86 protein-coding genes, 3 pseudogenes and 1 riboswitch are annotated in these 83,851 nt (G+C 38.7%); of the genes and pseudogenes, 61 read left to right on the forward strand and 28 right to left on the reverse strand.

Annotation, left to right across the window (positions count from 1 at the left end; all coding sequences use genetic code 11):
• Positions 1 to 174: 174 nt before the first annotated feature.
• Positions 175 to 318 carry a hypothetical protein gene (locus tag Q8G36_RS20320; protein ID WP_305161713.1) on the reverse strand — a complete coding sequence of 48 codons (144 nt, stop codon included), beginning with the start codon at positions 316 to 318 and terminating at the stop codon, positions 175 to 177.
• Positions 319 to 351: 33 nt separating this feature from the next.
• Positions 352 to 1,317, reverse strand: a complete 966-nt coding sequence (locus tag Q8G36_RS20325; RefSeq protein WP_305161712.1) for a DMT family transporter — start codon at positions 1,315 to 1,317, stop codon at positions 352 to 354.
• Positions 1,318 to 1,451: 134 nt separating this feature from the next.
• Here Q8G36_RS20325 and Q8G36_RS20330 point away from each other — a divergent pair, with 134 nt between their 5' ends.
• The 9 genes from Q8G36_RS20330 to Q8G36_RS20370 all read left to right on the forward strand — a co-directional run bounded on the left by Q8G36_RS20330 (position 1,452) and on the right by Q8G36_RS20370 (position 11,337).
• A complete protein-coding gene (locus tag Q8G36_RS20330) occupies positions 1,452 to 2,342 on the forward strand; it encodes a LysR family transcriptional regulator (RefSeq protein WP_305161711.1) in 891 nt (296 codons plus the stop codon).
• A 183-nt stretch (positions 2,343 to 2,525) separates the two neighbouring features.
• Positions 2,526 to 3,392 (forward strand): RNA polymerase sigma-70 factor, encoded by an 867-nt coding sequence (locus Q8G36_RS20335; protein ID WP_305161710.1) that lies wholly within the window; start codon positions 2,526 to 2,528, stop codon positions 3,390 to 3,392.
• A 110-nt stretch (positions 3,393 to 3,502) separates the two neighbouring features.
• On the forward strand, positions 3,503 to 3,964 hold the full coding sequence (locus tag Q8G36_RS20340; RefSeq protein WP_305161709.1) for a carboxymuconolactone decarboxylase family protein: 462 nt from the start codon (positions 3,503 to 3,505) through the stop codon (positions 3,962 to 3,964).
• Between the two features lie 532 nt (positions 3,965 to 4,496).
• Entirely contained in the window at positions 4,497 to 4,832 is a 336-nt protein-coding gene (locus tag Q8G36_RS20345) for a hypothetical protein (protein WP_305161708.1), read from the forward strand.
• A 196-nt stretch (positions 4,833 to 5,028) separates the two neighbouring features.
• The gene (locus Q8G36_RS20350) at positions 5,029 to 6,138 is read left to right on the forward strand and encodes a GerAB/ArcD/ProY family transporter (protein ID WP_305161707.1); all 1,110 of its coding nucleotides are present in this window, start codon (positions 5,029 to 5,031) and stop codon (positions 6,136 to 6,138) included.
• Between the two features lie 439 nt (positions 6,139 to 6,577).
• The gene (locus Q8G36_RS20355; RefSeq protein WP_305161706.1) at positions 6,578 to 8,362 is read left to right on the forward strand and encodes a sensor histidine kinase; all 1,785 of its coding nucleotides are present in this window, start codon (positions 6,578 to 6,580) and stop codon (positions 8,360 to 8,362) included.
• The gene (locus Q8G36_RS20360; RefSeq protein ID WP_305161705.1) at positions 8,334 to 9,083 is read left to right on the forward strand and encodes a LytR/AlgR family response regulator transcription factor; all 750 of its coding nucleotides are present in this window, start codon (positions 8,334 to 8,336) and stop codon (positions 9,081 to 9,083) included. The genes Q8G36_RS20355 and Q8G36_RS20360 overlap by 29 nt, the downstream gene beginning before the upstream one ends.
• Before the next feature lie 141 nt (positions 9,084 to 9,224).
• On the forward strand, positions 9,225 to 11,018 hold the full coding sequence (gene cstA / locus Q8G36_RS20365) for a carbon starvation protein CstA (RefSeq protein ID WP_305161704.1): 1,794 nt from the start codon (positions 9,225 to 9,227) through the stop codon (positions 11,016 to 11,018).
• 163 nt (positions 11,019 to 11,181) lie between these two features.
• Positions 11,182 to 11,337, forward strand: coding sequence for a DUF1540 domain-containing protein (locus tag Q8G36_RS20370; RefSeq protein WP_065310844.1), 156 nt, complete (start codon positions 11,182 to 11,184; stop codon positions 11,335 to 11,337).
• A gap of 636 nt (positions 11,338 to 11,973) precedes the next feature.
• Here Q8G36_RS20370 and Q8G36_RS20375 read toward each other — a convergent pair.
• Both Q8G36_RS20375 and Q8G36_RS20380 read right to left on the reverse strand, forming a co-directional pair.
• Positions 11,974 to 12,624: an O-methyltransferase gene (locus Q8G36_RS20375; RefSeq protein WP_305161703.1), complete on the reverse strand. Its 651-nt coding sequence runs from the start codon at positions 12,622 to 12,624 to the stop codon at positions 11,974 to 11,976.
• A pseudogene (locus Q8G36_RS20380) lies at positions 12,611 to 12,895 on the reverse strand (hypothetical protein); the annotation flags it as partial. The gene Q8G36_RS20375 and the pseudogene Q8G36_RS20380, both read right to left, overlap by 14 nt.
• A 39-nt stretch (positions 12,896 to 12,934) precedes the next feature.
• Here Q8G36_RS20380 and Q8G36_RS20385 point away from each other — a divergent pair.
• On the forward strand, positions 12,935 to 13,336 hold the full coding sequence (locus tag Q8G36_RS20385) for a hypothetical protein (RefSeq protein WP_336622978.1): 402 nt from the start codon (positions 12,935 to 12,937) through the stop codon (positions 13,334 to 13,336).
• Between the two features lie 47 nt (positions 13,337 to 13,383).
• On the opposite strand, the gene Q8G36_RS20390 is transcribed toward Q8G36_RS20385, so the two are convergent.
• Both Q8G36_RS20390 and Q8G36_RS20395 read right to left on the reverse strand, forming a co-directional pair.
• On the reverse strand, positions 13,384 to 13,827 hold the full coding sequence (locus Q8G36_RS20390; RefSeq protein ID WP_089363027.1) for a MarR family winged helix-turn-helix transcriptional regulator: 444 nt from the start codon (positions 13,825 to 13,827) through the stop codon (positions 13,384 to 13,386).
• A 133-nt stretch (positions 13,828 to 13,960) separates the two neighbouring features.
• A pseudogene (locus tag Q8G36_RS20395) lies at positions 13,961 to 14,315 on the reverse strand (low temperature requirement protein A); the annotation flags it as partial.
• Positions 14,316 to 14,493: 178 nt separating this feature from the next.
• On the opposite strand from Q8G36_RS20395, the gene Q8G36_RS20400 reads away from it, so the two are divergent.
• From Q8G36_RS20400 to Q8G36_RS20440, 9 genes are all read left to right on the forward strand, one after another.
• The gene (locus Q8G36_RS20400; protein WP_305161701.1) at positions 14,494 to 16,560 is read left to right on the forward strand and encodes a BglG family transcription antiterminator; all 2,067 of its coding nucleotides are present in this window, start codon (positions 14,494 to 14,496) and stop codon (positions 16,558 to 16,560) included.
• Entirely contained in the window at positions 16,557 to 16,823 is a 267-nt protein-coding gene (locus Q8G36_RS20405) for a PTS sugar transporter subunit IIB (RefSeq protein WP_305161700.1), read from the forward strand. Before Q8G36_RS20400 ends, Q8G36_RS20405 begins: the two co-directional genes overlap by 4 nt.
• Positions 16,824 to 16,840: 17 nt before the next feature.
• On the forward strand, positions 16,841 to 17,107 hold the full coding sequence (locus Q8G36_RS20410; RefSeq protein ID WP_048883161.1) for a PTS sugar transporter subunit IIB: 267 nt from the start codon (positions 16,841 to 16,843) through the stop codon (positions 17,105 to 17,107).
• A gap of 30 nt (positions 17,108 to 17,137) precedes the next feature.
• Positions 17,138 to 18,406, forward strand: a complete 1,269-nt coding sequence (locus Q8G36_RS20415; protein WP_251430272.1) for a PTS ascorbate transporter subunit IIC — start codon at positions 17,138 to 17,140, stop codon at positions 18,404 to 18,406.
• Positions 18,407 to 18,525: 119 nt separating this feature from the next.
• Entirely contained in the window at positions 18,526 to 19,371 is an 846-nt protein-coding gene (locus Q8G36_RS20420) for an HAD family hydrolase (RefSeq protein ID WP_305161699.1), read from the forward strand.
• A 1,589-nt stretch (positions 19,372 to 20,960) separates the two neighbouring features.
• A complete protein-coding gene (locus Q8G36_RS20425; protein ID WP_305161698.1) occupies positions 20,961 to 21,929 on the forward strand; it encodes an ABC transporter substrate-binding protein in 969 nt (322 codons plus the stop codon).
• Between the two features lie 84 nt (positions 21,930 to 22,013).
• A complete protein-coding gene (locus tag Q8G36_RS20430; protein WP_305161697.1) occupies positions 22,014 to 23,018 on the forward strand; it encodes a FecCD family ABC transporter permease in 1,005 nt (334 codons plus the stop codon).
• A complete protein-coding gene (locus Q8G36_RS20435; RefSeq protein ID WP_305161696.1) occupies positions 23,015 to 24,028 on the forward strand; it encodes a FecCD family ABC transporter permease in 1,014 nt (337 codons plus the stop codon). The genes Q8G36_RS20430 and Q8G36_RS20435 overlap by 4 nt, the downstream gene beginning before the upstream one ends.
• A 15-nt stretch (positions 24,029 to 24,043) precedes the next feature.
• Positions 24,044 to 24,832, forward strand: coding sequence for an ABC transporter ATP-binding protein (locus tag Q8G36_RS20440; RefSeq protein WP_305161695.1), 789 nt, complete (start codon positions 24,044 to 24,046; stop codon positions 24,830 to 24,832).
• A 106-nt stretch (positions 24,833 to 24,938) separates the two neighbouring features.
• Here Q8G36_RS20440 and Q8G36_RS20445 read toward each other — a convergent pair whose 3' ends face one another.
• Positions 24,939 to 25,277 carry a YmaF family protein gene (locus Q8G36_RS20445; RefSeq protein WP_305161694.1) on the reverse strand — a complete coding sequence of 113 codons (339 nt, stop codon included), beginning with the start codon at positions 25,275 to 25,277 and terminating at the stop codon, positions 24,939 to 24,941.
• 181 nt (positions 25,278 to 25,458) lie between these two features.
• Here Q8G36_RS20445 and Q8G36_RS20450 point away from each other — a divergent pair, with 181 nt between their 5' ends.
• The 5 genes from Q8G36_RS20450 (at position 25,459) to Q8G36_RS20470 (ending at position 29,526) form a co-directional block, all read left to right on the forward strand.
• Positions 25,459 to 26,436, forward strand: coding sequence for a zinc-dependent alcohol dehydrogenase family protein (locus Q8G36_RS20450; protein WP_305161693.1), 978 nt, complete (start codon positions 25,459 to 25,461; stop codon positions 26,434 to 26,436).
• Between the two features lie 203 nt (positions 26,437 to 26,639).
• Positions 26,640 to 27,950, forward strand: coding sequence for an amidohydrolase family protein (locus Q8G36_RS20455; protein ID WP_305161692.1), 1,311 nt, complete (start codon positions 26,640 to 26,642; stop codon positions 27,948 to 27,950).
• A 471-nt stretch (positions 27,951 to 28,421) separates the two neighbouring features.
• A complete protein-coding gene (locus tag Q8G36_RS20460; RefSeq protein ID WP_305161691.1) occupies positions 28,422 to 28,790 on the forward strand; it encodes a DUF4440 domain-containing protein in 369 nt (122 codons plus the stop codon).
• 306 nt (positions 28,791 to 29,096) lie between these two features.
• Complete coding sequence (locus Q8G36_RS20465; protein WP_305161690.1) at positions 29,097 to 29,306, forward strand: Fur-regulated basic protein FbpA; 210 nt, start codon at positions 29,097 to 29,099, stop codon at positions 29,304 to 29,306.
• A gap of 25 nt (positions 29,307 to 29,331) precedes the next feature.
• Positions 29,332 to 29,526, forward strand: a complete 195-nt coding sequence (locus Q8G36_RS20470) for a Fur-regulated basic protein FbpA (protein ID WP_305161689.1) — start codon at positions 29,332 to 29,334, stop codon at positions 29,524 to 29,526.
• Between the two features lie 15 nt (positions 29,527 to 29,541).
• On the opposite strand, the gene Q8G36_RS20475 is transcribed toward Q8G36_RS20470, so the two are convergent.
• Positions 29,542 to 30,135, reverse strand: coding sequence for a dienelactone hydrolase family protein (locus Q8G36_RS20475; protein WP_305161688.1), 594 nt, complete (start codon positions 30,133 to 30,135; stop codon positions 29,542 to 29,544).
• A 613-nt stretch (positions 30,136 to 30,748) separates the two neighbouring features.
• On the reverse strand, positions 30,749 to 31,273 hold the full coding sequence (locus tag Q8G36_RS20480; RefSeq protein WP_305161687.1) for a histidine phosphatase family protein: 525 nt from the start codon (positions 31,271 to 31,273) through the stop codon (positions 30,749 to 30,751).
• 322 nt (positions 31,274 to 31,595) lie between these two features.
• Between Q8G36_RS20480 and Q8G36_RS20485 the strand changes: the two genes are divergently transcribed.
• The 3 genes from Q8G36_RS20485 (at position 31,596) to Q8G36_RS20495 (ending at position 33,226) form a co-directional block, all read left to right on the forward strand.
• Complete coding sequence (locus tag Q8G36_RS20485) at positions 31,596 to 32,210, forward strand: undecaprenyl-diphosphatase (RefSeq protein WP_305161686.1); 615 nt, start codon at positions 31,596 to 31,598, stop codon at positions 32,208 to 32,210.
• Positions 32,211 to 32,350: 140 nt separating this feature from the next.
• Positions 32,351 to 32,776, forward strand: coding sequence for a 3-hydroxyacyl-ACP dehydratase FabZ (fabZ, locus tag Q8G36_RS20490; protein ID WP_305161685.1), 426 nt, complete (start codon positions 32,351 to 32,353; stop codon positions 32,774 to 32,776).
• Between the two features lie 27 nt (positions 32,777 to 32,803).
• Positions 32,804 to 33,226 carry an NUDIX hydrolase gene (locus tag Q8G36_RS20495; RefSeq protein WP_305161684.1) on the forward strand — a complete coding sequence of 141 codons (423 nt, stop codon included), beginning with the start codon at positions 32,804 to 32,806 and terminating at the stop codon, positions 33,224 to 33,226.
• 72 nt (positions 33,227 to 33,298) lie between these two features.
• Here the strand turns inward: Q8G36_RS20495 and Q8G36_RS20500 are convergent, their stop codons facing one another.
• A complete protein-coding gene (locus Q8G36_RS20500) occupies positions 33,299 to 33,880 on the reverse strand; it encodes a TIGR00730 family Rossman fold protein (RefSeq protein ID WP_305161683.1) in 582 nt (193 codons plus the stop codon).
• 97 nt (positions 33,881 to 33,977) lie between these two features.
• Between Q8G36_RS20500 and Q8G36_RS20505 the strand changes: the two genes are divergently transcribed.
• Positions 33,978 to 34,298, forward strand: coding sequence for a MazG-like family protein (locus Q8G36_RS20505; RefSeq protein ID WP_305161682.1), 321 nt, complete (start codon positions 33,978 to 33,980; stop codon positions 34,296 to 34,298).
• A gap of 144 nt (positions 34,299 to 34,442) precedes the next feature.
• Positions 34,443 to 35,666 carry a hypothetical protein gene (locus Q8G36_RS20510; RefSeq protein WP_336622979.1) on the forward strand — a complete coding sequence of 408 codons (1,224 nt, stop codon included), beginning with the start codon at positions 34,443 to 34,445 and terminating at the stop codon, positions 35,664 to 35,666.
• Positions 35,667 to 35,705: 39 nt separating this feature from the next.
• Here Q8G36_RS20510 and Q8G36_RS20515 read toward each other — a convergent pair whose 3' ends face one another.
• Together Q8G36_RS20515 and Q8G36_RS20520 are read right to left on the reverse strand one after the other, a co-directional pair.
• Positions 35,706 to 35,933 (reverse strand): hypothetical protein, encoded by a 228-nt coding sequence (locus Q8G36_RS20515; protein WP_305161681.1) that lies wholly within the window; start codon positions 35,931 to 35,933, stop codon positions 35,706 to 35,708.
• Between the two features lie 237 nt (positions 35,934 to 36,170).
• Positions 36,171 to 36,341 (reverse strand): hypothetical protein, encoded by a 171-nt coding sequence (locus Q8G36_RS20520; protein WP_305161680.1) that lies wholly within the window; start codon positions 36,339 to 36,341, stop codon positions 36,171 to 36,173.
• Positions 36,342 to 36,548: 207 nt separating this feature from the next.
• Between Q8G36_RS20520 and Q8G36_RS20525 the strand changes: the two genes are divergently transcribed.
• Positions 36,549 to 37,235, forward strand: a complete 687-nt coding sequence (locus Q8G36_RS20525) for an MBL fold metallo-hydrolase (RefSeq protein ID WP_305161679.1) — start codon at positions 36,549 to 36,551, stop codon at positions 37,233 to 37,235.
• 248 nt (positions 37,236 to 37,483) lie between these two features.
• Here the strand turns inward: Q8G36_RS20525 and Q8G36_RS20530 are convergent, their stop codons facing one another.
• Complete coding sequence (locus Q8G36_RS20530) at positions 37,484 to 37,954, reverse strand: hypothetical protein (RefSeq protein WP_305161678.1); 471 nt, start codon at positions 37,952 to 37,954, stop codon at positions 37,484 to 37,486.
• Positions 37,955 to 38,153: 199 nt separating this feature from the next.
• Between Q8G36_RS20530 and Q8G36_RS29385 the strand changes: the two are divergent.
• A pseudogene (locus tag Q8G36_RS29385) lies at positions 38,154 to 38,282 on the forward strand (YjcZ family sporulation protein); the annotation flags it as partial.
• Between the two features lie 73 nt (positions 38,283 to 38,355).
• Here the strand turns inward: Q8G36_RS29385 and Q8G36_RS20540 are convergent.
• Entirely contained in the window at positions 38,356 to 39,744 is a 1,389-nt protein-coding gene (locus Q8G36_RS20540) for a PLP-dependent aminotransferase family protein (RefSeq protein ID WP_305161677.1), read from the reverse strand.
• 197 nt (positions 39,745 to 39,941) lie between these two features.
• Between Q8G36_RS20540 and azlC the strand changes: the two genes are divergently transcribed.
• The 10 genes from azlC (at position 39,942) to Q8G36_RS20590 (ending at position 46,747) form a co-directional block, all read left to right on the forward strand.
• Positions 39,942 to 40,697 carry an azaleucine resistance protein AzlC gene (azlC, locus tag Q8G36_RS20545; protein ID WP_305161676.1) on the forward strand — a complete coding sequence of 252 codons (756 nt, stop codon included), beginning with the start codon at positions 39,942 to 39,944 and terminating at the stop codon, positions 40,695 to 40,697.
• On the forward strand, positions 40,694 to 41,026 hold the full coding sequence (locus tag Q8G36_RS20550) for a branched-chain amino acid transporter permease (protein WP_305161675.1): 333 nt from the start codon (positions 40,694 to 40,696) through the stop codon (positions 41,024 to 41,026). The genes azlC and Q8G36_RS20550 overlap by 4 nt, the downstream gene beginning before the upstream one ends.
• Positions 41,027 to 41,051: 25 nt before the next feature.
• Positions 41,052 to 41,438 carry a PaaI family thioesterase gene (locus Q8G36_RS20555; protein ID WP_305161674.1) on the forward strand — a complete coding sequence of 129 codons (387 nt, stop codon included), beginning with the start codon at positions 41,052 to 41,054 and terminating at the stop codon, positions 41,436 to 41,438.
• 662 nt (positions 41,439 to 42,100) lie between these two features.
• A complete protein-coding gene (locus tag Q8G36_RS20560) occupies positions 42,101 to 42,562 on the forward strand; it encodes a GNAT family N-acetyltransferase (RefSeq protein ID WP_305161673.1) in 462 nt (153 codons plus the stop codon).
• A 185-nt stretch (positions 42,563 to 42,747) separates the two neighbouring features.
• Positions 42,748 to 43,152 carry a YbaN family protein gene (locus Q8G36_RS20565; RefSeq protein ID WP_305161717.1) on the forward strand — a complete coding sequence of 135 codons (405 nt, stop codon included), beginning with the start codon at positions 42,748 to 42,750 and terminating at the stop codon, positions 43,150 to 43,152.
• Positions 43,153 to 43,306: 154 nt separating this feature from the next.
• A complete protein-coding gene (locus Q8G36_RS20570; protein ID WP_305161672.1) occupies positions 43,307 to 43,819 on the forward strand; it encodes a DinB family protein in 513 nt (170 codons plus the stop codon).
• Positions 43,820 to 44,520: 701 nt separating this feature from the next.
• Positions 44,521 to 44,739 carry a hypothetical protein gene (locus Q8G36_RS20575; RefSeq protein ID WP_305161671.1) on the forward strand — a complete coding sequence of 73 codons (219 nt, stop codon included), beginning with the start codon at positions 44,521 to 44,523 and terminating at the stop codon, positions 44,737 to 44,739.
• A gap of 183 nt (positions 44,740 to 44,922) precedes the next feature.
• Positions 44,923 to 45,264, forward strand: coding sequence for a PadR family transcriptional regulator (locus tag Q8G36_RS20580; RefSeq protein ID WP_305161670.1), 342 nt, complete (start codon positions 44,923 to 44,925; stop codon positions 45,262 to 45,264).
• A complete protein-coding gene (locus Q8G36_RS20585; protein WP_305161669.1) occupies positions 45,261 to 46,106 on the forward strand; it encodes a permease prefix domain 1-containing protein in 846 nt (281 codons plus the stop codon). Before Q8G36_RS20580 ends, Q8G36_RS20585 begins: the two co-directional genes overlap by 4 nt.
• Positions 46,107 to 46,330: 224 nt before the next feature.
• Positions 46,331 to 46,747 (forward strand): VOC family protein, encoded by a 417-nt coding sequence (locus Q8G36_RS20590; RefSeq protein WP_305161668.1) that lies wholly within the window; start codon positions 46,331 to 46,333, stop codon positions 46,745 to 46,747.
• A 631-nt stretch (positions 46,748 to 47,378) separates the two neighbouring features.
• Here the strand turns inward: Q8G36_RS20590 and Q8G36_RS20595 are convergent.
• The gene (locus Q8G36_RS20595; RefSeq protein ID WP_305161667.1) at positions 47,379 to 47,996 is read right to left on the reverse strand and encodes a cell wall hydrolase; all 618 of its coding nucleotides are present in this window, start codon (positions 47,994 to 47,996) and stop codon (positions 47,379 to 47,381) included.
• A 606-nt stretch (positions 47,997 to 48,602) separates the two neighbouring features.
• Between Q8G36_RS20595 and Q8G36_RS20600 the strand changes: the two genes are divergently transcribed.
• Positions 48,603 to 49,310 (forward strand): DNA alkylation repair protein, encoded by a 708-nt coding sequence (locus Q8G36_RS20600; RefSeq protein ID WP_305161666.1) that lies wholly within the window; start codon positions 48,603 to 48,605, stop codon positions 49,308 to 49,310.
• 707 nt (positions 49,311 to 50,017) lie between these two features.
• Here the strand turns inward: Q8G36_RS20600 and Q8G36_RS20605 are convergent.
• On the reverse strand, positions 50,018 to 51,139 hold the full coding sequence (locus Q8G36_RS20605; RefSeq protein WP_305161665.1) for a type II asparaginase: 1,122 nt from the start codon (positions 51,137 to 51,139) through the stop codon (positions 50,018 to 50,020).
• Positions 51,140 to 51,688: 549 nt separating this feature from the next.
• Here Q8G36_RS20605 and catA point away from each other — a divergent pair.
• The 7 genes from catA to Q8G36_RS20640 all read left to right on the forward strand — a co-directional run bounded on the left by catA (position 51,689) and on the right by Q8G36_RS20640 (position 59,240).
• Positions 51,689 to 52,336, forward strand: coding sequence for a type A chloramphenicol O-acetyltransferase (gene catA / locus Q8G36_RS20610; RefSeq protein ID WP_305161664.1), 648 nt, complete (start codon positions 51,689 to 51,691; stop codon positions 52,334 to 52,336).
• 329 nt (positions 52,337 to 52,665) lie between these two features.
• Positions 52,666 to 53,547 carry a PhzF family phenazine biosynthesis protein gene (locus tag Q8G36_RS20615; protein ID WP_305161663.1) on the forward strand — a complete coding sequence of 294 codons (882 nt, stop codon included), beginning with the start codon at positions 52,666 to 52,668 and terminating at the stop codon, positions 53,545 to 53,547.
• A gap of 157 nt (positions 53,548 to 53,704) precedes the next feature.
• On the forward strand, positions 53,705 to 54,406 hold the full coding sequence (locus tag Q8G36_RS20620) for a response regulator transcription factor (RefSeq protein WP_305161662.1): 702 nt from the start codon (positions 53,705 to 53,707) through the stop codon (positions 54,404 to 54,406).
• Positions 54,403 to 55,746, forward strand: coding sequence for a sensor histidine kinase (locus tag Q8G36_RS20625; protein WP_305161661.1), 1,344 nt, complete (start codon positions 54,403 to 54,405; stop codon positions 55,744 to 55,746). The genes Q8G36_RS20620 and Q8G36_RS20625 overlap by 4 nt, the downstream gene beginning before the upstream one ends.
• A 74-nt stretch (positions 55,747 to 55,820) precedes the next feature.
• Positions 55,821 to 56,549, forward strand: a complete 729-nt coding sequence (locus Q8G36_RS20630; RefSeq protein ID WP_305161660.1) for a PepSY domain-containing protein — start codon at positions 55,821 to 55,823, stop codon at positions 56,547 to 56,549.
• 323 nt (positions 56,550 to 56,872) lie between these two features.
• Positions 56,873 to 57,466: a beta-class carbonic anhydrase gene (locus Q8G36_RS20635; protein WP_305161659.1), complete on the forward strand. Its 594-nt coding sequence runs from the start codon at positions 56,873 to 56,875 to the stop codon at positions 57,464 to 57,466.
• 16 nt (positions 57,467 to 57,482) lie between these two features.
• Positions 57,483 to 59,240, forward strand: a complete 1,758-nt coding sequence (locus Q8G36_RS20640) for a SulP family inorganic anion transporter (RefSeq protein ID WP_305161716.1) — start codon at positions 57,483 to 57,485, stop codon at positions 59,238 to 59,240.
• Positions 59,241 to 59,741: 501 nt separating this feature from the next.
• Here the strand turns inward: Q8G36_RS20640 and Q8G36_RS20645 are convergent.
• The 6 genes from Q8G36_RS20645 to blaOXA all read right to left on the reverse strand — a co-directional run bounded on the left by Q8G36_RS20645 (position 59,742) and on the right by blaOXA (position 68,733).
• Positions 59,742 to 61,244, reverse strand: a complete 1,503-nt coding sequence (locus tag Q8G36_RS20645; RefSeq protein ID WP_305161715.1) for a glycoside hydrolase family 32 protein — start codon at positions 61,242 to 61,244, stop codon at positions 59,742 to 59,744.
• A gap of 184 nt (positions 61,245 to 61,428) precedes the next feature.
• On the reverse strand, positions 61,429 to 62,895 hold the full coding sequence (locus Q8G36_RS20650) for a glycoside hydrolase family 68 protein (protein WP_305161658.1): 1,467 nt from the start codon (positions 62,893 to 62,895) through the stop codon (positions 61,429 to 61,431).
• Between the two features lie 232 nt (positions 62,896 to 63,127).
• Positions 63,128 to 64,408 carry an ABC transporter substrate-binding protein gene (locus tag Q8G36_RS20655; RefSeq protein ID WP_305161657.1) on the reverse strand — a complete coding sequence of 427 codons (1,281 nt, stop codon included), beginning with the start codon at positions 64,406 to 64,408 and terminating at the stop codon, positions 63,128 to 63,130.
• Between the two features lie 38 nt (positions 64,409 to 64,446).
• Entirely contained in the window at positions 64,447 to 65,619 is a 1,173-nt protein-coding gene (locus tag Q8G36_RS20660; RefSeq protein ID WP_305161656.1) for a response regulator transcription factor, read from the reverse strand.
• Positions 65,620 to 65,680: 61 nt separating this feature from the next.
• Positions 65,681 to 67,441 carry a cache domain-containing sensor histidine kinase gene (locus Q8G36_RS20665; protein WP_305161655.1) on the reverse strand — a complete coding sequence of 587 codons (1,761 nt, stop codon included), beginning with the start codon at positions 67,439 to 67,441 and terminating at the stop codon, positions 65,681 to 65,683.
• Positions 67,442 to 67,947: 506 nt separating this feature from the next.
• The gene (gene blaOXA, locus Q8G36_RS20670) at positions 67,948 to 68,733 is read right to left on the reverse strand and encodes a class D beta-lactamase (protein ID WP_305161714.1); all 786 of its coding nucleotides are present in this window, start codon (positions 68,731 to 68,733) and stop codon (positions 67,948 to 67,950) included.
• A 204-nt stretch (positions 68,734 to 68,937) separates the two neighbouring features.
• Here blaOXA and Q8G36_RS20675 point away from each other — a divergent pair, with 204 nt between their 5' ends.
• From Q8G36_RS20675 to Q8G36_RS20690, 4 genes are all read left to right on the forward strand, one after another.
• Positions 68,938 to 69,582, forward strand: a complete 645-nt coding sequence (locus Q8G36_RS20675; protein WP_305161654.1) for an alpha/beta hydrolase — start codon at positions 68,938 to 68,940, stop codon at positions 69,580 to 69,582.
• A 125-nt stretch (positions 69,583 to 69,707) separates the two neighbouring features.
• Entirely contained in the window at positions 69,708 to 70,094 is a 387-nt protein-coding gene (locus Q8G36_RS20680; protein ID WP_305161653.1) for an iron chaperone, read from the forward strand.
• Positions 70,095 to 70,181: 87 nt separating this feature from the next.
• On the forward strand, positions 70,182 to 70,673 hold the full coding sequence (locus tag Q8G36_RS20685) for a PTS sugar transporter subunit IIA (RefSeq protein ID WP_305161652.1): 492 nt from the start codon (positions 70,182 to 70,184) through the stop codon (positions 70,671 to 70,673).
• Positions 70,674 to 70,784: 111 nt separating this feature from the next.
• Positions 70,785 to 71,201, forward strand: coding sequence for a VOC family protein (locus tag Q8G36_RS20690; RefSeq protein WP_101223282.1), 417 nt, complete (start codon positions 70,785 to 70,787; stop codon positions 71,199 to 71,201).
• An 81-nt stretch (positions 71,202 to 71,282) separates the two neighbouring features.
• Here the strand turns inward: Q8G36_RS20690 and Q8G36_RS20695 are convergent, their stop codons facing one another.
• Positions 71,283 to 71,798 carry a GNAT family N-acetyltransferase gene (locus tag Q8G36_RS20695; RefSeq protein WP_305161651.1) on the reverse strand — a complete coding sequence of 172 codons (516 nt, stop codon included), beginning with the start codon at positions 71,796 to 71,798 and terminating at the stop codon, positions 71,283 to 71,285.
• Positions 71,799 to 71,837: 39 nt separating this feature from the next.
• A complete protein-coding gene (locus tag Q8G36_RS20700) occupies positions 71,838 to 72,617 on the reverse strand; it encodes a glyoxalase/bleomycin resistance/dioxygenase family protein (RefSeq protein ID WP_305161650.1) in 780 nt (259 codons plus the stop codon).
• A gap of 148 nt (positions 72,618 to 72,765) precedes the next feature.
• Here Q8G36_RS20700 and Q8G36_RS20705 point away from each other — a divergent pair, with 148 nt between their 5' ends.
• Positions 72,766 to 73,209: an ATP-dependent metallopeptidase FtsH/Yme1/Tma family protein gene (locus Q8G36_RS20705; protein ID WP_305161649.1), complete on the forward strand. Its 444-nt coding sequence runs from the start codon at positions 72,766 to 72,768 to the stop codon at positions 73,207 to 73,209.
• Positions 73,210 to 73,414: 205 nt separating this feature from the next.
• A riboswitch (ZMP/ZTP riboswitch) is annotated at positions 73,415 to 73,493 on the forward strand.
• A gap of 137 nt (positions 73,494 to 73,630) precedes the next feature.
• On the forward strand, positions 73,631 to 74,830 hold the full coding sequence (locus Q8G36_RS20710) for a phosphoglycerate dehydrogenase (protein WP_305161648.1): 1,200 nt from the start codon (positions 73,631 to 73,633) through the stop codon (positions 74,828 to 74,830).
• Positions 74,831 to 75,111: 281 nt separating this feature from the next.
• Here Q8G36_RS20710 and Q8G36_RS20715 read toward each other — a convergent pair whose 3' ends face one another.
• The 3 genes from Q8G36_RS20715 to Q8G36_RS20725 all read right to left on the reverse strand — a co-directional run bounded on the left by Q8G36_RS20715 (position 75,112) and on the right by Q8G36_RS20725 (position 76,342).
• Complete coding sequence (locus tag Q8G36_RS20715) at positions 75,112 to 75,273, reverse strand: hypothetical protein (RefSeq protein WP_305161647.1); 162 nt, start codon at positions 75,271 to 75,273, stop codon at positions 75,112 to 75,114.
• Positions 75,270 to 75,431: a hypothetical protein gene (locus Q8G36_RS20720; RefSeq protein WP_305161646.1), complete on the reverse strand. Its 162-nt coding sequence runs from the start codon at positions 75,429 to 75,431 to the stop codon at positions 75,270 to 75,272. Before Q8G36_RS20720 ends, Q8G36_RS20715 begins: the two co-directional genes overlap by 4 nt.
• A 428-nt stretch (positions 75,432 to 75,859) precedes the next feature.
• Complete coding sequence (locus Q8G36_RS20725; protein ID WP_305161645.1) at positions 75,860 to 76,342, reverse strand: hypothetical protein; 483 nt, start codon at positions 76,340 to 76,342, stop codon at positions 75,860 to 75,862.
• Positions 76,343 to 76,727: 385 nt separating this feature from the next.
• On the opposite strand from Q8G36_RS20725, the gene Q8G36_RS20730 reads away from it, so the two are divergent.
• The 4 genes from Q8G36_RS20730 (at position 76,728) to Q8G36_RS20745 (ending at position 80,172) form a co-directional block, all read left to right on the forward strand.
• Positions 76,728 to 77,789: a M4 family metallopeptidase gene (locus Q8G36_RS20730; protein WP_305161644.1), complete on the forward strand. Its 1,062-nt coding sequence runs from the start codon at positions 76,728 to 76,730 to the stop codon at positions 77,787 to 77,789.
• Between the two features lie 32 nt (positions 77,790 to 77,821).
• Complete coding sequence (locus tag Q8G36_RS20735) at positions 77,822 to 78,142, forward strand: protealysin inhibitor emfourin (RefSeq protein ID WP_305161643.1); 321 nt, start codon at positions 77,822 to 77,824, stop codon at positions 78,140 to 78,142.
• A 484-nt stretch (positions 78,143 to 78,626) separates the two neighbouring features.
• Positions 78,627 to 79,181: a competence protein ComK gene (locus Q8G36_RS20740; RefSeq protein WP_305161642.1), complete on the forward strand. Its 555-nt coding sequence runs from the start codon at positions 78,627 to 78,629 to the stop codon at positions 79,179 to 79,181.
• Positions 79,182 to 79,380: 199 nt separating this feature from the next.
• The gene (locus Q8G36_RS20745) at positions 79,381 to 80,172 is read left to right on the forward strand and encodes a phosphotransferase (protein ID WP_305161641.1); all 792 of its coding nucleotides are present in this window, start codon (positions 79,381 to 79,383) and stop codon (positions 80,170 to 80,172) included.
• A 296-nt stretch (positions 80,173 to 80,468) separates the two neighbouring features.
• Here the strand turns inward: Q8G36_RS20745 and Q8G36_RS20750 are convergent, their stop codons facing one another.
• Positions 80,469 to 80,774 carry a hypothetical protein gene (locus Q8G36_RS20750; RefSeq protein ID WP_305161640.1) on the reverse strand — a complete coding sequence of 102 codons (306 nt, stop codon included), beginning with the start codon at positions 80,772 to 80,774 and terminating at the stop codon, positions 80,469 to 80,471.
• A gap of 446 nt (positions 80,775 to 81,220) precedes the next feature.
• On the opposite strand from Q8G36_RS20750, the gene Q8G36_RS20755 reads away from it, so the two are divergent.
• Positions 81,221 to 82,534, forward strand: coding sequence for an Nramp family divalent metal transporter (locus Q8G36_RS20755; protein ID WP_305161639.1), 1,314 nt, complete (start codon positions 81,221 to 81,223; stop codon positions 82,532 to 82,534).
• A 99-nt stretch (positions 82,535 to 82,633) separates the two neighbouring features.
• Positions 82,634 to 83,611, forward strand: a complete 978-nt coding sequence (locus Q8G36_RS20760; protein ID WP_305161638.1) for a 2-hydroxyacid dehydrogenase — start codon at positions 82,634 to 82,636, stop codon at positions 83,609 to 83,611.
• Positions 83,612 to 83,851 lie beyond the last annotated feature (240 nt).

The following is an 83,851-nucleotide window of genomic DNA, read 5'->3' on the forward strand; positions in this document are numbered from 1 at the left end:
AAAGCCGAGGAGGCTCCCCGACCGCCCGCGGAAAGCGAGTGCCTGGAGTGGAAATCAACGTCCAAATTGTACAAGCCATAAAAATAGACAAACTCGATTTTCATCGAGTTTGTCTACAGTCTGAAGCCTCTCTAAATAAGAGGCTTTTTTGCGTTGTATTGCCAAAAGTCTATTTTACTGAGTTCTTTTACTTCTATCATGATACAGATTAATTAATTCTGCATTTTGTTCATTCATTTTTTTCACATTCTTATTAATCGTTGCCAATTCCCATAGTACGGCTAATCCAAAGATTAGCATAAGCGTTAATAAATCCATTGTTGCCCTCCTATTGATGTTTAGTACCTTTAATTAAATGATTCTTTCCACTTTCCTTGGATTCAATTTCTCGACTCGGGAAGGCAAGTTTTTTCTTTGATCATAATTGTTTTGGATCAATGCATATATCACTAAAAAAGTTCCTAGTAATTCGAATGATGATAGTGATCCTCCTTGGATAAAAACAATGACCAACGTGGTTATTGGAACTAAATTGATAAATAGGATCCCATTGATCGGCGTTAAAAGTTTAATGCCTAAATTCCAGCTTAAAAGGGCAATGGCACCGGGAAAAATAATCATGAAAATCATTTCGCCATAAATGGATTGCATAACCTCTGCTGTAGGGACAGACAGGCCCATTGCAGTTGCGAGGAATGTTATGATTGCTGATACTGCTGTTCCTAAAATGCACGTTAAAGTCGAATAGCGGAGTGTTGACCATCCATTAAATTGGTTGCCGCCCATCGTATAAATAACCCACCCTATGACACCGATAAGAATGAAAAGGATAGGGAGGATGCTATCTTTCAATAAAAATACGAATGATAAGTTGCCATTGGTAATGACAAGAATGGCTCCTATCAAGGCAAGAAACATGCTGGCGATGGTATACTTCATGGGTCTGGCATTTTTGAAAACCCACATTATTAAAATTGAAATCATGGGCATTAATGATTCCATGATGGAAGCAACAATTACCCCGTTATGTCCCAGTAAGTCTTGACCTGCGAAAATGAGAAAGTTGTATACAGTGAACGCCATCGTCCCAAAAAACAATAATTTCTTTCCTTTCCCTTCCAGGCTAAAAGAGTTCTTACCCTCTTTAATTAAAAGCAATATCCCTAAAATTACGCTAACAGCTAAATATCGCAAAAAAGAGAAATAAAAAGGATCAATATACATCAGGGCCCTTTCTGCAACTGGAAACATCGCTCCCCAAGAAATGCTGGCTGTCAAACATAAAAGTGCACCGATTAAAACTTGATTTTTTTTCATAAAAGCTTCCCCTCAAAAATAATGATTGATTAAATTCCTATAAACACCTTATGATAAAGTCATTATCATGTAAAATGACTTAAAATGAATATAATCATCATTATTAATGATAGTTTAGAAAGGGGGTCACTTTTATGGAAATGCGGGATTTGCAAATATTCCAGTGCGTCGCTAAATATGGAAGCGTAAGTAAGGCGGCTGTTGAGTTGAATTACGTCCAATCCAATGTAACGGCGAGGATTAAGCATTTAGAGCAGGAGTTACGGACGCCTTTATTCAATAGACATAAACGTGGCATGTCATTGACTGCAGAGGCCCGAAAAATGCTGGAGTATGTAAACAAAATTTTGCTTGATGTGGAAGAACTCAAGCAAGTATTCCTGGATAGTGAAACACCTACAGGGATATTGAACATCGGTACAGTTGAAACGGTCAGCGATCTTCCCAAGATTCTAGCCTCTTATCATAAACAGTATCCAAATGTCGATTTATCCATAAAGGCGGGTTTAACAGAAGACCTAATTAAAGATGTCATCGAACATAGGCTGGATGGCGCTTTTGTTACAGGACCGATTAAACATCCGCTCATTCAGCCATACGATGTGTGTACAGAAAAACTTGTATTAGTTACTAGAAATGAAACATTTGACCTTGAAGAAATTATAACGGAACCATTTTTAGTATTCAGTCAGGGTTGTGGATATCGCTCTAAACTGGAACAATGGCTGAAAGAAGAAGAAGTGATGCCCAAAAGGATCATGGAGTTCAACGTATTGGAAACGATCTTAACCAGCGTAACACTCGGCCTTGGCATTACCCTCGTACCACAATCAGCGGTAAATCACCTTACAGTCAATGAAAAAGTGCACGTGCATGCAATTCCGGAAGAATACGGCAATATCTCGACTGTCTTCATTCACCGTAAAGATGCTTATATGACAAACTCCATGCAAAGCTTCTTACAAACGATTGAAGCTCATCATGAAAACCGATTTAAGCAAAATCCTGGAACACTGCTGAGCTAATATGAAGGAAGGGGGAGCGGCTCTTCGTCTGCTCTTTTTTTTGTTGTTTGAATTAAACTATATCAATTTTAGATTGACTGCTTTAAACCAGGTGAAGAAGGATAAATGATTGGTTTAGAGAATAGTTATGGAAAAGGTCATACGTTCTCGAAAAACGAATTTGATAGAAAATAGGTGAAGCAAGTGGAGTTGGATACATTATATAAGACCTATCAACCTTTTCTGTTTTCCATCGCATACCGGATGCTTGGATCGGTTACCGACGCAGAAGATATCGTTCATGATTTATTCCTGCAGCTTAAGCTTGATACCGAACAAATTAAGGATATGAAAGCATATCTTGCGAAAATGACGACAAATCGCTGTCTGAATTTTTTAAAATCAGCCCGTAAGAGAAGAGAGGTTTACACAGGACCTTGGCTGCCTGAACCTCGGGTAAACGAAACAGAGCAGCCTTTAGATAAGGTTGTAACGGATGAAACGGTTGCATATGCCTTCCTCGTTTTGCTGGAACAGCTTTCACCTGTTGAAAGAGCGGTGTTCGTGCTTAGAGAAGCATTCGCTTATAGCTATGAAGATATCGCCGGGATGCTGGAAAAGAATGAAGTGAACTGCAGAAAAATCTACAGCCGGGCTAAGCGGAAATTACAGAATGATATGCCAGCCCATCCGGAGGATACAAAACAAGTCGATCTTCTGGCAAAAAAATTCATAAAAGCATCTACGACAGGAAACTTTGAGGAGTTTTTGGATATCCTTACAGAAGATGTTGTCCTTGTTACTGACGGCGGAGGAAAAGTGCTTTCTGCATTAAATCCAATTGTAAAAAAACAGCGTGTATCCTCCTTTCTTAAAGGAGTTTCTGCTAAAGGAGGTTTCATAGGAGAACTTCTTCCGGTGATGGTCAATGGTCAGGAAGGAATTTTGCAAATGAAAGACGGGCAGCCTATCAAAGTCATCTGCTTTGAATTAGATTCAAAACAAAAAAATATCCGCAAAATCTTCATTGTTTCCAATCCCGATAAATTAAATCATATTCCTGTTCCTTAATAGGGTAGACTGAGGGCTCGATTACGGGCTCTCTTTATTGTATGTCACAAATCAAGCCTCTATTTTGTCTTATAAGTGAAACCTAAAAAGATTTAATGGAGGAGATAGACATGGAACAACGCATTAACTACATGAAGACAAATCGGGAAGTGGTCAAATTAATGCTTGGATTGGAGGAGTATAAGAAAACAACGGGAATCGATAGCAAATTAATCGAATTGATTAAAATTCGCGCGTCTCAAATCAATGGCTGTGCGTACTGCTTGGATATGCATACAAAGGATGCCCGGGCAATGGGTGAAACGGAACAAAGAATTTACTGTTTGAGTGCTTGGCGTGAATCACCATTCTATCTTGAGTCGGAAAGGGCGGCGCTGGAATTGACAGAAGCGGTAACGGCCATTTCTGCAAACGGTGTACCTGATGATCTATATGAGCGGGTCCGCCTTCATTTTGATGAAAAACAATATATCGATCTCGTTACCATAATCATCACGATCAACGGCTGGAACCGATTGGCCATTTCAGCCAAAAGCATACCGGGGCACTATAAGCCTGTAATGGAAAAATAATTTTGTTTTTAAAACCCCTTGTATGGTCACGAGGGGTTTGCTTTTTATTCGGACCTAAAGGTACTATAAAAAACGGTTTTTAATTTTATTTGATTAAGAATGTCATACAATTTATTTTCATAAAACATTTAGCTCTTTATCGAAAGTAAAACTAGTAGTTTCAAAATTAAATTTGAAATTCTTAATACTATTCAATACTTTTTTACTGATATAAATGATTTGATTTTTCAATTCCATATTCATACCTCATACTTGTTCCTAAAATGAAATAACCTGTATACTCTCCTCGTTTCACAATAAACTATTTTACAGTGTGAAACGGGTCCTCGGAGATACAGATGTGGACTTTCCGATAATAAACTTATTTGTGACGAATCCCGCAAAGGTGATTAGTTAGAGCAGAATAAAGCTAGTGGGACAGAAGCTTTAGGGCCAGTCTATTAAATATAAAAAGGGCATGTTTTGATTAATCTTTTTTCAAAACATGTCCTTTCTATTTATCCATTTAGTAATAATATGGTGACATATATAAATGGGGGCATGGCCCAAAAACAATTTATTTAATTTAAATGGATATATTTGCATCCAAGGTGAAAACATAAACGTAACATTCATGTTCGCTCCTATATGTCCAGCCGGCTGTTGGAGCAGCATTGAGTTGAATGAACTTGCCATCGTTACTGCCTTGGGAATTGATAAAACAGAAGGTGGATATCAATTCGAAGATTTGGAAGTGAATGTAACCGTAAAGGAAGATTTGCAGTTTAGGCACCATAACAGAATCCTTTCAAAAAGAAGTCAAGGAGTAAAGATCAATGTGGGCAATCATTGGAACAGTGTTTACTGGAGCAATTATTTCATTTTTTGAAATACCTCAACTTATTAAAAATAAATGCTGGAGGGAAGTCTCCGTTTTTATTCTATTGCTTTTAGTTGGTATGACGTTGAGTATTTTATTAATTAAAAATGTTACCATTCCTAATCCCTTAGACTGGATAACAAAAATTTATAATCCCTTCGCATCTTTCATGGAACGGATTCTGTCTTAGGGGGTATTTACGATTATGCTCGAGATAGGCAAAATTAGCTCTGGAGAATTTCTTATATTGGTCATCATATTTATGATAGGAGGTTCGATACTTAATGTACCTGCTTTTCTTGTCAAGATAGCAAAGCAGGATGCCTGGATTTCCTATATGATAACTACTCTCATCAGTTTGTGTTTTGTTTTCTTATATAATAAATTAGCCTCTATTTATCCATCTAAGACTTATGTCGAAGTTAATGAAAAAATATTGGGGAAATGGGTTGGGAAAATTTCAGCACTGCTCTTTCTTTTTTATATTTTGTACCTTTTGTCTGCTTTATTGTATGAAATAGGGAGTTTTTCAACGACACAAATTTTGGTTGGAACACCTATCGAAATGATTATGGTTCTTTTTTTATTGACATCCATAATCGGTGTGCGGTTAGGATTGGAAGTCATCAGCCGAACTGCATTAATCTTTTTTCCTTGGATAGTATTTATGCTTTTCATGTTATTTTTACTTCTTATCCCTGATATCAAATTAGAACATATACAACCTATTTTTGAAGGCATGAAACCAATTATTAAGGGCTCATATCAAACTTTAGCGCTCCCGTATGTACAGCTTGTTTTCTTTTTAATGATCATGCCATATGTAAATGAAAAGGATGAAATGAAAAAAAACTTTTATCGGGGAACATTATTAGGAGGCATGGTTCTATTCTTAGTGATTATTTTCAGTATCCTCGTATTGGGTACTGATATTACCGCACTACAAAACTACCCTTCTTATAGATTAGGAAAGAGGTTGAGTGTTGGTGGTTTTTTGGAACGTATTGAAGTCATTGTAGCCTTCATTTGGATTCTATCCGTGTATTTCAAGCTAACGATTTGTTATTATGGACTGTCTCTGGGGTTAGCTCAAGTACTAGGATTAAAAAATCACAAAATTCTTCACTTCCCATTAGCATTTTTAATTTTTGCCTTCTCCATCATTACACATCCAAATACAGTACATAGTCAAAACTTTACTGCAAAAACGTGGACGCCATTTTCCTTAACCATTTGTTTTCTTCTCCCGGTGTTATTGTTAGTGATAGGAATATTGAAAAAAAAGCGTTCCATTTTAAAGGCGACCAAAGGATAAAAAAAATAATGCAATTACTGCCTTTGATCCAAAAAATGCAGGGGTGGCAGGCTTTCATCTGTCAGGAACTTCTATGACGAAAAACTTGTTAAGTGTCTGCCTGAGGATGGTGACACCATGTCAGATTCCTCGATAATCGACTCAGATAAAATAATTCCTCCTATTGAAAAAGCCTTGGTATTTATAGGCTTTTTTTAGAATGGATCATACCGAGATTGAAACCAACCACAGCATTCTATTGTCCCCTGAGCCTATCTAATGGTTCTGCAGCTTCTGGATTTTTCTCCCGATATATTAATATAAAGACAAGATTAAAGGGAGGTCCCCCTGTTTATTTCCATGTTCTTGGATTATCGGTGTTAATCGTAAAAACAAAATTCGACAAGGATTTCATGACTGGTGTAAGATGATTGAAAAAGCCAGAAATGGGGTAAATGCTTTGGTTGATTTATTACCGTCGCTGTTTGAAAAAGTGGGCATCATCGTAATTGCTGCATTCCTGCTATCTTATATGAAACCCTTTCGGCAAATGATAGGCCATGAACATGAAATGTCAAAGAAAATCATGTTTATCGCACTTTTTGGAACATTCGGCATCATAAGTAACTATACAGGAATCGAAATCGGGAATCATGCCATGCCGGAGGGTGATTGGCAGACTGAGATCGCTCCCGATAATGCGATTGCCAATACACGGATCATGGGCGTGGCTATCGGCGGTCTGCTCGGAGGACCATTTGTTGGGTTGGGAGTAGGGTTGATTGCGGGGCTTCACCGTTATTTTCTCGGAGGTTTTACGGCGGGGGCTTGTGCAATCGCCGCGATTTTGGCTGGGGTCTTATCGGGGATTTTGGGGAAAAGGCGCCGAAAGCATGGGACGATCACCCCTTGGTTTGCCCTCCCCATTTGCATGGCATTGGAAGCGATCCAAATGGCCATCATCCTGGTGACGGCCAAACCATTAGAAAGGGCGTGGGAGCTCGTACAAGTAATCGGACTTCCCATGATCATCATCAACGGGTTCGGGACATTACTATTCATGCTCATCATTCAGTCGATAACGAGGGACGAAGCAAGGACGCGGGCCGTACAAACGAATCTTGCGTTCCTGATTGCGGATCAAACCTTGCCTTTTTTCCGGCAAGGTCTGAATCAAACTTCATGCAAGAGAATAGCCCAAATCATCTTGGGGCTGACTGAAGCCGACGCCGTGGCCATTACCAATGATCATAGCGTTCTTGCCCATGTTGGTGCTGCGTCAGATCACCATGTCCCTAAGGTGGGAATAGCGACAGGCTTAACGAAAAAGGCCCTTGAACAAGGCAAAATCATCGTGGCCAAAACAAAAAAGGACATTTATTGTTTTCATGATCAATGCCCATTGCAAGCGGCCGTAGTCCTGCCGTTGCAGGTCCAACAAAAAACGGTGGGGACTTTGAAGATGTATTTCAAGCACCCGGATAAATTAAGCCAAGTGGAACAAGAGTTAGCTGAAGGATTGGCGAAACTATTTTCCACTCAATTGGAACTCGCAAAAGCGGAAATGCAAACGAAATTATTAAAAGATGCTGAAATTAAGGCCTTACAGGCACAGGTCCATCCTCATTTTTTATTCAATGCAATCAATACGATATCCGTTCTATGCCGGACGGATGTCGAGAAGGCAAGAAATTTATTGCAGGAGCTCAGTGCCTTCTTTCGCTCTAATTTACAAGGGGCCCGGCAAATACTGGTGCCGCTCGAAAAGGAATTAGAGCATGTCAACGCTTATTTATCACTGGAGCAGGCGCGTTTTCCAGATAAATATCATATCGACTATCGTATTGAGCCAAGGCTTAAGGAAGTTCTCATCCCTCCATTCACGTTGCAGCCACTTGTTGAGAATGCGGTACACCATGCATTTCCACATGTAAAAAGCAAAGGTAAAATCATCATTCACGCATATTTTAAAGAAGATACGATGCGCATTGTTGTGGAAGATGACGGAAAAGGGATCTCAAGCGGGAGAATAGATGAATTGGGTAAGCATGCTGTAGAATCGATTAAAGGTACAGGAACGGCCCTTCATAATATCAGTGAACGGCTGGAAGGGATCTATAAAGGTCAGGCCAGCCTCTCGATAGAAAGTGAAACGGGGCACGGAACACAAGTGAAAATATCAATACCACTCAACGAAAAAGGAGCATATGTCAACGATGATGAAAGCATTTATCGTAGAGGATGAACCACTGGCAAGAGATGAGTTGAAATATCTTTTGAAGAGAAGCAGGCAAGTTGAAGTCGTGGGGGAGGCCGAGGGGATAGAAGATGCCATGAAGGATATCTCCCGCCTTAAACCTGAACTTGTCTTTTTGGACATTGAGCTTGCAGAGGGCAATGGTTTACATTTGGCTAAGCAATTGGCTGAACTTGACCCGGCACCTTCGCTCATTTTTGCAACCGCTTATGATGAATTTGCCCTCCAAGCCTTCGAATTATATGCATTTGATTATCTATTAAAGCCATTTAATGAAAAAAGGATTCGTCAAACATTGGAAAAGCTCATGAAGCAGCGTCAAATCGGGGAAGACGAATCCAGGTCAGCAGCACCTCCCGCCAGCCGAACGGCGGTGGAACAGACAGGTAAATTGCCTGTAGTGATAGATGATCGGATCGTTTTGATCGACCGGGACAATATTTTATTCATTGGTCACATGGATGGAAAGACGATCATTAAAACCGAAGAAAATGAATATAAAATCGGTGACCCTCTCATCGTGCTTGAAAAGAAGCTCGATAAGCGCTCATTTTTACGGGTGCATCGCGGTTTTATCGTGAATGTCATCCATATATCTGAAATACAGCCTTGGTTCAACTCGACTTATAATCTCATTATGAGTGACGGATCAAACATTCCGGTAAGCCGCACGTATGTGAAGGAGCTAAAGCAGCTTATCGGTTTTTAAAAATTTTCATAATTCTGCATTTTAGCTTGTTCATAATGCAGTCCATCCCTCGATATCTGCATTATAACTTGAAAACCCATTGAATTCGCTTTCATTGTGATATCATACTTTTACGATGTAAGTAATAGAGGGGGTTCAAATATGAATGCGGTTACAATTGTCATAGGCTCCATTTGTATATTAATGATTGCCTACCGTTTATACGGGACATTCATAGCACTCAAAGTATTAAAACTCGATGATTCCAAGCCGACTCCGGCCCATAAATTAGAAGATGGAAAAGATTATGTTCCAACAAATAAATGGGTGGCATTCGGCCACCATTTTGCAGCCATTGCAGCGGCTGGTCCTTTGGTGGGTCCGATCCTTGCTGCACAATTCGGCTATTTGCCAAGTTTATTATGGCTATTGATCGGGGCTGTAATCGGGGGAGCCGTCCATGATGCCGTTGTGCTTTTCGCGTCGATGCGTAAAGACGGCAAATCCCTTTCGGAAGTTGCGAAAGAAGAACTTGGACCTGTAGCAGGCTTCTGTACAGGACTTGCGATGCTTTTTATCATTACGATCACGATGGCAGGACTTTCAATGGTCGTTCTGCATGCTTTGGAAAATAATCCATGGGGAACGTTTGCTGTCGGAATCACCATTCCCATCGCCATGGGTGTAGGGATTTACCATAAAAAAACCGGCAATCTGAAAGGAGCGACCATCGTCGGGTTCGCGCTCATCATGGCCGGAATATTACTTGGTCCGAACATTCAAGGAACGGCACTTGGTGAATTCTTGACACTTGAGGCGGGCACACTTGCCATCATTTTGCCGATCTATGCTTTCTTCGCTGCCGCATTGCCTGTTTGGCTGCTGCTGGCACCTCGTGATTACTTGAGTACATTTATGAAAATCGGTGTATTTGCCGCATTGATTATCGGCGTTTTCGTGGTGAATCCAGAAATCCAGTTTCCTGCGGTTACCGAATTCATTAATGGCGGTGGCCCAATTGTAGCCGGTCCTGTTTGGCCATTCATTTCAATCACCATCGCCTGTGGGGCGATTTCAGGATTCCATGCATTTGTCGGATCAGGCACAACTCCAAAAATGTTAAACCGTTGGAGTGATATCAAATCCGTTGGTTTCGGAGCGATGCTTGTGGAATGTGTCGTTGCCATCATGGCATTGATTGCTGCGGTTTCGCTGCAGCCAGGAGATTATTTTGCGATTAACTCCACACCTGAAGTATTTCAAACATTAGGTATGGAAACCGTGCACCTTAACGAACTCAGTGAAGAAATCGGCATTAATCTCGAAGGACGGACAGGCGGGGCAGTTACACTTGCTGTCGGCATGACCTATATTTTTACCGAAATACCCTTCTTTGACAAACTGGCTTCGTTTTTCTTCCAATTCGTCATCATGTTCGAGGCGGTGTTCATATTAACCGCAATCGATTCAGGGACACGTGTTGCCCGTTACTTAATCCAGGACTTCTTCGGGGAGTTCTATAAACCATTAAAACGAGTCGACTGGTTGCCGGGTAACATCTTCGCCAGCGCGTTAGCCTGCTTTATCTGGGGATATCTGCTTTATTCTGGGGACATTGGTTCGATCTGGGCACTCTTTGGCGTATCCAACCAGCTCATGGCTTCGATTGGACTTATCATCGGTGCGACCGTCGTATTGAAAATCGCAGACAAACGCTGGTATATCTGGACATGCCTTGTACCCCTTGCCTACTTATATGTAACGGTTAATGTAGCTGGGTACTGGATGGTGAAAAACGTATACCTGAACCCGGACTCTGCAGGATTCAGCATCTTGAACGGAATATTATCGATCACCATGTTAATCCTTGGCTTGATCATTCTGGTAGCGGCCTTGAAAAAATGGCGGGAGCTTTGGAAAATCCCTCAAGCAGAACTACTGAAAAGATCAGCATGATAAAAACGAATCCGGGCGGAAGCTGCCCGGATTTTTGTTCGTTGCGAATGTTAGAAAATGCCCTCAATTCCGTTTTCCTTAAAAATAGGCACCAAAACCTGAAAAAGGAAAGTATCAATAACTCCAACTTTGTTAATGATAGCAAATGAGGAGGTGTGATAAGATGGCAAAAGATGTTCTATGTGAAGTGAATAATTGTAAATATTGGGATTCTGGAAACAAATGCAGTGCAGATGCTATTTATGTTGTAAGTCATAAAGGGAATCAAGCATCAAATAGCAAAGAAACGGATTGCAAAACATTTGATCCAGAAATTTAAAACATCGGGGGGTAACCATCAAACTGGTTACCCTTCTTTCCTATTATTATTGATAATAAAAATCATTTTCATTCAACATTATAGAAATTCATTTTATTTTTCTTCATGAAAAGGATATTTGAGCGATATATACGTAAATTTGATCGATAAATTCGAGAGTTTGGACGAAAAATACGTGAGATTGAGCGATATATCGAGAGTTTGGACGATAAATTCGAGAGTTAGTGCGATATATACGTAAGTTTAATCGATATATTAGAGATTTGGTTGATATATACGTGAATTTGAGCGATATATCGAGAGTTCGCACTTTACTCGTGAGTTTGCGCTATTTACTCGTGATTTGAACACTTTACTCGTGAATTTGCACTTCACTCGAGAGAATGAGCGATAAACTTAGTTTGAGCGATAAATTCGAGAGTTTGAGCGAAATATACGTGAGATCGAGCGATATATCGAGAGTTTGGACGATAAATACGTAAGTTTAATCGATATATTAGAGATTTGATTGATATATACGTGAATTTGAGCGATATCCTTGAAAGTTCGCACTTACTCGTGAGTTTGGGCAGTTTACTCGTGAATTAAGCTGTTTTACTCGTGAGTTTGGGCACATTACTCGTGAATTAAGCTGTTTTACTCGTGAGTTTGAGCTTTAACTTTTGAAATGGTCAGCCCATCACCGATTGGAATAAGCAGGGATTCCACTTGAGGATGATTGGCTACAGTTTCATTGAATGCCTTCATAAATGCAGTATAATGTTTAGATTTAGCATCCTGATCTGCGACACTGCCTCCCGCAAGTACGTTATCCATGACGATTAAAGCACCCGATTCTGCCAGTCTAATGCAATATTGCAGGTAATTTTCATAATTGTCCTTGTCAGCATCTATAAAGAAAAAATCAAATTTCTTGTTATCAAGAACGAGTTTTTCAAGGCTTTGCAGAGCTGCTCCGGTCATATATGATACTTGATTGCCAAAACCAGCTTTAGATAGATTGCCATAAGCTAACTTTGCGTACTCCTCCTTTAATTCAAGGGAGGTTAATTTTCCATCGCCGCCGAATCCCCTGGCAAGGCAAATTCCGCTATAGCCCCCAAGAGCGCCTATTTCCAAAACATTTTTAGCCCCTGAAATGGATAGAAGCATGGTAAGAAGTTTTCCAGATGAGGGAGATACCGATATGGACGGCATTCCGTTTTCTTGTATGGACGTAATGACGTCTTCCAAAAGGGCATCTTTGGTATAAAACATTGAATCGATATAACTGTTAATTTGTTTCATTCATTTCCATTCCTTTCTCACCATTATTGGAAGTTTCCTTTTCCTCACTTTTCTTATCGGATGCTTCACTTTCTTGTATTTCAAACAATTGAATGAATTCGTTGATTAACATATCAATCGCTTTTAACTCACCGACTAAGATTTGGTTAATGGATTGAAACTCTGGTTTATCTACCTGTTCCTTAATGGTGGAACGTTTAAGATTCATCATTTCAAAAAAAGCAATTGCCCTTCCGCGGCGAAACGTTTTTGGGCCACGATGGTGTGAACCATAATCGGGCGGCTATTCGATAAATATGGACCTCGTGCCGTGATTACACCAGGAACGGTTCTGGTTGTCATTGGCTACGGGCTATATGCAATGTATGGAATAGACACAGCACTATGGATCATGGTTGTTACGCATATCGTGATGATGCTTGGTATAGGCATGGTACTTGCTTCCGTACAAACGAATACATTGAATGCATTGCCAAAACAATTCTATCCGGATGGCATAGCGATTACGCAAACATCTCAACAAGTATCAGGGGCAATTGGGATAGCGGTCATGGTTTCGTTATTCTCTGCGAAGCAAAATGGCTACTTGACTGATGTGGCAAATGATTTACCGGCAGCTGCTGCCTCAGGTTCATCACTTGTATTTAAAATGAGTTTGATTTTCGCCATCGTGAATGTGGTGCTTTCATTGTTCATGAAAAAACCGAAGTAACAAAGATAAAAAAACAGATCACCATTCAAACGGGTGATCTGTTTTTATTATTTTTGAACTTTACTAAGTAAGTCCAAAAGCTGTTGTTTTTCCGTCTCATTCAAGTTGGCAAACTGTGATGCCTGAAAATGCTCTTGTTTAGGAACAACTTCATGAAAAAACTCTTTTCCTTCCTCAGTCAATGAAAGGTATTTTGTTTTCCATTCCTGTTCCCGTTTAATCAATCCCAATTCTTCCATTTTCCTTAATAGTTGAGTGATATTGCCTTTTGTCACAAAAAGCTTGTTTGCCAGTTCTTGTTGAGACAATCGTTCATGGGAACCCACTTGAACCAAGATATCGAATTGGGCTGCCGATAGATTCCATTTCTTTAAATGTTGATTGGATTCCCGGATACTCTGGTTATATATACGTGTTATTCGGAACCATAACATTAAACCTAGTCGTTCCTCATTATTAGATGTGGAGGGATTCGTTGTGTTTTCTTTCATGAATGTCACCTTATTCTTTCTTTGTCACAATCAGTTTATGAATAAACTAATTTAGTGTCAAATGCAAAAACTTCCATCTTCGATACAAAGAAACCAGTATTATCGTTTGATACTGGTTTCTTTGATTCCTCTATTATGTGGTCGTCAGTTTAGCAAAGATGATAAAAAACAGTGTTAATTCCTATTATCACAATATTCGGTACCACGACAAACAAATTAAAAATAAAAAAGACTGCTAAAATCCCTAAGAATAACCCTAAATGATATATTTGCAGCCGCTGGTGCATATGTCTGTATTGGTGGAAAACAAAAGTGGCTGAAATGAAATAGAGCAATACGGAACCAAAAACAAAATAGAGGATAAATGAATAATGGACCTCATGTAAAAACAATAATCTGATGGCCGCTGCGATCATGCTTATAGACATTAAAATAAACAGATGACCGTAAATGATGATTTGGCCGGAAGATTGTACAGACTTATGTATGAAGTACATAATATCCTCTTCAAATATAGTCTGTATTGAAAATTGATTGCATGCGGTATTGTGCACAAATGTTTAAAGAGTATATTATTGTGCAGTATCTATGACAACATTCGGACTTAGAAACGCTACATTTTTAATAAGAAGTGAGATATCGTAGAAGCAGGGAGAGGGATTGAGAATGTTTTTAGATGAAAGAAGCGCCAATTTACTAAAACTATTACAGCATTCGCCCATTTCAAAAATGAAAGAACTTGAAGCCCAAACAGGTCTGACAAGAAGGCAAATCCAATATGGTCTGAGCAAAGCGAATGACTGGCTCCAATTTCATGGATATCAACCGATTCAATATAATCGTGAAATGGGCTACTCCTTTTCTGAAACGATCAGGGATGAAGAATTGAATGTAAAACTGACAAAACGCAATTATATATTTTCAGAGACAGATAGGGAAAAAGTTTTTTACCTCATGATCCTGTTAAGCCCAGAGGAATTGTCCGTCTATCATTTCCAGACGATCACCGGGCTTTCACGAAATACGGTGTTGAAGGATTTAAAAAGGCTTAAAGAGAAAAACAGGGACATATCGCTCAAGATCCAGTATTCCAAACAAGATGGCTATGTGGTGATTGGGGAAAGCCGAGTAAAGAGATATATCATTGAACATCTCGTGCATGATGTACTGAACAGTTCCAATAGTGAATGGATCATGGAGTGCATATGGGGAAATCATGAAAAGCAAATCAGCTCGATCCGGTTACAGCTTGAAAGGATCGAACGTAAATTAGGCATTACCTTTACGGATGAACGGCTTCATGAACTAAGCTATTTATTTCTATGTACAGATCAGCTCATAGGAAAAGGGGAAGAGTTACAGGCCGACCAGAGCTGGGCTCCGTTTGTAGCGACGGAAGAATACAAAATGGTTGAGGAAATGACCAGAACGAATGCCTTTCAATCATTATGGAGCGAAACGGAAAACTTATACGCAACCTTACATTTACTGAGCATGAATCGAACGAAGGACATTTCTCCCCTTAAGGATGATGAAGTCATTCAACACCTTTTGCAGGAAATCGTGGAAGAGTTCGAGAGGATGGCATTTGTTCAGCTGAAAGACAAAGAACAGCTATGCCAACAATTGTACGTTCATTTTAAACCGGCATATCATCGCCTGCGGTATGGTCTCCCGCAAATGAACCCGATGACGGGACGGGTGCAGAAGGTCTATCCTGAACTGCATCATTTGACAAAAAAATCCCTGTGGGTGCTGGAGAAAGAGATTGGCTGTCCAGTATCAGAAGAGGAAGTCGCGTACTTCACGATCTATTTTGGCGGATGGCTGCGCAGGCAAGGGACCACATTGGATGATCGAAAACGGGCGATTGTCGTATGCCCGAATGGTATTGGAATCAGCAATATCCTCATCTATACATTGAGGGAATTATTTCCGGATATTTTGTTCCTGGATGTTCTGTCCGTTAGAAATGCGGCTGAATACCCACTGTCGTACGATCTTGTTTTTTCAACGGTGCATATGAGAACAAAAGCGGCATTATTCGTTGTACCGCCCATTTTGGAAATGCGGGACAAACATACATTGCGCCAGCAGGTCATGCAGGAATTGTATGGATATACGACGGAAAGCGTGGATGTTGCAGCTTTATTAAAGATCATTTCCAAGTATGCAACCATCCATGAACAGGATCAGCTTGAAAAGGCTTTAAAGTCGAATGTGTATGCCCATACACCAAAAATAACCCAATTTTCTTTAAAGGAGGCAGAGAAGCCTGTGTTAGAAGAACTGCTCAATATGCAAACGATTCAAATACAGCCGCATGTTTCCGATTGGAAAGAAGGCATTCAAGTCGCGGCCAAGCCTCTCGTGGACTTAGGAACCGTAGAGGAACGATATGTGGATGCGATGATCGAGGCCATAGAAACGAATGGACCATATGTAGTGATAACGCCTGGAGTGGCGATTCCCCATGCCCGTCCGGAGCAGGGGGTCAGGTCCTTATCCATGAGTTTGCTGAAATTGGATGAAGCCGTGGACTTTGCGCCGGATAAACCGGTTCGCCTAATTATCATTTTGGCGGCCGTAGATAACGATTCGCATCTGCGGGCATTGATCCAGCTCACTCAATTATTGAATGAACCAGCCAATATAGAAGAAATCTTAAGCACTTCAGATAAATCGGTCCTTATGGCGTACGTTCATAAATATTCAAAGGAGGAAGCGGAATGAAAATCATGGTAGTATGCGGAAACGGATTGGGAAGCAGCTTCATCATGGAGATGAATATGAAGAAAGCATTGACGGAAATGGGTAAGACGGCCGAGGTGGATCATACGGATCTTACATCCGCAAAAACGGTTCAGGCGGATATTTTCCTGGGAGCGGCGGATATTGTCGGTCAGCTGGATGATGGAACGCGGACGATCGTCACACTGGAGAACATGATGAGCATCCCTGAAATCAAATCTAAATTGGAAATGCATGTAGGATAAAAAAAGGAGAGATTGATATGAAGAAAATCATGGTAGTATGCGGGAACGGATTGGGAAGCAGCTTCATCATGGAGATGAATGTGAAGAAAGCATTGACGGAAATGGGTAAGACGGCCGAGGTGGATCATACGGATCTTGCATCCGCAAAAACGGTTCAGGCGGATATTTTCCTGGGAGCTGCGGATATAGTCGGTCAGCTGGATGATGGAACGCGGACGATCGTCACACTGGAGAACATGATGAGCATCCCTGAAATCACATCGAAATTAGCTTCACATCTATAAGAAAAAACATAAAGAAGAGGGGGAGAGGCAATGCTGGAACTTATCATGAATGACATCTTGGGTACACCTTCCATACTTGTGGGGCTGTTTGCGCTCATTGGACTGCTGTTACAGCGGAAATCCAGTGCGGATGTTGTATCTGGAACGCTAAAAACCGTCATGGGCTTCATTATCATTGGAGCGGGAGCCGCAGTGCTCATTGGCGCCCTTGATATATTCAGTAAAATGTTCGATCATGCATTCAATGTACAAGGCGTCATACCTAATAACGAAGCCATTGTCGCAGCCGCCCAAAGTGATTTTGGGACTTCGACTGCACTTATCATGGTTTTTGGTATGGTTGTCAATGTTTTGCTAGCCCGTTTCACGCCATTTAAATATATATTCTTAACGGGACACCATACCTTATTCATGGCTTGTTTACTTGCAGTCACCCTATCGGTCGGCGGGCTCAACGGATTTCCGCTTATCTTGGTCGGTTCCATTCTATTAGGAGTATGCATGGTGATGTTCCCAGCCCTCCTTCAGCCATACGTACGGAAGATTACCGGAAGCGATGATTTTGCCATCGGCCATTTCGGGACAATCGGATATTTTGTATCCGCGACTGTTGGAAAATGGTTTGGAAATAAGGAAAAAACGACAGAGCAAATCAAGGTTCCTAAATCTTTAGGATTCCTGAGGGACACATCAGTCGCTGTATCGCTTACGATGACGATGTTCTTTGTGATTGTCGCATTGTTTGCGGGACAGAACTATATTGAAACGGAATTATCCGGCGGTTCGAACTTCATCGTCTTCTCTTTCATCCAGGCGATAACATTTGCTGCAGGAGTCTACATCATCCTTGCAGGGGTACGGATGTTAATTGCTGAAATTGTCCCTGCATTCAAAGGGATTGCCGATAAGGTGGCGCCGAATACAAAACCTGCATTGGACTGTCCGACCATCTTTCCATTCGCTCCAAATGCAGTGATCATCGGGTTCCTATTCAGTTTCTTGGCTGGACTATTATCCATGTTCCTCCTTCCGGTACTTGGATTGAAAGTAATCGTTCCGGGGCTCGTACCGCATTTCTTCACCGGAGCTGCAGCAGGTGTATTTGGAAATGCCACAGGAGGCAGACGCGGAGCGATGCTTGGATCCTTTGCCAACGGACTCATCATTAGTTTCCTGCCGGCGATACTCCTGGTCTTCTTGGGGGATGTAGGGTTTGAAGGTACCACATTTGGTGATTCGGACTTCGGTGTGGTAGGTCTCTTCATCCTAAGCGTCATGAAACTTTTAGGATTATCCTAAACTGTTATACTGATAAGGTACATGAAAAAAATAAGTGAATGAAACCAACAGCCTAAGATCTTATAAGATAATGGGCTGTTGGCATTTTCATCATCATTCGGATTTTTGAGGTGATTTGCATGACCAACAAGGCAATTGTGCTCGATTTGGATGGCACGACGTTGAACGAAAGAAATACTGTGAATGAGACGCTGGAACAATACATAGGCGAACTTAGGGAAAGCGGTAAACTGATTTTCATTGCTACCGGAAGAACGCTGGAAGAAGTGAGGGACGTTTTGCCTTCGGGCATGGAAGCCGACGGAATGGTGACCGCCAATGGAATGTCCGTATTCATCGGAAAGGAACAGATTGTCGAGCACGCCCTGTCGACGGAACTTGTGGAAGAATTGGTCGCCAAAGCAGGAGCGGAAGAGATTTTTTACGAAGTTCATCCGAACGATGGAACACGGATGGCATTACTTAAAGATAAAAACTATATGGTTAAACAAGGTTTGGTGCCAAAGCCTGAGACAGTCGATGAAAATGAATGGCTATCAAGACAGGATGCAGTGGAAGACAAAATAAGATGGTCAGAACAACTGGATATAAGCAGCGTCGCCAAAATCTACTTTTTCAGCAATGAAATGAATACGATTCGAAAATGGAAAGCGGAGTTGGGGAAAATCAAGCAGTACAATGCCTTCACCACAGCTTCCTCCACCCATCATAATGTAGAAGTGACCGTGGAAGGCATTTCAAAAGCAACAGGCGTTCAACTGCTGTTGAAGCATTTCCAGCTAGCACCGGAAAATATCTTGGCAGTAGGCGATGGCGAAAATGACCTCCCGCTATTTAAACTCGCCGGACATTGCGTTGCCATGAAAAACGCCACTGACCTGGTCAAAGAACAAGCCGATGAAGTGACGGAGTATTCATATAGAGAAGATGGACTGTATCGCTTTTTGAAGGGGATGTTTCACTAAAATAACCTGGAAGGCAAAAGAAGATCCAACCTTGTTTGTAAAATTTGAACGTTGATTGGAAAGTGAGTGCCTGAAGTGGAAAACAACCTGTAAGTTTTGACAACTTAATTATTATCGAGTTTGTCTACAAAAGGGGTTCGGAATGGTATCATTCCGGACCATGATATTAAAGCAAGACTAGATGATTATTAATGTTTTTTCTGGTTTTATGAAACCCTCAATAGATTGAAGAAATTTGCGACACTCCTGCCGAATAACTGGCTAGCCGAGACCCCACAGACGCTTGGCAGACAGTCGGCGGAAAGGGAGCGGATTTCTGAAATGACTCCGAACGTTTTTTTGAATTGCAGGCATTTCAAGGTTTCGGTTACGGGTTAATCTTTACGGTCGTCACTTCCTGGGCTGTTGAAAATATACCGGAGATTAAACAATCTACCAGAATGGGCTTGTTCCAAAGTTTATTCTGCTGGAATGTTTTTAGGACCCGTCCTAATTGGCATCTTGATTGAAATGTTTTCAAAATCAACAGGATACCTGATCATGGGAGCACTATCAATTGCTTCTACCATTCTTATTAAAACCTCCATAAAACGATTAAAATAAGAAGCTTCAAATGAAGGATATCCTCTTGAAGAGATGCTGATTAATAGAAAATGATTCTTTGAAATAGTAAAGAGCAGACCTTAACCGGTTTGCTCTTGTTTATTTTGAGCTGGATCCTATTTTAAATAAATGCTTTGGTATAGATTGATATAAACTTCTACATTTGGAAGTTCCACTGCTTATAACAATTTAAAAAAACTACTACTGTCATTTAAGGCATCTAATATTTTACACGCAACCTATCAGTTCTTTTTTCACTTCTAAATGACTTCTCAACATTGGTCCACCCGATAATATAACGAACTGTATCATCTTTTAAAAAGAACTCTTCATTTTCTTCATACATGTTATGAAACCACTCTGTTGATTTTAGCATTTCAGTGTTTCTATAAACTTTTTCTTCCTTTTGCATCCCACGAATGAATCCGCTGATCGTCAAACCATTATGAGTTAATACCTGGGGTTGTAGACAAAAAGGGTATTACCTAAAATTTTAAAACAAAGTTAATTGGAACGGAAGGTGCGAGACCCCGCAGGCGCAAGGCGCCGAGGAGGCTCCCGGACCGCCCGCGGAAAGCGAGTAACTGTAGTGGAAATCGACGTTTGAGGTTTTATAAACCCACATAAAAGCTGAGACAAACTTGATTTTCATCGAATTTTTCTACAATCTGCAATATTAGTTAATATTTCAATAGGCACTTTCTTCCGCTTCCCTTCCAAATAAAACTTGTCATTCTTTTGTTAACGGGTAAATCTTGATAATCTAAGACTATCATAGGGTCCAATTTAACTTCACGTAAACAATAAAATGCATGCAGGTTGTCTTAATGGCCATAATGATTTTTATTCACAAAATTTCATTAATATTGACGGTATCAATCTATGACTTTATCATAACAACAGGATAATGATAATCATTTTCAATTAAGAATATATTCGTTGGTTAAGAAGTTAAATAGGTATAGAGGACGGAAAGGGTGCAAAAAATGCGGGAATCTAAAAAAGTAAGAACATTTGGGGGAGGAGCATTAATCCTGTTATTTACGATTATGATGATGTTATCAGGATGTAATGATTCTCAAAAAACAACAGAAGCAGAGAAGACATCTGCCGAAACAAGTAATCAAGAAATAAGGACGATTAAGCATGAAATGGGAGAAACGGAAATTAAAAATACTCCTAAAAAAATAGTTACGCTTGAGTTATCTTTCGTTGATTCTTTAAATGCCCTAGGGATAAAACCTATCGGGATTTCAGATGACAACAAAAAAGATATGATTACAAAACTTGTAGGTCAAGAAATGGATTATACTTCTGTAGGAACACGTGAGCAGCCCAATTTAGAGGTTATCAGTTCTTTACAGCCGGATTTAATCATTGCAGATGCTGAGCGGCATAAAGGGATTTATAAAGATTTACAGCAGATTGCTCCTACCGTCGTCTTAAAAAGTCGGGAATCTACCTATCAAGAAAACCTGGATTCTTTTAAAACGATTGCAAAGGCAGTAAATCAGGAAGATGCTGCAGAAAAAAGATTGAGCGAGCATGAAAAAACGATTAAGGATCTTAAATCAAAACTTACTGTTGATTCAAATATGACGGTTTTACCTGCTGTTGTACGAGATACTTCATTCCAGGCTCATACTTCTTCTTCTTATGATGGAGAATTGCTTGAACGCATGGGATTGAAAAATGCCATCCAGCAGGAACTGCCACATGCCGAGATGAATCTGGAGCAGCTTGTCGAGATTGATCCGGATGTGCTGCTTCTAGCGAACAATGAGGGTAAGTTACTTACTGATGAGTGGAAAGACAATCCTCTTTGGAAAGACTTGAAGGCTGTAAAAAACGGACAAGTGTATAGTGTTGATCGAGATTTATGGACGAGATACCGTGGTGTTGTATCAGCAGAAGCCATTGCTAAAGACACTTTAAACATGCTTGGTGAAGAATAGAGGAACAAAAGCGAAGTAAGAGATCTAATTCTTACTTCGCTTTCCATTAGGTTTAAAATTTGTTAGGAAGTGTGTTGTATAGTCATGGAAACAGTAGTTAGAAGTAAACTGAAAGTGTATTGTACAGCTATCGCTGGAATCGTTTTGTTAATTTTAGGAGTTCTGACGAGTATTACTGTGGGAGCGGCAGATATTGATGTATCAATGGTTTTGAAGTCCTTTTTTGCGGTCGACTCGTCCAAGGAACAGACTATTATAAGGACTCTTCGATTGCCCCGTGCTTTAGTTGGAGCATTGGTCGGTGCTAATTTAGCGGTAGCAGGTGCTCTCATGCAGGCTATTACCCGGAATTCATTAGCTTCTCCACAAGTGTTTGGTGTTAATGCCGGTGCCTCATTTTTTATTGTGTCAGCTTTTGTTTTCTTTCCTAACCTTTCTTCCGTCTCTCTGGTTTGCGTTGCATTCATTGGTGCAGCAGTGGGAGGGATGGCAGTCTATTCTTTTGCTTCGGGAGGAGGAATGACCCAAGTAAAGCTGGCATTGGCTGGTATGGCTGTTCACTTTTTTTTATCTTCTTTAACGCAAGGCATGATCATCTTTAATGAACAAGCGAAAGATGTGCTCTATTGGTTAGTCGGATCTATTAATGGAAAAACATGGGCGAACGTAAACATGATTCTACCTTGGTCTCTTTTCGGGCTATTTGTTGCTGCCCTGTTCTCTCGATCTGTTTCTATCCTTGTCTTAGGAGAAAATATGGCGCAGGGACTTGGGCAACGGGTGTATCGAATCCGTATTTCAGCAGGAATATTGGTGATTATTTTGGCAGGATCTTCGGTTGCCGTCGCAGGCCCAGTGGGCTTTGTAGGATTGATCGTTCCTCATATCGTCAGGAGAATGGTGGGCGGGGATTATCGAAGAATCATCCCTTTTTCTGCATTATTCGGCGCTTTACTCTTAGTTTACGCAGATATTCTCGCTCGGTTTATCGCTTATCCTTTTGAGTCGCCGGTAGGCATCGTAACCGCTATAATCGGTGCGCCATTCTTCCTTTATTTAGCGAAGAGAGGGAGGAATATTAAGCAATGAAACTAAAACGGAAATTTGGGTTGAAATCAAATTTGCCTCCTTATTCCATTCTCCTGATGCTGACGGTAACCATGCTAATTTTATCAATGGTGAGCCTGGGCTTAGGGGCCATTTATATCTCACCTTTAGAAATCATTCAAAATTTCCTTGGAAATGGCATGCAAAGCCAGGCATTCATTCTGCATAACTATCGCATACCACGTATTGTAATTGCCGTGATAGTGGGGGCCGGATTAGCAACGGCTGGAGCCATTCTGCAAGGAGTCCTTCGGAATCCGTTGGCTTCTCCAGATGTGATTGGGGTAACAAAAGGGGCCGGTTTGGCAGCTGTTATAGTCATTGTTTTATTTCCGCAATCGCCCATTATCATACTGCCTCTTTCAGCTTTTATCGGAGCGGCGGTCATGGCGGCAATTTTGATGATATTTGTTTATAAAAAAGGAGCTCAACCAAATACAATAGCTTTGGTCGGAATTGCTTTAGGGTCCATATGTCAAGCTGGCATAGAGTATTTCATGGTCAAGTTCCCGGATGATGTAAACACGACACTGCTGTGGTTGACTGGCAGTCTATGGGGAAGAGGATGGGATCAAGTATTCATTTTGCTTCCATGTCTTGTTCTTGTACCGGTATTGATTGCATTATCTTCTAAAATGGATGTACTGAGCCTTGGAGACGATATAGCTACAGGACTCGGTGAAAGATCAAAATTACTGCGTTATATATTGTTAAGTGTTTCTGTCATTTTAATCGGAGTCTGCGTAGCTGCGGTTGGTTCTATCGGGTTTATTGGTTTAATTGCCCCCCATATTGCCCGGAGAGTGGTAGGCTCAAAATTCAAGGTTTTACTTCCTGCTTCAGCTCTCTTTGGCTCTATCTTTCTACTCGTTGCCGATAGCCTGGGAAGAGGATTATTCCCTCCAATAGAAATACCCGCCGGAATTATCACTGCGGTGATTGGAGTACCATATTTTTTATATCTATTACGTCGTGAACGAAAAATAACATAAGGAAGGCTGGCGATCATGACAACATTATCAGCAGAGCATCTTTCGCTCTCTTATGGATCAACTCAAATCATTGATAATATCGATTTAGAAATTCCTGAAGGCAAGATCAGTATAATCATTGGTTCCAATGGTTGTGGCAAATCTACCATTCTGCGGTCTCTAGCTAGATTATTAATGCCTCAGCAAGGCACGATCTATTTAGATGGAAAAGCCATTCATCACCAATCTTCCAAGGAAGTGGCAAAGAAATTGGCTATCTTACCTCAAGCTCCGGAAGCTCCTGAAGATATAACCGTTAAAGAACTATGCTATTATGGCAGGCATCCGCACAAGGGCTTATTTTCCAGACAAACCCCAGAAGATCATGCCATTGTCGACCGCGCATTATCAGCAACAAAAATGACGGAGTTTGCTGATCGGACATTGGATGCATTATCTGGAGGACAAAGGCAAAGGGCATGGATTTCGATGGCATTGGTACAAGAAACCGACCTTTTACTATTAGATGAACCGACAACTTATCTAGACTTAGCCCACCAAATTGAAATATTGGAATTACTGCGCGATTTAAACGTAACTTATGGACGTACGATTGTCATGGTTCTGCATGATTTAAATCAAGCGGCACAGTATGCCGATCATTTGATTAGCATCGTTAAGGGAAAGATCTATAAGGAGGGGCCGCCTGAAACGGTCTTTACAAAAGAGATGATCAAGGACGTCTTCAGGCTGGAGTGCTGTATTATTGAAAATCCTGTTGATCAAACGCCCCTATGCATTCCAATTGGTTTATCTCAAGATTAGAAAAACCATATCTAATAAAGGTAGAGATGCATTTAGAGCCTATCGGAAAGAAAACATCAGGGGGATTTCAATCCCCCTGATGTTTTCTTTTTGTTTATCATGTTTCTTATTTATTCCCTGGAGCAGGCTGATCGACCCCTTTAATTCTATGGCTATGCCCATCATCTTCCGTTGTGTAAAAGTCGTAATAATGAACGTGCATTCCATTTCCAACCGGAATGGCTGGTCCCGAATATGCCTTATAATAATGGGTATGCCCATCCTCAAATAACACATATCCTTCAGTATAATGAATATGTCCTCCCTCTTGTGATGGAATAGGCGGGGAAGTTACATCTAAACATTGATGGACATGGTCGTCCGCTATGGAAGTATAATCAACAGATCCGTGGTTATGATGTGGTACAAACCCAGATACAAAATCATTTTTTCCTACTTTATTCAATCTCTTCACCCCTTGTACATGAATAAACAACAGTTTTCTAAACTATATGCTCTGAACAATAAGAAGATTCTTAACGACAAGTTTTGAGGGATTAAAACGTGGAAAACCAGAATCTCATAAAATAAATCCACAGTTAAATGATAAAATAGAAAGACTTATATATTAAAGGAGACTTATCATTTTGGAAGCCAAATGTGTTAAATTCTATGAGTTTGGGAATCCGCAAAAGGTTTTAAAAGTTGAAAATAAATTTATCCAAAGACCTTTCGAGGGGGAAGTCCTCGTTCGCATGACCACACGTCCCATTAATCCGTCTGACTTGCTGCCCATTCGCGGGGCATATTCCCACCGAATTCCCTTGCCTTCCATACCTGGTTATGAAGGGGTAGGCATTGTGGAAGAGGTGGGTCCATCGGTTTCGAAAGAGCTGATAGGCAAGCGTGTGCTGCCTTTGCGTGGTGAAGGGACCTGGCAGGAATATGTTAAAACATCTGCGGAACTGGCCATCGTCATTCCCGATTCGATCGAGGATTATATAGCAGCGCAATTATATATAAATCCGATTACCGCATGGCTAATCTGTACAGAAGTATTAGCATTGAAACCGGATGATGTATTACTCGTAAATGCTTGCGGATCTTCCATTGGCCGTATCTTTACCCAGTTATCCAAGATTCTTGGATTTAAGCTGATTGCTGTAACGAGAAACAATAAGTATACGGAAGAACTGCTTAAACTTGGTGCGTCATATGTGATCGATACGTCCCGATCATCCTTGCATGATACAGTGATGGAATGGACGAATGGGCGCGGAGCGAAAGCGGCCATTGATTCAGTGGGCGGCTTCGATGGTTCAGAGCTAGCTTTTTGTGTCCGGCCTAATGGCATCTTATTAACGATTGGCCTTTTATCAGGACAGCCTGTTAATTGGGCTAAAATTTCACAAAGGACAAAAGTGAATGTTGACATGTTTCATCTTCGGCATTGGAATCAGCAGGCTTCCGTTCAAACTTGGCATGAAACGTTTAACCTTTTGATGGGGTTCATTGCTGATAAAAGGTTGAAGTTCATGATGCCGGAATCCTACTACAGCCTTCAAGATGTGCAAGAAGCCATTATTGTCACGAGCAATAGAGGGAAGATTTTTTTAAACAACTGATTTTACATCCTGAATGCAATGGTGGTTTGCTGATAGAAAGGATATATTAAAGGCAGCATTCATCTTGGAGCCCTTCCAATAGGTTCCTAAGGTAAAGTGAAATGGCCCCTGATAATATGGAATTACTTGATTACCTGTAAGGTGCTAGTTTAGAATGCGGAATAGGACATGTTGATACTGATACGACTTTGGAGGAAATACTTATGAAAACAATATATGTGAATGCTACATTTTTTACGATGGACAAGGAAAACCAAATCATTGAAAACGGCATGATGATTGTACAAGATCATACCATATCCTACATCGGCCAGCAGGATGAACAACAATTGGCAGATGCAGATCAAGTGGTCAACCTTGGCGGGAAATGGATCATGCCAGGCCTTGTGAATGCCCATTCGCATATTGTAATGACCCTTTTACGCGGTATCGGGGACGATATGCTGCTGAAGCCATGGCTTGAAACGAAAATATGGCCGATCGAAAGCCAGTTTACAACGGAAATCGCCTCTGTAAGTTCACAGCTAGGCATTATGGAAATGATGAAATCAGGAACCACGACATTTTCGGATATGTTCAATCCTAATGGAATAGATGCAGGTGCTGTCATGGAGACGATAGGCGAAACAGGAATGCGCGGAGCCTTTTCCTATACGATCTTCAGCTTGGGTACCGAAAAAGACCAGAAAGCGAACCTCATGGGGGCTGAGCAGTTTTCAAAAAACTATAAAGCATTTGCCGATGGCCGCCTGACTACCATGGTCGCACCACATAGCCCATACGCCTGCACACCTGAAGCGATCATGGAAAGTGCACGAATTGCAAAAGAGAATGATTTGATGGTGCACATCCACGTATCGGAAACGGACTTTGAAATCCTCGACATCGAAAAACGGTACGGATCCCGTCCTGTCGAGCACCTTCGCCGTCTAGGCCTGTTCGATCAGCCTACCGTGATGGCACATGGAGTGGTCCTTAATGATGAAGAGCGGGCGATCCTAAAACAGCATGATGTTCGCGTTGCCCATAATCCAATCAGTAACCTGAAGCTCGGATCTGGGATAGCAGATGTCGTCAGCCTTCTTGATGCAGGCATTAAAGTGGGAGTGGCAACAGATGGCGTCGCCTCCAATAACAACTTCGATATGTTCGAAGAAATGAGGACAGCCGCATTACTGCAAAAAGGAATGTATAAGGATGCCACAAAATTCCCTGCACAAACAGCACTCGCCATGGCCACAAGAATGGGCGCCGAAGCGATAGGCATGGGTCACACAGGATCACTGGAAGCTGGTAAAAAAGCGGATTTCATCACCATTTACCCATATAACAAAGAACACCTGCAGCCACTGAGTGAAGCCTATTCGCACCTGCTTTATGCAGCACGCGGAAATGACGTATGTGATGTATACATCGATGGCAAAATGGTCGTGAAAGATGGCCGATGCTTAACGATCGATGAAGAAAAAGTGATTGCCGAAACGAATCGTCTGCAAGGTACCCTATCACGATAACACTGATGGGAGAACAAACGGATGCACAGAAGAAGGAGCTGCCATTTGCAGCTCCTTTTTTTATGGAAGGGCAGGGAATGGTGTGGAGGTCGAATTAATCGGTTTTAGGACCATATTATTCGGTTTTAGTAAGGAATAAATCGTATCGAATGGCAGTCATAAAGGAATTCCCGCTAGTATTGTGGAATAAATTGTTCTTAACACTTAGAAATCCGTCGTGAGTCCAGTTTCTTGGAAATGTGGAAACAAAGTAAGCCGGTTAAAAATATTAATAAGAAAATAGGTATGGCAAAACGGTAAAAAATGAAAAAAACGCTGCTGACCGCAAATATTAGCCAACTGGTAATCACCAAGCAACTGGAAAAAAATCTTTGACAGAATGGACATGAATTTCACTGTCATATGAAAAATCACACACCATTTCCTAATTTTGGGTTAGGGGGAAATCGTTGAAAAAGGAGGACAAGATGAATGGAAAGTGAATCTTCATTGTTAAAAGAGCATTTGCATAAGCTGGAGGAGAAATTGTTAAAATCTGAAGTCCGTACATCCCCAGAAGAGCTTTCATTATTATTGAAAGATGATTTCTTCGAGTTCGGCAGTTCGGGTAACATATGGTCTAAAAGCGATTTTTTGGGGCAAGAGGGAGCCGGAGCGGTGAAAATGACACTAAGTCAATTTGAGATGCATCAATTGTCTGATGATACCGTGTTAACCACGTACCGGATTTTTGATGAAGATAAAGTGGAACATACCCTAAGGAGTTCAATCTGGAAATGTACGAATGGAAGATGGCAAATGTTTTTTCATCAAGGCACAAAAACGAAAGGACATCTTTAAGCCTTTTATTTATGAAAAAGAAAATAGTGAAATATCATAAAAGAGCGTAAGAAAATGAGTTTTGTATACATGAAGCGAAGCAAAAATAAATAAGATGCAGGGAATTTTTGTTGACTACGGAGCACAGAGTTAGTATTATTAGAAATAGTAATACCAAGTATTTAAATAGGAATTATAGGTTAATTGACCGGAAAACCGGAGACTTTTCTTTCATGTAAAGAGTGTCTCCGGTTTTTTTGTGAATGAGTAAAGCGAAAGGTTCTGTTTCAATACCATAGTTGTTCATATAAAAAAGGAGGGTTTATCATGGGGATATTATTACGTAAAGCGATTGAGAAAAAAAGAAACTTCCTAATCAACGAGTTGATTAACAAGGGAGTTTATAAAAAGAATGACATCCATCTATTTGAATTAACCTTAACCGATTTAGAGAATGAATATATTAAAATAAGTAAAATCGAAGAGAAGGAATCCGATGATCATTCCCCCTGTCTGAGGATCCATCATTTCATATAATATCGGAATAAAAGGAGAGGGTGAAATGAGGAAGGGCGTGGAAGAAAGGCGGAAGGAATTAATCTATAAACTTATGATCCATACTGTAAATAAGAGTGTGGAACAGCTTATGAAGTTAACCTTAAAAGAATTGGAAACAGAATATAAAAAGGTTCAGAATGATTGCCATCCCCATAGTGATGCGGGTTCGATACAATGGATCAATACAAAACGGCATTAGGTTGAATGGGGTACCTCAATTCATCATAAAAAATTTCATCATTTTGCTAACGGCTTTCTGTGCTGATTCTACATGATATTTTGAACTGTAAGGGTCACTGAATCCGTGTTTTCCGTTGAATTTATGCACTTCGATATTCTTTCTCTCTAAAGCTGAAATCAATTCGTCCACATTAAATGCTGATTCTTCTTGCGGAAAGAATAGCAGTGCAGGGCATTGTGGCGTTAATTCTAAATAATTCCTAATACGGGAACCGTAGTATCCAACTATCCCATCGACCCATTCTTCCTCACTGCACAGCCAAGCTACAGTTGCCCCTGCACTGAATCCAAGGATGAAAATCTTTTGGTATTCATCTTTAATATTCGATCCTATTTCCTTTATCTTATGCAAAGCGTTTGTGAAACCTACGTTCTCCATAAAATGCCGGTAAGCAGCTTCCTCTTGGGAATAATCAAAAGGCGTCTTCCGTCCTAACAAATTCGGACAGATCACATCAAAACCCTGTTTCGATAATGACTCACAAAAACCCTGCATATGTTGGTTCAGTCCATATATTTCGTGAATGACAATGATGACAGTATCGGAATCTTTCTGAATGTGCAGCATGTTTAACCTCCCCAAACTGTATAAAAATTAAAAACTAGATAGATAAAAGCCAACCAATTCTTTTCATCATTAACAATTACAAATCTTAAGTACATTACCATCAGGATCTTGAAAGTCAAAATAAGCAAAATCTCCAATACGCACTATTTCTTTAATAATTCATATGTTATTACCTTTAATGAATTTATAGGCTTCGTCTATATCCTTTACGTAAAAATTATACAATACATTGTTGGATGGTTCGAATCTAAAATCAGGATCAAATGTATGGTCATCTAACGTTAATCCAGTTTCATATGTTATAGGGATAGTGTAAACCGACGATTCTACAGAATCACTATTATGAGGAATGCCAAGGAGATTACAATACCATCCAACTGATTTTTTTAAATCTTTAACATGAATAAAAACATTGTTAACCTTAGGGTAAATAGGAGAATTTATTGATTTTCATACTTTTCCGCCTTTTGTTGAATCTTACCTAAGAATTCAACGAATCTCCATAAAAAACCTTTTTTAATCAGTGTGTAGCTACACAGAAGCGTCCAATGGATAAGGGCTGTCTTAAGGCAGCTTTTTCTTTATGTAATATACAGGGGAAAAGACTGACACGTTAGCTATATTCCAGATGCGTAGTACTATTTAAAAACCTTATAAGTTTGTATGGATGATCAGTATACTCAAGAAGATGTATTCCTGTATTATGAGAATTGAACCACACATCATTAATTGCGGGTGGTAATTGAAGAAAGCTTTCAATTATTTTAGTAATCACCCCTCCGTGGGATATAATGGCAATTCGTTTATAATTTGCACTGTTCTCTCTAATATAAGCGAGTACATTTTGAGCTCGTAATCTAAAATCTAAATTATTCTCCCCATCCTGCATCTCTCGTAAATCTTCCAAGAATGTTACTGGACATTTGATAGTATTTGATAAAGTTTCGGCAGTTTTACTAGCACGGAGCAAGGTACTTGACCATATGAATTCTGGTGGAAACTCTTCGGATACACGTCTGCACATTTTTTCCACTTGTTCAATTCCCTTAATGGTTAGTGGTAAATCAGTAGTTCCTTCATAATTTTCTTCTAGAAAATCGTCTTCTGACTCACCATGCCGAATTAATAATATCTGCAAGATATCACCTCGATTTTGTTTATTTATTCCAATTTATAATTCTATTCAACTTTAATAAAACCTTTAAAAGAATAAAACTTGAGCTATTAGTCATAACTCTAGTTATAAGATCGTATCATGTCCTTTTTTTTACACGAATATATGATTGTGGTGCTTTTAACAAGTAAGCTTCAGCATTCCGTGAAGATAAGTTAAGCCTTGAAATAGCAAAACAACCATGTGACAATATTGTAAGATGGTAGCTTAAACTGTTAGGAAGAACGATGGCGATATATTTCCTTTCTCTTTAATATGTAAGAAAAAGAGGAAGGTTGGATATGAAATGGACTTTTTTGAGTGGAATACCAATGTATTCAGAATGATCAATGACTTAGGGAAACAGTACGATTATTTAAACCCTTCTGCCATTTTCATTGCCGAGTACATGGTATTTTTTTTAGCTTTGGCAGTCATGTTAATATGGTTCACTCGAAATCAACAGAGTAGGATGATGGTTGTTTGTGGGATGATTACGTTTGTAATAGCTGAAATGTTGGGGAAAATGGCAGGGAGATTGCATTCGAACAATCAGCCATTTGCCGAATTGGACAATGTTCATAAGTTAATTGAAAAAGCAGTGGATAATTCATTTCCAAGCGACCATACCATCTTGTTTTTCTCGTTTTGTGTATCCTTTTGGCTTTTCAAAAGAGGATGGTGGTTGTTATGGATCATGCTGGCTTTCCTTGTTGGCATTTCCCGTATTTGGGTAGGTGTCCACTTTCCGGCGGATGTACTGGCAGGAGCTATACTAAGCGCCATTTCAGGCTTGATGGTTTACCTTGTTATTCCTAAAATAAGCTTGGTTCATACAATATTAGCGGGTTATGAGAGATATGAACAAATGGTACTATCCCCATTGACTAAATCGAAGGAAAAAAAATCAAAGGACTTTTAAGCGAGATCAAAAAACAGGGTTGCTCAGGCAGCCTTTTTTTTGTTGAACGAAGTGTAGTGTGGTAAATACAAAAATATCCATATGATGATACGGATGGTAAAATTAAGTGAAAACAATCCATCGCAATGGGGGACTTAATATTGATTGATATCCAAGAAATCAAAGACATTATCAGGCATCGCTATCCATTTCTTTTAGTTGATAGAGTTTTGGAATGGGAAGAAGGAAAGAGGGCGGTGGCCGTTAAAAACGTAACAGCCAATGAAGAGTTTTTTACTGGTCACTTTCCCGATTACCCAGTGATGCCAGGTGTATTGATCGTGGAGGCATTAGCACAGGTAAGTGCTGTTGTCATGCTTACAAAAGAAGAAAATAAAGGGCGGATCGGGCTTTTGGCTGGGATCGATGGATGTCGTTTTAAAAGGCAAGTAAGACCAGGGGACCAATTACGTTTAGAAGTGGAGATTACTCGCTTGAAAGGTCCTATCGGTAAAGGAAAAGGAAGGGCTACTGTCGATGGAGAAACTGTATGCGAGACAGAGCTCATATTTGCTTTTGGTGATTGAGCTATCATGTGCAATCACGGGGGAATGATGGTGAAGCCGATAAAAAAAGCTTACGGGTATGTGACAAGAATCAAAAATGGAGAAACACAGGTATTGGTTTTTCAACATCCCATTAGTGAAGCGGGTATACAGATACCCAAGGGAACAGTGAAGCCTCAAGAAGATGCTTACCAAGCGGTGATTAGGGAAATGAAAGAAGAAACAGGTCTGGAAAATTTTCATGTGGAGAAATTAATTGCAGAAGATTTTTGGGTGAACGCTGATGGTACCATACATAATAGATATTTTTATCAAATAAGTGTATCAAATGTTCTTGATGAATGGGACTATCAGCCAACGGGTGGAGGAGATGAAGAGGGGCTGTCATTCCATTTTTACTGGATTTCATCCGAACATGAAGTGCAACTTATTAAAGGGCATGGAGATTATTTAAACCTGATATTTACCTAACCCTTCAGTGCGCAGCAGTTTATCAAAACCGGCCAAGGTCATTATTGAACTTGGCCGGTTGTTTTTTTATGATCAGGTTTGGTTTTCGGTAATGAAAGTTTTTACGGTTGGCGGTTCATATGTATTAAATTGATCAAGAAGTCCATTTGGTTCAACATCTACCAGCGCCATGGAACGGAATTTTTCATGAAGGAACTGTTCGTCGGACATATGGTTGAATAAAGCGACCAAAGGATCATAATAGTGATTGATATTTAAGAGTCCGCAAGGTTTATGATGAAGACCAAGCTGAGCCCAAGTGAAAATCTCAAAGAATTCTTCCAATGTTCCTGGCCCGCCTGGCAAGGCAATGAACCCATCTGCAAGCTCAGCCATTTTAGCTTTTCTTTCATGCATGGTTTCCACGACAATCAGTTCGGTTAAGTTCTTATGAGCTATTTCCTTTTTTTCTAGAAAATCTGGCATTACGCCAATTACATTTCCGCCTGCTTCCAAAACGGAATCTGCAACTGCACCCATGATTCCTACACTTGAGCCTCCATAAACAAGGGTAATCTTACGTTTTGCCAGTTCCGCACCCAGTTTTTTAGCCTCTTCTACATAGACAGCAGATGCTCCGTTGCTTGATCCGCAAAATATAGCTAGACTTTTCAAAATATCACATCTCCCATTTAGTAATCTTCCTTTCTTATCATACATAATTCAGGGGGATTTGTTAAACTTGAATTATCTAAATGAAAGGTGGATGAATATGAACGTCACTGAATTTCAACAATGGGTAAAAGATTATTATGAAGCACGAGGATGGTCAGAATTGGACATTTTCATTCGCATTGGCTTTTTGGCAGAAGAAACTGGCGAGGTGGCACGAGCCATTCGCTCCCTTGAGATTGGCAGGGATAGACCTGATGAAGTTATTGGTTCGTTTGAAGAGAACAAACAGGAGTTAACCGAAGAATTGGGAGATGTGCTAGGTAACTTGATTGTGATTGCGAACAAGTACGATATTCCATTGGAAGAAGTGTTTAATGCCCATAAAAAGAAACTATCCGAACGCTATCATAATGCATAATTTCCGTCATTATTGGTGTACATGAAAAACATCCTGTTTTTAAACTTGAAGAGCTGTGACTGAAGTGAACCCAAAAAGTTAGACACTTTATTTAATTAGGCAACCTTGAGGGCATGAACCCGGTAATCTACTGGCTCGATTACGATGAACTTCGTAAGTGATGTGAGCGGCACACCACTTGCCCGCACCCATCATGCTTTTACTGCCATTGTAAAAAGGAATTTTGAATTACAACACGTAGATAGCGGAAGAAGTACACGGCATATAGAATTAACTCTGCCAGAGGGAATACATTATCAGGAAGGCGATCATCTCGGGGTTCTTCCACAAAATCCAACGGAACTTGTCGAGCGAGTGCTCAGTCGATTTAACCTAAACGGCCAAGAATGCGTGAATCTGACTGGGGATTCCGGAAAAGCTGCCCATCTTCCTACAGGAAAACCGGTAAAACTAGAAGAGTTACTATCAAACTATGTGGAGTTCCAAGAACCCGCCACCCGGTCTCAAATTCGGGCGCTTGCCACTCATACGGTATGTCCTCCACATGTAAAAGAACTTGAAGATCTTCTTTTGGACAGTACCTATAAACAAGAAATCCTGAACAAGCGCATAACCATGCTTGACCTTATAGAAAAGTATCTTGCATGTGAAATCCCATTTGAACATTTCCTGGCTTTACTGCCACCTTTAAAAGCAAAATACTATTCTATCTCAAGCTCACCACTCCACAACGAAGGAGAAGCAAGCATCACCGTCAGCGTCGTCCGTGGAGAAGCTTTGAGCGGCAACGGGGAATACAAAGGAATTGCATCGAATTATTTGGCTGAACGCTCCCAAGGAGACAAAATGGCCTGCTTTATCAATACGCCGCAATCCAATTTCCAGCTCCCAGAGCAAACAGGAAAACCTATCATTATGATTGGTCCTGGAACAGGAATTGCACCATTCAGGGGATTCATACAGGCACGTCGCGTTTTAAAGAAAAAAGGTGAAACGCTAGGGACAGCCCACCTTTACTTTGGATGCCGTAATCCTGAACACGATTTCCTCTATCAAGAAGAACTCGTGCAAGCCGAACAAGAGGGCCTTGTAACACTGCACACCGCTTTCTCCAGATGTCCCGGTCAAGAAAAAACATATGTCCAGAACCGATTAGCGGAAAACGCCCATGACATCCTTCCTTTATTAAAAGAAGGAGGACACCTATACATCTGCGGAGACGGAAGCAAAATGGCGCCTGATGTTGAACAAACCTTAATCGACAGCTATATGCATATCTATCAAACACCGAGAGAAGAAGCCACAGAATGGCTGCAATCATTAGAGGAGAATGGCAGATATGCGAAAGATGTTTGGGCAGGAGCATAAATAGGGGAAGCAGCGATTCTTAAGGGAATCGCTGCTTTCTTAATAAAATACGAATTCACGGGTAAACAGCTGAAACTCACGAGTAAATAGCGCAGTCACGAGTAAAACAGCAAAAGTCACGAGTAAACAGCGCAAACTCACGAGTAAAACAGCAAAAGTCACGAGTAAACAGCGCAAAGTCACGAGTATACAGCGCAAATTCACGAGTAAAACAGCAAAAGTCACGAGTAAACAGCGCAAACTCCCAAGTAAACAGCGCAAATCCACGAGTATATCGCCCAAACCCACGAATATATCGCTCAATCTCAAGAGTAAAGTAATTATTTTGCGCTAAAATAGAAGAATTGGAACTAATGGGCATTCACACATTGGCGGAGAGCGTTTAAGGATTCTATATTCATTGTTTAAATTTGAGAGTGTATTACTTTGGAGGCAGTAGAAGTGAGAGAAGCCAATGTTTTTAATAGTGGGCAAAAAGTAATAGGGAGGGTAAAGACCTTTCCATTATATATGGGTTAAGTATTTTTTAGCTTCCACTCTCATTAACTCTTTAGAAAATAGATGAAAAGAAACGGATGTCTTTTCCTCTTTTTCACCCTCAAACGTTATTTCAATCTCATTAGTTTCAAGTGCTGCAAATCTTCTAAGAATCTTCTCTAAATCTTGATTTAACAATATCCTTACCTTCCTTTCGATACATTGAATATTTTAATTATATCTTCTTTCTTCAACTAACAGGTGCTTATTTCAACAACTAGTTTGTTTGCGACAACCTTTTTGTTATGCAATTGAAGGGACAGGTAAAGGGAGATTTTGTTAAAATGAATAGTTGAAGAATGTATAGAATATTCGGTTATCATAAACGGGAGGTGTGGAGGGAAGATGAAGATAATAGAACTGCCAATTGAATTTGAATTTAATGGACAAAAAAATTACATTAATCCTAGCTTGATTATATTGAGGAATGAACTGACTTTGGTCGATACTGGGTATCCTAATTTTTTACCTTTAATTGAAAATGAAATGATGAAAAATGGTTATGAAATGAAGAATTTAAAGAACATGATCATTACTCATTATGATATTGATCATATAGGTTCCTTATATGATTTCAAGGAAAAGTATCCTTGGATTAACATTATAGCCAGTGAAATTGAATCAAAATATATTAGTGGTGAAATGAAGTCAGAGAGATTGGTTCAAGCCGAAGAAATGCTTGAAAATATGCCAAATCAAGAAATCGAATTCGGTAAATGGTTTATACAACAATTAAAGAATTTGAAGCATGTTTCGATTGATGAAAAGGTACACGATGGTGATCTGATTTTAGATAACGAATGTAGAGTAGTAGCAACACCAGGGCATTCTTCAGGGCATATTTCATTATATTTTCCAAGTTTAAAAAGTGTTATAACAGGTGATGCAGCTGTTATGGAGAATCATGAATTGGTCATTGCTAATCCACACTTTTGTTTAAATCTTGAGGAAGCAGAACAGTCTTTAAGAAAGATTAAAAATCTTAAAGCTGAAAATTACTATTGTTATCATGGTGGGAAATTCACTTTATAATTGGGTTTTGCTTAAGATCGGAGCTGTCTTTAGGCAGCTTTTTCATATGAACTGAAGGGGCAGGATAGTTAAGGGCTAGAAATGAAACCCCCATCTAAAACAGGAAGGGGGTAAATGTGTTTGAAGTTTTAAAATTATTACTACGTAAAAACCGAATTTTTACAGTTCGGTCAAGCAAAGGTGGGGGATATAACCTTCGGAATCTATATTGTTTGCTAGTTTGAAGATTTTTGTAGAATCATATTATATTAATAATTCTGCTGTTCACTTCCAGCAGGAAATGAAACCCCCATAGTTCTTAAAGCTTCTTTTGCTTGATTTAAATAGGATTCTGCTTGTTCTTGCCATTTGATAATCACTTTAATAAAGGCCATATATTCAGGTCTTGCATTTTCCTCCATTATTTTTAATCCTTCACTTACTTTTTTATCTTGGGTTTCAGCGTTTATTATACAAGTTGTCATTGTTTCTATAATGGTTTGCTGTTGCTCACCATTTTTTAGCCTTTGGGCTGATCCCACTGCGGTTACACGGTGATATGAAGCAGGGATTAGATGGTTATGCATCTCGCGATTTCCTTTTAAATCTTTGGTTTCTGGTATATGGAAAAGCTCACTACTCATAGTACATACCATTTCTTCAGCATATAAACTTTGATGTAACATATATAAAATAGGTTCCCAGTTGTTTACTCGATAATAATAATCATTCGGATACAAAAAAACATCTCCTCTTTCAGTACATTTTATAGTTATCATTTAGGATCGAAATTAATGAAATTGTATTATCCATCATATGTTTATTAATTTTGTCCAGTTCAAATAATATTGCAAAGGTTAAACATGGATAACTTATTCTTAAATGTCAACTGAATATGTACCTTTACCGCCTATATGAAAAAATACATATAAATCCAACATTTTATCCTCTAACAGAGATGGAGACTATTGCTGTCATTTTTATTTTGGATTTGGTGGAGGTTTCGCCTTTATAGTCGTTTTGTTGATACTCTTAATCATTGTTGGATGTAGTTGTTTTAAGGCGGGAGATGGGGATAAAAAAGCCCGACTTTTATTGGTCGGGCTTTTTAAATTTAATCTAAATATCATCAATTTTTGAATCAGTCGAGATACTGTTTTAATATTTCTAATCCTATTTTTAACTCATCGAATGAGTTTGTAGAAGAAAGTGCAATACGCAAGTACATATCAGGGGTGGTCTGCCCGCTTTGAAAACGATTGGAATGAAAAACTCTAATACCGCGCCTTTTCAAATCCGTTTCCAGCTGTAACGCATCGTTATGTCCTTTAATTGGAAGCCAACGATAAAGACTGAGAGGATGTCCAACATCCTTTCTTAAAGGAAAATATTCCGAATAAATATCATTTGCAGTCTGTGCAAGCTGTTTCTTTTGAGAAACAATTTCATGAGCCTTTCCTGATAGGATTAGCTGTGTGATAACTTCTGCATCAAAAGAAGAGGTCTTTACATTAATGTTGAAAATGGCCTGGGCAATTTTCTCGCGAAAGGCCTCTCCATAAACCATATAGGCAACTCTCAATCCAGAACATATTGACTTAGAGGTGCCGCAAATATAAACGCTCTGTTCTGAGAGTAAATGGAACATTGGCTGCCGGTAGTCAGAGATAATGCCTGCCGTCAGAAATGCATGAATATCATCCTCAATCAAAATTAAACGATGCTTACGGATGACCGCAGCTAATTCTTGCTTTCGAATATCTGACATCATGATTGTGGTTGGATTGTTGCAAGAGGGCATCAGGAAAATGCCGTCAATATTTATTTGGCAACACTGCTTTTCAAGTTCATCTGGCATCATTCCAAATTGGTCTCCGGGAATGGGCACTAACTTAATATGAAACATCTTTGCCAACTCGATAAAGTTTGAATAGGTGTATAAGTCGGTTGCAATTCTATTGCCAGGCTCAAACAAAGCAGCCAAGGCTATAGCCAATGCATTTTGGGCACCGGAAACGATTGCTATATGCTCTTGATCCGCGTGAATGCCGAAAGATTCCATCCAGTTTAGAGCTGCTGTTTTTTGATGTGGAATTCCAGTCGGATCGTTGTAATTCAGTAGCTGCTCCAAATAACTTTTGTTCACGGTTTTTTGAATGGTTTCTGATACAATATCATTGGTTTGCTCAAAAGATGCCACAAAACCAAGATCAATGCTGTTTGCCGTTTTATCTGCGGAAATGGTTATAGAACGGGTGGCATTAGGAGCCACAAAGGTTCCGCTGCCCGTAACGGCATAAATCAATCCCTTTACCTCGCATATTTTGTAGGCACGGGTAATCGTGGTGAAGTTTAAGTCTAGAAAATCTGCCAATTCTCGTTGCGGGGGCAACTTGGTTCCAGGCGCTAAAAAACCATTTGTTATATCTTGTTCAAGTAATGATGCAAGAGATTTATAAAAAGGACGCTTTAATGCTTTCTTATCAGGTTTCCAAGACATTGGATAATTGTCAAATGAATTTACGGGCATAGTTCACCTCTACTATCTTATTCCATACAATCATATCACTCTTTGTATGGAATTCTACTGATGAAACGGTATGATTTGAGTTGGCTTTAAATGAATATAAGGTGATTAGCCTATCAGACCCCCCATTTTGATAAAATGGGGGAATTTTATTTTAATTGTAATCCATACAATTAACTTGTTTTTTGTACGGATTTTGTATGTTAAGTTTAAATAAATTTAGCCATCAGGATGTGAATTACATGAAAAAAAGAACTCAAATCATAACTGCATTTCGTGCAGCTTTTCCGTACACAGTGCCGATTTTTGCAGGCTTTTTATTTTTAGGCATCGCTTATGGAATCTTTATGAATTCATTAGGTTTCAGTGCGATTTACCCGATTTTGATGAGTCTAACAATATTTGCAGGATCAATGGAGTTTATTGCAGCCAATTTATTGCTTGTCGCGTTCAATCCGATTAACGCCCTTTTTCTAACCTTAATGGTGAATGCACGGCATTTGTTTTATGGCATATCCATGCTTGATAAATATAGGGGGACCGGGAAGAAAAAGCTGTATCTGATTTTTGGGCTTTGCGATGAGTCTTTTTCCATCAATTGTACCGTTGATGTTCCGAAGGATGTGGATAAGGGCTGGTTTATGTTCTTCGTGACACTGCTCAATCATTGCTATTGGGTGATAGGATCAGCGATTGGCGGCATTTTTGGCTCACTTGTCAAATTCAATACAGAAGGACTCGATTTTGTTATGACGGCTCTCTTTGTAGTGATTTTCATTGAACAATGGATGAAAGAGAAAAAACATCATAGTGCTCTCGCTGGGCTTGGGCTGTCAGCTGTCTGCCTTATTATTTTTGGCGGAAGCCATTTCATTATCCCTGCTATGTTTGCCATTTTGGGGGTACTTACCTTACTTAGAAAGCCGTTAGAGAAAGTTGAGGTGAGAACCATATGACAATGACTTTAACGCAGCAAATCATTACAATCGCGATGGTTGTTTTAGGTACAATGCTTACAAGATTTCTTCCCTTCATCGTTTTCCCATCAGGTAAACCCACACCGAAGTATGTACAGTATCTCGGTAAAATGCTGCCATCTGCGGTAATTGGGCTTTTGGTCATTTATTGTTTAAAGGATGTAAGCTTACAATCGGGAAGTCACGGCATCCCCGAATTTATTGCGGTAGCTGTAGTTGCCCTGCTTCACTTTTGGAAGAAAAACATGCTCCTCTCCATTGCAGGGGGAACGATTGTCTACATGATGCTGGTTCAATTGGTTTGGTAATATTCAATCAAAGGGGCAGGTAATAGTGAAGAAGAAAATTGATGAATATCAAGTATATGAAAAACACTATGAACCAATTCATGAGCAAGTGAAAAACGATCCGTATGCTCAGTCGTTAGGCATTCAGTTAACTATATTCGAAGCAGGTTTTGCAGAAGCAACCCTAGAAGTGCAAAGCACTATGGTAAATGCATATGGAACTGTTCACGGGGCAGTTATTTATGCTGTAGCAGATCATGCTTTTTCCGTAGCCTGTAATGCTTATGGCAAAACATCATTGGGACTCTCGACAACAATCCAGTTTATTGAATCAGCCAAACCCGGAGACAAGATAGTAGCACGTGCAACGGAAGTTAAACGAAACTATCGGACAGGATTCTATCGAATAGACGTCTTGCATAAGCAAACCTGATAGCAACCATGGAGGCAGTGTCCTATCGTAAGGATCATTATTTTATTGATCTTGATGAACAAGATTAAGCAGTCTAATAGTTATTGATCATAGCTGTCATTGAGACAGCTTTTTCTTATGGAGGTAATGGGGCAGGTTCATTAGGTAACTTTATTTGGAAGGTATGTTAATATTAGGATATTGTTATTTTGATAGGCGCTGGAATATGAGTCAAGTCAATCCAAAAACAAAGATATACTTTTGGCTATCTGTCACGCAATTACTCTGTGGAATCGTTTCTTGGATTCCCTATTTGCTCTTTAAAATTGAAGAATCTTATGGGATGCTACCATTTGTTCTTAACCCAATTGGAGTGGTATCAGGTTCTTTTTCAAACAACAGATTAATAGCCTTAAGCAATTTATTATGGTCTTTAGTTATTCCTTGTGATATTTGTATATCTAACAAAAAGGTACATTCCTATGTGATTGTTAGGGGGATTTTCTGGCACTCCATCAAACTTTATATAGAAGTAACATGTGCAATAGCAGTAAATCAGATCTGTCATCTAGGCAGATTTTTCTTATGCAAATAAAGTGGCAGGTTAGTTAAACAAGGTATTTCAGTGCCAGTAGGGAATTTAATAAAGTGGTTATCTCAGATTAAGATTAGAGGTGAAATTTATGAAAGTGCATTTGAAAAGTGTTACGAGAGAAAATTGGGAAGAGGCGTTAGCACTGAAAGTTAAGAAGCAGCAAAGTAACTTTGTACCGTCAGTAGCCGTATCACTTGCCAAAGTTTATATTAAACCGGACGGGGATAATATTGTTTATTTGCCCTTTGCCATCTATGACAAAGAGATAATGGTCGGTTTTATCATGCATGCTTACGATGAAAATACGACGAATATGTATTGGATTAACGGATTCATCATTGATGAGAGATATCAAGGTAAAGGATATGGTAGGGCGGCACTGACTGAGATGGTTCATTGGATAGCAAATAAGTTTACGATTTGTAAAGAAATTCGTCTAACCGTATTTAGAGATAACGAAAATGCTCGTGAACTATATAAACGTTTTGGCTTTCTTCCCACAGGAGATGTATATGGAGAAGAAGATGTATGGTTTCTTCCTATAAAATAACTATGTTTCTTATTTAACTAAGGTGGTTTAATTAGATTAAGAAGGTTCCTGAGGCATCCTTTTTCATATGAAACAAACGGGGACAGGTTAGTTCAAGAACTAAAAGGGAAGATACTAATCAATGAATTGAATCAATTAAGCTTCCTCTTTACGTTATAAGGGGATAGAATATAAATAAAAAGGTGATGACAATAAAAAAAGTAAAAAGTATCCTATTCTTTCTTCTTGGGGCCATATCTCTTTTGATTGGTATCGCAGGGACTGTTTTACCAGTTCTGCCGGGCGGTCCGTTTTACTTATTTGCTGCTTTTTGCTTTGCTAAAAGTTCCAAGTCGATTGAAAATTGGTTCAAAAGCACCTCATTATATGAAAAATACGTTGAAGCATTCCTGCAAAAAAAAGGTATGACTCTAAAAGAGAAAATCAGAATCAATTTAATTGCCGATTTCTTCATCGTAATTTCTGTATTTTATGTGGACATCCTATTAGTGAAAATCTTATTGGTAGTGCTCGCCCTCTACAAACATTATTATTTCATTAAAAAAATTAAGACGATTGACCGAAACAGTACGAAACAAAGATCTTTTTGAACCTTCAAATAACGGGTCCTTACTTCAATAAGGGAGTTGCTTAGGCAGCTCTTTTTCTTATTGAACTAACGGGGCAGTTAGTTCAATAACTAGATATAGTCTACTTAAAGTATAATATTGGTAGACATCGTAACAAGAACTGAGGAGTGGTTGGATGCTTTTAGATTTAAGAGGCGAGCCTGAAATGGACACTGTTACAGGAATTCTTTACTCAATGGTGGACGGAAATTATAAACGGTTAAAATCTATTGTTGCTAATATGTCACAAGAGGAAATAGATTATAAAGGTCCTAACCAGAAATACAACAGTACAGCCCAAATACTAAGGCATTTAGCTTACGTAGACCTCACCTGGGTGTATAGAATAAAGGACGAGGTAATACCATTAGAACTTGAAGAGAAATATGGACCAATGTTAGATGAAAACAACAAGTTACCACAACTTAAAGGCATTTTACTGGATGTACTCTTAAATGATTATGACGATGTTATAAGTATGATTAAATCTTTATGCTACCAATTAACAGATAAACAATTAAATCGACCAGTTGTATATGAAAATGGTAACGAAGCCACAATTAAATGGGGTATTTGGCACATAGCAGACCATAATAGGTATCATCAAGCTCATATTAGCCAATTGCGTAAATGGTTTAGCCAAAGTTGAGATGTTCGTTATCTTGTTCAACTAACGGGTGCTATACTTTAATGAGGAGTTGCTTAGGCAGCTCTTTTTCTCATGGTTCTAAAGAAGCAGGATAATTCAATAATAAAAAAATACATATATATAAATTTGGTAAAATTGATTAGAGGAGAAGGGTGGGGAATCATGAAAAAATATTTAGGGGTTATATCGTTTGCTTTAATTATCTTGGTTATTTGTTTCTTGGCTGCAAATATAACACGAGTAATTGAAACTGGAGTAACAACTTTTCGTGTATGAATGACATGTGGAATCATTATATCTTTCGCGTTCTCTTTTCTCAGTGAGAAAGGGCTTTGGAGAAAATTCGCTTTAGGTCTTAGTATATTTGTTGGTCTATTTTACTTTATAGCCTTCGAATTAATGAGAATCGTATTCCAGGGTAATGGATTTTAAATTGTTTATTCAACAAACAGGTATGTAAGTTTAGAACCGGAGCTGCCAATTGGTGTTTTTTTTGCTTATAGCGGGTGCGTTAGCTGAAAATCAGAGCTGTCTTTAAGGCAGCTTTTTCTTTATGGAACTATCGCGGCAGGTTAGTTGAACAAGCTATGATGAACCAACTGAATACTTAATGGAAAAAGGAATTTTTGACGGTTATGTGAACAGGTAGGATTAGCAACTAGACATAAAGAATACCTATTTATAAAAGGGGGGCTTCTTTAATGGAAAAAGAAAACTTACTAGCTGTGAAATGTTCGTGCTGCAAAAAAGAATTGGACGCAATAGACTTGGTCATCATCAATGAATCACTTCAGCTGACGCATATTCAATGCCCTTATAAAGGAGAAAAAGCAATTATTGATGTAGGATATTTTAATGTTGTAACCCGAAAATACCTGACCTGTACCCATGAAAAAGCCCCTCTAAGTGGGGGTATGTAAAGTCCATGGCTGTGCATTTTTAGCAAAAACCTTGTGAATTCGGTTCTCTAAAGAGCTATGGCGATCAGCTCTTATGGAACAAAAGGGGCAGGATAGTTCATTAAGAACTACCTGTTTTTTTCTTGATGAATACCTTGCATTATAAAGTAATATAAAATATATTTATACCAAGAGGTGGGAAAATTGGAAATTAATAAGGAAGTCTTAAAAGGTCATATAGACACTCTCATCCTTTCTCTTTTACATAGGAGGGATATGTACGGCTATGAATTAGCCAAAATTGTTCGAGAAAAGAGTGATAACCAATTTGAATTAAAAGAAGGTACGCTTTATCTGTCTTTAAAGAGGTTAGAAAAGAATGAATGGATTTCTTCTTACTGGGGTGATGAGCAAGGACCAGGAGGAAGAAGAAAATATTACAAACTTACATCAATGGGTGAAGAAGGATTTAAACAAAAGCGCCTGGAATGGGAATTTGTAAGAGATGTGATTGATTCTTTTTTAGATGGGGGGAGAAAAAAATGAATCAACTTGAAGAATACGTTCATTCGGTTTACCGAAATGTTGATGGAGATAAAGAAGAAATCGAAGAATTAAAACAAGAAATGCGCTCACATTTACTAGAAGCTGTTTATGAGTTAAAAGAAAATGGAGTGTCGGAAGAAGAAGCAAATAGAATTGCCATTGAAAACTTCGGAGATAAAAAACACCTTATAAAAGGATTATCGGAATTTTTTAATGTTCAAAAGCGATTTACGCGGTATATCTTATTATTTTCTCTTGTTTCACTTGTGCTAGGAGCTACCTTTTTTGTAAACACCTTTTCAAAAATAAACGATTTTCAAGAGGAAAGAAACATCATCATGAACAATGTGTTAACCATCATAGGTGATGATAGTGTGATTACAAATTCCGAAAAAGAGGGTCTCCATACTATTTTCGACGAACATGGCGACCATTTAAATTATTTGGCAGTCTTTAATGTGAAAGAGCAAGCTCAAGTACAAGAATGGTTAAAAGAATATGATATAAAAACAAAACCTTCTAACACCTACCCCCTTGAATATCAGCATGCAACATTTATGATTGGACATCAGGGTGAGAATTTGAATAATAAAGAAGAAATCGTTAGCAGTAATTATGACTTAGGAACAGTAGCGAGTGCAAATGATAGTTGGATTGTTCAATATGAATATAAGGATACCTACCATAATGTTATTGAAGCAAATAATTCAATGGTATTAGGAGATTACATGGATATTTTTCATCTACCGATTTTGTTCTTTGTAGTGTTTGGAGTTCTAATTATTGTTTGGCGATTCTTAAAAAAATATCATAAAAGATATTTTAAAGGACTTATAAACTGAATTTCTTAAATGGACTAACGGGTGCTTTACCTCATTATTAGGAGCTGATCAGAAGCTCCTTTTCTTATACAACTTAGGGGCAGGATAGTTGAAGAGATCTCAACAATTGGGCCATTTTCTTGAATAAGAGAAGGGATTTTTTGTAAGTAAGTCGAAGTTAATCAGAAGATGTTATTTAGTTTAGCATCGGGACGTACTACTCAACATAAAGGAGGAAATCGATTATGAGCGACACACAGACATTACGAGGACTCACTACAGTCAGTTTTTGGACGGATGATCTACCAGCGGCAAAGAAGTGGTACGCCGAGCTATTGGGCATCGAACCATACTTCGAACGTCCAGGATATGTCGAGTTTCGCCTCGGCGACTACCAGCACGAGCTGGGTCTGATCGATAGCCTCTACGCGCCCGATGGTTCAGCGACTGGCCCGGCCGGTGCTGTAGTGTACTGGCACGTCGACGATGTAACAGCAACTTTCCAGAAGCTGCTGTCCATGGGTGCGAAAGAGTACGAGGCACCCACAGAGCGCGGCGAAGGATTCATCACTGCTTCTGTGGTCGATCCCTTTGGGAACATCCTAGGCATTATGTACAATCAGCACTATTTGGAGGTTCTGGGTTCGACCAGAAAAGCGTGACGCTCGCCGTCGGCATTCACACAGTTCACCGAGGTTTGGCAAACTGCACTTTGAGGCGTAGCAATTATCTGTGCAGTGGCAGCTGTCTTGAATAATGTTATGTTTACCCCAACTGTTCGATATTGAACTACTATTCAGGAGACAAAAAGTACTAGAAAAGTGAAAAGGTGAAAAGGGGGCTTCACGAGGTAACATTAGTAAAGGACTATTCCAGAATAGGGCGCGAAGTTTCGCTTTTCTTATAGTACTACCATCAAAATAGGTTTATTTAAAAGTGAAAAATGACACTTAAGAAGACCCTGCTCAATCGTTTTTAAAAAAAGAGCAGGGCGTTAATTAATTAGTCTATGGATTAGGGTTGACTGGATTAAGGTCAGTATGGGTATTGACACTTCCTGACCATTTTCATTCTTTGTGGTGAATCGCCGATTTTTGCGATTCATGGATGGCTAACGGGTGCGTTAGCTGAAGATCGGTGCTGTCTTTAAGGCAGCTTTTTCTTATGGGGGTACCGCCAAAAAGGTCGGGCAAATACTGCCCGACCTTTCAACTATCTCCCACGACGTAGTTAATGGGATATTTATAATACGAAACTATAAATATCATTCCTCAATATGTATGCAGATTGGTTTTACTTTGCAAATAAGTGGTTGCCTATTCTAATGACTGTTTCCCTTGTGAAAATCCATTCATCTGTTGCCGAGAACGGATTATAATAATAAACAGAACCATGAGTAGGATCCCAACCTTGTAATGCATCCATAACAGCTCGATAAGAATGGCTATTTGGGGTCAAATAATATTGCCCATCATGTACAGCTGTAAAAGCATTTGTCTGGAAAATAACATCGTAAGTATTTTTAGGAAAACCTGGCGTTGACATTCGGTTCAAAATTACTGCAGCGACAGCTACTTTTCCTTCATAAGTTTCTCCTCGAGCTTCTCCATGAACAACCCTGGCCATCATTTCAATACTATTTAATTTTTGTTGTGTTTGGAATCCAAAAACTCCATCCGGTAATATTCCAGAATCTAGTTGAAGTTGTTTCACTGCATGATCAGTAATTGAACCATAATACCCTGTTGGTTGCGTGTTAAAGTAACCCATTTTCTTTAAATTTTCTTGTAAGTCATAAACTGCTTGTCCTTGACTTCCATTGTGTAAAATTTCTTGAGCAAAGATTGAATTGGGTATAAAAAACATGAAACAAATAAAAACAACAAACGACATTTTTTTTACATTTAACATCAAACGATCCCACATCCTTCGATTCATTTTCCTACTATTCTACTTTATCATACAAGGAAAATAGATTTATCTTACATTATTCCTATTTTAAACCAAAAATTGAGGAAATTTTCAGATAAATTCTGCTTTATTGGGGTACCGCCTATCTGTTTTGGGGTATAAAGAAATTTTAACTTGATGGAATGCGACAAGACCCCTTATGGAACTACCATGAAAATTAGATACTTTAAAAATGAAAAATGACAATACTTAAGAAGACCCTTCTCAATCGTTTTAAAAAAAGAGGAGAGCGTTAATTAATTAGTTTATGGATTAGGGTTGACTGGATTAAGGTCAGTATCAGTATTGACACTTCCTAACCATTTTCATTCTTTGTGGTGAATCGCCGATTTTTGCGATTCATGGATGGCTAACGGGACAGTTTAGTTGAACAAGAACAAAGGGGAAATCCCATGATTCTAAGCGTTGTTAAGTGGATTCCTTCGTAACACTCATGTGATTAGACGGTAGTTTTGCTGACAAATGGTAGTTTGTTATAGGATAAGGGTGATATATTTGATGCAAAATATTAGGGGCAAAACTCCAAAAAGAAGGAAGTGCTAAACGATGAATTTAGAAATGGTTATGCAGGAGCTTGAAGCCCTTGGCAAGGAAAGAACTAAAAAAATGTACATATCCAATGGTGCGCATGAGCCGCTTTTTGGCGTGGCTACAGGCGCTATGAAACCAATTGCAAAGAAAATAAAAATAAGTCACCGTTTAGCTGAAGAGCTTTATTCCACGGGGAACTACGATGCAATGTACTTTGCAGGCATTATCGCAGACCCAAAAACCATGACTGAGTCGGATTTTGATCGTTGGATGGATGCTGCGTATTTTTATATGCTGTCCGATTTTGTAGTGGCTGTAACTTTATCAGAGTCAGATATTGCACAAGAAGTTGCTGATAAATGGATCACAAGCGGTGAAGAGCTGAGAATGTCAGCGGGCTGGAGTTGCTACTGCTGGCTTTTAGGGAATCGGCTAGACGTTGAATTTTCAGAAAGCAAGATTTTCAATATGCTTGAAATTGTGAAAAATACGATTCACGATTCACCAGAACGAACGAAATCCGCTATGAATAATTTTCTATACACGGTGGGGATTTCATATGTGCCACTCCATGAAAAGGCAGTCGAGACCGCAAAGGCACTAGGAACAGTAGAAGTCAAACGGGACAAGAAAAAAAGCAGTTTTCTAAATGCTTACGAAAGTATTCAAAAAGAAGTCGATAAAGGTAAGCTTGGTTTTAAACGCAAACATGTAAGATGTTAAAAAAATTATCCTCGCAAAATTGAAGTGTAATCTATGGATGATTATAAAGATACTGTACTTGAGCAATTATGTATCAATTATCGTGAAAAAGTTAAAAATTTTAAAGCCAGTATCTCGTATAGAAATACAAGGCAGTTTTACCTAGTGTGTAAAAAAAGGAATTTTGAAATTTGAAATGTTATTCATTCCTTTTAGTTTTGAGTGGAGTAAATTTTATCGTTCATAAGTGTTAAATACCACAAATGTACACTGCTAATCGCAGGGAAATAAATGTGTAAAGCACTTTTATTTAGATATTGATTATGGTGTTGAATATAAAGAATTTAGATATTGTTGGTTCAGTTTCTTTCTTAGCGAATAAAATTTCCGAAATGGGCGGTATAGCATTGTATCTACCGTTCGTAAAAGTACACCTTTATAAACATTCTATAATTACCATTGAAATGGAAGGCTTTTAACTAGTATCTATTTAATACGTGCCCCTATTATTGTTTTCATTTTGGATGGAGGCTATTTTTTTCCCTAGAGAGGTAGAGTGAGAAACACTATAAAAATGCAATTTCTAATAACTTAAAAGATAAATATAAATGAATAATTCAACCAAGGGATGATTAAAAAAAATAAAAGCATACGTTGGTGATTTATACCAGCGTATGCTTTAAATTTCATTCCTTTTAGTTAATCAAGGAATTCTTATTTTTTAATTATTAATATTCGTTAAAAAATTGCTGAATTTCCTTTGGATCATCTGTTTTTGTTAATGCAAGCATCGTCAAAATTCGTGCTTTTTGAGGATTAAGTGAGTCCGCTGTAACAAAATTATTTTCATCGTCAATCTTTTCTCTCGTAACAATACCATTTCCTACACGGCTAGAGCGAGTAATAATCACGCCTTTTTTGACAGCGTCTTTAGCACCCTCAAAAGCAGTATCAGAAGTTAAACCGTTTCCTTCACCTGCTATTATGATCCCTTTAGCTCCTGCTTTCACAGATGCATCGTAAAAATATCTACTATCATTTTGATAGCTATAAATAATGTCCACTTGAGGAAGTTTATCTAGTTTTGATACATCAAACACCGATTTGGTTGTATGTTTACGAGTGGGTTCATTGTAGAAAAATATTTTATTACCTGCGATTGCTCCTAAATAGCCTTGTTCCTCAGATTGGAATGTATCTGTCATGGTTGTATTGGTTTTAGTTATGTAACGTGCAGAACCTATCCGGTCATTTAATGAGATTAAAACACCTTTGTTTTTAGCATCTTTACTAGCAGCAATTTTTACAGCATTATATAAGTTTAAAGGTCCATCTGCACTTATAGCTGTAGCCGGTCTCATTGATCCAACAATCACGACAGGTTTGTTGCTTTTTACGACCAGATTCAGAAAGTAAGCAGTTTCTTCTAAGGTATCTGTTCCATGCGTTACGACAATTCCATCAACGTCTTTAGATTTTAATAACTCATTAATTCGTTTCGCCAACTTTAATAAAGTTTTATTATCCATATTGTTACTGCTAATATTGGCGAATTGTTCACCACTCACATTTGCTGCTTGTTTTAATTCGGGAACTGCTTTAATTAGTGTTTCAACACCAATTGTACCTGGTTGATAACCAGTTGTGTCAGTATTGGATGTAGCAGAACCTGCAATCGTTCCGCCAGTAGCTATGATTTTCACATTGTTTAACTTGGGATTTGTTGATGTTGCTTCTACTTTCTCTTCTTTTAGATTACTATTTGCTGAGCTATGGATAGCAGTGATAGATCCAGAAAATAATAGTGTAACCAATAGAAACGTGATTCCTAGATATTTTTTTATGTTCATGTCTAGTTAGCTCCTTCTTTATTAAATTATGTACTTTATTAAATTATGTGCGACATATGAAAATACTATCACATCTAGATATTACTTACAATAAACCCAAAATCATGTTAGAGTATCTTGCATGATTTTTGTTGGTGTTGGAAAAAACCCATAGAAATATAGTATCTTAGCTCTCTTGTAGAATCGCTATGCAGTAGAACCATATTTTCAAATAGATAATTTATTGCGTGTTAACAAAAAATTTAATTAATATAATCTAGATATGTTAGACTATTTGCCATTTTGAAGAAATCTTGGTCTTGCTTCAATATTCCTGGGAAGTATTACATTGAATAAATTTGGAGAGAGAGGAGTGTGAAGTGAGTTTAAGTGTCTTATGCAACTAAAGGGGCAGTTCAGTTATAGAAAGTAATATCTGTAAGTTGATTTTAGTCTAGGAACACTTGATAATGTTGTGGTATAAATTAGTTTACAAAAGGATGACTGTCATGAAAAAAGCAGCGGAAATAGCCTCCTAAATCATATAAAACTTATTAGGAGGCGTTATATATGAAATTCAATATAATTGATCGTGAAAATTGGTATCGAAAAGAGTACTTTGAACACTATTTACAACAACAAACAACATTCAGTATAACGAATGAAATTAATATTACTGTTCTTATGAAGAACTTAAAGAAGAAGAATGATAAGTTATATCCTGCGTTTATTTTTATGGTTACAAAAATAGTTAATTCCCATCGAGAATTTAGAACCAGTTTTAACCCAGAAGGGAAATTAGGTTATTGGTCAGAAATTTTGCCTTCTTATACAGTTTTTGATAAGAAGACACACACATTTTCTAGCATCTGGTCACCAAATGTAAGTAGGTTTTCTGAATTTCATTCTCAGTATGAAAAAGATGTAGAAGAATACAATGGTACGGGTAGTTTATTTCCAAAGACTCCTATACCAGATAATAATATTCCGATATCTATGATCCCTTGGAGTTCTTTTACAGCATTTAATTTAAATATTAATAATGGTGGAGATTTTCTCTTACCCATTATAACTGGGGGTAAATCTTCACAAATAAAAGATGAATGTTTCTTACCTGTTTCGTTACAAATTCATCATGCTGTTTGTGATGGTTATCATGCAAGTGTTTTTATGAATGACTTACAAAGGTTTGCTGATGAAAGTGCAGACTGGCTCTAGTTGTTCATTGGGGAAATATCTATTGGATTAAGTTCAACTATCAATGAAAAGGATATGGACGCCATATCCTTTGAAATCGCTAATTATTTTTAGTTGGTGTGAGTTTATCGAACCTAAATATAAATTCGAAAGTCTTAAAAAAATATCATTTTGACAGGAACAGATTGAAATAAGGTACAAAGTAAATAGGGCTTTTAACATGAGAGTTGCTCGGGCAGCTCTTTTTTTTATGGAGCTAACTGGGTAAATAGCGTCTTTATTTTTAAAATTTTACATGCAATAATTTGTACATTCTTTAAAATAACTAAAAAGTAAACGAGGGGAAGTTTATGGAGAGGATTAATTATTCTATTGTTGATGTGTTTTCTAATGGAAAATATACAGGAAATCAACTCGCGGTTTTTAAAAACGCTGAAAGTATTTCAGATAATGAAATGCAACAAATTGCTAAAGAAATTAATTTTTCCGAAACTACCTTTATCTTGTCCGATTCAATAAATGATGGCGGCTATGATGTTCGGATTTTTACACCTAATGAAGAAGTTCCTTTTGCTGGCCATCCGACTTTAGGAACTGCATATATCATTCAAAATGAAATATTAGAAGCACCATTGGATAACATTATTTTGAACTATAAAGGCGGTCAGATAACTGTATCATTCAATAATCAAGAAGAGCTTCTATGGATGAAACAAAATGAACCAACTTTTGGCCGGATTTTAGATATAGATAAAATTTCTGAAGTTTTAAATATACATAAAGAAAACATAGATGATAGATTCCCCATTCAAGAAGTTTCGACTGGACTTCCAGTGCTTGTTGTCCCATTAAAATCATTGGAAGCAGTTAAAAAAGTAAAGATAAATAGAGAAAAATATTTTGAGTTAATTGAACATATGGATGCAAAAGCCATTATGGTTTTTTCTCCAGAAACGTATGATTCGAAAAATGATTTGAATGTTCGGGACTTTGCGGACTATTATGGTATCCCCGAAGATGCAGCTACTGGCAGTTCTAATGGATGTTTAGCTGCTTTCTTAGTTAAATACCGGTATTTTGAAAAAAGTGAAATAGACATTCGCGTAGAACAAGGATGCGAAATCGAAAGACCCTCTTTATTGTTTTTAAAAGCAGGTGATGTTAACGGGGAAATCGACGTTCATGTAGGAGGTAAAGTAGTGAAAGTTGCTCAAGGTGAATGGTTTCTTTAATAACCTGACCTTTTCAACTGACAGGTGCTTTAGGTTGCTGAGGCAGCCTTTTTCTTATTGAATGATCAGGCATACTTACCGATGATAATCCAATCCATTTTTGAAAATGAATGATACATAAATGGGGACAGTCCCACACAAAAGGAGGCCTTACAAATTGAATAAAGAATCAATACTAATCGTAGAAGACGAAGAAAAAATCTTAAGACTGCTTGAATTAGAGCTTGAAATCGAAGGCTATCAAGTCGGAAAGGCCATGGACGGAAAGGAAGCCCTTGAAGCGTATCGATCAGGAACATGGGATTTGATCTTATTGGATGTGATGCTTCCAGGCATAAGCGGGATCGAGCTGCTTCGGAAAATTCGGACGAAAAACAATTTCACCCCTGTCATCCTGTTAACTGCAAAAGGCTCGGTTGAGGATAAAGTTTCCGGTCTTGATCTCGGCGCGAATGACTACATCACTAAACCTTTCCAAATTGAGGAATTGCTTGCCCGGATTCGTGCAGTTTTAAGAATGCGTACTGCATCGCCTTCAATGGAAGATGAAGGCGATGCATGGCTAAATACAGCTGATTTAAAGGTGAATGTCAAAACACGCGAAGTGATTAGAGGAGAAAACGGAATTGACCTAACGCCAAAGGAGTATGATTTACTTCTTTATTTACTTAAGAATAAGCGCCAAGTGCTAAGCCGGGATCAAATTCTGGAAGCGGTTTGGGGATATGATTTCTATGGAGAAACAAACGTGGTGGATGTGTATATCCGATATGTTCGTAAAAAGCTCGAATATGGATTTGATACGCCGCTTATTCATACTGTAAGAGGCGTTGGCTACGTCATGAAGGATGCAAAATGAGACTTCGGAAGAAAATAAACTTATATACAGCGGTGTTATTCATTTTTCTGCTCCTTTTGATGAATGTTTCGATTTATTTTGTTTTCAGTAATCTGATGATGGTGAATGAACTCAATCGCGCGAAAGCGGAGACAGAGAAAATTGCCTTTGATGTTAGTAAAAATGTTAATAATATTTCACCAAATGATTTACTTCGGGCCTATCTGCCTATAGATGGCATGATTGGTATTGTAAAAGAAGGTCAACCCAAAGGAACAGTTGTTACATCCAATTCTGAAAAACAATTAAGCAATCGAAATAGCAGCTTTTATCCCGGTGAGAAGAGCGCGATCATCACTTATCATCAGAAAAAGTATGTATTCGTTTCAAACCCGATCGTTTGGGGGGATGGAAGTGTAGTTAACCTTCAAATCACCAAAAGCATTACAGCAACCGAAGAAATGCTCGCTGTTCTGCGGATCGTATTAATCGCTGTAACGGTCATTGCCATGATACCTGTTCTGATATCAAGCACTATTCTTAGTAACTTCATCGCCCGTCCGATTCGATCGATGATTGATACGATGAAGGAGATTCAAACAAGCGGCCAATTTAAGCGACTTAGCCTAGAGGAAAAATCAAAAGATGAACTTGTGGAAATGGGAAAAACCTTTAATCACATGATCGATTTGCTGCAGGCTAACTTCGAAAAACAGGAGCAGTTCGTATCAAATGCTTCACATGAATTAAAAACACCGCTAACTGTCATCGAAAGCTATGCAAATCTTATGAAAAGAAAAGGGTTGGAGCGCCCTGATTTGTTTGATGAATCCATAGAAGCCATTCATTCTGAAGCCATAAGAATGAGAGAGATGACAGAGCAAATGCTCCTGCTTGCAAAGCATCAGGAAAAATGGAATATAGAGAAGGAAAACGTTAATCTGACTGATATCATTGCAGAGTTAGCGAAAGTATATAAAAATGCGTACAATCGAACAGTGGAGATTTATGGTAGCGATGCAATTGAAACAGTAACGGACGTTCAAAAGTTAAAACAGCTTTTGTTTATTTTTTTAGACAATGCAAGAAAGTATAGTGACGAGCATATCTCCGTCTACATAGGACAAACAAGTAATGAAGCATATATCCGCATCGAAGATAGAGGGGATGGAATTCCAAAGGCTGAATTGCCAAAAGTGTTCGATCGCTTTTATCGTGTAGATAAAGCAAGAAGCCGAAAGCAAGGCGGATCAGGATTGGGGCTTTCCATGGCAAAGGAAATTGCTGATGCAATTGATGTACGAATTGAAATGGATAGTCTCGAAGGCATGGGAACGATCGTTACTCTTTTATTTAAATAAGCCTCTTAAATAGTGAATTCTTATCAAGTTCTCATTTTATCAAAAAGTAAGAATGACGTTGGATGGGGGATACGATGAAGATTAGAAAAGTGCTGATAACAGCTGGGTCAACTCTTGTTTTTGGTCTGCTATTATTCGTCGGATTTCAATGGTGGGCTCCATCATTATCCGCGGAAAGCTTGACGAAAGAAGAAGTGAACCAGACAGCAAAGGATAAATATCCGGGAACCATTATAAAGACAACGAAAAATGAAGGCGAAGAATATCAGATTGAAATGCAGCTTGAAACCGGGGTATACCAAATTACGATGGATGCGAAAAGCGGTGAAGTTCGTTCAATAAAAAAAGAGACCATACATGCAGCTGAAAAAACAACGAAAAAAACACCAAAGCAACTTACCCAAAAAGAAATAAAGGCACGTATTTCCTCGCAAGGAGAACTGGAACAAATTGATTTTGTGCAGGAAAAAGACAACGCCTATTATAAAGCCGTTGTAAATAAGAATAACGAAAAAATCACATTAATACTCGATCCATATACAGGTACAATCATTGACTCGACAATGGTCGCAGATAGTATCATTACAGAAAACGAAGCAATTGCGATTGCGGAAAAACATGTAAAAGGAACAGGTGACGATACAGAATTTTATCAACCTTCAGATCAGACACCCTATTATTTGGTCGAAGTTGAATTGGAGGACGATCGAGATGCAGTCGTCCAAGTGGACGGCTACACAAAAGAAGTAAAAACAATCACATGGGAAGATGATGAAGAGAACGATAATGATGGCCCAGAATAAAATAGTGGCTCATAAGGGTTTACTAATTTAGACGTAAATTGAATAAGGCATAAAAAAGGGTGATGCAATTAGCTGTCTAATATGCATCACCCTTTTTGTCTTTGGTGAGTAAGAAAAATGCAAAAAAAAAGAGAAGGAACTGTAACAATTCTCACCAATTTCTAATCCTTCTATCATTTAACTCTAATTTAATATCTCTAACATGGAATTAAGCACCAAAAGATAAAACAGAGCCAAATGAGCATCTGGATTATTGTACATAAAACATTCCCTTCATATTTCAACACATTAACAAAGGTTTGCAAGAGAAAGGAGAATAAGTAATGTCAGTTATTTCTAGCATTCTGGATTACAACAAGACGTTTGTCGATCAAAACAAATATAAAGAGTTTCAAACGACAAAGTATCCAGATAAAAAGATCGTCATCATAACGTGCATGGATACCCGTCTGTTGGAATTGCTTCCAAAGGCGATGGGGTTAAGAAATGGAGATGCGAAAATCATTAAAAACGCTGGAGCTATTGTTTCTCATCCCTTTGGCAGCATTATGCGCAGTATCCTTGTCGCCATTTATGAGCTAAAAGTGGAGGAAGTGTGTGTGATTGGACACCACGGATGCGGTATGGTAGGGCTTCAATCCTCTTCACTTCTTGATGCCGCAAAGCAGAAGAAAGTCAGTCAGGAGCAAATTGATATCCTTAAAAACTCTGGTATTGATTTATCAAAATGGCTGTCAGGCTTTCAATGCGTTGAGGAGAGTGTAACAAATAGTGTCCGTTTGATCAAAAATCACCCATTATTACCGGATTCCATTGCCGTTCACGGTATGGTCATCCATCCCGAAACGGGTAAATTGGAGCGAATCATAGATGGATATAGCAACGTTGAAAGCAAAGACGAAATACATATTCAATAAAAGAAGGAGCGATAAAATGATGGGATCTAGCAGGCTTGAAGGATACAACTTAGGCCATTTTCAGAAAGACCTGGTTGCCGGGGTGGTAGTTGGGATTGTAGCGATTCCTTTAGCGATGGCTTTTGCCATTGCTTCTGGGGTAAGACCGGAATACGGACTGTACACATCAATTATTGCAGGAATCATGGTCTCCCTTTTTGGAGGGTCCAAATATCAAATTGCAGGCCCGACTGGAGCCTTTGTCCCGGTCTTGTTCGGGGTGGTCATGCAGTACGGATATGAAAAACTGTTAATCGCCGGTTTCCTGGCAGGTATCATGATTTTTCTTATGGGTGTCTTCAAACTGGGAAGATTCATCAAGTTCATTCCGCGTCCAGTTACCATCGGCTTTACTGCCGGAATTGCTGTGATTATCTTCTCTGGGCAGATTGCCAATTTCTTTGGACTCAGTAACTTAAAAAAAGAAGAAGCCTTTCTTTTAAATATGAAAGAAATCTTATTGAATTTCAATACAGTGAATTTCTATAGTGTACTTGTAGCTATCATAAGTTTAACTCTCGTCATATTAACTCCAAAATATTTACCGAAAGTCCCTGGAGCATTGCTGGGATTGATTGTATCAACTCTAGTCGCTAGCTTATTCTTCCCAGGCCAGGTAGCGACCATAGGATCTGCTTATGGCGCCATTCCCAATACATTGCCCCATTTTCAGTTTCCCCATATCACGGGCGGCCTAGTGATTGAACTCCTTCCGGCTGCTTTGGTCATTGCCATGCTTGGAGGAATTGAATCACTATTATCCGCTGTAGTGGCAGACGGCATGACGAACAGTAAACATAACAGCAATAAAGAGCTGATGGGGCAAGGATTGACCAATATGATTACGCCTTTATTTGGAGGCATCCCGGCTACAGGTGCCATCGCGCGTACCGCAACGAATATTAAAAACGGTGCAGTCTCCCCTATATCAGGCGTGATCCATGGGTTAGTGGTATTGCTGGTGTTAGTCAGTTTGGCTCCTTATGCTTCGGCCATTCCATTGGCCAGTATGGCCCCCATTCTTATGTTTGTCGCATGGAACATGAGCGAACGCAAAGAGTTTTCGCATATCTTAAAAGCAAAAACCATGGACTCGATCGTATTGATCGTTACCTTCGTATTAACCGTATTGATTGACCTGACAACAGGTGTCGGGATCGGTTTATTATTAGCCATTCTATCGTTCGTTAAACTGATGAGCGGTACATTGAAATTATCAAAGGTATTACCAGATCCAACTGATAAACTAGTTAAACCAGAAATGGTGCAACAAGGTTCAAGCTGTCCGCAGATAAACATATATACGATAGAAGGACCTTTATTCTTTGGTTCAATCGAAAGGCTGCAAGAAGAAATCGAAGAAATAATGCGTACTAAACCAAAAGTCCTCCTATTAAGAATGAGTAATGTGCCATTCATTGATACATCGGGAGAAGCACTTCTCACCGACATTGTGAAGCAATTCAAGTTTCATAATCTGCAAGTGTTGATTTCCGGGGTTCAACAGGAACCTAAAGAAATACTGAAAAAAACTGGATTCATTAAACTAGTTGGTGAGGAACAGTTCTTTTCCAGTACGGGTGATGCCATTAATGAAGCTTTATCCAAACTGGATGAGAACCGTTGTAAAGGGTGTAAACAGTTTTCTTTTGCTGAATGCACCGCACTCTCGCAGCAAGTTCCAAAGCCTGCGTTATTAAAACAAAAAAGAAAACGGGAGATAGGATTAACATGATCCCTGTCAAGAAAGACAACTAAAAAGAGAGATCCATTAACAATATTTAGGCATCTGCTTATGGCAGATGCCCTTATTCTTAATCAACTATCTTCTTAATCAACTATCTTCTTAATTCGCCATGGCTATCAATGAATACGGTAGTAGTCAGGAAGGTTACAAGTAGAAGTAACTCAAATACAAATAGATTCATAAAGACACAATGGAGAGGGAGGGACAGCTGCCATTTACATATTGTGGTCAGTAGCTTCTACAAGTATCTTTTGTATGGTAACTTTCGTTAAACATCATAAACCCATACTATTGACCAACAAACCGGTGGGATAGTAATTGATTAACAGTTTACCCTTGTAGGGAGCCCCTCAGCCATAGCGAAAAGCCGGATTTCAATACTTGTTGAATCCGGCTTTTCGTTATTACGCCTATTTGAAGAGTTTTGGGTAAAACATGGTGAATTGTGGTCAATGTATAAACCATAGTATCGCCATTCATAAATGATGTTCAATTAATCGAATCGAGGTGTTTGATCTTAATATTATTAAAGACCGCTTTGCCTCCCTCTGAGAAGAGGGATATTCCCTTATCATCAAATTCAGGGAATATTAAATTTGAATGTGCAATCTTTCCATCATCCACAAACACCTCAATACTTGTTTTATCAATGAGGATCTTTAAGTGAACATGTTTCTTGCTAGAATCATATGGAGCCATGCTTTTAATATATTGATTACTTTCGTCAGGGTGTTCAGTAAAAGTTCGATTGACATAAGAGTAGTTTTCTTCTGCAAAAATTCCTACGTCAATGTGGCGTGTTTGATCTGCTGATTCCCGAAGCCTTAAGCCTACATTGTTTATGTCTGACCAACTGATATCCGCCTCCAATTGATAGACATCACCTTTTACATCTAGTGTTTTGGAACCATTCACTTCAATTTGTTCATAAGAATCCGTTGAACCCGTCAATTCTTTCAATGCTTCGATAGGTTGTGAAGATAAATAATATAGGTTGTTGCCTGCATGTTTTAGCCCGATTTGGCGAACGATGGAATCCATTCCATTAAAGCCCTCTTTCAGGGTCGGAGTATTATCGGCATAGGCCCAATTATTCATCCAAGCAAGAGCATACCGTTTGTTATATTTATCGCTTTCTGTTCCATCTTCAAATGTAACTCCACCATACCAATCGAAGCCATAATCCAACCATTGCGGTTCATTGTGATCTGGGAAGAATTCCATTCCATCAAAGCTTCCAGTCCAATAGGCGTATGTGTTCGGTTTACCATTCGATTGCCCATTAGCACTGACACCAAGTACCCATTTTAAAGTCCCGTCATCCGCCCGTAACAAATAAAGGTCCGGGCACTCAACAATACCTATGTTTTTCGTGGCAAAACTGCTCATATACTGCCAATCTTTTAGGTTGTGAGACTTATAAAAACCTACTTTTGTTCCTTCAGCCATGACCATTATCCATTTATGATCATTGTCATCCCAGATGATCTTTGGATCTCTAAAATCTTTCGTTCCTGGATTTGAAAGGATAGGATCATCACTGTAGGAGGTAAATGTTTTACCGTTGTCCGTACTATACCATAGAAATTGTTCCTGTTTACCGCCATCCTTGGAGGGCTGCGTAACGATTGCCACAAGAGCATCTTTTCCAAAGCCTGCCGTATTTTCCTTGTCCGCAACGACTGATCCCGACCATGGATCTCCATTATCATTGGTGTATTTTGGAATGGCAACCCCTTGATCACTCCAATGCACCAAGTCCTCTGAGGTTGAATGACGCCATTCTGTTCCATTTCCATCCGGATAATCCCCGTTATAGAGGTAAAAATAATGGTACTCTCCATCAATGAAAATCGGCCTCTGAGGATCGTTTTTCCATTTGTCAGGTACAGTGAAATGGTAGTTAGCTCGATACGATTCCTCTTCATGCTTAACTGGTAAAGTCGATTTGACTAAATAGACTAATAATCCGGCAATGAACAATCCAAGCATTAAGAGAACCAACGACTTAAAACCTTTCTTATTAAAAATTTTGTCCAAGTAAATCACCACGCTTTTATTTTCCTATTTTGTTCCTAAGATAATGTAAAACTTATTTAATAAAAAAAAGAAAATGCCAATTTTACAGACATTTTCTTTTTTGATTAATTTCGTAAAACTCCGGATGAACATTAAATTATTGGTTATTCGTCAGTTGACCCTGTTCCTGAATACTATCTTCTATCACAGCTGTATTTGGCCCTTTAATGTTAACTGAAAAACTTGGGGCAAAGGTAGATTTATGGTCTTTAAAATAACCTCTATTTGTCATATAACTTGTGATGACTACATTATCGCTTTCCGGTTGTGGGATAGCATAGTGAGCATATGTCCAAGTAATATCATAAGGATTAAGATCTTGGTGTAAGACAATTCCTGTTTTATTTAATGGTTTGTATGGGCCAGTTAAAGAATTTGCCACGTAGCCTAACATGTAAATATCTTTATCATCAATTCCATCAATGGTCATTTTTGATCCTCTTGTACTTGTGAATAAATACCATTTTCCGTCCTTTTTAAATATGTTAGGACGTTCAATTTCATCCGTTACTGTATTCGAAACAATCAAGGGTTTCATTTCGTTTTTTAATGTATAATCATCGTTTATTTCAATGATGCCCATTGCACCATTTGCTAATTCAGCTAAACCTTTTTTAGAGCTTTGCAGAAGTTTATCCTTTTCAGCTTGGAAGAACTTATTGCTGTTGCCATAGTAAGCCCTGTTGTAAAGGGATTCTTCTCCTTGGTAACCATATTCAGTCCCAGTATTCGCTTCAAAAACAAGGTATTTACGACCCTTATCTTCAATATAGTGAGGATCTCTAAATGTATGATTATCACTAAAATTTTCATCAGCGAAAGCCTTATCATGTGATTGATAAAACTTGCTGTCTCCGCCTTCATAGATGGATTTGTAATCTTCTACGCCATCCACTTGCAATGTATCGGCACCTGACTCAGATACGTTTACTTGAGCTGTTGTTAATGTTTGTTTACCGTATTGCTTGGAATCTGGTGAAAACTGTCCGCGATTTGTATAGAATAAGCGAACTTCTCCATCAGACGTGAAGGTTGCAGAACCGGACCACTCTTCTGCTTGATTTTTTAAATAGGGATCATTTGGAACATTTTTATCATGATCATCAAATACTCTGCCAGCATTTTTCCAAGCATCAATGGATGTTTCTCCAACTTTTTTGTAGAACAAGTAAATGAACGTATCACTGCCGTTTTTAGGGTCTCCAGCTAAACCAAAAACGATATGATAGCCCTTATATTCTGCCACTGAACCATCAGCGTTTTGTAATGGCCAAGTATCCCACACATCCATATCGATTAAATTACCTGATTTGTCATACTTTTTTGCTGAGGGAATGTTTTTTATTGTTGATTCGTCAAACTTGGGAACTGTAAACTTTGCATCGCCTTGTTGATTAATCATTTTTTGCATGTCGTAACGGGTGATTTGTGAAGTGCCATACTTTTCATTGTGATCTAATGGGTCTTTTGCCGCCGCGAAAGTTTCTGAGCGACTGCCTCCTAATAAGATAACTGTACTAAGTGTTATTACTGTTGCTTGTTTGGCAAGCCTGTTAAAGTTCATATGCCTTCCTCCTAGAATGTTCATTAGTATTTAAAAGTAAAGTCTAGTGGAACGGTTCCTTTTTGGGAGTAACGTTCCGCCTGTTTGAAGTACTAATAAAATTATAGGTTAGTCTTAATTCTATGGATATGTCATATATTGATTAGAATTTAGTCTTATATTGATATCGTAGTTTTTGACATACAAAAAAATGCCCCAACAAAGGAGGCAAAAAGTGTACAGAAGTCGTATATTATTCGCTTGAAGCCCTTTCCCATGACTTCTGAAACTCGTGCAGTAATTGGCCACGATTAAGCTTGTTTCCTACATATAGTTGCATGGCAGCCCCAAATTCTTCTCTTATTCCGACAGGGAAATCATACCAGTTTGAGTATAACGTTTTTCCTTCTTTATAATACTGAATTGTTTCATCAGCAAGAGGTCCTAAATTGTCAGCTTCAATGTTAGTGAAAGCAGGAATGAATTTAAAGCGTTCTGTCAAAAACATTTTGCCTTGTTCGGAAGAAACCATCCAATTTAAAAATCTCTTCGCTTCTTTCTTCTTTTCTGGTGTGGTTTGTTTGTTTACAACCCAATAATTCGGTACGCCGACCATCAAGGCTTCCTTCTTAGGTTGATCGTTTATTGGTATTGGCATAAATCCGATATTCATATTCGGTGATTGTTGATCGATCATCGGCTGTATCCAGTTTCCTTGTTGGATAATCGCTGCATTTTCTGACGTGAATAGATTCACTTCCATGTTGTAATCTGTTGATAGCGGGTTATTGTTTCCATACTTTAATGTGACATCCAACAAATTGATTAAATCATTGAATTTTTGATTATTATATATTTTTTCAGTTCCATCATTTAGGCCTTTTATAAAAGCCGGTGGATCTTCTTGCTCCGTAAAACCGACATTCATTAAGTGGTCACCCAATTTCCACTCTTCATAATATCCAGTTGCAAAAGGAGTAACCCCTGCTTTTTGCAATTTTTCAGCCACTGCTATTAATTCAGTCAGCGTTTTGGGTAATTCATCGATTCCTTCCTTATTAAATATATCCTTATTATAGATGAATCCGTACCCTTCCAGATTAATCGGCATCCCATGAATTTTCCCATCGAATTTCATAGGGGTTAACGCCTCTTCATATGCATGTTCAACCCAGGGTTGGTCAGAAAGATCCTCTAAATATTCACTCCACTGTTTGGCATTTTCGTATCCGCTGTTGGTGAAAATATCAGGACCATTGCCAGTGGCCATTTTTGCTTTTAAATCAGCAAGGTTATCCATAGCCCCGCCAACCGTGTGAACCTTTATATCTACATTTGGATTTTCTTTTTCATAAGCAATCACCATTTGTTCGAACTGCGTAGAAATTTCAACTTTCGGATTCCTTACAGTCAAAGTGATTTTTCGCTCTGAAATTTCCGATTTTTTTGTTCCGCTGTCGGTCTTTGTTTGACATGCACAAAGGGATAGGCTCAATATTCCGATTAAAAATATGTTTAGTATCTCTTTTTTCATCATGTCACCCCTGTAATTTTCTAATTAAGGTGAATTATTTACTTCTGATCTGCATTCCTTTCACTGTTTCGGTATTCGAATGGTGTCAGGCCAACCACTTTTTTGAATAGTTTTGAAAAGTATTTCTCATCCTGATAGCCGAGCATTAAAGAGATGGAGTAAATACTTTTTTCGGTTTCTCTTAACCAACGTTTTGCTTGGTCAGTTCTTAGTTTAGTGATGTATTTGGACAGGAGCATTCCGGTTTTTTGTTTGAACTTTCTTGAGATGTGTTCGCGACTTAAGAAGAATACATTCGATAGTTTTTCTAAACTCAATTCTTCCATGTAATATTTTTCAACATATGAAACGATGTCCTCTATGCGACGTGCAACATCCAAGTCATCCAAACGGTGGATGGATCTGAAGTTTTGATTGTTCATTGCTTTTTGTAATGACTTAAAGGAATTGTGGATTTCCCCTAATGATTCCAAGGGCTCGCCACAAACAAGGCGAACAGGAATATCAAAATGATGACTGATCCATTCCTCAACGGATAACCAATGGTCAGGAATGGTGATCACTAGACAAAGATTATGATCATTCTGAAGCGCAAATACATTTCCGATTTTCCGCTTAACAAGTTCGTCAGCAAGTAACTGAATGTAGGGGGCAGGATGGTGCATTTGATAAAAGGAAATTAATGTAAGGTTGTATCCGTCTGCTTTTGGAACATATGACTCAATATCGTTTTTGTCGAAGTGTTCCCCCATACAAGCGGCAGTAACTAATTGATTACTCCGAAACCTTTTAACATCTTCATATACACCAGTATCATTATTAGCACGATCTTCCTCTTCATTCGCCCATGATGTAACAGCTTCTTCCAGTGTTTTGTTAAATGCATCAGCTTCAATCGGTTTCAACAAATAATCGAAGCTGCTATACTGAATGGCTTTGCGCATAAATGAATAGTCGTCAAAACCCGAAATTAAAATCACTTTACCAGGATAAGAAATGGAATCTAGCCACTCGATTAGTTCTATACCGCTCATTCCAGGCATCTTCACGTCTGTAAAGATGATTTCCGGACTTTCCTTCTCTATCATTCTTTTTGCATCATCGCCATTACTTGCTTCTAATAGATGGGTGATACCGTATTTTTCCCACTGCCCCAAATGGCGTATTACGTCACGTACATTGAACTCATCATCGACAATTAAAGTTTTCACAGATTTCATCTCCTTATATGAATGAGTAAAAGTGTCGGTTTTTGAATAGCTACAAAGCAATCTATTCATTAGCAAGCGGGAATTCTAGTGGAATCACTATTTTAACGGAAAATCCTTGTCCTTGATACGTATTTACTTCCAGGTCTGCTTTTGGTCCATAATTTAGGACTAAACGGTCATAAATATTTTTCAGACCGATATGATTATGTGAATATGTGCTTTCATGGGGGGAAGCATATATATTTTCCCTTAATATTTGAAGCTCCTCCCGAGTCAAACTAGGACCGGTATTTTCAACGATAAGGTGTAAAAATTCTCCTTGTATTTCTCCATAAATAGTTAAATGAGCATGATAGAAACCTTCTTCATAACTGTGTTTAAAAAAGTTTTCAACGAGGGGCTGAAGAATCATACTTGGAATCGTCATATCAAGAATCGTCTCGCTTATTTTAATGGAATGGTTCACATTGTTTCCAAAACGCTCCATTTGAAGATTTAGGTATGCTTCTATATAATTCACTTCATCTCGAACCAACACCCATTGATTCGCCTTGATGGAGTAGCGCATCATTTTAGAAAGTGATGTCAATAATTGGTAGACTTTTGGGGAATTAGCTCTTAGGGCAACGGCACCAATAGATTGTAACGAATTAAATAAGAAATGCGGATTAACCTGAGATTTTAATGCTCTGAATTGGTTTTTTCTATTTTCTATTTCGAGTTTATATTCTCTTTCAATGTGTAGATTGATTCGGTTCATCATATCCTTCATATGTTTTTCAAGCTCACCAATTTCGTCTTTTCTTCCATCATCAAAGGGGACATCCATATTTCCACCTTTTATTGTTCTCACTTTCTTGCTGAGAAGTTTAATGGGACGAGTAATTCTGTATGAAATGATACCAACCATTAATAGTCCTAACAAGCCAACTATCAGTCCAACGATTATATTTGTATAGGCAGTCTTCCGGACATCATCGAATAATACATGATTAGGGGTTACCTTAACTAATTTCCAATGATTTAGTGTTCCTGATAATGTTTTGGTTAAGATAATATCCTCACCCTTAATCTGCTTTTTAAAATCAGGAGTAACGGATTTTCCTATAAGGGACCGATCATCTGCGTACATGACAATGTTATGCGAATCCATAAGTATGACAGATTCTTCATCCTTTTGAACAAGGCTGTTACATATGCGGGCATAGGCATCTAAATCTATATCAACTGTAATTATTCCGAGATATTCGTTTGAAGGCACATCGACTATTTTATGGTGAAAAGTCATCACCATTGTGTCGTCCGACTGGGGAATGATCGCTGTGTCATTGTAATTTCGGATTTGATGTGGCGGTTCAATCATGTAATTAGAGTTAGAGCTATAAAATTGTTTTAACGGATCCTCATTTAATAAATCGGGTTGAGGTTTCCGGGCACTGACCGTCGCATTATAAACTGTAAACGATTCTTTATCCTTATCAATATAAAACCGAACTTGACGGATTTCGTTTCGCATCAGATAAAAGGTTTCTATACTTTTTTCCATCGCAATCGGGTTAAAATATATCGAGTCTTCAAAACCATTTTTAAAAATCCGGAATAAATCGGGATTTCGATATAATATATATGGAAGATTAATCATGTCATCAAAGTATTGCTCCAGTTCTTCAGCGTTTTTCTGAAGTTGTTCTTGGCTATTTTCAAGCTCATGTCTCTCCACACTATTTTTTGTATAGCTGTAGATCAGAAACACTGATAGAAAATACGGTAAGATGATAAAAAGAAGTAACATTAACAATAAGCGACTTTGAATGGTTTTCACAGAAGGTGCCCCTTTCGCTAAAGGCCCATTTTTTATTTCATACAGAGTTTATATAACAAATAATCCTTAGCTCCATTATTATGATGCAGTATTTTTGCTTTATTTAGTCTTAAGAGTTTATGAAGGGATTGCCCTGGATGGAATCACTTAAACTACAGTGACGGCGACCCACATATTAATAAAGAGATTTTTAGTAAGTCTTGAATTACTATTTTAAAACTATATCAAATAAATACGTATCGTCAACAAGGCATACACGTGATGCACATTGAGGACATGCATCAAATAAAAACGGAAAACTCATAATTTATCTTTTTCAAAGTTAGAAGAAAGGAAGAGTATACATGTATAGGAGCTTGTTTAGAAGAGTTTTGAATGGGTGTGCTGACAAATCAGGTGAAGTACAGTAGTTAGGGTCAACTTTTCTTCTACAGGCTAAAAGGTTTTTCAGATACCTTTAAGATAAAGCAAAACGCATGCCCAAGATTAAGAGCATGCGTGAACTTTTATTCTTTTATGATATCCAACTCTTGCAGGGCATCAAGCGTAATCGTTTTGGCTTTGCTTCCGCTGCCGTCCATGTTCGTTGCGAAAGCCCATTTCCCATGGTCCGTTTCAATGTAACCAATATACCAGCCCAATCCCATATCGGAAAGGCGTGTACCTGTCTTTCCATGTAGGACATATGAGTCTGCTTCTTCATTGATCATGATTCTCTTTACGGTTCTCATATGCTGCTCATCGATGGGCAGTTTTTCCTCTACAAGGTTTTCGATGAATTGCACTTGTTCCCTGGCAGAAATCTTTATGCTGCTGTCGAGCCAGAACTGGTCGATCCCACCGGAGATGTCACGATTGCCGTAATCGATCAGGTTCACATGTTGCTGCATGTTTTCAGCCCCGATATCGCGGGCCATTGCTTGATAATACCAGATCACTGAATGCCTCATGGCTGAAGCCAGCGTATGATCCCTGTTCCAATCTTCAAATTCCCTGATTACACCATCCCAGCGCTTCACTTCATATTCATCGCTCACCGCTTTTGTCTGTAAGCCGATTAATGCATTCGCGACTTTAAATGTCGATTCTGGAGTGTAGCGTACTTTACTTCTCTGTTTGTTATAGATAAATACTTTATCATTTTTCAAGTTTTGGAGAACCATCGTTCCATCCGCACCGTCGAAAGACTCCCCGATATCCAGTTGTTTCACCTTTTGATCGTTAGCACTTGCATGAATCGTGCCCATGGAACAAGTGACTAGCAGGACAAGAATGAAACATAACGTTTTGATTTTCATTACACACTCTCCTTTAAGGCATGGATTGATCGATCATCAATTAATTTCCATAAAATAGGTTGGTAGCTAAAGTATACCATTCCTGATAAAAAACGAAACCTTATTCTTGGATTCTATCTAGATAGTATCGATCAAGGAGGAATGCAGCGGGTAGCTAATGAATATATAGTGCAAACGATAGAAAGGGAGGAATCTATCATGGAGGTTAACCAAAGAAAAATAAATAGTAATGAAAAAGAAATTACATACACACATATTGAAAACGGAAGTACGGCCGTTTGTTTTATGTTTTCAGGTGCGGGGTACACGTATGAGAAGCCTTTATTTTATTATTCGACGATGATGATGCTTCAAAATCAGTATGATGTCGTGCATATTCATTACGCTTACGACCAGGATATTTTCAAACATCCATTGGTGGATATCACAAAAGTGATCGTTAATGATATGAATCCCGTCATTACGGAAGTACTTCAAAATCATGAATATCAAGGAACAGTGTTTCTAGGCAAGTCACTTGGTACCATACCCATCATCAACGGAATCATGAAAAGTGATCGGTTTATGAATGCCAAAATGATATTGCTCACGCCGCTATTGAAGTTCGATTCGATTTTTGAAGGGTTATTGAGCAGCAATCATTTAGCACATATAGTTATAGGAGAAAAAGATCATCATTATATTCCAGGTAAAATTGAAAGGATTGAAAATGAAACGAATATAAGCATGGATAAAATCCCGCATGCCAACCATTCCTTGGATAGTGAACCTTTGAATACTTCAAGGTCGATTACCATGCTAGAAGGTGTAATGAATAGAATGGAAGAGTTCTTAAAAAAATGACTCTTTTAATATAGGTTAGCGAAAAAATACAAACGGGATTCAGTTCACTAACGGGCGCTCGGGTTGGTGGAGGGGGAAATGTTATAATAAGTGTATTGTAGTTTGGATTGATGAAAGGAGAAATGATGGAGAGGACCAATACATTTCATTCAATTGATGAATATATAATACAATTTCCCGAAGAAGTTCAGGAGATATTAAAAACGTTAAGAAAAGTCATAAAGGATGCAGCACCGGATGCTGAAGAAAAGATCAGCTATCAAATGCCTACCTTTGTTTTATATGGAAATCTGGTGCATTTCGCTGCCTATAAAAAACATATAGGATTCTATCCAACTCCTAGCGCGATCTCTGCTTTTGAATCTGCATTATCTGAAAATAAATGTTCAAAAGGGGCCGTTCAGTTTCCACTAAACAAGCCAATTCCTTATGAATTAATAACCGAGATGGTTATATTTAGAGTGGAAGAGAATAAAAAGAAAGCAGTAGGGAAATGGAAAAAGAAAAAATAATATCAATTATTATCAGAATTCACCAAATATTTAATATCACAGTGTGAGATGCAAGGAACAAGACCGAAAGAGAAAGGTGGAAATATTATGTTCAAAAAATTATTCAGTAAAAAAGAAAGTGTGGAACAACTGCTTGCTCCTATAAATGGACAAGTAATAAATATTGAAGATGTACCGGATCCGGTGTTTTCCGGTAAAATGATGGGGGACGGGATAGCGATACTTCCTGAAGAGGGGTTGGTCGTATCTCCAATCGATGCAGAAGTAATCCAGGTTTTTCATACTAAACATGCACTAGGCCTCCGCACAAAGCATGGCATAGAATTGTTGATTCATATTGGATTAGAAACAGTTAACCTTGAAGGTGAGGGATTTGAAGTCCATGTCGCAAAAGGGCAAAATGTAAAAGCAGGAGACAAGCTTGTAACATTTGATATCGATTTTCTAAAATCCAAAGCCCCAAGCATCGTAACTCCGATCGTTGTCACGAATGGCGAGCTAGTTGAAAAACTGGAAAAAACAAATAGTACCCAAGCAAATATTAACGAAACACAGATTATGAGTGTTTATTTAAAGTAAAAAGAAAGATTCCCATGGTAATCACTCCTTTTTTGCTGCAAGCAGGATAATCGAAAAAATGAAGCGAATAGTAGGGTGAGTGAACAAATAAATCAAGTGAGGGTGAATTGGATGGGAGTTCAAGCTGAAAAGATCTTTGTAAACTTGCCTGTTAAAGATTTGGATGCCTCAGTAGAATTTTTCACAAAGGTCGGCTTTGAGTTTAACGAGCAAATGACCAATGAAAATGCGACATGCATGGTTATCAGCGAGTCCATATATGTCATGTTATTGGTGGAAGATTACTTTAAAACGTTTACCAAGAAGGAAATCCCGGATTCTGCAGCGAGTACGGAAGCCATCGTCGCCCTGTCCGTTAAAAGTAAGGAAGAAGTCGATGAGATCGTGAATAGGGCACTGGATGTTGGCGGAAAGCCTTTTAATGAAGCCATTGATCATGGTTTCATGTACGGTTGGAGTTTTCTGGATATCGACGGACACTCTTGGGAAGTATTTTACATGGACGAAAGCGGATTTAATCAAAATTAAATCAAAAGCAAGGCACAATCCTTCACGAAGGACTGTGTCTTTTTTTGAAGTGTTAAGTAAGCGATTTTACCTGAAGTTCATTCATAACAATACAGGGCTAATGTCTTTCCACTCATAAACCAATAGATTCAATTCAGCGCCAGCCATTTTGATTTTATCGGTTTTAATCAATTCAGCACCAAATGCCTCATAGAAGTATCGAGATTCATTATCTTCAAGAACCTCAACGAAAATTGTCTTAAATCCCAGTTCTTCGAATTTTAAAAATAACTCTTTGATGAGTTTCTTACCTATCCCCATTCTTTGAAAATTTTCGAGAATATATATCGCAGTTAAATCACCCGAATCCTCAACTTTATTCGTTTCCCTTTTCCCGCCACTTATAAATCCTAGTATTTTTCCCTCGTTATTTTCTGCGACATAAACATAATTTCCATCTCTAGTTATATTTTTTATCCATATGCCATTCCTTTGCTCATAAGACAGATTATCTAAAAAATCACTCGGCATTATATCTTTATAAGTAGTTCGCCAGCAATCCACATGGACTATTGCTATTCCTTCTGCATCAGCCACCGTTGCCTCTCTTATTAGCATAGTAGTACCTCCTTTATAGGTTAAATGAGAAAAAACGGTTTAAATGGATAAATTCAGATTTTCCACCATTGCTGCACTGAATTCAGGGGTATGTTCAATATAAAAAGAATAACTATCCTTAGATAAAAATTGTTTTTTTGAGTCATCTAAAAAAGTGTGATCCATTTGTTTTGATAGGTCATTAATAAACTTTTTATTGGGTGTACCGAATGTCACCGCCATCTTTGGCGGTAAGGCCTTCATGGCAATAGGGATCCAAGGCCTTTGTTTTGAAACCACTATTGCATGTGCCGTTCCGCTAATTACGAAATTAAATATATCTTGATCTTGTTCCGTTTTCATACCAAAGTGACTTTTCAGCCACTCACGTAAGATTGGTACCGAATCCACAGGGAAGCCAATCTCTCTTAAATAAAGTACTTGTAGCATACCGGATGCCTTCAGTTCATCCTCATTTACATAATCATGGGCAATAATTTCGAGAAGGTTACCATCTCCATCACGAAAATATAAATTTTTTCTACCGTTCGTTTCGTCAATATACTGACCCTGTTCTTGGCTTAGGACCAATAATCCGGATTGTTGCACAAATGATACGACTTCATCAAAATGAGAATAGGGGACTTGAAAAGCAAAGTGTGCTGGAGAAATGGGTTCAAACGCTTCTTTAAAACTTAATGTCGTAAAGGGCGTAAGCTGAAACTGAATAAAATCTTTAGATTCAGTTAGAATGGGAAACTGCAGGCGTTTAGCATAGCATTGTTTTACGCCCTCTATAGATACTGTCAGTAATTCTAAATCCGCGAAATGAGTAATCAAAGTTTCCCTCCTAATCTTCTAGTTCGTTATACTTCCTATTTTTTACTAATATTATCCATTTTGCAAGTAACTGATAGTTTAATTGTTAATAATTAACTATATATGATACTATTACCTGTAATTTGTTTAATGTGGGAGAAGGTATGAGATGAAGCGGATTTTCCGTAGTAAAATATTATATTTATTAATCTTCTTGGTTACCTTGGGGATTGTGCTGGTTTTTAATAAAGACAATGAACCGACTAAATTAACTAAAGATGAATTTTTTACAACTTTAGAGGATGGAAAAGTGACATTTTTAGAGTTGGAGCGGCAAAAAAGGGTTTATGAAATAAGAGGTCGGCTGGTAGGGTATGAAAAGGATCAATACTTTATCGCGTCTGTACCAAATAGTGAAATTTCGCTAGATAAAATGAATAAAGCTGCCGAGGAACATGATATAGAAAAAATTGAGGTTACGACAGAAGACACAGAGACAAGTGGATGGGTCACTCTTTTTACATCCACCATTCCGTTCATGATCATTTTCATCCTATTTTTTGTCATTTTACTAATTACAGTTGTAATAAAAAGATTGAACCGTCCTAGATAATAAAAAAAGTGAGATAGATTCCCACTTTATTAATTCGACTTGTTAGGCATGATCGGAGTTTTCATCGATATTTCTAATTTCGGAGAAAAGACTGTAAGTTTCGTCGATATTTCTAGTGAACTGTGACTCCTGCAAAAAAAAGAAATAAACCTTTAAAATGATATTGAAGATTGCTGAATAGTTTGATAGAATAAAATAAATGAAAAAGACTATGTGCAACTGGCGAAACACGGATAACCGTGAGGGAACACATAGTGTCGTAGCCGTTCGCCTGGGCAGAGGTAAGGGATTTTATCCCTTGCCTCTTTCTGTATATTAACAGATAGTGAAGGTTTAAAGTATGCAGATTTTCATGGGCTTAAAAATCTTGTCAGTATTTTGAAATTTCAAAACTATCATAATCAAAAGAGGAGCAAACAAAATGAGCACATTACTTTTAGAAAAAGTCAAAACGATCAAAGCGTTAAATAATATTGCCGAAAGCGGGCTAAATGTATTCAACAAAGGCGATTTTAAAGTCGACAATGACAGTGAAAACCCTGATGCGATCGTTCTTCGCAGCTTTAATATGCATACTATGGAATTCGGCGATCAGTTAAAAGCAATCGCAAGGGCAGGGGCAGGAGTCAATAATATTCCGGTCGACAAGTGCACAGAGCAAGGAATTGTCGTTTTCAATACACCTGGTGCTAACGCAAACGCTGTAAAAGAAATGGTGCTGACGTCATTAATGGCTTCATCCCGTAACCTGTTTGCCGGTGTGGCCTGGACAAAGACGCTGGAAGGCGAAGGAGAACAAATTCCAAAGCTTGTTGAAGCAGGAAAGAAACAATTCGTTGGTAAAGAAATCAAGGGAAAAACTCTTGGCGTAATCGGTTTAGGAGCGATCGGTGCACTTGTAGCGAATGATGCCCTGGATTTGGACATGGATGTCATTGGGTTTGACCCGTTCATCTCTGTTGATACAGCTTGGAACTTGTCCCGCAATGTACAGCGCGCCATGACGATTGAAGAATTGTTTGCAGAATCTGATTATATTACCGTACACGTTCCATTAACAGACGACACAAGAGGAATGTTTAACCAAGAAACATTCAGCATCATGAAGCCGGGCGTACATATCTTGAATTTCTCACGCGGCGAGCTAGTGAATGAAAATGATATGCAAGCTGCACTTGAAAGCGGAAAAGTAGGCAAGTTCATTACAGACTTCCCGAATGAAAACGTGTTGAAAATGAAAAATGTCGTTCCAATTCCGCATCTTGGTGCCTCTACACTTGAATCAGAGGAAAACTGTGCCATCATGGCAGCTCGTCAGTTGAAGACCTTTTTAGAAACAGGGAACATCAAGAACTCTGTGAATTTCCCAAATACTTCCATTCCTTATACAGGAAACCGTCGTGTGGCAACTTTCCACGAAAACGTTCCGAATATGGTTGGGCAAATCACACTGGCTGTATCAAGCTTTAATCTGAATATCGCTGACATGGTTAACAGAAGCCGTGGGGAATATGCATATACGATCATCGACATTGACGGTGAAGTAAACGGCGATATCATTCCTGGCTTGGAAGAAAAAATCAAACAAATCGAAGGCATCGTTACAACTCGTATCATCTAAATTGAACAGTAAGACTTTCTTGCTCAAATGATAAGTGAAAGCCTCAATTCCTTTATGGAGTTGGGGCTTTTTTTAGGCTTTGTTCATGATTATTGAACAAAAAAAGCCACTTATTGTGGTGATCATATTAAACTGACTCACGTGTTGAGACCTAGGGATTACAACGAACTCAGCCTGGCACGTTATGCCGGGCAGCTCGATACATCCAGTTGAAGTTAAAACTTCTTCCATCACGAATTGCTTAGCATCGAAATTCCCCATGATCTAAAAATTTGTCAGGGTTACACCTCCGTTTTTTCTTCATAATGTACAAATAACATCAAGTAGATTGCGAATAGAAGATGCAAATAAAGTGGAATATTCTTATCGTTTTGAATGGCAATAAATATGTAAATTCCATATAGCAAAATTGGAATGGTTAAAAGGATTCTGAGCTTAGTCATATGTCATCCTCCCATTTATCCTCAACTATTAATACATCAAGCATTTGAGCCACTTGAAAATCCTTTTCTGCTATTGCATTTATTAAACTTGTACAATTATTTTCCCTAAGAACATCTGCTAATAATTGTAAATCCATTGTCATTACTGCTGGTTTCATAGTTTCACCCTCCTAATTTACCAAATATTCTGTCACCTCTGTTACTACAATAGTATGAAGTACAGGGAAAATGCTGTCAATCTATATTCCATCTGTACTCATTTTGAGTTAATCGATTCAAAAGTTATCTGCCAAAATCACTATCTCATATATCTATCTACTTTAGTGAGATAGGTAAAAAGGTACCTTTCTTTATTCAGAAGGCACCCCCCAGGCATCTGGATTACATCAAAATGTAATAATATGATGGGAAATTCAATTAAAACATTTGAAAAGATGCCGTATCAAAAAAGTAATCCCAAAATTCTCAACCAACCTGTCCGTTCAATATGACTTTTGTTAATTTCCTCTAAGTAAAAGAATCGCCCCTATGAAATACCGAGACGATTCCTTATGTTACACACCCTTTCTACACAGAATGGATTACCCTATATTGTTCTTCCCCCAAAATTCTGATGCTGATGAAGGATATTCGATGTTAAAAAAGCTCCAACAGGAGGCAATTGCTGGGGATAGGCATTACCACTAACAGGATATTCATTCAGAGCTAGATCAGTAGTGGCAATCCACGATCCAGACTCACCTGCTTGTAGAGAGGGAGGCTTCATAAGAAACCGTCCTTGTAGAATAAAATGTCGAATCCTAATCTGTTGATCTTCAATTATGGTTAAATTGCCAGAGAATGTGGCATAAGGTGAATCAAATGTGATTTGTTTGGTGCTTTCATTCCAAAATCCATTAATCGGAATGGGTCTGCCACGAAAATTAACCGTACCAATTACCCTATTATCTGTAATGGAATGAATGGTAAGTGTGCCCCAAATAATCGTTCTGCCAGCTATTGAAGAGTGGATACCCCATACAGATGGGAATGGAAAGCTAATTGAAGCAGTTCCCTGTGAAGTTACCAATGCTATGCCCTCCCTTAAAGGTGGTTTATGTTCTGAGGAAGCTCCCTTGTTTAAAGGAATAATCCAGTATATGCACCACGGGCAGAATAATCCAATAAACAAAGGTGAAGTATTACATCCCTGCCTGTAACTGCATTCACTCCGACCCTTAAAATATTTGATGCAAAAAAATGGATTGAACATGTTGGGCAGGGAAGGAATGGAGGGAAATGGGGTAAGTGTGGCGAAAGTAATCAATAGAATGTGTTGAAGATAGCATCAAGACCACAACATGAAATAAAACTGCAAAAGAACTTGAAGGATGCTGAAGACAAACGTGTTAAGAGAAACAGCTTAAAAAAAGAAACTGTAATAGATCGTAAAAAATCATGAAGGAGTGACGGATATGCACAAAAGAGATTGTTCCAAATTGAAATGTCAGTGTTTCATCGTACCTAACTATATTCTTGAGAATTTGGCACAAAATGAAGTGGAAGAAGCACGGATCAGTTTAGCGAAAAGCCGTCAAATGCGCAGGCGCAGAATTTTGAAAGAATACGATATTGACGGTGTTGTCGCTTTAACCGATGCAGGATCTGGACGTCAAGGTGAATCTGCCCGCCATGTTTACGATTGTAAAGGGGGAACGAAACTTCGGGAGAATGAGGCCAGGAAAGAAGGAGATCGATCTAGTGCAGATCCTGTCGTTAACGCTGCATACGATTATAGCGGAGTTGTGCGTGACTATTTCAAGGATGTATTGCACCGTAATTCAATTGATAACCAAGGCCTGGATCTCATTCTGAACGTTCATTATGGGAATAAATTCACGAATGCCTATTGGGACGGAGATGAAATGGTATTTGGTGACGGCGATGGGGTCATCTTTAGCAATTTTGCCAATTCACTCGATGTCATTGGACACGAACTGACACATGGGGTTACGCAGTTCACAAGTGGATTGGAGTATGAAGGTCAGTCCGGGGCTTTGAACGAACATCTTTCAGATGTGTTTGGTGTTGCCATAAAACAATTTCACTTAAAGCAAACTGCAGGAGATGCCGATTGGCTAATCGGTGCTGATATAATGGGACCGACACTGAAAGGGCAGGCACTCCGTTCGATGAAAGCGCCAGGTACTGCATTTGACAATAAGTTAATGGGGAAAGATATTCAGCCTGATCATATGAAGAACTTCTATAAAGGAGAACGCGATAATCATGGTGTCCATATCAATAGCGGCATACCAAACAAGGCCTTTTATCTAGTATCCATGGAGATCGGAACGGACAAAGCGGCTTTGATCTGGTTCCATGCGATGCAGAATTTATTTGCAACGGCAAATTTCAATCAATTCGTGCAAATTGTCATCAAGGCAGCGCAAAAACTTGTTGATAGCGGAGAAGTTACGAAAACAGCCATCAAGACAATTGAAAATGCTTTTAAAGCGGTGGGACTGCCTGAGTAGTCAAATTCCATGAATAGGAGGCTTCATCTACCATGCATATCAAATTTAGCTGCATAGGGGGATTTGCCAACCTCGATTTGAAATTCCAGATAGATACAGATGAATTGCCGGAAGAGCAAAATGAGGAATTACAGAACTTAATGAAGACAGCCGACCTACCTAATGCTGTAACCGAAAGTAAAATGGCTGGAGCTAAAGCGAAAGGAGCGGACTCGTTTTCATACCAACTGGATATAGCCAATGAAAAGAATAAGCAGTCTTTCTCATTTACTGACATAACAGCTCCAGAGGAAGTACGGCCCTTATTGGATTATTTACGGAATTTAGCAATTGAAATGAAGATGGCCGAATAACCACGTCAAAAAAGTCTATCATCCAGATAGACTTTTTTGACGTGGTCTTAAAACTTCACAAAAATGTCATTTCATTTCACTTTTATATGGATTTTGGCTGTTTGTTCTCTAAATGGACACAGAATAACAAGAAAATAGTGATCTAGAGCAGTAGATTTGAAAAGGAAATTGGAAAGTATAGCCCTTTGATGAGATTTTGTAAAGAGTTAGTCATTCAAACAGGTCATTTAGTCACAAAAGGGAACGAATTTCAATAGAGGTAAATTCAGATGGATTTTACAAAAAATGCATAAAATAGGATAATGGTCGCATGGAGGTGTATGACATATCAAGAAATGAAAGTGACGATAAAAGAAAACAAAAACCCCTAGGTGAGTACGTCCGGTCAGACAATCACCTAAGGGCCTGCGAGCAGGAGTATACCTGCCTCTATGTCCAGTATACTCCATAAAAAGGAATAGTGAAATGGGGAGTGAATGGAAGGATGATACGAAAAAACTATTTATTGAATATGGAAACGGTAGGAATGGTGGAGCGTTACGATGCCAATGGTGTAGAGATGACTACGGTAGTGGAAGGAGAGAATACATTCCATGTTGCACAACCGCGCCAGGAAATCCTGAATAACACGTTAAACCATTTTGGATTGGATCTGGATGGCGGACTTGCAGCAGCCAAATCCGTGCTTGGCGGTAAATACAGGCTGCCCGTCTGCATAAACGCCCAGCTGGGAATGGTCTGGTTCTCCTCACGCTCATTCCGGAAAAGAGGAGGCGTCTGGTTTTCCTATATCCACATTCGTGACTTGGAGGAAATGAACGAAAAAGAAACGCTGGTCCACACAAACTATGGACATTGCCTTCCTGTAAACTTAAGCAAAAATCAGCTCGCCTTCAAAAGGGACCAAGCATCCTATCTGCATACGACCTTCCATGAACGCTCATTAGGCAAAAAGACCTTTTATTACGAACCGGGAAGCGGAATCACCTTTTGCAAAGAACCTGGGGAGGTTCATTACAGGGTGAAAGGGAAGGAATAATAAGATGAGAGGCAGCCGCCGAATTGGCGGTCTTTTCTTCGTAGTAGATAAAGTGAGAGCAGGTTTCATTTAAGGGCTATGTTAAAGGTAAAGGTCGTCTGATAAAAAAGCTTCTACTTAAACTAACGGAGAGACTTAGTTGAACAAACAGGATTTGTTTTCCGATTTATAGAAAGTACTATTAGGGAGGGGTATTTAGATGTCAAACCATGAAAAAGAAGAAAGGCTAACAGGAGGGAATGTCTCAAAGGTTTATCGTTCGGGAGATACCGTTCGAAGAGAATTAAAGCCGGATAGTCCTAAAATTCATAAGTTATTAGAGCATTTGGAGAACAAAGGTTTCAGTTATGCACCGAAGTTTTTAGGTATTGATGAAAAAGGAAGAGAGATATTATCATTTATTGAAGGAGAAGCTGGTATTTATCCTTTAAAAGAATACATATGGTCTGATGATGTCTTAATGGAAATAGCGAAAATGCTCCGTTTTTATCATGATTCTGTGAGTGATTTTTCATTTGATGAAAGCTGGCAATCCATAGATAACACCCCCCAACAATTTGAGGTACTATGCCATAATGATTTTGCAATTTACAACATTATTTTTAATCATGAAAGACCAATTGGAATTATTGATTTTGATAATGCTGGACCTGGTCCAAGAATTTGGGACATAGCTTATACTCTTTATAATTGCGTCCCCTTAAGTAGATTTTATCTTTCAGAAGCAGGTGAGAAAATTTATTATCATTCATTACAGCATCCTAACCTTATAAAACAAAGGGTTAGATTGTTTTTTGAATCTTACGGTGAGGGAATAGAAGAAGATTATTTGGAAATGGTATTGCTGCGATTAGAAGGATTATGTAAAACAATAACAAGAAAAGCCAGTGAAGGTGACATTGCTTTTCAAAAGATGATAGATGAAGGGCATCTTGAACATTATCAAAAGGATATTGAATTTATTCATAAAAATGGAAAAGAGTGGATCTAAAGATGTGTTAAATGAGCTAGGAGATAATTTACCAAGTTCACCTTTAATGTGAATTCATTGGTGAAAGACCTTTTAAAAGAAAGGTCGGAAGGTGCGAGACTCCTGCGGGAAAAGCGAGTCCAGGGGAGACCTCGCAGGCGCAAAGGGCGGACCGCCCGCGGAAAGCAAGTGCCTGGAGAGGAAGTTCATTTTTGTACAAAACTAAAAAAACGGAAGCTAAAGCCAATACAGGTCTTTAGCTTTTTTCTCGTGGTTTATCTTCCACTAACCCAATTTAATTCAATAAGACATCTTTTTTATCTTTCAAACCTTCCAAAATGTGTATTTTCTCGATTTATAAGTGCATCCCCAAGATTGATTCTGTTCATAAGTCTTTCATGGTCCGAAGGAAAACGTTCTTTAACATTTGCAACTCCCTCTATTGTTGGGATATTACCATTAGGCACAGGACGTTCTTCTCTTTGAAATCCGGGGTTCAAACTATCATTAATCATTACAGGTCTGTCAATTGTATCGTTGTCATTATTAGTAGTGGGATTATTAGCTGGATCTTTACCAGGGTTCCCGGCATTATTAAATGGATCATTGTTATCTTGTGGCATATATTTCACTCCTTCGCTTATATTATCCGCTGATAGCATTAATCTATTCGCACGCTGTACATATCCCTTATTTATCCTGTTTTTTCTAATCCGCAACAACGCCAATTCTCTTGAATGGTCAACAAGTACGAAGGGGCAAAAGGTTTTTTTATGCTTTTAAAAAAACTTATAAATATTATGATTGACTTACATTTTAATTTGTCTTACAATTTCAATGTAAATAGTCGAAACATTCAATCAAATGGAAGGGGAGCTTTTTTAATAAATCTGATTCACTTCAACATGAAGCATGACAACATACTGCAGCGTAAACTTTATGTCAATTCCGGAAATGACCTAAAGTTCTGTCATAATTTCAATATCTGATTGTCCAGAGTTATCAAAGTATTAATGCTTTAGAAAAAAATGAAAGCGAATACAATACTCTTTGGGATGGAGTGAATAACATGAAAAATCAATCGAATCTTGCTGAATCCACTGTGATTGTTCCTGAGGTCATAAGTAAAAAACCAAATTTCATCACGAAGTTTAAAACATCCTATGGTCCGGGAATCCTTGCCGTGTTAACGTGGCTTGGAGCCGGGGATCTGGTAACTTCTTCTGTTGCCGGGGCGGATTATGGATATAGTTTAATGTGGATTTTAGCTCTGTCATTAATTCTTCGTTTTCTTATCGTCAATATTATTGCCCGGTTCCAGCTGTGTAACACAGAGGGGTTAACCATTCTTGAAGGCTATGGACGTATTCACCCATTTTTCGGTTACTTCATGTTTGGTTATGCATTAATCATGGGTCATCTTTTTAATGCCTATATGATTAAGGGAGCGGGAGAGGTATTATCGACCCTATTCCATGTTAATCAGCCATTCTTAGCTTCAATGGTAGTTGTAGGATTAGTGTTTATGCTTATAGGCAGGAATATTTATAATAGAATTGAAAGTGTAATGAAAGTGCTTTTGGCATTATTGACCATTGCTTTCTTGTTCCTGGCGATTCAAGCAACACCGGATGTGGGGCAAATCATTAAAGGGACGGTTGGTTTTAGCATTCCAAGTGATACTGGTGTACATGGAGCATTATTGGTGGCGATTTCAATTATCGGTGCAGTGGCAGGATCGATTTCGAACTTTGTACATCCATATTTCATGAGGGAAAAGGGGTGGACGAAACCGAGTCATGTAAAGGTTCAAAGAAATGATTTACTGTTTGCCATCGGAGTTTGCATTGTGATTAATTTGGCCATTTGGGTTGTTGGAGCAGAAATTTTAAAACCGAATGGAATTCATGTGGAAACGATTGATGACTTGGCAATGGCATTACAAATGTCGTTAGGACAATTTGGTTGGTACATTTTCTATCTTGGTGTATTTGGTGTATTATTCGCGAGTGTAGTAGGCAAGTCAACGGGTTTTCCAAGATTGATAGTAGATGCCTTTTACGTAATAAATAAGGATCGTCGCGAAAAGTACAATGGTAAATATGAAAAAGATCCAATGTATAAATGGGTTATGATTTTTGTATTAGTTACCCCAATCATTTGGTCGATTCCCGGCATGCCTGGTTTCATTGCATTGACAATCGGTGTAAATGCAATAAACATAATCGGTTTTCCGATTATCGCAATTGGAATGCTGGTGCTATCAAATCAAAAAAGCTTGATGGGAAAATATAAAAATAATTGGTTCGAAAATATTGTTCTAACTTTAGCTTCCATTTTAGCTGTGTGGTCCGCGGTTCAATTAGCTACTACCTTTTTTTGAAATAATGGTAGATTATAGGTAGAGGTGTTTTGAAACATGAAGGTTATGTCACATTTGATCCCGATGGGGTCCTACTTTATTGGAAGTGAGGTATCAATGATGAAACCGAAAGTAATCATCTATAAGAAAGTGGATCAAAAAGTGCTGGATTATATTCAAGAGACTTGTGACGTCGTTTATTTTGAGGGTCTTGACTCACAAAATTATCCTGAATTTCTTCAAGAGCTGAAGAACGCACAAGGTATATTAGGCTCAGGATTAAAAGTGGATAAAACTTTACTGGATCAAGCACCGCAATTAAAAATCGTCTGTAATTCGTCAGTTGGTTACGACAATTTGGATGTAACCGAGTTGTCCAGTCGAGGAATCATGGCTACGAACACTCCCGAGGTATTGAATGAGACAGTCGCAGATACGATTATGGGCTTGATGCTGTCCACAGCGAGAAGAATGCCTGAGTTGGATCAACTGGTAAAGTCAGGGCAATGGACATCGAATATCGGAGAAAAATGGTTTGGGTTGGACGTCCATCATAAAGTATTAGGCATTATCGGTATGGGCGGAATCGGCTCTGCCGTTTCAAAAAGGGCCCGGTTTGGATTCGATATGAAGATCTTATATCACAACAGATCCAGAAATGAAGAAGCGGAACAAAATTATGGAGCTTCATACTGTTCTCTGGAAGATCTGTTAAAGCAATCTGATTTTGTCTGCTTGATGACACCGCTCACTCCCGAAACTGAAAAGATGATGGGGGAAAAAGAATTCAAACTCATGAAAGAGACCGCCATTTTCATCAATTGTTCTAGAGGGAAAACCGTTGATGAAGAAGCCTTGACCCATGCGCTTAAAACTGGTGAAATTCACGCGGCAGGACTGGATGTTTTTGTACAGGAGCCTGTCCAGGAAGACAATCCACTGCTTTCCATGAAGAATGTCGTCACTTTGCCTCATATCGGTTCCGCAACATATGAAACCCGCCTGAAAATGGCGATGCTGGCCGCAACCAACCTTGTAGCTGGATTACAGGGCGAAACTCCGCCTACCTTGATTAAAACTGGTGTGAAGGTAAAGTGATTTTTTAGATGGCATTTATAAGTTACGTTGGATAGCCTTATTGGGGGCTATCCATTTTTCGTTCCGGATTATCATCCTGCAAAGCAAAAAAAAGCCCTCTCTATAAAGGAGGGCTCAGACTGTAGACAAACTCGATGAAAATCGAGTTTGTCTATTTTTATGGCTTGTACAATTTGGACGTTGATTTCCACTCCAGGCACTCGCTTTCCGCGGGCGGTCGGGGAGCCTCCTCGGCTTTCG

Source organism: Peribacillus frigoritolerans (genome assembly GCF_030676415.1).
GTDB classification, from domain to species: Bacteria; Bacillota; Bacilli; order Bacillales; family DSM-1321; genus Peribacillus; species Peribacillus frigoritolerans_A.

Coding starts and splice junctions, on each gene's coding strand:
- Q8G36_RS20755 (WP_305161639.1), top strand. CDS start 81,221: ATGAAAAATCAATCGAATCTTGCTGAATCCACTGTGATTGTTCCTGAG.
- Q8G36_RS20720 (WP_305161646.1), bottom strand. CDS start 75,431: ATGAAACCAGCAGTAATGACAATGGATTTACAATTATTAGCAGATGTT.
- Q8G36_RS20370 (WP_065310844.1), top strand. CDS start 11,182: ATGGCAAAAGATGTTCTATGTGAAGTGAATAATTGTAAATATTGGGAT.
- Q8G36_RS20400 (WP_305161701.1), top strand. CDS start 14,494: ATGTTTTTAGATGAAAGAAGCGCCAATTTACTAAAACTATTACAGCAT.
- Q8G36_RS20705 (WP_305161649.1), top strand. CDS start 72,766: ATGAAGCGGATTTTCCGTAGTAAAATATTATATTTATTAATCTTCTTG.
- catA (WP_305161664.1), top strand. CDS start 51,689: ATGAAATTCAATATAATTGATCGTGAAAATTGGTATCGAAAAGAGTAC.
- Q8G36_RS20475 (WP_305161688.1), bottom strand. CDS start 30,135: ATGCTGCACATTCAGAAAGATTCCGATACTGTCATCATTGTCATTCAC.
- Q8G36_RS20615 (WP_305161663.1), top strand. CDS start 52,666: ATGGAGAGGATTAATTATTCTATTGTTGATGTGTTTTCTAATGGAAAA.
- Q8G36_RS20510 (WP_336622979.1), top strand. CDS start 34,443: ATGAACTTCGTAAGTGATGTGAGCGGCACACCACTTGCCCGCACCCAT.
- Q8G36_RS20425 (WP_305161698.1), top strand. CDS start 20,961: ATGCGGGAATCTAAAAAAGTAAGAACATTTGGGGGAGGAGCATTAATC.
- Q8G36_RS20405 (WP_305161700.1), top strand. CDS start 16,557: ATGAAAATCATGGTAGTATGCGGAAACGGATTGGGAAGCAGCTTCATC.
- Q8G36_RS20415 (WP_251430272.1), top strand. CDS start 17,138: ATGCTGGAACTTATCATGAATGACATCTTGGGTACACCTTCCATACTT.
- Q8G36_RS20635 (WP_305161659.1), top strand. CDS start 56,873: ATGTCAGTTATTTCTAGCATTCTGGATTACAACAAGACGTTTGTCGAT.
- Q8G36_RS20585 (WP_305161669.1), top strand. CDS start 45,261: ATGAATCAACTTGAAGAATACGTTCATTCGGTTTACCGAAATGTTGAT.
- Q8G36_RS20605 (WP_305161665.1), bottom strand. CDS start 51,139: ATGAACATAAAAAAATATCTAGGAATCACGTTTCTATTGGTTACACTA.
- Q8G36_RS20505 (WP_305161682.1), top strand. CDS start 33,978: ATGAACGTCACTGAATTTCAACAATGGGTAAAAGATTATTATGAAGCA.
- Q8G36_RS20440 (WP_305161695.1), top strand. CDS start 24,044: ATGACAACATTATCAGCAGAGCATCTTTCGCTCTCTTATGGATCAACT.
- Q8G36_RS20680 (WP_305161653.1), top strand. CDS start 69,708: ATGGAGAGGACCAATACATTTCATTCAATTGATGAATATATAATACAA.
- Q8G36_RS20590 (WP_305161668.1), top strand. CDS start 46,331: ATGAGCGACACACAGACATTACGAGGACTCACTACAGTCAGTTTTTGG.
- Q8G36_RS20695 (WP_305161651.1), bottom strand. CDS start 71,798: ATGCTAATAAGAGAGGCAACGGTGGCTGATGCAGAAGGAATAGCAATA.
- Q8G36_RS20735 (WP_305161643.1), top strand. CDS start 77,822: ATGCATATCAAATTTAGCTGCATAGGGGGATTTGCCAACCTCGATTTG.
- Q8G36_RS20330 (WP_305161711.1), top strand. CDS start 1,452: ATGGAAATGCGGGATTTGCAAATATTCCAGTGCGTCGCTAAATATGGA.
- Q8G36_RS20625 (WP_305161661.1), top strand. CDS start 54,403: ATGAGACTTCGGAAGAAAATAAACTTATATACAGCGGTGTTATTCATT.
- Q8G36_RS20745 (WP_305161641.1), top strand. CDS start 79,381: ATGTCAAACCATGAAAAAGAAGAAAGGCTAACAGGAGGGAATGTCTCA.
- Q8G36_RS20320 (WP_305161713.1), bottom strand. CDS start 318: ATGGATTTATTAACGCTTATGCTAATCTTTGGATTAGCCGTACTATGG.
- Q8G36_RS20375 (WP_305161703.1), bottom strand. CDS start 12,624: ATGAAACAAATTAACAGTTATATCGATTCAATGTTTTATACCAAAGAT.
- Q8G36_RS20430 (WP_305161697.1), top strand. CDS start 22,014: ATGGAAACAGTAGTTAGAAGTAAACTGAAAGTGTATTGTACAGCTATC.
- Q8G36_RS20350 (WP_305161707.1), top strand. CDS start 5,029: ATGCTCGAGATAGGCAAAATTAGCTCTGGAGAATTTCTTATATTGGTC.
- Q8G36_RS20455 (WP_305161692.1), top strand. CDS start 26,640: ATGAAAACAATATATGTGAATGCTACATTTTTTACGATGGACAAGGAA.
- Q8G36_RS20760 (WP_305161638.1), top strand. CDS start 82,634: ATGAAACCGAAAGTAATCATCTATAAGAAAGTGGATCAAAAAGTGCTG.
- Q8G36_RS20730 (WP_305161644.1), top strand. CDS start 76,728: ATGCACAAAAGAGATTGTTCCAAATTGAAATGTCAGTGTTTCATCGTA.
- Q8G36_RS20575 (WP_305161671.1), top strand. CDS start 44,521: ATGGAAAAAGAAAACTTACTAGCTGTGAAATGTTCGTGCTGCAAAAAA.
- Q8G36_RS20750 (WP_305161640.1), bottom strand. CDS start 80,774: ATGCCACAAGATAACAATGATCCATTTAATAATGCCGGGAACCCTGGT.
- Q8G36_RS20565 (WP_305161717.1), top strand. CDS start 42,748: ATGACAATAAAAAAAGTAAAAAGTATCCTATTCTTTCTTCTTGGGGCC.
- Q8G36_RS20460 (WP_305161691.1), top strand. CDS start 28,422: ATGGAAAGTGAATCTTCATTGTTAAAAGAGCATTTGCATAAGCTGGAG.
- Q8G36_RS20485 (WP_305161686.1), top strand. CDS start 31,596: ATGGACTTTTTTGAGTGGAATACCAATGTATTCAGAATGATCAATGAC.
- Q8G36_RS20685 (WP_305161652.1), top strand. CDS start 70,182: ATGTTCAAAAAATTATTCAGTAAAAAAGAAAGTGTGGAACAACTGCTT.
- Q8G36_RS20360 (WP_305161705.1), top strand. CDS start 8,334: ATGATGAAAGCATTTATCGTAGAGGATGAACCACTGGCAAGAGATGAG.
- Q8G36_RS20470 (WP_305161689.1), top strand. CDS start 29,332: ATGAGGAAGGGCGTGGAAGAAAGGCGGAAGGAATTAATCTATAAACTT.
- Q8G36_RS20550 (WP_305161675.1), top strand. CDS start 40,694: ATGACAATGACTTTAACGCAGCAAATCATTACAATCGCGATGGTTGTT.
- Q8G36_RS20345 (WP_305161708.1), top strand. CDS start 4,497: ATGGGGGCATGGCCCAAAAACAATTTATTTAATTTAAATGGATATATT.
- Q8G36_RS20715 (WP_305161647.1), bottom strand. CDS start 75,273: ATGACTAAGCTCAGAATCCTTTTAACCATTCCAATTTTGCTATATGGA.
- Q8G36_RS20340 (WP_305161709.1), top strand. CDS start 3,503: ATGGAACAACGCATTAACTACATGAAGACAAATCGGGAAGTGGTCAAA.
- Q8G36_RS20435 (WP_305161696.1), top strand. CDS start 23,015: ATGAAACTAAAACGGAAATTTGGGTTGAAATCAAATTTGCCTCCTTAT.
- Q8G36_RS20540 (WP_305161677.1), bottom strand. CDS start 39,744: ATGCCCGTAAATTCATTTGACAATTATCCAATGTCTTGGAAACCTGAT.
- Q8G36_RS20740 (WP_305161642.1), top strand. CDS start 78,627: ATGATACGAAAAAACTATTTATTGAATATGGAAACGGTAGGAATGGTG.
- Q8G36_RS20325 (WP_305161712.1), bottom strand. CDS start 1,317: ATGAAAAAAAATCAAGTTTTAATCGGTGCACTTTTATGTTTGACAGCC.
- Q8G36_RS20595 (WP_305161667.1), bottom strand. CDS start 47,996: ATGTTAAATGTAAAAAAAATGTCGTTTGTTGTTTTTATTTGTTTCATG.
- Q8G36_RS20645 (WP_305161715.1), bottom strand. CDS start 61,244: ATGCTTGGATTGTTCATTGCCGGATTATTAGTCTATTTAGTCAAATCG.
- Q8G36_RS20630 (WP_305161660.1), top strand. CDS start 55,821: ATGAAGATTAGAAAAGTGCTGATAACAGCTGGGTCAACTCTTGTTTTT.
- Q8G36_RS20600 (WP_305161666.1), top strand. CDS start 48,603: ATGAATTTAGAAATGGTTATGCAGGAGCTTGAAGCCCTTGGCAAGGAA.
- Q8G36_RS20650 (WP_305161658.1), bottom strand. CDS start 62,895: ATGAACTTTAACAGGCTTGCCAAACAAGCAACAGTAATAACACTTAGT.
- Q8G36_RS20570 (WP_305161672.1), top strand. CDS start 43,307: ATGCTTTTAGATTTAAGAGGCGAGCCTGAAATGGACACTGTTACAGGA.
- Q8G36_RS20495 (WP_305161684.1), top strand. CDS start 32,804: ATGGTGAAGCCGATAAAAAAAGCTTACGGGTATGTGACAAGAATCAAA.
- cstA (WP_305161704.1), top strand. CDS start 9,225: ATGAATGCGGTTACAATTGTCATAGGCTCCATTTGTATATTAATGATT.
- Q8G36_RS20410 (WP_048883161.1), top strand. CDS start 16,841: ATGAAGAAAATCATGGTAGTATGCGGGAACGGATTGGGAAGCAGCTTC.
- Q8G36_RS20560 (WP_305161673.1), top strand. CDS start 42,101: ATGAAAGTGCATTTGAAAAGTGTTACGAGAGAAAATTGGGAAGAGGCG.
- Q8G36_RS20525 (WP_305161679.1), top strand. CDS start 36,549: ATGAAGATAATAGAACTGCCAATTGAATTTGAATTTAATGGACAAAAA.
- Q8G36_RS20640 (WP_305161716.1), top strand. CDS start 57,483: ATGATGGGATCTAGCAGGCTTGAAGGATACAACTTAGGCCATTTTCAG.
- Q8G36_RS20390 (WP_089363027.1), bottom strand. CDS start 13,827: ATGAAAGAAAACACAACGAATCCCTCCACATCTAATAATGAGGAACGA.
- Q8G36_RS20690 (WP_101223282.1), top strand. CDS start 70,785: ATGGGAGTTCAAGCTGAAAAGATCTTTGTAAACTTGCCTGTTAAAGAT.
- Q8G36_RS20710 (WP_305161648.1), top strand. CDS start 73,631: ATGAGCACATTACTTTTAGAAAAAGTCAAAACGATCAAAGCGTTAAAT.
- Q8G36_RS20675 (WP_305161654.1), top strand. CDS start 68,938: ATGGAGGTTAACCAAAGAAAAATAAATAGTAATGAAAAAGAAATTACA.
- Q8G36_RS20420 (WP_305161699.1), top strand. CDS start 18,526: ATGACCAACAAGGCAATTGTGCTCGATTTGGATGGCACGACGTTGAAC.
- Q8G36_RS20465 (WP_305161690.1), top strand. CDS start 29,097: ATGGGGATATTATTACGTAAAGCGATTGAGAAAAAAAGAAACTTCCTA.
- Q8G36_RS20655 (WP_305161657.1), bottom strand. CDS start 64,408: ATGAAAAAAGAGATACTAAACATATTTTTAATCGGAATATTGAGCCTA.
- azlC (WP_305161676.1), top strand. CDS start 39,942: ATGTTAAGTTTAAATAAATTTAGCCATCAGGATGTGAATTACATGAAA.